Genomic DNA, 115,343 nt, shown 5'->3' on the forward strand with positions numbered 1-115,343 from the left:
AAATTGGCTTTTGCCTCTAAATTTGCTGTTGTAGCATAGCTGCTCAAATCTTGATCTCCTGTGTTAGTGCCTGAAATAGCAGCTAGCTTTGTTTTCTCGGCCGTAGAATAATCTTCTGTCGAAAGTCCTTTTCCAGCTGCTTTGTCTACTTTTAAATCTAGAGCAGTATTCGTAGCCAAGTTACTCAAATCTTGATCTCCTGTGTTAGTTCCTGAAATGGCTGCTAGCTTTGTTTTCTCGGCAGTTGAATAATCTTCTGTCGAAAGTCCTTTTCCTGCTGCTTTGTCTACTTTCAGATCTAAAGCAGTTTGAGTGGCAGTAGAAATTGGTTTATTTGCATCTGCGGTATTGTCTACATTTTCTAATTGCAAATTCTTTAATGCATCACGAAGGCTGGTAGCATTAGTACCTCCATTTTCTATAGCTACAACCCCCGTTACATTTTCAGCATTAACGGCTGAATAGGCAAAAGGAACATATGCTAAATCGTGGTTACTAATTTCCTCGAATGATAGACACCCTCCTTTAATGGATACACCTACATAAAGCTTTTTACCTAGTGTATTCCATGTGATGTTTGCAAAAGATGCAGCATAGCCTCCTGTCTGTTCTCCTGAACCTATCATTAAATTAACCATTCCATATTTATCTGTTTTGGTTTGAATAATTTCTTGATATTCAATATTAGAAAACTCATCCATAAACTTAAATAGCATACAGATATCCTTTTCTATAAGTGGTACGTTTTGAGTCACAACTTGCGAAGGACTAGTTGACGGATTTAAGAGTACTGCCTGATACGAAATTCCTTTTGATTGTGAATAAATATTTATTGCAAATAATAATATAAAAAGTAAAGTTATTTTCTTCATATTTTAACAGGTTAATTAGTAGTAGTTTTATTTAAAGTTGTTTGACAATTTTAGTGTAATAGGTGAAATTATTTGATCTAAGTCTTACAAAATACTGCTGCCCTGACATCATATTAAGCTTAAAAGTCAAAATTTTAGTTAGCGGTTGTTGAGTCTCATTAAATACGACACGCCCTGATGCGTCAAAAATAAATAGTTCCACCTCTTGATCTATAAATTCTGAAAATTCAAAATTAATGCTGTCAATAAATGGGTTCGGATAAGTTGTTGTCTTAATATTATTCTGGTTATTTGAAGATATTAAGTTATTCCATAAACTTTGTTGAAAACCCTGAATTATAATAAAAGTTTTATTAGAGTTTCCTATAGTACTTTGTTGCCCAATAGTCTGACTAACTACAATACCGTTAGCAAGTATTTTTGTAGTTCCTTGAGACGCTATAACTTGATGGTGTAGATCTTGCCCGTAAAAACTCAAACTAAATAAAAGTAAAATATATTTCATAAATTCATATTCTAATTAACAGATTATAGGGGTTTATTAAAAGGCCTACCACTTCGTGCTTAACTTAATTAAGAAAATCTTAACAAATATAGATGAAATACACATAAATCCGATTAAAAACATATTTTTAAGCATAAAATGACTAAATAACTTTAATAATACATTGAAAAATCCTTAAAATCTTACATTTATTTTTGTTTGCAGTTCCATTATGCAACATAATTTGTACTGCATAAAAAAAGGTCCAACTTCTCAGTTGGACCTTTTTTCAATTATATACGTAAAACTATTTTTTATAGTACTTTCTATATTTCGGATACGTTACAGCACCTATGAAGGTTATTGTACCTAGAGAATACCAGATCCAACTTAATGAATGTGCTTCACCACTAGCGTATGAATGCAATCCTACCAGGTGAAAGTTTACTCCATAATAAGTAAACAAAATTGATACAAAAGCAAACATACTCATTAAATTAAACACCCATTTACCTCTTAACGAAGGAACAAAACGTGCGTGAATAACAAAAGCATAAACCATAATACTGATCAAAGCCCAAGTCTCTTTTGGATCCCATCCCCAATAGCGTCCCCAACTTTCATTGGCCCATTGTCCACCTAAGAAGTTACCTATTGTTAGCATTATTAATCCTATGGTTAAAGCCATTTCATTGATATAAGTAATCTCTTGAATATTCAAATCCATTTTTGCCTTGTTCTTTTCATTGGTGAAAAAGATCAATAACAAAGAAACAAATCCTAATATCATACCTAAGGCAAATGGACCATAACTAGCCACAATTACAGCAACGTGAATCATTAACCAATAGGAATTAAGTACTGGTTGTAAATTAGCAATTTCAGGATCAATCCAATTCATGTATGCTGCCGATAAAATCATAGAAGTCACAAAAGCTGCAGAAGCCACTGTTAGTTTTGATTTTATATCAAAGGCCAAACCAAAGAACATGGTTGCCCATGCCACATAGACAATAGCCTCATAAGCATTACTCCAAGGCGCGTGCCCAGAAATATACCATCGCGCAGCTAAAGTCAATGTATGTAACAAAAATAATGTCGCAATCACGATGTGCATTGTGTTCACTAAAATACGCATGCTCTTAGAATCCTTGAAAATTTGAAGAATAGTAAACAACAACATTAAAATCGATGCAAACACATAAGCGTATGGCAATTTTTGTAGCAAATCATATTTGTTATACAAAATTTCAGCTGTAATTTTATCTTCACTAGGCCTTACTTTAGCTCCAAATTTCTTTTGGAATCCATTAATACTTTCAACCAAATCATCTGCATTTTTATAATCATTTGATTGGGAAGCATTGTTTAGAGAACCAAAGTATAAAGGCAATACACTTTTAGTATAGGTAGAATCCATTCCTTTTAGTCCGGCTTCATTTAACTCCAGAAAAGATACCCATTTATTATTGGCATCATTTGGAATCGGGAAGATTTTTAATATTCTTCCGCTTAAAGCAGATTCCATTAAATTAACTTTCTTATCTGTCTCTATAAAATCTTTTTCAAACTGATTTGGATTAGCGGCCTTGTAAGCAGCATCCAAATAAGGTGATAATTTATAATTCCCTTTGGCATCAAAAAAGGCTATAAAAGGAGCTGTTGTAGCTTTTACATCTACACCTATTAATTTTCGAATGCTATCATTTCCACTTCTTAAATAAATTATCGGAATTTCAATCCAAAACTGGGCGTACTGTGACATCGATAAAAATACCTGATCAGAGTTCATCCCCTTGTAATCATTAGAGTGACTTACTTTTCTCAATAATTCAGAAGAAAAAGTATTAATGGGTTTCATTCTACCACCTGCATCTTGTATTATCAGTCTTCCAAATTTAGCTGCATGTGCTTCACTCACTTTGAATTTGCTCAATAAAGAATCCAACTGTTTCTCTGTTGGTGCCGTACGTACATGAACTCCATTTTCCACATGATCAGCATGATTTCCATTCTCATCGTGTTCATGATTGTGTGTTTGCGCAAAACCACCCATACTAATCATTAACGCTATGATAGTGAAAAGCTTAGATTTTTTATTTTTAACGACTTCTAATTTTCGCTTTAAATCGGCAAAACGCGAGTGCTTAGTAAACATAATAGCCATCATGGCAAAAAATAACATAAAGTATCCTGCATAAGTTATTCCAGTTCCCCAGAAATCATGATTTACTGATAGTACAGTCCCTTTCTCATCTGGATCAAACGACGACTGGAAAAAACGGTACCCTTTATAATCTAATACATTATTCATAAAAATTCGGGCATCAAATGTTTCTGAAGGATCTTGAACAGTTACTTTACTTTCAAATGACGAATAACTTTTTTCTGTTCCAGGATATTTTTGAGCAATAAAGTCATTTAATTTAATCTTGAACGGCAATACATAAGCTTTACTTCCGTAAAAAAAGGAGTAATCGATTTCCCCTATTCTTACTGTCTTGGCCTCTCCTATTTTACCTTTAGATCCAAGAATGGTAACTTCTTTTTCTTTTCCGTTTGCTTTCACTTTTAGAACTAAAGCATCTTCATGATTTTTTGCTTTAAAATCATTGCTAGATTCATATGCTATAACTCCCTTAACTGCTGGATCTGGAAAAACAAAGCGTTTTTCACCAATTGTATATAGTGAACGCATCATCAGCGGTTGTATAATATCTTTGGTAACTTCCCCTTGAAGTTTGTCAGCCATTCGCATAAAGTTACCTTCAAAAGGAGTTTGAATGGTATATTCAGCGCCAGTAGTATTGATATTGATAGCGCCTTCTGTAGGTTTATTTAATGCAAATAATACATTATGTATATTTTGAACTTCTCCCTCTTTTAAGAAATGCTCTTCTCTTCCTCCATCACCTGCTTCTACTAATTTTAAATATTGGACTCCGTTAGCATCTTCTTTTACATATTCCTTAGCTCCCAATATGAAATTTTCATACTCAACTTCAAAATCAGTATCTGCAAATTTATCAGAGATTGAAAAATTATTATTTGTTACGGGAGACAATAGTAAAGATTTCTCAAAAACACGACGCTTCATTTCCCCTTTGTATTCTCCATCTACAAAAACAGTAAGAAAGGTTTTATCTGAATAAAATTGGTTCTCAGCAGCACCTTCACGGATGGGCATCATCCCTTCATAACTAATATAACGAGTTACAAATGCACCTAACAGAATAAATATAAATGCTAAATGTAAAAGCAATGTAGCCCATTTCTCTTTCTTTAGTAATTGATAACGCTTTATGTTCCCAATGAAATTAATCATAAAAAACACCATTATCACCTCAAACCACCATGTATTGTAAATTAAAATTCGAGCTGTATCCGTATTGTATTTGCTTTCGATGAAGGTTCCAGTAGCCATTGCTATTGCAAAAGTTATAAATAGTAGGGCCATTAATCGGGTTGAAAACAGAAAAGAGAATAATTTTTTATTCATTTGTAAGGAATTACGTTTTTATAAAAGTGCGACAAAAGTACTTAAAATTGTTGACTTCTATATTCCTGCATTTGTTAATTTAATCCAAAATTAAGCGTATATAAGCGCTGAAATTACTATTTTTCCCACCTTATAATTTTTTAAAATCAATACTCATAAGGATTCAAACCCTATAATTTTTTTGTTAATTTTGCCATATGATTAAAGTTACCATAATAGGTTCTGGAAATGTTGCACAACATTTAATTACCGCTTTCACAGAATCCCAAAAATCCAGAATGGATATAGAGTTGGTTCAGGTTTATTCTCGAAAAAGAGAAACCTTAGCACATTTACTTCCTTTAGATCGAATCACTAATAATTATAATAGTTTGATCGAATCCGATTTATACATTATCGCGGTCTCTGATGATGCTATTGAAGAAGTTTCATCCAATTTAAATTTTAAAAACCGACTTGTAGTGCATACTTCAGGAAGTTTTCCATTAGAATTATTGGACAATAATAATCGAAAAGGAGTTTTTTATCCATTGCAAACATTCACAAAGAACAAAAAAGTAGATTTCAAGAACATTCCTATTTGTTTAGAAAGTGAAAATGCTTTTGACTACCATATCATAGAAAAAGTTGCCAAAACCATTTCTGACAAAGTATTTGCAATTAATTCTAACCAAAGAAAAGCCTTGCATGTCGCTGCCGTATTTGTAAATAATTTCACCAATCATTTGTATCAAATAGGAAGTGAAATTTGTCAAGAAAACCAAGTACCATTCGCAATTTTAAAGCCCTTAATACAAGAAACGGCCAACAAAATTATGGAGTTAACGCCCGAAGAAGCACAAACTGGTCCTGCCAAGCGCAATGATTTAAAAACCATCCAGGCACAAGAAGAATTCATAACGGATGACAATAATTTAACAATTTACAAAATACTAACACAATCAATCCAGTACAATGGCTAAAAGTTATAAAGAATTAATGAATGACATCACCACTTTTATATTTGATGTTGACGGTGTACTTACTGATAGCTCCGTTTTTGTAACCACAGAAGGAGAAATATTAAGAACAATGAATATTAGAGATGGTTATGCAATGAAAGCAGCTGTGGAGAGTGGTTACCATGTTTGTATTATTTCAGGGGGAAGTAATGAAGGCGTTCGTGTACGATTACGTAATTTAGGAATAACTGATATCCATTTAGGAACACCTGATAAAGTGGAAACTTTTAAAGAATATACAGAGCTATATTCTATCAATCCTGAGCAAGTATTGTATATGGGAGATGATATTCCGGATTTCCATGTCATGAAATTAGTTGGTTTACCTACTTGTCCTCAAGATGCAACTTCAGAAATCAAAGGCATTTGCAATTATATTTCACATAAAAATGGTGGAAAAGGTGCTGCGCGTGACGTGATTGAACAAGTGATGAAAGTGCAAGGTAAATGGATGGCTTATTTTGACGGTCAGCACGATTAAAGATAATTTCAACTTCATTTATTACAATGAATTTTCTAAAACTTATACGATATCAAAACCTTCTACTACTTGCATTCATGCAGATAGTTTTCAGGTATGGTTTTTTGAAATTTCAAAACATTCCACTGGCACTGTCAGATTTTAATTATGCACTATTAGTCCTAAGTACTGTATTAATTGCTGCTGCTGGTTACATTATCAATAATATATTTGATCAAGAAACAGACAGCATTAACAAACCTAATGCAGTCGTAGTTGGTAAAAGCATTACTGAGAATACAGCTTATAATTTGTACATTCTACTGAATGTTTCTGGGGTAGGAATTGGTTTCTATTTATCCAATGTGATTTCAAAACCTGGTTTTGCAGCCATTTTTATAGTCATTGCAGCTACTTTATACATTTATGCCACGAGTTTAAAACAAATGATGTTAGTGGGAAATTTAATTGTTGCCGCTTTACTTTCTATCAGTATTCTAATTATTGGTGTATTTGATTTATTTCCAGTAACCCATGCAAGTAATCAACAACTAATGGGAAGCTTCTTCTCAATCCTTTTAGATTACGCTATCTTTAGTTTTTTGATTAATTTTATTCGTGAAATAATTAAAGATATTGAAGATGTGAACGGCGACTACAATCAAGGTATGACAACTCTACCCATTGTATTAGGTATAACTAGAACGTTAAAAGTAGTTTTTGTATTTAGTTTTGTCCCATTATTACTGTTACTGTTTTACATAAACAATTATTTAGTTGCCAATGATTTATACATAGCTACAGCCTTTGCTCTATTATTTATTGTAGCTCCTATACTTTATTTTATTATCCAATTGCTTACTGCAAAAAATGCTAAGGATTACCATGCAATGAGTACACTTTTAAAATGGCTTTTATTCACAGGAATTCTATCCATCTTCATCATTACCTTAAATATCAATTACAATGCTTAAAAATAAATTAAATAAATACAAGCTTATCCTAGCCTCAGGTTCTCCTAGAAGACAGCAATTTTTCAAGGATATGAATTTAGATTTTGAAATCCGAATCAAGGAAATTGACGAAGTTTACCCAGTTGATTTACAAGGAGCAGAAATAACTAATTATCTGGCAGCTTTAAAAGCTAGTGCCTTTGAGGGAACACTTCAGGAAAATGAAATCCTTATCACCAGTGATACCATCGTATGGCATAATGGTAAAGCGTTGGGTAAACCAAAAGATAAAGAAGATGCCTTCGCTATTTTAAAATCCCTATCGAATACAACCCATGAAGTATTTACTTCTGTTTGTTTTAAGTCAAGTACTGCAATTGAGACACTTAGTGAATCGACCAAAGTCACTTTTAATGAACTCTCAGATGAAAATATTTTATATTATATCGAAAATTACAACCCTTATGACAAGGCGGGAGCTTATGGTATCCAAGAGTGGATCGGAGTTATCGGTGTTAGTAAAATTGAAGGTTCTTATGCAAATGTAATGGGGCTTCCAGTTGATAAAGTCTACCAGTATTTAAGTAACTTAGCTTAAAATATATAAGATGAACTTTTTTAATGATTATATAAAAGAAATAATCAGTACCGGAATATTACTATTTCTTGTCGCCTTTTTACGTCTGATTACTTCCAGCTTAGTTAGGCGTTTTGCACAGTCAACTCATATCATTGAACATCGAACTAATCTTGTAATTAAATACCTCCATTTACTTACGACCATTTTAGCAGCTATAGCTTTAATCATAATTTGGGGAGTGCAACCAAAAGACATCATCATTGCTGTTTCGTCAATTACAACCGTTGTAGGTGTTGCCATGTTTGCCCAATGGTCTATTTTAAGCAACATAACATCTGGAATCATACTGTTCTTTTCATTTCCCTTTAGAATTGGAGATGTAATTCAAATACATGATAAAGATTTCCCTATCATCGGGGAGATTGAAGATATCCGTGCCTTTCATGTTTCACTAAAAACTAAGGAAGGCGAAATGATCATTTATCCTAACAATTTACTATTTCAAAAAGGAATCACTATCATTAAAGAGCATTTTAATGATAAAGAATTCACAGATTAGAAAAAATTAGTTTAAATTTTAGTGTTACAATTCCATAGTAACACCCCTTTATTAAGTGGTAATTCTATAAATAAAAAAATGAAACTTATAACTTGAATTTGTAGTAAATAGTTCATATTTGTTTCTTGTAAAGTACTAGTAATCTACTACTTTTATCAAGAAATGTAATCCCACACATATGAGCAATACTATCAAATATCCTTTTTATATTCGGTTGGCTTTTTCACTAATTAGCTTAATTAGCATAACTTATATTTTATATATTGGAAAAGGTGTTTTGATCCCAGTCTTAATGGCGTTTTTATTTGCTGTATTGTTGTTACCAGTAGTACATTTTTTAAATGATAAAATTCGAATTCCACATGTTCTTGCCGTTTCTCTAACTGTATTATTTTTTGTCCTAATCATAATAGGCATACTGGCCTTTATATCCTATGAAATAACTGATATCGCTAGTGATTTTGCTAGAATAAAAAAGAATATCAACCTATTCATCACTGATATTCAGCGATTTATCCGAACATATTTTCACGTTAGTATTTGGGAACAAAGGAAATATATAGAAGATGTAACTCAAGATTCTGTAAAGAAAGGTACCGAAACGATTGGAACCACCTTAATGTCCATTACAGATACAATTGTAGACATGACCTTAATTCCTATTTACACTTTCTTAATTCTACTGTATAGAACTCACTTTATATTATTTTTTGCAAAACTCATCAAAAAACAACACCATCCTAAATTACAAGAAATTCTTACTCAGATAAAAGTAGCTATTAACAGTTATATTGTGGGTTTAATTATCGAAATGATCGTTGTATCCGTTTTGACTAGTCTAGGCTTATATATGATTGGTGTGGAGTATTTTATCTTATTAGGCATCATTACCGGAATTTTAAACCTTATCCCATACATCGGAATTCTAATTGCCGGAGTGGTAACTATTCTATCCTCACTAACTGCTACACCTGAATTATCAGTAATATTAGGAGTGATTATTGTCAATATAATTGTTCAAATTATTGATAACAACATCCTTGTTCCCATGATTATTAACACAAAGGTGGAAATTAATGCCTTTGTATCTATTGTAGGAATTATTATTGGTGGTGGTATCGCAGGAATTGCTGGGATGTTTTTAGCAATACCCCTTTTGGCTATACTTAAAATTATCTTTGACCGTATTGATTCACTGGAACCTTGGGGCTATCTGATGGGCGATAATCTCCCAAAAACATTTATTTGGCGTAATATAAAAACCCCTAAAAACAATAAACAATCTGTTGTTGAAGTTGTTCACAAGAAAGAAGTAGAAGTAATTGCAATAGATGAAAATCTTAAACCTACTGATGTTGTCGATTAAATCACAATTTTAGTATTATTTAATTCTATTCGAATATTGAGATATCTCTGTACTAAAAATCTCCCAATACCACTAAATGCCACCAAAGAATAAAATACTACTGCTACTTTTCCTTTTTGGTTATCAACTCGCTTTTTCACAGATACAATCGAAAGAAAAAGACAGTATAGATATCTATCAAAGCATTCAGCAGTATTCTAAAAAACACAAATTTGCTTCTTTTATGCACCGCTTAATTTTTAAATCGATCGATTCTAAAAAAAATAAAGAGGCTCAAATAGTAAAAAATAAAAAATTTAAAGCCGAAGGCAAAATAATCAGAAACATAACGATAGTTACCTTAGATCCTTTTGGTTATTCAGATGTTGATACGACAAGAAGACCGCATAATTGGGGAGAAAGAACTGGAAACAGCTGGCATTTAAAGACGAAGCAATTTGCCATATCAAATTTACTTTTGTTTAAAAAAAACACTCCTTACAACGCTCTAAAAATACAGGAATCAGAAAGAATAATTCGTTCTCAAAAATTTGTAAATAGAGTCACCATCTCTGAAGCATTAACCGCTCCTAAATCTGATTCAGTAGATGTTACCATACGCGTTTTAGATTCATGGACTACACAACCGAGATTAGCTATTTCTAACTCAAAAGTAGCTTTAGGACTGAATGAGAGAAACTTTTTTGGAACTGGGCAACAATTTGATTATCGTTTTACCAATAGGTTTTCTGATGGTAAAGATGCACACAATTTGGCCTATACAGTCCCTAATTTTAAGAACACCTTTATTAGTACTATTTTAAAATATCAGGTTGATTTAGATAATTATTATGACAAAAGTATCGCTGTTGAGCGGCCATTTTATTCCCCCCTTACAAAATGGGCTGGAGGAGTTTACTTAGGTCAGCAATTTAGAAAGGATACTTTACAAGGACCCGATTTACAGTATATATCTCAAAATTTCAAGTATAGCTCTCATGATTTCTGGATAGGTAAAGCCTTTACATTATTTAAAGGAAATAGCGTCGATGATAGAACTACTAATTTGATTTTATCTGCAAGATTCTTAAATATAAATTACATCGAAAGTCCATTAGAAGTATATGATCCTATCCATTTTTATTCCTCTGAAAAACTAATCCTTACGGGTATAGGAGTCAATACCCGTAAATTTATAAAAGACAAATATATTTTTAAAAACGGCATTATTGAAGATGTGCCTATTGGAAGAATATATGGTATAACTGGAGGTTATCAATATAAAAATAATAAATGGCGATCGTACTTAGGAGGCCAAATGTCTTTTGGAAACTACCATAAATGGGGGTTTTTGAGTACCAATTTTGAATTAGGGACTTTCTTTAATGAAGGGAAAACGGAGCAAACTGCCTTTTCTTTCATGGCGAGTTATTTCACTAATTTAATGGAAGTAGGAAGCTGGAAAGTGCGCCAATTTATTAAACCCCAAGTAGTAATTGGAGTGAATCGAAAGGCTTCATTGGGTGATCAATTGACTATTAATGAGAATTATGGTATTCAAGGTTTTAATAGTGCTGTATACGGCACGAGTAAAGCTGTAATAACATTACAAACACAAACCTATGCACCAAAGGAAGTTTGGGGTTTTAGAATGAGTCCGTATTTAAACTACTCTATGGCTGTTTTAGGCAATACTGAAAATGGTATTGATCAACGAAAAGCCTATTCTAAAATTGGTCTTGGCGTCGTAATAAGCAACGATTATCTTGTGTTCAGTTCCTTCCAACTTTCACTTTCCTATTATCCAAGAATTCCATACGAAGGTGATAATGTATTTAGAACAAATGCTTTTGAAACTACTGATTATGGTCTACAGAACTTTGAACTGGCCAAACCTAAGACGGTTACTTTTAGATAATACATAAGTAACTAAATGCAAAATATTTTTTTAGTTATCTATTTATTATAATCATGAAAACTAATATTATAATTTTATAAGTATTAAGTTAAATTACACAAATTATAAGTACTATTTATGACTATCTTTAGTAAATATTTAAGTCCAACTAAAACCAAATTAAAATGAAAAAACTTAGCTTTTATGTAATGATGATAGCATTATCATTAACTGCATTCCCAACCTCTACTTTCGCGGCAGAAAAAAACGTTGCAGTATCAGAACCAAAAGAAATTCCTGCTGAAGTACAAGTGAAGTTAGATCGATTAGAAGAAATTAAAGAGATGGATAAATCAACCTTGAACTCTTCGGAGAAAAAAGAACTTCGTAAAGAAGTTCGTGAAATTAAAGCCGATTTAAAATCTACTGGTAATGGTGTTTATTTATCAGTGGGAGCTATAATTATCATTATCCTATTGTTGATTCTATTACTATAATTAATTAAAATCATTATAATTAAAAAGAAACGTATTACACGTTTCTTTTTTTTATGTCTGAAAACGAACAAGCACAAAATAATGTTAAGTAAAATACTACGGCATAGTTGTTGTTTTTCCTTTCACAATGCCAATAAACAGCATTATTATTATAACCTTAAAAATTTTAAAATATGAAAACACTAAAACTTATTGCGATAGCCATTGTTCTATTTGTAGGAACTTCAAGTCAAGCTCAAGTATCTGTAAATGTTAATATAGGATCAGCTCCGTCATGGGGTCCTTCTGGATATTCTGATGTAGAATATTATTATTTACCAGATGTACAAGCCTATTATGATATACGTAATTCTCAGTTCATTTATCTAGGACAAGGGCAATGGGTGCGATCAAGAAGCCTTCCTAATCAATATAGAAATTATGATTTGTACTCAGGCTATAAAGTGGTATTAACTGACTATCATGGTAAAACGCCTTATAATTATTATAAAGAACATAAGGTAAAATATTACAAAGGCTATAAAGGTAAGCCACAAAAAAGTATTGGCCATAAAGACGCACATTACAGTGCAAAAAAAGGCAAAGAATACAATGGTCATGGAAAAGGAAAAGGCAAGCATTAGAGAAATCTATTTAAAAAAGAGAAACGAAAAAACGTTTCTCTTTTTTTTTATTTTAACAATTCAATATTAGGTTAATAATTCATCGTGGCACAGTTGTTGGTTTTAGCATTAAAGTATTGTGCTAGCCAATACAATATTAATTAGAAATACAAAAAAAGGAAAAGATGAAAACATTAAAACTATTAGCCGTTGGAATAATATTACTCGTATCAAATGCTGGACAAGCACAAGTTTCAGTAAATTTAAATATAGGAACCGCACCAGCGTGGGGACCTTCAGGGTATTCTAATGTAGAATATTATTATTTACCAGATGTTCAAGCTTATTATGATATTCGGGCTTCACAATTTATATTTTTTGGACAAGGAAGATGGATAAGATCAAGATATTTACCCGCAAGATATAGAAATTATGATTTATATAGTGGATACAAAGTGGTTCTAAATGATTACCATGGACGAAGACCTTATGCGCATTTTAAAAATCATAGATCAAGATATCAAGTTGGTTATAGAGGTCAACAACAAAGAACAATTGGACATCGTTATAATAACAGAAGATATGCTCAGCAGCCGAGGTATTCTAATAACCATCATTATGCCGATAACCGCAGAAATACAAAAGACAGAAGATACCAGGACAACCGTAAAAGATACGACAAACATAACGACCATGGAAACAAAAAAAACAAAGAACATAATGGTCATAGAAGAAACTAATTTCTTCCAAAACGCATAATTATAAAGAGCACCCATAAGGTGCTCTTTTTTTTTATAGAATAAGTTTTAAGGTAATATATAAAAAGTAGCTTTCCACTTAAAAAAAATAATTACTACATTTGAGCTAATTGCCAAAAAACCAAATAGAAATGCTTAAAAATAAAGTTTCTTTACTCCTACTTACGCTATTAATCGCTCCACTATTATATGCACAAAAACCCTTAAAACCCAACTCAGCAGAAATTTTCAATCAGATTCAAAAATTAAATTTCTTAGGTTCAGTACTATATATCGCAGCACATCCAGACGATGAAAACACAAGATTAATCTCTTATTTATCGAATAATACAAAAGCTAGAACAGGGTACTTATCTTTAACCCGGGGTGATGGAGGTCAAAATTTAATTGGACCCCAGCTACGAGAGTTATTGGGAGTAATAAGAACCCAAGAATTAATTGAAGCCAGAAAAATAGATGGAGGCGAACAGTTTTTTTCACGAGCTAATGATTTTGGATATTCTAAAAATCCAGAAGAGACCTTAACTATCTGGGATAAACAGAAAGTGCTTTCCGATGTAGTTTGGGCGATTCGAAAATTTCAACCAGATATTATTATCAACCGTTTTGATCATCGAACTGCTGGTACCACTCACGGTCACCACACCTCATCAGCATTATTAAGTACCGAAAGCTTTGATTTAACAAATGATCCAACAATTTTTCCTGAACAATTAAATTTAGTTTCCCCTTGGCAAGCCAAAAGGCAATTTTTTAATACTTCATGGTGGTTTTATGGTAGTAAAGAAAAATTTGATGCAGCAAATAAATCTAATTTAACAACACTTGAAACAGGAGTATATTACACAAATTTAGGAAAGTCAAATCAAGAAATTGCAGCTCTAAGTAGAAGCAGTCATCAGTCACAAGGCTTTGGAAGTACAGGAAGTCGAGGTCAGGACTCAGAATACCTGGAATTTATAAATGGCGAACCATTAAAAAATAAAAACAATATTTTTGAAGGAATAGATACGAGTTGGAATCGCGTCAAAGGCGGAAAACCGATAGGTGAATTAGTTTCTAAAATAATCAGTTCTTACAATTATACGGAACCGTCTGCTAGTATCTCAGATTTGCTTAAAGTCTATCAGCAGATACAATCGCTGGAAGACAATCATTGGAAAAAAATTAAAACAGAGGAAATAAAGAATATAATTGCGGCATGCGCTGGTTTATACCTAGAAGCAGTAGCCGACAATCAGGAAGCAAATCCTGGTAGTACAATAAATTTAAAGCTAGAAGCGATCAATAGAAGTTCCGTATCAATAGAACTGGTTAGTGTTACAAATCCGTTTGACGCTAAAAACAGTTCTTTTAATTCCGCTTTAACTCATAATAGTGATGAGAATATAACAATGAGCCTGCAGCTACCACTAAATATAGCATACACCAGTCCCTACTGGTTAAAAGAGAAAGGAACTGTAGGAATGTATACTGTAGCTGATCAAATAAATATTGGAAAACCAGATATCATTAGAGATGTAAACGTAGTTTTTAATATTAAAATAGAAGGTGTACTGATTCCATTTGAACGCACAGTAGTTTATAAATATAATGATAAAGTGAAGGGTGAGATGTACAATTATCTCGACATTGTCCCAGCAGTAACATCTACCATTTTAAACAAAGTAACCCTCTTTAACACTGCTAAAAATAAAGCGATTGCAGTGAAAATAAAAGCGGGAAAAGATAATGTCAGTGGTAATTTACAGTTAGAGCTGCCTAAGGATTGGACTGTTTCTCCAAAAGTTATTCCGTTTCAGTTAGCCAATAAAGGTATGGAGCAAATTGTTTATTTTAATGTCACTCCACCGCTACAACCAGCAGAGGCTTACGCAAAGAGTGTAGCGACAATTGGGAATACGGTATTTGACAAAGAACAAATTATAATTGACTATAATCATATTACAAAGCAACAGGTTTTATTGCCATCAGAAGCAAAATTTATTAGATTGGATCTTAAAACAAACAATCAAAAAATTGGTTATATCATGGGCGCTGGAGATGAAGTTCCAGAAAGTTTGACACAAATGGGGTATTCAGTTACACTATTAGACCCAAACGAAATAACTACAGAAAGTATTGAAAATCTCGATGTAATTATGACTGGGATTAGAGCCTATAACACAAATCCTGCATTGGCCAACAAGCAACAAATTCTTTTTGATTTTGTAAAGAGTGGTAAAACAATGCTTGTACAGTACAATACACCTGATGAAAATATCCCAACTAACATCGCACCTTATCCTTTAAAAATTTCTAGAGACCGTGTAACCGAGGAAAATGCTGAAGTCCGCTTCTTAGCTCCTAATCACGCAATATTGAATTATCCAAATGCAATCACGCCACAAGATTTTAAAGGATGGACCCAAGAGCAAGGTTTGTATTATCCTGATGAATATGATCCCGCTTTTACTGCTATATTATCATCTAATGATAAAGGGGAAGGTCCTAAAAATGGTGCTTTACTTGTAGCTCCGTACGGCAAGGGATACTACATTTATACTGGATTGAGCTTATTTAGAGAATTACCTGAAGGCGTTTCAGGAGCTTATCGCCTGTTATCCAATATCATTTCTTTAAAAAATACAACTACAATTCCTGCCCAAAAACTAAAACCCTAAATTATGGAGCAAAAAAAAACAAAGAATTGGAAAAAGAACTACACTTGGGTTCTAGTGGCTAATGCCATTTATATTATGATCTTTTATCTAATAATGAAATTATATTCTTAAAACTATGCAACTATTCGATTGGATTGTACTAATTGTAACCCTGTTATTTATTGTAATATATGGTGCATGGAAAACTAAAGGCAGTAAAAATGTAGAAGACTTTATTTTGGGTAGTAATGAAACGCCTTGGTACACGGTAGGGCTTTCTGTTATGGCAACTCAGGCAAGTGCGATTACCTTTTTGTCAACACCCGGGCAAGCTTATCATGATGGTATGGGGTTCATTCAGTTTTACTTTGGTCTGCCTATAGCTATGGTGGTTATTTGTCTTACCTTCATTCCTATTTATCATAAATACAAGGTCTATACTGCTTATGAATATCTAGAAAAAAGATTTGATTTAAAAACGCGCTCATTAGCTGCTTTTCTCTTCTTATTTCAAAGAGGATTAGGGACAGGACTAACCATTTATGCTCCAGCCATAATACTGTCGGCCATATTGGGTTGGAATCTTACCTATATGAATATTGTCATTGGGGTTTTGGTGATTATTTATACCTTTTCAGGAGGTACTAAGGCGGTAAATGTGACTCAAAAACAGCAAATGTTTGTGATCATGTCGGGTATGTTTATTACCTTTTTTCTCATTTTACATTTCCTACCTAATGATATGACTTTTAGTAATGCGTTGCATATCGCGGGAGCAAATGACAAAATGAATATTGTAAGCTTCTCCACAGACCCAGAGGACAAGTATACTTTTTGGAGCGGAATAACTGGAGGATTTTTCTTAGCGCTTGCTTACTTTGGAACTGATCAATCACAGGTAGGGCGTTATTTGTCCGGGAAATCGGTACGAGAAAGTCAGATGGGATTGATTATGAACGGACTTTTAAAAGTACCTATGCAGTTCTTTATATTGCTGACTGGTGTAATGGTTTTTGTTTTTTTCCAATTCAATCCTGTTCCTTTAAATTTCAATCCAAACAATAAAGTAACAATAGAAAAATCACAGTATAAAGAAGAATATCACGATTTAGAGAAACAATTAGATGTGTTATCTGAAGATAAAAAGGTGATAAATCTCTTGTATATAGATCAGCTGAATCAAGATTACGACAATCCTATTTTAAGGAAAGAGTTAATTGCATTATCCTCTAAAGAAAAAGATCTAAGAGATCGCGCGAAAGAAATAATTTTGAAAGCCGATAGTAATAGTGAGACAAATGATAAAGACTATGTATTCTTTCACTTTATTCTTAACTATCTCCCAAAAGGTTTAATAGGACTGTTACTAGCGGTTATCATTTCTGCAGCCATGTCATCAACGGCTTCAGGATTAAATGCTTTAGCATCCACGACAGCTATTGATATTTATAAACGTAATTTGAAAAGTGAAAAATCTGAAAAACATTACTTAAATGCGACTAAGTTTTTCACTTTGTTTTGGGGTATAATAGCGATTCTTTTTGCTTGTATTGGAACATTATTCGAAAATTTAATTCAGTTAGTAAACATCATTGGTTCCATATTTTATGGTACCGTTTTGGGTATTTTCTTGGTTGGCTTCTATATCAAATATGTGAAAGCTAAAGCTATATTTTATAGCGCTCTGATCAGCCAAATCACCATATTTATCATTTACTACTATGCCATTGCGATTTATCCAAGTGGTGAAGAAAAGTTAGGATATCTTTGGTTGAATTTTATTGGTGCCATGCTAACAATTGTCTTATCCACATTGATGCAAAGTACCCTTTTTAGAAAAGAGAAAGCTTAATAAATAATTGCTTCCATAAAAAAACCCGTTTTACATTATTTGTAAAACGGGTTTTCTATTTATATAGTGACATCTTATTTACTCCATTCAGAAATACTGTCTTTATTCATTTTAACATAATCCTGATTTCCTGCAGCCTCGGAGGCAATTAAAGATAGTTTAGCTGTTTCTACAGCCGCTTTTTTATCTCCTTGCTTTGCCTGTATTAAAGATTTTAAACGCAAATAATAAAAAGGTTTTTCTTTACTGCTTTCTAATGCTTTGTCAATATACGTTCGTGCTTTGTTTATATCTCCATTAGACTGAAAATAAAACTGAGCTGAAGCAAAATAATCCGCTGCAGATGGACCTGCTAAGGTCTTCTCTATACTTTCTATAGCCACTTTTTGTGTAGGTACTTCAAACTTTACTCTAGCATATGAGTTTTCCCAATACATTTCTAAATAAGCGAAGTTAGAATCGAGATTGCTTATCCCTAATGTAAACGTTTCTGTAGTAGTAGGGAAAGTCATTTCTTTCACCGTTGTTTTTAAAGCTACATTGGCTTCATTATAATCTTGAGGTGTTCCCCAGTTATCTGTAGTAGTATAAAAAATTATATCCCAGTTCTGTGCGTTTGGAATAGTATACAAAGCATACTTCCCTTTTTTTAATGTTTTACCGTCGATAATTACATCATCGCTAAAAGATACTGTGGTATTTTCATTAGCACCCGTTCTCCACAGTTTTCCAAATGGAACTAAATTTCCAAAAACGGCTCTACCTCTTGCAGATGGCCTAGAATAAACAATTTCTACGTCAGTCAATCCTACCGACTGCTTAATTTCGGCTTTTGGACTAGCCTGAGGTGTTTTTACCTGTGCTTCAATAGTAAACTGAGTAATGATTATAGCCAGCGCAATTAATATTTTTTTCATCTTTTAAAGGGTATAAGTTCTAATATTTAATAGTTTTTCAAATTTACAAATTCATCTATGTATAAATGTTAATTTTTACTTAAACTCATTTTTACAATTCGCTTACGGTCTGGTAATTCAGTTCGCTGAAATGATTGATTATTTTATCAGCACGAGATAAGTCTTGGTCTTTAGAATGAACACTGTTATAACCCACACAGTAAATACCAGCTGATTTCGCAGCAATTATTCCATTAGTGCTGTCTTCGATAACAATACAGTTTTCTTTTGGAGCAATAGACAGTGAAGCCGCATATTCAAAAATAGCAGGATGAGGTTTAGATTTAGGAAAATCCTCACCACTTACTTTGTGTGTAAAATACTGGTGCAAGTCAAAACGAGAAAAAACCCTCTCAATGGTCACTTTTGAGGCTGATGATGCGAGAATTAATTGGATGCCGTTGTCGTGTAAATCCACGATAAGCTCACGTACGCCCACTAACAATTCTAAATCTTTCTTGGTATCAAAAGCATCATTAAAAATACTTCTTTTCCTCTGAATCAAATCTTCTACATCGTGCTGAAGCTGAAAAATATCTTTTACTTTTTGAAATGTATTTCGAGTAGAATTCCCTGTGAATGAAGTATACATTTCTTCGGTTACTGCTATATCTAATTCGGCAAACTGCTTGAAATAGGCATAACGGTGTACAGGTTCTGTGTCGACTATGACACCATCCATGTCAAAAATTACTGTTTTTCTCATCCTTGAATTCGGTTTTAAATTTTGGTGAATTATAGTTGATGAATTGCGTAGAAGTCAAAAACTTTTTAGAATTATAGCTTTAGCTTTTTTTTAGTAAATAACGAATAACGGTTTCGGCAGCATACAGACCAAATAAACCAGGCATATAACTATTAGTACCGTAAAACGATTTTTTAAAATTAGATCCGTCGGTCATCTTCAAACTAGCATCATCTTGAATTTCAGAAGAGAAAACGACTTTTAACTTATCGATTTTATGTTCTTTCAAGCGCCTGCGAATAGTTTTAGCCAGAAAACAATTCTCTGTATTATTAATATCAGCAACTTTCACTTTGGCTGCTTCCATCTTCCCTCCTGCTCCCATACTTGAAATAATTTTGACACGCTTGCGCTTTGCTGCTATAATCAAATTTAATTTTGGGGTAACACTATCAATACAATCTAAGACATAATCAAATTCTTCACTAACGATCTCAAAAGCACGTTCTGGCGAAAGAAATTCTTGAACACGTGTTAACTGTAATTCTGGGTTAATATCCATTAAACGATCTCCTACGATGGTAATCTTAGGTTGACCTACTGTTGAATGCAGTGCGGGTAACTGACGGTTTATATTAGTTATATCAACCACATCCCCGTCAACAATGGTCATTTTTCCTACTGCTGCTCTAGCCAAAAATTCAGCTGCAAAAGATCCTACGCCACCTAATCCTACAACTAAAACATTTGCGTTTTTCAATTTGGTTAAACCTTCATTTGTAAATAAAAGTTCTGCTCTCTCTGTCCACTCTGCCATTGTTATGTTTGTTTAAAGTTTGAGGTGTATAGTATAAAAACTACACCTTTATATATTTGTTATTTTGACTCCAAGCTAATTTTAAAAACCGCCTGAAAATTAGTTTTAATTTTTTCTTGAATGTTGCCTAAAGAGCAATTGCTATACTTCGCAGCGAGTTCATATACTTGCTCGATACTCTCGTCTATGGTATCTGTTTCTAAAAAGAAACGATCCTCAGGAACAGCCGTAAAAACAGATTCTAATTCTGGATTGCGTAATAGATATTTCCCAAATGAAAGGTAAAATCCATTGTCTACTAATTGTTTCGCTAGCTGCTCGCTCTTAGAAAACCCATGAATGATCAACGGAACGGTAATATTTAATCTTTTCTTAATGGCTATTACTTCTTCAAAAGCGGCAACACAGTGAATTACTACCGGCTTACTGTATTTTTGTGCTAGTAATAACTGTTTCTCAAAAACTAGTTGTTGTAGATCAAATGGCATTTCAATTCGTTTGTCTAATCCACATTCACCTATAGCCAGACAATTATTTTCTTTTAATTTACTTTCGATTATCGCTAAATCATTATCAAGACCTTGTTCATCGATATACCAAGGATGAATCCCAATAGAATAATAGGGAATCGATTCATCAAAGTCTTTAGGATATTGATTTACCAGTTCAAGCACATTATCTTGCTGTGTGTATTTATGTGTATGTAAATTAAAAAATTCCATTAATCATGAAATTTTTTGACTCCTGCTTTAATAGCGATATCCAAATCATTCTCTAGAGGCACTTTCGGACAAGAGTATTTGTAATTGTAAGCGCAGTACGGATTGTAAGCGGTATTAAAATCGATAACTATATTTTTGCCTTTCGGGATTCTTAAATCGATGTACTTACCGCCAATATAGCTTTCGTTACCCGAAGTTTGGTCTGAATAAGGCAAGAATAGGTAATCTTTGTATTTCTTCTTTTTTGATAGTTCAATATTTCTGTACACATTCAATTTTAAAGGCTTGCCATCAATTTCAAATGAGACTTCACCATACTTGACATACATCGGTTTCCTATCAGTTGATGTTTTCATCTCAAAAGGTTTTTCTTTTGCAGTTCTTGTAAACTTCGCATTGACAAAAAACTTTTCGGTCGCTGGAAAAAAATCTAGCGAACTAAAATGAGCTAAATCCTCTTGCATTAACGGGCTCGTCTTTGCATCAGCATATTCTGCATTTAATTCTTCCTGAAACTTTTTAACTTTTGAAATATCAAATTTTTCTTGGCTGTAGCCAAAAACAAAAAGGGAAAGTAGGAGAAAAGAGAAAAGGTTTTTCATTTTTAAAATTTTAGCAAAAATAGTTTAAAAGTTACAAAGGCACAAAGTCGCTAAGTTACAAAGTTTTCTACCTTTGTAAGATATAACTCAACCAGAATGTTCCTAACCGCTTTTCAACGCTATATCAACAACTTTAGAGGTTTCTCTAGAGAAATTTGGATTCTTACTCTTATCACCTTTATTAATCGTGCAGGAACTATGGTACTGCCGTTTTTATCAAAATATTTAAAAGAAGATTTACAGTTTAGCTATGGAGAAGTGGGCTGGATTATGGTAGCCTTTGGATTTGGCTCTATGCTGGGTTCCTGGCTAGGTGGCAAACTGTCAGATAAAATAGGTTTTTATAAAGTCATGGTTTTTAGTCTGTTCAGCAGCGGAATATTCTTCTTTGTACTGCAGTACATTACTAGTTTCTGGGGATTATGTCTTGGAATGTTCAGTATCATGACACTGGCCGATATGTTTAGACCAGCCATGTTTGTATCGCTAGGTGCTTATGCTAAACCAGAAAACAGAACCCGTTCTTTGACCTTGGTTCGATTAGCAGTCAACCTAGGATTTGCTGCTGGTCCAGCTTTAGGTGGTTTGATTATTATGGGAGTAGGTTATCAGGGTCTTTTTTGGGTAGATGGCTCCTCATGCGTAGTCGCTATTTTAATTTTTGCCTTACTGGTAAAAGAAAAAAAGAAAACCTCAAAGCAAGATGCACACCACTCCATATTAGAAGTAGCCTCGGTTTTTAAAGATAAAATATTTTGGATTTTTCTATTTGTTAGTTTTGTTACAGCAATGATATTTTTCCAACTTTTTACTGCTTTACCTTTATATCATAGTGAAAAATTTGGTCTATCAGAATTTCAAACTGGTCTGCTAATGACATTGAACGGATTATTAATTTTTGCTCTCGAAATGCCAATTGTAAGTTATTTTGAGCGAAAGAAAACCCCAAAGCTTAAGATTATTTTTGGTGGAGCATTGATGATGGGAATCAGCTTTTATGCATTGTTAATCAATTTTTGGGCAGGAATGTTAGTCCTAAGTATGGTGTTAATTTCTGTGGGTGAGATCTTTGCCTTCCCTTTCTCTAATACTTTTGCGATGAGCAGAGCTCCAAGAGGTCACGAAGGAAGATACATGGCTTTGTATACGATGAGTTTTAGTTTAGCACATATCGTGAGTTCTAAAGCAGGTCTTGAAATCATTGCGCGATTAGGTTACCAAAGCAATTGGTTTGTGATGGGAACACTTGGTATCGCCGCAGCTCTTTGCTGTATCTGGATACAGAAACTACTAAAATTAGAAACTACCACAGCAACTTAACTGCTTAATTTCCAATATAAAACCGCTTACTAAGTACCTATTCCCCGTATCACAACTTAAAAATTAGTTAAATAACTATATTTATAGTTGCGTAACTATAAATATAGTTGTATGTTTGATTTGCGTTAAGGATAGAAGGCGATATCCTCGTAGTGAAACGAAGAGATAAAGCCGATAGCCTGACCCGTAGGGAAACGCCCAAATAATTTACATACTATGCAAAAATTAACGAATAAAGAAGAGGAAATCATGCACATCTTATGGAAGCTAAAAAAAGCTTTTGTAAAAGAAGTCATGGCTGAAATTACCGAAGATCAGCCACATTACAATACCTTATCCACCATAGTTAGAAATCTTGAAGAGAAGGGATATGTATCGCACAATGCCTACGGAAATACCCACCAATATTATCCCATCATAGCGATTGAAGATTATAGAAAAGGGTTTATGAACACCGCAATTGACAACTATTTTAATAGTTCTTACAAAAATATGGTTTCGTTTTTTGCGAAAGAGGAAAAAATATCGGCCAAAGAACTACGGGAAATTCTGGAGATGATAGAAAACAAAAAATAATACTATGGAACCATTCATTATTTACGGCATTAAATCTAGTGGATTGCTGGCTTTGTTTTTTATAAGCTACTTTTTTATACTTAGAAAAGAAACTTTTTTCAACAGCAACCGTTGGTTTCTACTTACAGGATTATTTACCTCGGTGCTTTTACCTTTGCTGGTTTATACTAAAGTAGTTTGGATAGAACCCGTGGTTTCAACTATAGATTGGTCAACAATTCCTGTAACAAATTATGTGGAAGAAAAAACATTTGTTGATTATTTGCCTCTTATGGCGATGGTAATTTATGGTATAGGAGTGTTCGTATTACTGAATAAGTTTTTATATGATTTTTATAGTTTGCGAAAACTATTAAAGGGAAAATTAATACAACGTCAGGCTGATTATAAGTTTGTTGACACCAAGGAAAACCTAGCGCCTTTTTCATTTTTCAATACCATTGTTTACAATTCGGAATTGTACAGTTCGGGAGAATTAGATAATATTTTAGAACACGAAAAAGTTCATAGCGACCAGAATCATACTGTTGATGTGCTTGTTTCTAGGGTATTTTGTGTGCTATTTTGGTTCAATCCCTTTATTTGGCTGTACAAAAAAGCCATAATGCAAAACTTAGAATTCATTGCCGATAGTGAAGCTACTAAGAAACTCACTGACAAAAAAGCGTACCAAATTACCCTTTTAAAAATAACAACACAGGAAAATTGTGTTGCCATTACCAATCATTTTTATCAATCATTAATCAAAAAACGAATCGTTATGTTAAACAAAAATCAATCACACAAAATGAACTCTTGGAAGTATTTCTCAATACTTCCGGCTCTAGTTGCCTTTATGTTTCTATTTCAAATTGAGGTAATTGCTCAGGAGAAAACAGTTACTGAAACCACTAAAGTGGAAAAAACGGATGTAGTTAGCAATACTACGGAGGCCCAACAGGTATTGGATACCATTAAAAAAATGAAAAAGGTTATACTAAGCACCACCAACAATGGAGGTATTAATGAAAATACTGAAATTTATATTGATGGAAAAAAGGTTAGTAAAGAGGAAATGGAAAAAACGCATCCAAATGATATTAAAACAATGAATGTTTCTAAAAATAATCATCAGTCCACTATTAGAATTATAACTAAAAATGGCATCAACTCGACTACTACTGACGAAGTAAGTATATGGGGAGACGATGAATCAAGTACCGAGTTGCAATTAGAAAAAACCGATATCACTAATTTAAATGGTAAAAAACATTCGAAAAAGAGCCATTATGTTACGGTAGTTAAGAATGAGAAAAATGGAATTCCTGAAGATACAGAGATTTATATTGATGGCGAAAGAGTAAGTGCCGATAAATTAGAAGAGCTTAATCCCAATTTTATTAGCAAAATGGAAGTAAATAAAAGTGGTGATTCTAATAAAAAAACAATTTTCATTACTAAGAAAGGATCTTATTCTAGAAGTTCAGGAAAAATTCCACAGCCACCAGTTCCACCTACTGCACCAACATTCAACTTCAAAGCACCTAAAGCACCAAATTTCCCAAAAGCTCCTAAGGCGCCAAAAGGAGATCCAATTACAGGTGATAAACGAGCTTGGAATGATTTTGAAGAAAAAATGAAAGATTTCAATAAAAAGATGGAAGCATTAGCTCCCGAAATTGAATTATTTGACAAAAAAATGGCTGATTTTGATAAACGTATGGCTCCATTTAACGCGCAAATGGAAAAATTTGAAAAGAAAATGAAAGTGTACGAAAAACAAATGGAAGAATACCAAGCAAAAATTAAAGAATCAAAATAACAAGCATCAAAAAAAGACTGTCAGTAGCAAGACAGTCTTTTTTTATATCTTTGTTAAAAATAAAATCGATATGTTTAAACTATTAGCTAAAATAAACAAAGTACTGTTACCTAGTTTTACCCAGCAACATTTAGATTTGGCCAAAGCCAAAAAATGGCAAATGGCCATCATAGGATATCGTTATTATGTAACTACTAGAGCCTTGGGTTAGTATGTTAATGCAGCAAAACTTTCATAATCCTTAATTTGCTCTTTCCCATTCAGGAAACTCAATTCCATTAAAAAGTTGACTTGTACAATCTCTGCTCCAAGTCTCTCAACCAATTCACAAACTGCCTTAGCTGTCCCGCCTGTAGCTAATACATCATCATGTATCAATACCCGATCACCTTTTTGAATAGCGTCAATATGAATTTCTAAAGAGTCTGTACCATATTCCAACTGATAACTTGCTGAAATTGTTTCATAAGGCAATTTATTAGGCTTTCTAACTGGAATAAATCCCACATTTAGTGTTTGCGCCAGTAACATTCCGAAGAAAAACCCCCTACTCTCCACACCTATCACCTTATCTATTTGCTTCCCTTTTATAGAATCCAGGAGAATTTTTAAGCATTCTTGTCTAGCTTCAGGGGCATTTAACAACGGTGTGATGTCTTTAAATAAAATTCCTTCTTTCGGAAATCCCTGAATATCACGGATATAATTTTCGATCTTCATTTTTTTACATTTTTTTTGAATTTTATACTTGCAAATTACACTTTTATCTCTATATTTGCACCCGCAAACACGTTTACACAACGACACTGAAAAGTGAAGTATTGCACATTAAAAGGCCTCGTGGCGCAACTGAATAGCGCACTTGATTACGGCTCAAGAGGTTACTGGTTTGAATCCAGTCGAGGTCACTACTTTTAAAGCTCAATTCGCAAGAATTGAGCTTTTTTTATGCAATTTAGTTACTACTATTACTTTGGTTACTAAATAAATTCTCGTACTTATTGCCTGTGTACTTTGTAAAACCTTTAAGTTAGCATAATCTTGAATCAAAAACCTTAATAAGATTAAAGCAATATAGTAAATAAAATCGTTGAAATAGCTATTATTGATCGTACACAACTATCGTATAACTCTTTTAACTAGCTTTCTATCAAGTTCCGCTCCTTATTATTTTAAAACCTTATTTTAAAATCTTGTAATTTATTTAGCTACAATTAAAATAAATTTACAACACTTACTTTTTCAAGGTTTTAGTCACAGTTAACAAGAATAAATTACAACTTAACCTATAAATTAGATAAAGTTTGATAATGATGCTATCCTAACTGTGCTCAATTTTATAAAGTAATTCTACTAACGCCTGATGGGCATGATTACAATTACTAAGTAAACAACATCTGGAAAAAAAATATTAACATATAAAAAGATAACAATGGAAAATTTAATTACAAGCGAAAATTTAGAAAGTTTAAAACAAAATGTAGAGAGTATACTATCTGATGTACCTGCTAATTACCTATTGGGAGCAGGTGCTGCTGCTTGGATCATCTCCTCTGGACTAAAGAGTTTTGGAAAAGAAAACGCAGCTTCTTTTATCGAAAAATGGTCTTTACCATTATTAACTGTAGGTTTATATCAAAAACTTGCCGAAACTAATGAGAACAAAGAAGGGCTTGCAACTGAATACAGCTCGCAGTAAGTTTCGCCTATTCCTTATTATAATAACCAATAAACTGACTTACTATGACACCTTCAATAAGCAAAAAGCACAGTGAAAAAAATTCGGGCTCTTTTAAATGTAATGTACCACTAGCTGAAAGAATCTTAATGGTTACAGCGGGAACTTATCTTTTATATAAAGGGCTTTCTCAAAAGAAAAAAAATTTAAAACAATCTACTAGCGGAGGAACCATGCTCCTACGAGGATTATCAGGTTACTGCCCTATTTATGATGCTGTTGAACATTTGAAAAATGATAAAGTATCAAATGTGAATTTTAGAGTTAAAACGATAATAAATCAGGAAGTTAGTGATGTATATAATTTTTGGAGAAATATAGAAAATTTACCCAAACTTATGAGCCACTTGACATCTGTAAAAAACCTCGATCATCTCAGTTCTGAATGGACGGCGCATGGACCTGCCGGAATTGGAACTTTAAGTTGGAAAGCGGAAATCGTCAATGATATCACCGATGAAGTAATTGCCTGGCAATCAGTTGGAGATGCTACCATTGACAACTCTGGAAAAGTAACATTTACCCCTCAAGGTGATGCTACTGAAGTAGAAGTATTTATTTCTTATCGCGCACCACTTGGTGTAGCTGGTGAGCGTACTGCCAGATTGTTCACTCCTTACTTTCAGAGTCTAGTTCAAAAAGATATCGATAATTTCAAGGTGCAGATGGAAGATTTATTCGAACAGCATTAAAATACTATTCTAAAAACTGTTACTAATTAAATCAGCAGTTTAAGTAAACCTACAATAATTAAGATTACATAAAATGAGCATCATGATGTTTATTTTATGTAATCTTTTTTTTGCGTACTGCGAAAAGCAATTTTTATAAAACTACTTTATTAAGTACTTATTACAGATAATTTAGATCTCCAAATAAGAGCCTTAACAAAATAAAAAAACCTGATATCGATTTATCAATATCAGGTTTTATGATTTAGTATCGGAGGTTGTAAAATCGATTTTCTAACCAAGTACCTCAGCAATTCTTTCATTAGCTAACAACTTAACTAATGCTTTTTCTTCTGCATTTAATTTTCCTTTGCTGTTCCTATTTTTCGGTTGGTATTTCCAGATAGATCCGCTTTGAAAAGAGGCTATTATTGTGGGATGAACGTAATACTTTTTACATACTGTACGGGTATTTCCTAATTTTTGTGAAACACTATCTAAAACAGCAATGATCTTTTTATTACAGTCGGCAGCAGAAAGAGGTTTTTCTTGTTGTAAAAAACTACACATCGCATTGATACTTCCTGACCACAATCTAAAATCTTTGGCTGTAAAGTCAAATTTAGTGCATTCTTTAATGTAATTATTGATATCTGCTGAACCCACACTTTGATGGTTTCCATTATCATCATAATACTGAAAAAGTTCTTGACCAGGAATTTCCCGACAACGTTTGACCATTCGCATTAATCTTTTGTCCTTTAAAGTGATCTTGTGCTTGACTCCTTTCTTGCCTTTAAATTCAAAAAACAGCAGACCTTTTCCAAATTTAGCATGGCGATCTTGTAAAGTAGTGAGTCCAAATGAACCATATAGCTTTTTATAAGCTTCATTACCGATACGAATATTAGTAACTTCGATTAATTTAATAACCAAAGCGATGACCTTTTCATACGGCATTCCCTTTCTATTAAGATCTTTTTCCACTTTTTGTCTGATATCAGGAAGGGCGTCAGCAAATTGTCGCAATCTGTAAAATTTAGATTGATTCCTGATTCTATTCCAATTAGCATGGTATCTGTATTGCTTTCTCCCTTTTCCATCAATGCCAGTCGCTTGTAAATGGGAGTTCTCATAAGGCGAAATCCAGACGTTTTCCCAGGCCGGTGGGAGCACTAATTTTTTAAACCGCATTAATAATTCTGTATCCTCTATAATTTCTCCGTTTTGATCTTTATAATGAAACCCTTTCCCTTTCTTTACCCGATAAAATCCTCTGGTTGTATCCGAAAAATAACGAAGTCCAACCAACTTAGCAGTCTGTTTTGGATTATCATCAATTTTAGCTAATTTATTTTCCAATCTATGCATCACGTTCTCTTTTAATATACTACGTAAATATAATTCGCTCCGCTTGATTTAACTTTACAAGATTAGCGTTTGAAATTATATTATTTTATAGAAACACAAATTAGTTTGCACTATTGAATTTGTGTGAATAATTATTCAGTCATCGTATCCAATTTTATTTTGATTTCACTAAACAGTAACCCATTAAAAAAAGTATTATTCTTTTTCATAATGGATGATAAAATAAATCATAATGAGATTTAGCGTTAATGACACTCCATTAGTAATTACTATGGGTAAGTCATTTTTCAAAATGCCGTAAACAACCCATACTGCAATTCCAAAAGTTAACATACCGAAGGTTAGTAAGGAAATATCTTGTACCTTTTTAGTTCTCCAAACTTTTACTATTTGAGGAATAACCGAAAGAGTTACACAAATACCCGCAAAAAATCCTAAAACATCTATTAAGTTCATAAGTTGCTTTAATTAAGTTAACCACCAATTATTTCTCCACCATTTATATGAATGAATTGCCCAGTAATGTAGCTACTATCCTCTGAAGCTAGGAATACATAGGCTGGTCCTACTTCTGAAGGTTGTCCTGCTCTTCCCATAGGATTGTCTTTACCAAAATCAGCTACTGTATCAAAACTTGCAACGATTAAAGGGGTCCATATTGGTCCTGGAGCAACCCCGTTCACTCTTATTTGTTTTTTAGCTAACATTGTCGAAAGAGAGCGAGTAAAACTGACAATAGCACCTTTAGTACTGGCGTAATCAACAAGATGTTCGGAGCCTCTATAGGCAGTTACTGAACTGGTGTTTATAATACTGTCCCCAGCGTTAAGGAAGGGCAGCGCGGCTTTAACTATATAAAAATAAGGATAAATATTGGTCTCAAAAGTTTTATGAAGCTGAGCCGTACTAATAGCATCAAATTCTGTTTGAGGGAATTGAACTGCTGCATTGTTAACGAGGATATTTATTTTTTTAAACTCTTTAATACATTGCTTGATTGCAGCTTTACAAAATTGTTCCTCTCTTAAATCTCCACTGATAAGCAAACATTTGCCACCTTCTTTTTCTACTAATTCTTTAGTGATACGTGCATCTTTATCTTCTTTAAGATAAACAATGACTACAGCTGCACCTTCTCGAGCGAAATGTTCCGCTACACTTCTACCAATTCCGCTGTCGCCTCCTGTAATGAACGCAACTTTATCAGCAAGTTTTCCGCTACCCTTATAACTATCTTTAATTATCTCTGGTTCTGGATTCATTAAGTATTCCTTGCCTGGGAGCTTTTGTTTCTGTTCTGGAAATGTCTTTGGTTTTTTCATAACAATTTCATTTATACTATCATTACTATAAAATAACAACATTACTAAAAGACAGATTAACGTAAAAAGATCAAAAATTATCTCAGAAAATAATTTTACATTTTTTTTATAATCAGGATTACACTGCACCTTTTACGGAAATTATTTTTTTTTATTACTACCAATACTAAATTTGTCACTCTCCGAAAGATTCATTTATAAGTCAACAAAAATTATATTCCAGTTTTAATGATAAAATCTACATTACTTTGAGGAGTCTAAGTAAAATTTATTACAATTTGTAACAAAAAATTATGATTAAATGTTCTAGAGTGTGCTAATTTTGCAAATTAAATTCTTGCATGAAGTACAACAGTGGAAATACTATTACTCATCGGTATAAATTTACTGAGCAAACCGAGGTCTTAGATTTTTTTTAGGCTGCTGATCTTTAATCGAAAATGATTTTAGTTGTACAGCTCAATATAATAGTCGTTTAATCTATCCCATTTGCAAGAAATACGAATGTCATTATTTAGAATCACGGATGAAAAATTTAGAATACGCCATCGTCGATATTGAAACTACTGGAGGAAATGCCAGTCACAGTCGCATTACCGAGATTGCGATAGTTATACATAATGGGGAAAATGTCATTAATCGTTTTGAAACTCTTATCAATCCACAAAAAGAGATTCCGCTTCCCATCTTTGCACTGACCGGGATCAACAATGAAATGGTAAGTCAGGCACCATTGTTCGAAGATGTTGCCGAAAAAATATTGCAATTATTAAGCGGCCGCATCTTTGTCGCACACAATGTTAATTTTGACTATTCTTTTGTTCGCCACGAGCTGGAAAAATCAGGTTTACAATGGACAGCAAGAAAATTATGCACGGTAAGGGCTGCTAGGAAAATTATTCCAGGTTTACATTCTTATAGTTTAGGTAAACTTTGTAGTTCCTTAAATATTGGTATAGAAAATAGGCATCGTGCAGGTGGAGATGCTGATGCTACTGTGGAATTATTTGCTATGTTACTAGATTTAGATGAGGAGGGTGTAATGACAAAAATGATTAAAAACAATGCTCAAGACCAGCGCTTACCGCCTAACCTTCCTCCTTCGGACTTTGAAACACTTCCTGAAAAACCAGGAATCTATTACTTTTATAATCAAGAAAAAAAAGTAATTTATGTGGGTAAGGCGATCAATATAAAGAAGCGCGTTGCTTCCCATTTTACAGGACACAGTATAAAACCTCAAAGGCAAAATTTTTTAAGAGACATACATGCTATTTCGTATGAAATCAGCGGTACTGAATTGATGGCTTTGCTGCTAGAATGTACAGAAATAAAAAAACTATGGCCACAATACAATAGAGCGTTGAAAAAGTATGAGGCAAAATATGGACTGTTCACTTATGAAGCTCGTAATGGCTATAAATATTTAGCTGTTGGTAAATTAACTAAGTTTCAATTGTGCGTTCAAGAATGCAACAGCCTGCACGATGGTATCCATTTATTGCAACAGCTAGCAGAGCAATTCAAACTTGATTATCGCTTTTGTACCTTTCCCAGTTCACAAGAGGTAGTGCAAACTGTACAGGACATTTCACAAGAATTACCTGAAATTGAAGAACACAACAGGCAAATGGACCAAGCCATTTCTTTCTTAACGGAAGAGCAAGCAAGTTTTGCAATAATTGACAAAGGACGATCCACTGATGAACGAAGCTGTATTTGGGTTGAAAACGGTTTGTTTTATGGCATGGGCTATATTGGATCTGATGTGAGTTGTATGGATCCATCAGAGCTAAAAGACTATATTATCCCTTATAAAAGCAATCCTTATATTATGCAGTTGCTTTACAGCTTTGCAGCCAAAAATAAAAGAAAAGTATTCTTTAAAAAAAACTTTCAAAATAATGAGGTAGCAACAATGCAGTTATAGCATAAAAAAGTATTCTAAATTCACGGCCATAGTTACATACTGCATTCACTTGCGAATGATTAAAAATTATGCCCGTTCCTACATCATAAATAATATATAATAATAATAATAATACGTCCTATAAAGATTATATCATATCTATACTTATGATTCTTGGTTTTCTAAGGCTTCTGGGCTTTCCTCTTCTAAAATAAGTTGTTGCTCACTAAATTTACCAGTCAAGACATTACCTATTTCATCTTCCCACTGTGTGATTACATTTTCAATCAAGTCGGGTTCAAAATCAATAATCACCATAATCTGTCCTCCAAAATCTTGTCTTACGTGTTGTCCTATTTTAAACATAACTAGCTTTTTTATAATTTATAATGCGTTCGATCTATTAATTTAAACTACTGAAATGGATATAATACTATTCCATCCTACAGTTTGAAGTAAAAATAGCTATTTAGAGCAGTCCTAGGATTACAGTTTGATCACTACTTATTATAGAATTAAAAGTATTCTTTCTGTAAAATTTTGGTAAACCAACTATCCACTTTTAGTTACATACACAAAGATAAACTTCCGCTGAATGAGCTAATTAGGAAGTGACAACTATATAACAAGCTATTTTAAAATTATAACCCTCTGAAAAAACAATTGCCTAATTTAGAGGGTAAATAATATACCATGGATTTACTATTCTTTTTTAAAATAGTTCTTGCTGCATTTACAGCCACTTCAATAATGACAGTTTGTAGTTATTTGATTTCCTATGCTCTAAAAAAGCTTTATAAAGAACCTGTTCTTCTCAATTATTTTTTAATATCTTTAGGAATAGGCAAATCCATACAGCAACGATCAATTATAAGTTGGATTTTGCATTATAGCATTGGCCTTATATTTGTCATAAGCTACCACCTACTTTGGTATTATAATATTGTACCTGTTTCATGGTTTATTGTGAGTCTTTTCTCTCTATATACCGCGACTGCTGGAGTATTAGGCTGGGTCATACTATTTAAAATTAGTACTTATAAACCTAAAATAAACTTTACGGGTTATTACATACACATTTTCGTAGTTCATATCATTTTCACGTTTGTAGCTTGCGGTGTATACTTGTATCTGTAACATCATAATTAGCATTCCTACGGCTAATAAATTATAAATACGACTGTCATATAAATATCTAAAAAACATTGCACTGAGTCCCTTACATTTTTAAAAACAAATTAATTCATTTAAAACATTAACATCATGGAGAAAGTATTTTTCAACGACTGGTACAGTATTATTCGCATTATTATAATTACAGCAATTGCCTATCCCGCTTTAATTACTATCCTTCGCATATCTGGAAAACGTACTTTATCTAAAATGAATGCTTTCGACTTGATCGTTACTATAGCACTAGGATCAACATTTGCCACAGTAATTCTTAACAAGAATGTAAGCCTTTCTGAAGGAATATTGACTTTTGGTTTACTGATCCTTTTTCAATACATCATCACCTTTCTCTCTTCAAGAAAGAAAAGCGTTAGCCAACTAGTTAAATCTTCGCCGACTCTGATGGCCTACAAAGGACAATTATTAAAAAAGAATATGCTAAAAGAAAGAATAGATGAGGATGAAATTTGGGCTGTCATTAGACAAAACGGACTAAGCTCTTTATCGGAAACGGATGCAATTGTTCTAGAAACTGATGGAAGTCTTTCACTCATTAAGCAAATTAAAAATGAGAATGCAATACCTATTAAAACTTTGTTCGAATAAATACAAGTTACTCAAAGTTAAATAGTTAACAACTTTACTTCTATTATTAATTTATATCAATTTCATTACAGTTTCACAGACTACTCAATTTCAATAGTACTGTAACCAGCACCAGTTCGTACCAATTTGATCTTGGTTCCAATGCGATCTTTTAACTCTCCTACATGCGAAATAATTCCGATTGATTTGTTACTTTCATTCTGCATATTCTCAAGAATACTAATCGCTTGATCTAAAGATTCTGGATCTAGTGAACCAAAACCTTCATCAATAAACAGAGATTCAATGGCAACGTTTTGAGCGGCTAAATCTGACAGTCCAAATGCTAGAGCCAAGCTCAATTTAAACGTTTCACCACCTGATAAAGAACTTACAGATCGTTTTGTATTGCCCATATAAGTATCAATCACCTTTAAACCATCAGTATCGTTTGAGGTATCTAATAAATACCGATCAGAGAAACCTACAAGGCGCTGATTACCATATTCTAGCAATTGTTTTAAAGTTAGATCTTGCACAAAATTAGAAAACTTCTTACCCGTAGCATCCCCTATTAATAAGTTCATTTTAGCCCAAAGTGCCAAATCTTTATTCAATGCATCTAATAGTAGCTGGCTTTCCTTTAATTTTTCTTTATTCTGATTATCAATTATAAGTTGTTGTTCTTGTTTCCATATATGCTTTTGCAGTATCGAAATTGCTTCTGTCAGTTTTGGTAATTCCGCTAATAAGCTTTCTAAAGAAATTGTTGCATCATCTAATTTTTGATCTTCATTCAAGTCTTTCTCAACTTTCTCTTTATTGGCTTGCAACCTAATCTCCTGCTGATTCAATGCTTGCCAATTGGTACGCAATTGATTAGCCGTTTTCTCTTCGAGTATTTTAGATTTTAAATCAGCCAATGTACTAATTCCTTTCCCTAGTAATTCAGGCATCAGCATTGCTAAAAGCTGCTCTTTTTCATCAATAGTGTCAGCTTTGGATTTTTCATAATCTTTTAATTGTTCTGTTAAACTTTTCAGGTTCGAGCGACATAAAATAAATTTGCTTAGTAAGGCATTAGTATCTTCATTCACATCTTTCTTATCGTAAATTAACCTGAGTTCCTCTTTAGCTGCGGTAAAATCTGCTTTTAAGGCAATATATTTCTGAAACAACTGCTGCATTTCATTCAGTATACTTTTGGCCTGAATATGCCTTTCAAGTTGATCTAAGCTTCCTAATTCTTTTTGCAAAGCTAACAGTTCTCGCTCCCAAGTTTCAAGTTGGTCATCAATAGTCCATTTTAACTGTAGACACCATTGTGTAATCTTCGCTTGTAAATCGTTAAATTCAGTTATTCTATTTTCTAAATCTAAAGTATCAGTTGCATTTAATTTTTGTAATTCTTTGTACTTTACACCATTCTCAAAAATTTCTTTTTTCAGTTGATCTAATTGCTTATTCAACGCTTGTTGCTTTTCATTTAAAGTTTCGACTAAAGTTTCTGAAACTTCGGAGGCAAAAGGATGTGTCTGAGAACCACATAATGGGCAGGCTTCACCTTCCTTTAAATCATGGCGATGCTCGTCTAAACTTTTACGCTGCTGCCACTCATTTAGCTCTTTTTGTCCCTTTTCTACAGCAGGTAATAGTATGCAGAGGTTTTCTTGCTGTTGCTTATCGCTTAAAGCAAGTACTTCTATTTGTGCTAATTGCTTCTTGATCTTAGCTTGCAGCTCCCCTATTGCTTTGTTTTTTTCATCAAACAACCTTCTATCTCCTATCAACTGGATAGCTGGCAGTATGAGTTTATTGAGTTCTTCTTTTTTCTCTTTTACAGCAAGAACTGTTTTAATACCACGGTCGCCAATTTGGATTTCGATATGCTTTAAATTGTCTTTAATCTGTTGCTCCAGCGTTTCATTTTTTACTAGGGCCAATCCGTATCGATTTGCTTCTAATAATTTATCTTCAATGCGCCCCAGCTGCTGTTTTACTTGATTTAATTTTTCACTTTCAGACTCTTTTAGCTTTAGCACTTGTGTTCTAAAATCAACAATTACCTCCTCAAATTTTTCGACAGAAACTTCCGTTTTTACCAAATCAGTAGCAGCCAAAAGCAAATTCGACTTCTCTTTTTCATTATCCACCAATTTATCCTTTGCACTCTTAATTTTTTCTACTACTGAAATCAGTGTTTTATCAGCCGTTTCCACTGCGAGCAGCTGTTCTTTATAAATTACAACACTATCATGTACTTCTAGTTGCTTAAGTTGTGGCAAAAAAGTCTCTTTCTCTTTTAGAAATAAATCCCATGAGATTTCGTTTTCTGCTTTTAACTTCTTGTTTTTTACTATGTTTTCTTTGACGATCTTTTTTACTTCATATTCTTTTTTCTTTGCTTCATCAGCAACAAGTAATGGTTTTTGAGCTAGAATATCTTCTTGAATTTCCTTTACAATTTCTGGTGCCATCAAAACAGTTTCGCCCATTTTGATGGTTTGCGTTTTAACAGCATCCTCAATTGCTCTAAACCTTTGAAAAACTGCCTTACCTATTTTCCTGTAAATTGAAGATCCTGTAATCTCTTCAAGCAACGCATTTCTTTCGTCTTTTTTAGCTAATAACAATTTCGAAAATTGCCCTTGAGCCAAAATCATGGACTGTACAAACTGATTGTAATTCAATCCAATAATGCGTTCGTTCTCAACAATTACTTCTTGTACACCTGAGACAATAATCGCTCCTGAAGCAACGTCAACCAACTCTTGTTTTCTTTTATCTAAAGAGCCTGTTCTTGTCCTACGAATGGACCAAGAAGACAGATAGCGAATTCCCTTCACTTCATATTCAACCTCAGCATAACAATCGGGAGCGTTCTTTGTTAAGATAACGCCCTGCTCTTCAATTACACTTTCAGATATGGCTTTGTCAATTCTTGGTATTCTATTGTACAGCGCTAATGTAATTATATCCAGCAAGGTTGATTTCCCGGTTCCTGTCGCACCAGTTATCACAAAAAGTCCTGCTTCACCCAGAATTCCGTTTTCAAAGTCAATGGAATGTTCTCCTTTTAGAGCGTGAATGTTTTTAAATTTAATTTTGCAAATTTTCATATCAAGGTAAGAATTGTAACTATTTATTCTGTGGCGTCAGTTGCGTGTAAACTTTCTAAAATTTCTTTGAAAGCATGGATTAAATCTGTCGTATCCTCAAGAGATTCATCTTGCTCTAATCTTTTCTCGAATAATTGAACTGGCGAAAAATCTTTGATAGCTTCGCCTTTAGAAAGTATTTTTGAAGTTCCTGAAACGGTATTATTAAATTTAATACTGCCTTTTAAAATTTGTAACCCATTGCTTGGTTCTGAAGTGAGCAAATCCTCCAAAACTTTAATATGCGCTATGTTCTCATTCTGCTCTTCGATTATAACCTCAGCAAGATCAATTAAGACTGAATCTGTCTGATAATCAGTAATTTTTAAAGTAACTTCTTCAACAGTTCCTTTAATAGTGATTAGCTTTCTAAATTTAGGAATCGTCAACGAATTAAACGTTAATTTGTCATTAGCAAACTCTAAAACAACCACTTCTTTATTGTCTTTTTTCTCACTAAAACTAAGTGCAATAGGTGATCCTGAATACCGGATATTAGACTTGCCTACAAGCTGTGGCCTATGGATATGTCCCAATGCTACATAATGTGGTTCTTCACCAAAAACCGCTGACACTACTCCAGCTTGATTCCCAATTTGAATGTCGCGCTCACTATCAGAAACCGAAGCTCCCTGCGCAAATAAGTGCCCCATAACAACATAAGGAATTCCGTTATAATGCGTTTTATAATGATCGTTAACATTCTTAAAATAAGTTGCGATTCCGTCTTTAATCAGTTCAATTTTATCACTGTAAGATTCTCCAGGAGCTGCATTACGAATGTCTTTATCTCTCAAGAAGGGAACAGCGGCAATAACTACTTTTTGACTGTCTTTTTCTACTTCCAAAAATAAGTCGGCAACAGCTTCAGGAACACCGCCAACAACTTTGATATCCAAAATTTCCAGCAATTCTTTAGGTGCATTGATAACATGAGGCGAATCATGATTTCCTCCCGTTAAAACCACCTTACAGTTTAAAGGGCGTAACTGTTTTAAAAAAGAATAATATTGCTTCATAGCAGCCTGCGACGGATTTGCTTGATCAAATAAATCTCCAGACATCAACAAGACATCTATCTCATTTTCTTTGATGCAGTTAATTAACCAGTCAAAAAAGAGATCCATATCTTTAGCAAAATCAACTTTCAATAATTGTTTACCGATGTGCCAATCAGCAGTATGCAAAATTTTTATGCTCATAGTAATGGCTTATTTTTTTTTAGAATTTTAATGAGAGATTAATTCTCAGATTGAATGAAGGGGAAAGAAACTTTCAAAAACCGTCGTTTCTCAAATCAAGTAAACAAAATTACCTTTTTCTACCTTAGAATTAAAGCAAAACTACACTAAAAAAAGATAGCCATTTTACGGTTCACCATATAAAAGCTATCTCTGTTTATCTGCTGTATTTCTACAAAAAAGACGTCTACTATTTTACTGTCTTTCTAGAACATAGTTTGCAAAATAAGCTTTACTATCAATGATTCTAGTGTTAATTACAAATGCTGTCTCACTTAAAATAGCGTTTAAGATAACGTCATTATACTTTCTAGATATCTCCATTAAGACCTTTTCTCCTTTCTGAAAATGATATTTTTTATCTAGTTTGGCTACATACACATCCTGAGATTGGGTACTTACTAAAAAACTTCTGGCAATGCCGTCGCTTTCGTCATATTCTGGTTGATGTTCGAAAGTATCAATATCAAAATCAGCTTCTAATTCGGAATTAATTCTTTCTAGTAAATTCAAATTGAACGCTGCAGTTACTCCCTGACTATCATCATAGGCTGGCAAAACTATAGATGCTGGCTTTATTAAATCAACTCCTAGTAGCAATTTGTCTCCAATATGCAGGTTGTCGCTCAGTTTTCCTATAAAAGCAGTGGCCACATCATCAGGCATATTCCCAATATTAGAACCTAAAAACAAAATAACTTTTGGATGTTGGTTTTCTTTTAAAGATTCTAAAACTTCAAAGTAATCACCTTGCTTTTTTTTAATAGATACGCGCTCTAATTGCTGGTTTAAATCTGCTTCAAGCTTATCTAAGGCATTTTGAGAAATATCTACAGGCATATAATCAAAATTGTAATTCCCTTTATCTAACGCCCTTAAAAGCTCTTTTGTTTTAAGTCCGTCACCTGCTCCTAACTCAATAAGTTCAAAATAAGTATCAGGATGTAATTGCAGAGCTTCAATAATAGTCTCGCTTTTTTCTTTAAAGATCTCATGTTCTGATCGAGTTACATAATATTCAGGCAAATGCATTATTTCTACAAACAAAGCATCTCCTTTTTTATCATAGAAAAATTTTGAAGGAAGTGACTTTATATCGCCGCTTAATCCTTCGTCCACCTCTTTTTTAAATTGCTCAATCATAGATCTATTTTCTGTTTTTGATATTGTCTTTTGTGCTTTCATTGCATAGTAATTAGTACGTTATAAATATAGTAGCTGACTCCCGCACCCACTACAATTGACTTCTATCTTGTATTCGCTTTTTGGTGAGAATATTTTTGAAAAAGCTAAAAATGGTATATCCGTATAAAAAACTAAACGGCAGTGCCATAATAACTAGTAAATTGCTTATCCCATTAAGTAACTGAGTGGTTCCTATAGCTGTTAATCCCAATGCTGTTGACGTAATTATGAATCCCCATGCGAGTTTGTGCTTTTTTGACGGATTTTCATTTCCGTGATCACTAAACATTCCTAAGACAAAAATGGCTGAGTCAACCGAATTTATAATAGATATTAGTACCAGTAAACCCGCAACAAAAAATGTAACATTGTGAAAAGGAAAATGCGCTAGGAAAACAAATAACGAATTAAATACATTATTAAATTGGGTGGCATCCCCATTTTCGATAATATCAAATGCTGAATTTGCGAAAATGGAAAACCAAATAACCGTTGCAATAGTGGGAATTAATATCGTAGTGAGTAAAAATTCTTTTATAGTTCTGCCTTTTGAAATTCTAGCAATGAATATCCCCGTAAAAGGCACCCAAGCCAACCAAAATGCCCAATAAAAAACTGTCCAATCCTTTATGAAGCTTTCTGAGGTTTTAAAGTTTCCTATCGCCAAACTCATCTCAAAAAAATGCCTTACATAGTTATAAAAAGCGAGGACTGTTTGATAGAGAAACGATTCGAAATTAAGGAAAAAAGCAACAAACAATAGCAATAGAATTGAAAAAGAAAAATCAAAATCGGCTAGATATTTTATCACTTTATTAATTCCAGTAAGCGCTGAATACGTAGCCACAACTCCGATTAAAACAACCATCAGCAATAGAGAATTAGTTCCTAAAGTAGTTTTAAAAGCATAATTGATTCCGTTGAATACTTGTGCAGTTCCAAGTCCTAAAGATGCAATAACGCCCGTAATGGTGATTAACACAATAAAAAGGGTGGCTATAAATTTTAATTTCGTGCTTTTTGACGAAGGTAAAAGTGCGTCTAATAAATTAGTCGTTTTTTTTACATAGAGATTGTAAGCGATAATTAACCCAAACAAACTGTACATGGCCCAGGGTGTAAAACCCCAGTGAAAGAAGGTGTACTGTAACGCTGTAAGTTTTTCATTAGAACTTAGCACTGGTGGGTTATTTAAGTAATATACAGGTTCTTGTACTGCTCGTAGTAACAAACCGGACCCCATACCTGTGCTATACAGTAAAGCAACCCAACTAAAATAAGAATATTCAGGCTTGGCAGTACCTAAACGTTCATTTCGAATAGGCAGCACTAAGACAACCAAAGCCGTTACAACAGTAAGTAATCCTACCCATAAATAATACGTACTAAAAACTGCCAGTAAGTTTTGGTTAATTTCATTAAGGATGTAAACTAAAGCTGTGGGTCTTAGCAAACCCGTCATTAGGAAAAGCACACCAAATAGCAAGCCATAGAGCAGTAAACTATTTGTTCTTAAATGTCCATATAACTGTTTAACCAAAGCGTGTTATTTAAATTGATAATTATTAAATTTTCAATACCTAAAACGTTCTTAGCTCATCAAAAGCTTGTTATTTAATTTACTAAATAGAAATAGTAATAATTCTAATTATGTAGTCCAAAGTAATCACAATAAATCATCTATTTACTTCGCTAGTCTAATACCATTAAATTGCCAACGTAGATTAGGATGAAAAAAATTTCGATATGTTTTTCGGGTATGACCAACAGGAGTTGCTACTGATCCACCCCTAAGAATCATTTGATTGATCATAAATTTACCATTGTACTCCCCTAGAGCGCCAGCAGATTTACTAAAACCAGGATAAGCTAAATAAGCACTGTTTGTCCATTCCCACAATTGTCCCCAGTCAAATTTATCGCTAGCGATTTCCCATTCAAATTCTGTTGGTAATCGCAATCCTTTCCATTGGCTAAACGCAAAAGCTTCATAGAAACTAATGTGCATAACCGCTTGGTTTAGATTCACTCTCTCTAAACCGTTTAATGTATAATGAAACCAATCGCCTTCTATCTTGTACCAATGCAAAGGTGCTTCAATCTTATTTTCGTTTATAAAACTCCACCCTTCATCATGCCAATAGTTAAAATCTTGATAGCCTCCCGCTTCGATAAATTCAAGGTATTCAGCATTCGTTACTAGCTTATTACTTATTTCAAAATCACCCACATAGACTTTATGACTTCCCAATTCGTTATCAAAGCAAAAGCCATCTGACTGATGCCCTATGGAGTAAATTCCTTCTTTAATTTTGATAAATTCGGCAGTTTGATTTTCAATTACTGTTTCAAAAGCAGAACCATAAGATGGAAAAGTAGGTTGATTTCCTAATATATATTTAATATCATAAACAAATAACTCTTGGTGCTGCTCCTCGTGGTTAATCCCAATTTCTATCACGTCTAAAATTTCTTTACTTGGCTTCTCACTCATGAAAGCAACCATAGCTTCTGTGACATATTTTCTATACTTATAAACTTCGGCTACAGAAGGACGCGTCATTAACCCCCTGGACGGTCTTAAAACACGCTTACCTACATTATTGTAATAACTATTAAATAAAAAAGAGAAATCTTCGTCATAAACGCTATAATCCTTTGCGTATTTAGTCAGAACGAACTCTTCCCAAAACCAGGTTACATGCGCCAAATGCCACTTAGGCGGAGATACAAATTCACTTGCTTGGACAGAGTAATCCTCAACGATTAGGGGCTTACACAGGAATTCAGTTTGTTCTCTGACTTTTAAAAAACGATTAATCATAATTAAGACTTATAGAGGTTTATTAAAGTACTGTAATTTACAAAAAAATAATTCCCAAGATTAATGTGCTAAAAATAACTTAAATGGAACTGCCTTAAAAAGTATCAAAGCCAAATAATAATAATAATAATAATAATAATATTAATAATAGGATCTAGAATCGAACGCGATTACATACTTAAAAAAAAGACCAGTACTAATGAGCTAGCCTTTGTTCTTATCGTTAATTAAAAGCGATTGGAGCAGCTAGACAAGAGTCTGGAATTCCAAATGCATCTACTAAAGCTACTGCAGACGGCCTAATATCCCAACAAAGCTGATTCACCATTTTGCGAATCGCTTTCGTTTTTACCGCTTCCATGTATCCATCTTCTAAATACCAAGCTTTATTTTTTTCGATCTGTGACAATGCATACAACTGAGCTAATTTAGACAGAATTAAATGCGTGTTTTCCTCTTCTACAGTTATAATTGCTAGCTGAAATTGTTCTAGAACAACACGCTCCAAGTAGGCTTGAGCAACATCAATCATTTGATGCTGTACCACATTAAACGCATCATAAGGCTCTAAGCCGTTATCCATTAACTTTTTAAGTCTCTTTGCTGCTGAAGCCAAAATAGTTCTTTCTCGATGTTCAAAGGCCTGCATATGAAATTGTCCGTCTAATAAATGCTCGCTATCTGTTTTACGGGTAGCAATTGGGTTTTTCTCAGTGATAGCCGTCATTGCATTTTCGTAAACATAATTAATCATTCCGAGAGAACCCATTTCACCAAAGGTTTTTCTAAATTCTGACAACCTATTTTTTGCTACTAATTGCATCAATACTGTATTATCACCTTCAAAAGTGGTGTAAATTTCAGTGTCATTTTTTAAGTCATCTATTCTATTCTCTGATAAATAGCCTTTACCACCGCATGCTTCTCTGCACTCCTGTAAAATAGCTGTAGTGCTCCATGTTGAGTAGGCTTTCAATCCTGCAGCAAGTGCTTCAATTTCTTGCATTTCAGGTTCGGTCCTATTTAAAAAACGTTTGGTTAAATACTGCAAAGCAAAATGCACAGCATAGGTTTTGGCCAGAGGAGGCAACAATCTTCGCTGGTGCATGCGATAATTCAAAATGGGAACTTCTGAACCGCCTTGAGGACCAAACTGCCTGCGTTGATCGCTATATCTTATGGTGATTGCTAATCCACTTTTGGCTGCAGCCAAAGCAGACCGTGGAATTCCGATTCGGCCTCCTACTAAAGTTCCTAACATGGTAAAGAAACGCCTGTTATCACTTGGAATCGGACTTTCAAATTTACCTTCGTCATTTACCGAAGCAAAACGGTCCAGCATATTCTCTTTAGGGATTACTACTTCATTGAATTGAATAGTTCCATTATCAACTCCATTCAAACCCATTTTTTTTCCGCAATCTCCTATCGTGATTCCGTCCAATACATTTCCTGACTTGTCTCTCAGTGGCACTATAAAAGCGTTAACACCATAATCATGATTATCAATAATCAATTTTGCAAATACAGTGGCCATTTGTCCGTGAACAGCTGCATTACCTATGTATTCTTTCTGTGCTTTTTTATGCGGCGTATGGATTGTAAAAGTTTTATTTTGATGGTTGTAAGTTGCCGTAGTTTCTAGTCCTTTTACATTTGAACCATGATGTGTCTCCGTCATTGCAAAGCAACCGGGCAAAGCTAGTGTGCCTATATCTTTTAAATATTTGCTGTAATGTTTTTCAGTTCCCAAAGATTGTACACTCATTCCCCACAAACCAAATTGAACTCCAAATTTGATTACCAAACTCAGATCATGGTAACTCAAGGTTTCCATAATAGCAAAATAATCGGCTATATTTTCTCCTCCACCATAGCTTTTTGGATAAGCCATGTTACCTAAATTTTCGTTGGCTAATATTGTACACCATTCAAATACTGTTTCACGATAAACTGCGATATCGGTCGAGGTTTCATAAGCAAATTCAGGCCGTGAGAGTATTCCTTTCACTTTATTGATAATAACTGCTTGATCTCCATCGAGCAGTATTGTAATATCTTTTATATCAAAATTTGATGCTGTTTGATTAGTAGCTGTAAATGAATCAGAGGTAGTTTTAAAATCACCTATTATCTCTTCGCTTAAAATTCCTAAATCAGCCTCAAGTTTGGCAAATTCGGGTTCTAACTCTAAAAGTGTACTATCATGATTCGAAAGTAAAACTGCAACATCAAAAATAGAATGCACTGCTTTATTTTCCTGAACCGTTTTCTGAATTTCATAATACCACTCGGTAATCATTGCTCTTAAAGGAGGATTAGATAAATTAATCTGCAATAATAATTCCTCTTTTTCCTTTGGCGAAAGCCAAGTTTGAGCCAATATGAAATTTTGTAGTGTAACAAATTCTTTTTGGGTCAATAAATCATCTGACCAAACTAGATATATAAACGGAATGAAGGCTTGCAGTTTATTATTTTTCATAATGAGTACTTGTATAGAATTTAAAAACAGCTTCAATTTAAGATTATTTTCTTATAAAGAAGCAGTTATGAAAAATACTCAAAAGCATTCATTTAGATTGTTAAGGTTGTGATAATTTTATTTTGTTAGAAATAATACGATTATCAGACAACGGTTCAGGTTGAAGCGAACTAATTTCTGAACCCCATTTTGCAATGGTTTGAATTACGGGTATAAGTGTTTTTCCAAAATCAGTAAGGGAGTATTCTACCTTTAAAGGAGGTTTTAAAGTAAAGACAATCCTGTCCACAATACCGTCAGCTTCCAGTTGTTTTAATTGCAAACTCAGGATTCGTTCGGTCATAGTTGGAATTTGTTTGTGCAGTTCAGCAAACCGCTTTTTCCCCTCGACAAGATGCCATAAAATAACGGCCTTCCACTTCCCTCCTATGATATCCATGGTTACAGAGGTTCCACAAGGGTAAATTTTACCATTCCATGAAATCTCGCAGCCATTATCACTTAAAATTGTTTCCTCTTTCATACTTCCCTATTTGATAGTTATTGCAAATGTATTAAGCTATCATTACATTTGCAACTATAATTTTGATAGTATAATATAAAAAATAAAAAAAATGAAGTTTATTGACGCAATGAAAAATAGGTACACTGCCAAAAAATATGATGCCACAAAAAAATTAAGTAGCCAACAGTTAGATGATTTAAAGGAAATAGTTAGGCTTAGCCCTTCATCTATAAATAGTCAACCTTGGTTATTCCATTTTGTTTCTAACGAAAAAATAAAAAAAGAATTAGCAGCTGCTTCACTTTTTAATGCCGAAAAAATACTTAATTGTGATACGATAGTGGTCTTTAATTCAATTGACAGCGTGGCGCTATTTGAGGAGCAAATAAACCAGCATCTTCCTGAAGGTGCAATTAACTATTACAACACTCATTTAAAAAATTTACCAGCGGCAGACCTCAAAGTATGGTTTGACAAACAGGTTTACCTTTCTATTGGTGTTTTTTTAAGTGCGTGTGCACAAATGCAAATTGACGCCACTCCTATGGAAGGAATTGAGCCAGAAAAATATGCCCATATTTTAAATTTACAAGGTTACTGCAGTTTAGTAGCCATTGCGATTGGACATAGAGCTGAGGATGATAAGAACCAACCTAGTATAAATCCGAAATCAAGGATACAAAAAGATATATTAATTAAAACAATCTAATATGAAAAATTTTGGGATATTATGCATCACCATATTAGCAATAGTAAGTTGTAAAAAAGAAAACACAAAATCTGAAGATGAAGCTACAAATAACACATCAGCACAAAAAACAGAAGAAGTAGCGACTTTTACTGGTCAACAAGTTACAGGAGTTACAGTAACTGATCAAGGACGTGTTTTTGTTAATTTTCCACGATGGAGAGAAGGGGTTGAAGCTTCAGTCAAAGAAGTAAAAAACGGTCAGTCGGTAGCGTTTCCAAATAAAAAATGGAATGAATGGGAAATAGGACAATCGGTTAACGATTCTGTTTTCGTAGCTGTACAATCAGTAGTAGCTTTTAAAAATGAGCTCTATGTACTAGATACTAGATGCCCTTTGTTTAAGGGTGTTATTGGTGCACCAAAATTATTTGTCTTTGATTTAAAAACAAATGCGTTAAAAAGAATCTATACTTTTCCCAAAGAGAGTTTTCATATAGACTCTTACATTAATGATTTGAGGATTGATGAAGCAAATGGCAGTATTTATTTAACAGATTCTGGTCATGCAGGACTGATAGTTCTAACTATTGATACTGGAAAAGCAAAACGTGTTTTAGACAATCATTTTTCTACAAAAGCCGAAGTAGATCATTTAACCATTAATGGAAAAGAATGGAAAAACACCATTCACTCTGATGGTATTGCATTGAATCCTATTAATCATAAGTTGTATTTTCATGCTTTAACAGGATATACTTTGTATGCTATTGAAGTGCAAACCTTGCTCAAAGGAACAACAGCTGACATTGCAGAAGCAGTAGAGAAAGTAGCCAAAACTGCGGCTCCAGATGGGATGATATTTGATGCTGCCGGTAATTTATACTATGCCGATTTAGAGCAGAACGCCATTATGAAAATGGACACTACGGGTTCGCTTTCAATAATGCTTAAAGGAGACAAAGTACGCTGGGCAGATACTTTTAGTATTTATGATAACCAATTATATTATACTAATTCTCGTATTAATGAAGTAAATGGCAGCATAAATAAAATGAATTTTACGTTAAATAGAATTAAATTATAAGGCAAAGATTACTACAAATTATTAAACAACAGTAATATATATGAATAGCATTACCCACAGATAAGGATAATGCTATTCAACTGTTGATGAGAGATTATTATAGATTTTTTTTTTATATTTACTGAATATTAAGTCGTAATTGATTTCGAATTAAGGAATTAACCTACTTTTAATATGTTACCCTTATTAAAAAAGTACTTTATTTTCTTGAACGAAACTAATTTGTAAATATGAATACTAGCTCCCACACACTACTGCTTGCTGACGATGATATAGACGATTGTCTTTTTTTTAAAGAGGCTCTAGAAGAATTGCCTTTTCAAGCGGCTTTAACTACAGTTAATGATGGAGTAGAATTGATGGAATACCTTAATACAGATAGCAATCAAAAGCCCGAGGTCATTTTTCTTGATTTAAATATGCCTAGAAAAACTGGATTTGATTGTTTAACAGAAATTAAACTAAGCGAAAGCTTAAAACACCTCCCTGTATTTATTATATCCACTTCAATGAATATAGATGTAGTAGATTCTCTTTACGAAAAAGGTGCGTATTTTTACATTCAAAAACCAGGATGTTTTTTTCAATTAAAAACCATAATTTCTAAAGCCTTAACCATACTTGCAGAAAATAATTATCAGACACCAAGTAGGGATCAATTCATACTTCATGCTTAAATTACTCACGATTATAAATATGATGTAAACTTTTCGAAACGGAAATGAATTAAAAAAAATAGTATCTTTTCTATAAGAAGAGTTCCAATTTGTAATACCAATAATCTTCTTGCATAAAACTTCTAAGAAGTTAATTAACAACTAAAAGCGTCCCAGCTCTATCAATCTCCTGAAGCACAAAATTATATAATTGAACGCGATTCAGTTAAAATTTTGTTTTTTAGAGTTAATTGATACGATTCCTATTTAATAAATTTGTTAAACAATATAATTTTAACACAATACTTTTATTAACTTAAATCAAAATCATATGTTACGATGGACAGTCATTTTTATAATTCTAGCAATAATTGCGGGAATTTTCGGGTTTGGAGGAATTGCGGCTGGAGCTGCAAGTATCGCTAAAGTTTTATTTTTTATATTCATAGTTCTTTTTATACTTTCCTTAATAAGCGGAAGAAAAAAACTATAATTTTCAAATAAATTATATAAATACTATTATCACATTTTAAACAATTCATTATGGAAGAATTTGCAAAACACGAAATAGATTATATAGAAGAATATCAGAAAAGAGGTTACACAACTAATTTCTTATTTCAAAAAGAATCTTTAATCGATAGCGAAAGTAAGTACGGGTATAAACCAGAAGAGCTATATATAGTAGCACAGCATCGTTATGAAGGAATGAGTAATCCTGAAGATATGTCTATTTTGTATGTAATTGAAACAGCAGATAGCGTTAAAGGGACCTACTTACTAGGCTATGGCCCTACAGGGGACTTAGAAGCAGCTGAATTCTTTAAAGATATACCAGAAGCTAATTGCTCTGATAAAGCTGATATCAATAAAATATAATCGAATTAAATTTAAATAAAAAGAACCGCTTTTCTGTAGAAATAGCGGTTCTTTTTATTTGTGCATTATTCATTCGTTTTGCCTTCATCTTTTGCTACAAGAGCATGATTTTCTACTTTAAGACCAACAATATTAATGATATTTACAATTGTATTGTACAACATGATGACCACTACAATTAAAGAAGAACTTAAAATGCTGGAAATAGATAATGAAAGATAGTACACAAATTTAAACCAATTGTCAGGAACATTTTCAGATTCCGTAATAGGTAAATTAAAGATTAAGAATGCAATTACAGATCCTATAAAAACAGCCGTATCTAACTTAGCTATTTGTAATACATCAATATAATGCTGTTTCTTCAATTTGGATTTAGATCCCGAGCTTATTCCTAATAAAGTTAATAATAAAGCTAGAATAGTAGCTGAGGCTAGCGCTACGGTATTACATAAAGTATGCATACCTGATAAGGAATGTTGAATTAGGGTCTTAGCCTCATACCCACTTAATCTACCTAGTAATAATGTTCCTAAAACTATTACACCGAGGGAAAGTATACCTCCCATTATTGCTTTTTTATCAAAAGAATTTATTTTCATAGTCTTTAAATTAAAAATTAAGGAATCTAATTTGTATCAGTAAAATTAAATCTACAAAAAATAATTTGTTCCCATAAGGTCTAATGCAAACTCTACAATCTATTCACATAAAATTATAAACTATGCATAATTATTCGATAGCCACCTAAAAATCAACATCTTAAATACAAACCATTTATGCTATTTCAGAATTAAAAGAGACTCCCAATAATAATGAAACATTCGTTAATAATTCCATAATAGAAAACAGCTACTTAGTTCCGAAATTTGAATTAAACAAAACAACCAAAAACTAGTTTATTAAACTGCAACGTAAAATTGTACTTTGATGAACACAAAAGAATCCTAATGAAAAAGATATATCTAAACACAGGAAATGTAGAAGATGTTATAATGGAACTTAAGACCACTCTTAATGGATCATTAAATTATGATTCTAATGAATATAATTTGACATTAAACAACCAATTAATAAAAGGAAATATTCAGGCAGTATCTTTTAACGAAGGAATGAAATACCTCCAATTCGATATTGTATTTTTTGATGATGTCACTTTGAGTATCAACTCCTGTGATTCCTCTCCTATTTATTTTGCATACTGTTCACAAGGTTCTATGGAACACAGTTTTGGGGAATTGAAAGAAAAAAACAATATAGAGAAACACAATACCGCTGTAATCAACACTGTTAATAATTCTTCAAATGTGCTCTATTTCAAAAAAAATATACCGTTGCAATTTACTTTGATAGGAGTTGCGACTTCTAATGAAAAAGGTACAGATTCTCTAAATACTAAGCTTAAGAATACCTTTAAGAATAAAAAAGAAAGCTTTATTCACATAGGACAGCAGCACATTAAAATTGAAGAAAAGATAGGACAATTAAGAGCGGTAGCGCAAAAAGGAATTGTGGGAACTTTATTAAAAAAAGGAATCTTACAAATTATTTTAGCAATGGAAATTGAACAACATACTAATAGATATACTGATCAAAAAGCAATTGTTAATTGTCTTACTTTAAAACAAATTGACCAAATAAAAAAAGTAAGTGATGTGATTAAGCAAAACCCTGCTGAACAATATACAATCAAAACTTTAGCAGAAACTACTGGACTCTCTCCTAACAAGTTGCAAGAAGGCTTCAAACTTATTCACAATAGAACAGTCAATGATTTTATCACTTTAATAAGAATTGAAAAAGCAAAGAACTTGATTATAAACTCGGATTTAAACATTTCAGAAATCGTTTATTCCATAGGCTTTACTAGTAGAAGTTATTTTTCTAAAATTTTTAAAGAAAAATACAATTGTAGTCCAAATAAATATAAATACGCTCAAAATTCGTTAGCTATTACAGCTTAATATATACATTTTCAGTACAACAGTAATAAATACTGTTGTACTGAAATATAAATTAAATGAATAAAAAAGATCGTTAGCTATAGCAGCTTCATATATACACCCTTTTTGCAAAAAAACAGCTCCAGAATGTGGAGCTGTTTTTTTTTTTATGTAGCGAATTATAGACTGTATAATGGAAATGTTGGCACACTACCTATTTAATGATAGTAGATAATCTTTCAGTCCATCAATATCTCGAATTTCATCAATTGTTGCATTTTCAGTAGCATGATTAGGCATAAATGGTACTTCAGCGGTCAAAGGATCTTGAACAATTGTATGCCCTCCTAAATTCTTAATGGCAATTAATCCTTGTGTTCCATCGGCATTTGCTCCAGACAGAAGGATGCCTGTTAAATTACTTTGATAAACCTCAGCAGCAGATTGAAAAGACACATCAATACTGGGGCGGCTATAATTTATTTTTTCAGAAATATCCAGAGAAAGTACATTGGTTTTCTCAAATAATAAATGGTAGTCTGAAGGCGCTACGTAAATAAAACCAGGGAGTACAGCAACTTTGTCTTCCACTTCTTTTACTTTCACTTTTGTTTTTAATGCTATTAGTTCCTCTAAGGTAGAGTCATCTGAATTTTTTCTATGTAAAACAATAATTAAAGCATAGGATTTTATGGTGGTTAATTCGGGTAATATTCTCATTAGTACCTGTAAACTACCAGCCGATCCTCCAATAATAACTACTTTAAAATCACTTTCTACACTATCTTTCTCCATATTTTCTCTTTGTTGACTTGCTTAAATTTACTTTTAATCAAAGCAAATTTCATTGTTTCCTTTGTCCCTAAGGCAATGTAACCTAGATTGGCCAAGCTTTGATCAAAAAGGTTCAAAGCTCTTTCTTGCAAATCTTTATCGAAGTAAATAAGGACATTTCGACACAAGATCAAGTCAAATTCATTAAATGAGCTATCCGAAACTAAATTATGTTGGGAAAAGACCATTTTCTCTGATAATTCCTCACTAAATTTTGCAAGCCCATAATTGGCAATATAATAATCCGAAAAATCATGTGCTCCTCCTGAATCCCTATAATTTTCAGCATATTGTTTAATCACTTGTAATGGGAAGACGCCTTTTTTTGCTTTATCTAATACAAGTGCATTTATATCTGTAGCATAGATTAACGATTTATGGAGTAAATTAGCTTCTTTCAATAAAATAGCCATAGAATATACTTCTTCACCTGTTGCGCAACCAGCATGCCATAATCTTATAAATGGTTTTGCCGCCAAGGTAGGTAATATTTCATTTCGCAAAACCTGATAAAATGAAGGATCACGAAACATTTCAGTAACATTAACGGTAATTTCTTCAACTAAACGTTTATAATACTCCGGTTCTGAACGAATTCGAGATAAAAATTCTGAAAAACGGCTAAAGCCATCTAAATTGTAAATTCGGTCAACACGTCGTTTTAATGAAGCTCTGGAATAACTTCCAAAGTCAAAACCATAGTATTCATATACTACATTGATCAGTGTTTCTAATTGAAGATCTTCTATCATAACTACTACTAATTATATATTTCGTAATGAATGAAGTAATTTATCTACGTCAACTGGTTTTGAAATATAATCATCAGCACCTGCTTCTATACATTTCTCCCGGTCTCCAACCATTGCTTGGGCCGTCACAGAAACAATGTATGTAGACTCTCTTGACGGAATCTCTTTGATTAGAGGTATCGCCTCATAGCCATCTATATCTGGCATCATCATATCTATTAGTATAGCATCAATTTCCTGGTCCGTTTCTAAAATTTTTAAAGCTTCTTCAGCACTTAAACAAGAAACACATTCGTAAGATCGTGCACGTAACGTTGCCGAAAGAGCAAAAATATTTCGGGCATCATCATCAATAATTAAAACTCTCTTCTTATTCATATTCCAAACAAAAAAATATTCTTTTTCTTTTAAAATTTATCGTATAACCATACTCTTAATAAAGATAATAACTGATCAATATCAACTGGTTTAGTTATATAATCTGATGCCCCTGCCTGAATGCATTTCTCTCTATCACCTGTCATCGCTTTAGCAGTAACGGCAATCAATGGCAAATGTTTCAAACTTTCCTTTTTTCTTATTATCCCTGCAGTTTCATAACCATCCATATTAGGCATCATCATGTCTAATAGGACGATATCCGTTTGTGGATTTTCTTCTAAAACTTTTAAGGCTTCTTTACCATCAATAGCAGTAATGACATTCATTTTGAATACCTCAAGAGCCTTCGTTAAGGAATATATATTTCTAACATCATCATCAACAACGAGTACTGTTTTGTCTTTTAGTATATTGTTTAACAAATTCATTTTCTTGTACACATCACGCTTTCCTACTTCATCTTTACTTTCTTCAACAAGATGCAAAAACAAGGAAACTTCATCCAGCATTCTTTGGTATGAGTGTGCCGTTTTCACAACAATCGAGTCCGCATATTTTTTAATTTTTAACTCTTCTTTCATAGACAAACTCTTACCAGTAAATACAATTACTGGTAGATTCTCAAGACCTGGGTTTTTCTTGACTCCTTCTAAAATATCATAAGCTTTCATATCTGGAATTCCCATGTCAAGGATAACACAGTCTACTTCATTTTTGTTTAATGCATTCACTCCATCTTCTACTTCGCTCTTAATTTCAGATTTTATATTATAGGTTTCTAAAAAGTAAGCTAGCGCCTCAGCATGTTTAGGGTTGTCTTCAATTATTAAGACCTTTTGAGATTCCTTATTTATTATTTGCTCAATATGTTTAAAGATTTCAGGCATTTTTTCGAAAGCCACTGGTTTATCCAAGAAATTCACGGCGCCTTTTAACAAACTTTCTTGTTTCAGCTGATGAGAAGACATGATGTGTACAGGAATATGTTTTGTTTTCCAGTTCCCTTTTAACTCCTCTAAAATTTGCCAACCATTTTTTATGGGTAACTGAATATCCAATAAAATCCCAACAGGACTGTACAACAGAGCAAAATTTAAAGCATAATCTCCTCTTACTGCTACGACACCTTTGTATCCTCTTTTTCTACTAAACGTAAGTAAAGATTTGGCAAAATTTATGTCGTCTTCAACAATTAGAATCACCTTATCATTCTCCCCAATTGATTCTCTATCATCCTCGATTTCATCTGGAATAGTAAGACTTAAATATTTATTATTTTCTTCCGCTTTAACATCTTTGATGATTTCGACAGGAAGTGGAGTTGGTTCTTCAACCTCTTCATTTCTTTCAATCGCTGATCCTATAACTGGTATACATAACATAAACTCACTTCCTTCTCCAGGAACGCTCTTAAGCGAAATTTCACCTTTTAAAAGTTTGGCTAATTCTCTACTAATAGATAATCCTAAACCAGTTCCCCCGTACTTACGTTTAGTAGAGCCATCCGCTTGTTGAAATGCTTCAAAAATTAAGGGTTGTTTTTCTAATGATATACCAATTCCCGTATCTTTTACAATAAAGCAAATTGTGTTATCATTCTTTGGATCTCTCTTAATTTCTAAAGTCACACTCCCTTTGGCAGTAAACTTTATCGCATTAGAAATTAAATTTTTAAGAATTTGCTCCAAGCGCATTTTGTCAGTCTTAATTACAACTGGAGCATCTTTAGCAATAATTTCAAAATTGATTTTCTTATCTCTTGCAACTTCCGTAAACAAATCTTTTAAGCCATCTGTAATCTCTTTAGTTGCAATATCAATAAATTCAAGATCCATTTTACCGGCTTCAATTTTAGATAAATCTAGAATTTCATCAATTAAGCCTAACAAACCATTCCCTGAACTTTGAATCACCTTCGCAAATTCAATTTGTTCGCTGTTCATGTTGTTATCATTATTCTCAGAAAGCAATCTACTTAATAACAATATGGAATTAAGAGGTGTACGCAACTCATGTGACATATTAGCTAAAAATTCCGATTTATAACGGGTTGACACCTCTAAATCTTCTGATTTCTTTTGGATTTCAGAATTTTTCTCTTCTAATAAAACACTTCTTTCTGCTAGCTCCTCATTGGTTTGTTGCAGTTCTTCTTGCTGTACTCTTAACTCTTCCTCAGAAGCTTGCAGTTTTTCAGTTTGTGTTTCTAATTCTGCATTAATTGCTTCCATTTCACTGTGCTGCAGTCTTAATTCTTCTGATTGAGACTGTGTTTCTTCTAACAGTTCATGTACTCTCTTTCTATTTTGAGTTGCCTTTATAGCAATTCCTATATTACTAGCTACTGTATTTAAAAACTCGATTTCAGTACTACAAAATCCTTTAACACTAGCTAATTCAATAACTCCTTCTACTTTATTATCTTGCAACGGTAAAGCAATTACATGGGAAGGTTTCACTTCACCTAATGCATAGGATATTTTAATATCATCTTCTTCTAATGCTTTAATTTCAACTAGTTTTCGTGAAAGGGCTGCTTGTCCAGAAATACCGTGACCAATTTTAAAACGTTCTCTACTTTTATTTGGAATATAGCTATAACCTGCAGAGTGGTATAATTCATCACCTTCTAAGATATATAAAAGTCCTGCACTACTGTTTGAATAAACAGTAACAAACTCAATAATGTCTTTGGTAAGTATATTTAATTTCTTTTCACCTAGCATAATATTATTCAGCTGTGCAATACCAGCTTGCAACCATTCTTTCTCAGATAATAGTTGAAAAGAAGTACTCAGTGATTTACCCATATTATTCAAAGAAATTCCTACAGTACCTAGCGCATCTTTTTGTTCATCATCTACTCGAATATCATAATTCCCTTCAGATAATTGACTGGCTATTTCACTGATAGTTTTTATTCGCTGCGCTGTTTCTTCATCTCTTTTTTCTAATTCTAGTTGTAATTGGGAACGTTCTCTATAATCACTTAAAATTCTAAAAAGCATAACAACACTAATTATTAATGCCACTAAAAAAGCGATGATAATTAAAATTGAACTATAATCCCCATATTTTTCAGAGGTAGCATTTCGTTGAATAAGCAAATCTTGTTCATGCTTTTCAATTCTCTTGACAATAACGCGTATATTGTCCATTAACATTTTTCCTGTATCTAAATCATAGGATAAAATATTGACACCAATTCGTTTATCAGCAATGCGATATCTTAAAAAAGTAAATAATTTAGCTCTAAGAGGTTTCAACTCTTTTAAGCTGTTTTGTTGCACTGAATTGTCTAAGGTGAGTTGCTCAACTTTCTCAAAATAAGCATTTGCATTTTCTTCTGCTTCGTCAAAATGATTTAAAAAATCTTCTCGTCCAGTAACAAGAAAACCACGCATACTGGTTTGCGCATCAACAATTTGGGCTGCTCCTTCATTTAAATTGTAAATCACATCCTGAGTATGGTTCACTAAGGAATTACTGTGTAAAAGACTTCTAATACTGATAAAAGAGGCGGTTGAACTTATCATTAATATCATAATAGATATTGAAGAACTAATGTATAAATTTCTCTTAAATTTACTTTCCATGTATATTATATAAACGTATTAATTTATTTTTTAAATACTAAAATCTAAAGGTAGTACCATAATAAAACTAGCCCCTTCCCCTACACTACTTTTGGCTGTTATTAAACCATTATGTTTTTCAATAATTTTTTTAGCTATCGCGAGTCCAATTCCTGTACCTTCATAGACTTTACGATCACTTAAACTCTGAAAAATCATAAATATTTTATTTAAATATTGTTCATCAAAACCAATACCGTTATCTTTTACCGTAATTCTACAAAACTTACCATTGTCTGACTTTTCACTGTCAAAATCACGACTTTCAATTAGATCACAGCTGACTTCTATAACAGGTAGCTCTTCTTTTTTGGTGAATTTTAATGAATTACCAATTAAGTTCTGAAACACTTGCCTTAGTTGGGTGGGTATTCCTTTAATAGTAGGTAGATTATTTATTTTTACTGTAGCCTGTTTTTCGTCAATTAAATAATCAAAATCAGAAACAACTTCATTCACAAGGTTGTTTAGTTCTGCTTTCTCTGGAGTAACCTTAGCAGATAAACGAGAATATTCTAATAAGTCAGAAATTAAATTTTGCATTCTCTCTGCAGATTTGACTGTACGATTAACGTAATCCACTGCTTTTTCATCTTCTATTAAATACCTGTCTTTAATAATATTATTGAAGATCTGAATTTTTCGGAGGGGCTCCTTGAGATCATGTGATACTACCCAAGAAAATTGTTGTAACTCGTGGTTTCTTAATTCTAACTCATCATTTTTATCCACAAGCTCCTTAGTACGTTCTGAGACTTTATTTTCTAGGTTCTCTTGTGCTTCTTTTCGAATTTCAATTTCCTTAGATAATAAATCTCTAATGGATTTTAATTCGTTTTGCTGCTGAAATATTTTTAGAAACGTCTTAACTTTAAGTATTAACAAATCAGAATCTACTGGTTTAGTTATGTAATCCACTCCGCCGGTTTCATAACCTTTAGAAATAAATTTTTTCTGTTTATTTACTGCAGATAAAAAGATCACAGGTATGTCTTTAGTTCGATTACTACCCGCTAGGATCTCCGCCACTTCAAATCCATCCATTCCAGGCATTTGAACATCCATAATTATCAGAGCATAATTATTCTTCAAAATTTTCTTTAAAGCCTCATCACCAGATTCAGCTGAATCTACTTCCAAGTTATGCAGCTCTAGTATTTTTTTTAGTGCTACAATATTTGCTTTTATATCATCGACAATTAGTATCATAATGTTGTATTTCTTTCCTTTTGCATTGAGCAAAATTTCTAACAAAAACAGCTTGAAATTCGAAATAAAATTCGTTCAATTTAAAAGGGTTTTTATAAAAAATAATACCCAACATAAATCTTCGAATTAAATAAAAAAATCATTCCTGAGAACACTTTTATATAAAAAAATTATATTTCAAAATTCAACTACCTAAAAAGGTGTTTTTTAGTGATTCAAAAATAAAAAAAAGAAGTGATTAATCTCTTGAAATCAGCTCTAAATTTCATTGATTTATAGAAATATTATGAAAAAAAATTAATCTTAAAATTCTGACGTGATAATGTTACAACTTTATTATAAAATAGTATAATTGTTTTTATAAAAAAAGTCTAAACATACTGTAAACACATTAGTTAGCACATTTTTTAATTTTTAAAAAAAAGTTAAAAATAAAATATATTGATACTTATTTTTAATCTTAATCGGGCATTATTTATCTTAATTTCAGCTATTTTATATCGAATTTTGAAAGAATATTTACGGCATATTTTTCGACTAAAAAACGGCTTTTTTTGAACGAGTTTTAAAGGCAAAATTATCGTTTATTTTTGTTAATTTGCAGCTACAAAATTTCACTTTTGTTACCTCAATTTAATACAACTTAATGACGCAATATTTTCTAGATAAAGAATACCGATCCATTAAATTTCAGAGAGATGATTTGAATCAAAAAGAATACGAATCCTGTGTTTTTTATGACAGTAATTTTACTGATTGTAATTTCATTGCGGTGACTTTCATAGATTGTGTTTTTCAAAATTGTAATTTTAGCAATGCACACATAAATCACGTTGCCCTACGAAATGTTCATTTTAAAAAGTGTGCAATTAAAGAGGTAAATTTTGCTATGTGCGACAAATTTATTTTTGAAATAAATTTCACCAATTGTATATTAGATTTTTCGAAATTTTACTCACTAAATTTAAAAAGCACCCATTTTACAAATTGCAGTATGATTGCTACTGATTTCATGAATAGCAATTTAAACGAAGTTGTTTATGACCGTTGTGATTTGTATCGTTCTGAATTTGCTAAGGCTAATGCCAATAAAGCGGACTTCACAACTAGTTATAATTACACGATAGATCCCTCCATAACCAAATTAAAGAAGGCAAAATTTAGCATTTCGGGAGTAAAGGGATTACTTTCAAAATACGATATCGTAGTACAATAGTTTCAACTATGACAATATGCGCCCATCCTCCATTGTAATTATTCGGTCGGTTTTATTTGCAAAATCAGTATCATGAGTGACAATTAAGATGGTTTGATTATAATCAGCTGTTAATTTTTTAAAAATATCAAAAACGATATCTCCATTTTTTTGATCCAAATTCCCTGTTGGTTCATCCCCCATTATTATCAGAGGATCATTAATTAAAGCGCGAGCTATAGCTACTCTTTGCTTCTCACCGCCGCTTAATTGATGTGTCATCTTTAACGCATGTTTTTCAATACCTAAGGTTTTAAGATGCTCAATGGCTCGGTATTCTAATTCTTGTTCAGATAGTTTACCTAATTTTAAACCAGGAAGCATCACGTTCTTTAAGACACTATACTCTGATAACAAATAGTGAAATTGAAAAACAAATCCTATTTTTTCATTTCTTATTGCTGCTAACTTAGTATCCGACTGACCAGTCACTAACTCGTTATCAATATACAACTGCCCTTCATAATCTGTATCCATGGTAGATAGCAAGTATAGTAATGTAGATTTTCCGCTTCCCGACTTCCCTACAATCGATACAAATTCTCCATGATTAATAGTTAAATTAACCCCTTTAATTACTTGGAATTCTATTGGATCGTAGAAAAACTTAGATAAATCAACCGTTTGTAAAGCAATATTTTCCATACTATTTTCCTCTAATAATTTCTACTGGATCCACTTTACTTGCTTTTAAAGCAGGAAATAATCCAGAAATAATTGTAGTGAATAATGCAAACAAAATTCCTATCATATAAAAGACAGGACTATAATTGATAGGATATGTTTTTAAATTTGGTAACGAACTTGTTTCAAAAGGTATGACATCAATAATCGATGAAAAAATATAACCAAATAATAGTCCAAAAATTCCTCCGGTAAACCCTATGATTACGGACAATGTTATAAAAATCCATTTAACATCACTACCAGAAAAACCTGTTGCTTTTAAGATAGCAATACTATCCATTTTTTCGTAAATCATCATGTTCAATATGTTGTATATTCCAAAACCTGCTACAATTAAAAGCACTATCCCAACAGAATAAGAGATTATCCCCCGAATTGTACTGCCAGTTTCAAACTGGGCATTAGCAGCTACATAATCAATCGTATCTAAATTGAATTCTTGATGAAGTTCTTTTGCCACTTTTGGTGCCGACTCTTTATCGAAAAGATTAATTTGGATATCAGTTATATAATTAGTGGGCTCTCCAAGCAGCTTTTGGGCCGTTTCAAGTGAAGAATAGCTCATTACATTGTCTATTTCTGATATTCCTAATTCTGATATACCTACAATCTTTAATGCTGCTAAGTCACCATTAGAACTCGATACTTTAATGATATCACCTTTAGTCAGCATCATTTTATCGGCTAGGCCCTTACCAATTATTATACTGTTATTTTGCTCTAAATCAGTTACTACACCTTCTTTTATGTAATCGCTAATTTTAAACAATTTATCTTCTGCTATTAAATCAATGCCGTTTATAAAACCTGCAATTTCAATAGTACCTGAGTTAAATAAAACAGAAGCAACTACCTTAGGAGCTACATCAATAATTCGTTTGTCCTGTTTTAAATTATGAATAATCTTTTTGCTATTGTATATCGACTTCCCGCGATCCTTGGGCTTTATAGAGTTTATAAAATTCATGTTGTCTTTATATTGCTGCGATAAATCCAGCGGCTGTGTTTCTGACGGTTTGACTTCATTATACAGCAGTACGTGTGGAGTTCGATTAAGCATCAAATCATCCAGTAGATCATTTAAACCATTCATAAAACTTACCAAAGCAATAAACATGGCAATCCCAAAAGTCACTCCTACCGCCGCAACAATGGTCTGTTTTAAACGAGCAAGAAGAAGATGGAGTGCAATATTTACGATTAGCTTAGACTTCATTCTTTGGGTTTATAAATAAGATCGTCTTTATCTAGTCCTTCTAAGACTTCTACCTTCATATAATCAGTTAAACCAATTTTTACTTTCCTCTTTATTTCCTTATCAAGAAAGACATATTCTTGATCAACCAAATAGTTTTTTGGTATGATAAGCGCATTTTCCTTTTGTCTAATAATAATATTTGCTTCGGCTGTTAAATTAGGATATAGTTTTTTGGGAGGGTTTATAAAATGAGCTTCAATTTTAAAAGTACGTGATCGCTCATCCATGATGGGGTAAATTTTTGAAACATAAGCTTCAAAAACAGTCCCTTTATAACTATCCATGGTTACCATAATTTTCTGGTCCATAGCAACCTGTACCATATCATTTTCATCCACTTCTAATTCGATTATAAAGGAATTAGCTTTTCCAATGATAGCCATAGGTGTTTGAGGAGAAATCAGAGCACCTTCTTTTACTAGGATATCAAATAATTGCCCCGAAAACGCACTTCTAATACTGAAATCATTTTGTGATTGTTGATTGTACCTAAGATTATTCGAATTCCTTTTTTGCTCCGTACGCAATTGCTCTTTGAGTTGAGCTAGCTGCTTTTTAGAAGTTTCATAACTAAGTTTTGCACTTTTAAAATTTAAAGTAACAGCTTCAAAATCAATTTCTGAAATACCTTCTAAATTTTTAATACGTTCATTGCGTTTATAAATGGATTCAGTTAAGGCAAATTTATCCTTCGCGCTTTGAACCTTAATTTCCATTTCTGCAAGTCGATCTTGAATATAACGGCTGTTTTCTCTACTTAGTTCATACGTCAGTCGAGCGTTTTCAGTGTTTATTTCTGCTTTCTTTCTTTCAATATCAAATAACAATTGATTCTCCTTGATTGACTGCCCAGCAACTACATTTATTTTTTGTAAAATACCATTTACTGTGGCATAAACGACATACTGATTTTCTGCTTTGATAATACCTGAAGCATAAACCGCCTCAGTTATAGTTCCTACCTGGGGTTTAATGCCCTTTTCTTTTTTCGAACAAGAGATAAAGCTTAGCATTACAAATAAATAATAAAGTCTAATAATTTTCATCAACAGCTTTTAAGTAAATGAGTAAAAATAATGACTTAAATTTACCTCTTTTTTACTGTAAAACAATTAGTTACAAACTATTATTTATTTATTTTATGTGATATATAGAAAAACTAAAGTTGTTTTTCCATCACAAAATCTTCCATTAGATAACCATAATCTAATTCAATATCTTCTTGGCTTTTTATTTTAAAACCTATTTTTTGATAAAAAGTCAAAGCTTTGTTATAGCGGTTCACGTTCAAAGAAAGTAAAGTGGAATTATGCTCATTTGCAATACATTCAATGGCATCTATTAATTTTTTACCAACACCTTTACCTTGAGTTTGGGGTAAAACATATATTTTATGTATACGTGTAGTCGATTGGTTTTTGTAATTGTTTTCATAAGAGGCAAATCCTAAAAAACATTCATTCTCTTTTATTAATAAGAAATGGTGCCCTTTATTGTTCACATTATCCTTTAACGCTTCTATCGAATAAAAAGCTTCCAACATATAGCTTAATTGCGCTTTAGAAAGAATTTCTCCATATGCGTGAGGCCAAGTCTCATAAGCGATATCACGAATTATTTTAAAATCTTCTGGAGTAGCTTGTGAAATTGTAATCATAAAATAGGTATTGAAAAATGAGTGCTACTAGATAACAACGTATTATTTTAACTTCGTACAAATGCTTACCATTAGTAAGTCAATCTAGGACGAAAACTTTTTGGGTAAGTAAATTGCAAATCGAGTTCCAACACCCGGTTCAGAATTCACTTTAATAAATCCATCGTGATTCTCTACAATTCTTTTACAAATAGCCAAGCCTAAACCCGTTCCTGAATATTTCGAATCTTTCTCCAGTCGCTGAAATAATATAAAAACTTTATCAGCGTACTCTTGCTTAAAGCCAATACCGTTGTCAGATACTACGATTTTATAAAAATCATCATTGCTAATAAGTTCGTTTTCATAAATATCATTAATTTCAATCTCTTCAGTAAAAACAGTAATCTCTGGAATTAGTTCTTCCTTGCTATACTTAAGAGAATTAGATATTAAATTAATAAATAGTTGTTCTACTTGGAATGGAATAACCTTTAATGTGGGTAAAAGTGCTACACTAACTAAGGCTTTTTTATTTTCGATATTAAGAGATAAATCATCAATAACTTGAAGTAGAACTTCATTTAAATCTGTTTCAACAAATACTTTATCGCCCTTAATAGTTCGAGAATAATTTACTAAATCAATCAACAGCGTTTGCATTTTATTAGCAGAGGTACGAATTTTAGAAAAATATACTTTTCCTTGTTCTGTTATTAAATCCATTTCTTTAGCCTCAATTCTTGAGATAAACATTTGAATTTTATGCAAGGGTTCTTGAAGATCATGACTTACAATATTATTAAAGGACTCTAGCTCTTCATTAATACTTTTTAGTTCTTTATTATTTTCTTCAAGTTCTAATGTCTTTTTGTATTGGTCACTCATATCATAATTAACACCAGTTTTAACCATTTGTCCTTCGCTATTTCTTGTAAAAGTTCCAACTGATATTATGTACCTGTAATCACCATTGGGCAATACAAATCTGAACATTATTGAAGTAGACTCTTTGGTTTCTAAAGAATCCTTATGTGTCTTAATCACATACTCTAAATCATCAGGATGAATAAATTTGGCAACATTTGCTAAATTTGGTTCAAATGAATGTGGTTCGACGCCAATTAATCGGAAGAAATTATCTGAAAAAGTATAGACCATGGTCTCCAGGTTAATTTTCCAGTGTCCAAAACCGGCTATCTTTTCTGCATTATTAAAAGCGTGATTAAGAAACTTAAGTTCGTCATTGGCTTTTTTAAGCTCTCTTATATCTACATTCATCTTATTAAACGATAATAATAAAATGAGTAAGGATAATATTACCAGTAAAAAGGCACTGATAATAGAATCTTGTAATTCGAACTGATGGTTGTTGTTGTGAATTTTTAATTTATCCCCCTCTGCATTAATAGTTTTATAGACAAAGGTTTTCATAGATTCCGTGAAGTCACTACTTTCTTGTAATTTGGCATTTAAGCGTTGGCTATCTGTATTAGGACTTTTAGCTAGGAGCAATGTTTCCCTAAACAGGGCAAATCGATAATCGATCATTCTCTTTAACTGTTCTACATCCTTAGTCCTAGCAGGATTGTTTGCTACTAACTTTTTGATGCGGCTAAAATTCAAATCGATTTCCCCTTTTCTTAAAAAGCGATGTTCAAGATAGGATTGATCTTTTGTAATGATGTAACTACGTAAATTAGTTTCATAAATACTTATTATAGAAAGTACCCGTTCTAATTCCAGTTGCGTTTCTGTAGAATTTGTTATTAAATTAACTGATGATTCTAAACTTTGCATCTGTTTATAAAAAACAGATGCTATATATATTACTACAGCGATTGCTATTCCTAAAGCAATCTTAAATATTTGAGAATTTCTATATAAGTTTACTAACTTCATCAAAAAGTATATTATATGCTAAAGAAAAAAGTTTCTTTATTTAAACCAGATGAATGAAATTGCCAATTAATGTTTAATACTTCTTTTATCACTTTTTTAAGCTTGGTGAAGTCATTTGGTTTTTTTATATAAATATTTGCACCTTCAATAAAAGTTTCTTCAATATCTTTCTCTGAAGATGACGTTGAATATATCGCAATAGATACCTCTTTAAATCTTTCGTCAGCCCTGATTTCTTTTAAACATTCAAATCCTGATTTATAAGGCATATTTAAATCCAGAAACAATATGTGTGGCATAACAATATCTGGATCTGCTAAATATTCCATTAAATCTTTACCATCATTAAATAATGTTAGTTTATTGTTCATTCTCAGTTCCATCATCGCATCACTAAAGAAGGCACGATCATCTTCATCATCATCTGCAATCAAAATATGTATCGAATCCTTGTGTGTAATCATAACTTTTTCTGTTTGTTTATTTTTTTTTTAATTTGACAAGCTTCTTCTCTTGTCTACTATTCTTTTAAAAGCCGAAGGTGTTAAGCCTGTTACTTTTTTAAATTGACTGGATAAATAAGCAACACTACTGTAATTTAATTTATACGAAACTTCTGTCAGTGTCAATTCGTCTTCAATGATTAATTTCTTAGCACGTTCAATTTTCTGAATGATAATAAAGTTCTCAATTGAAGTATAGGTATATTCCGAAAAAATATTAGTTATATATCCGTAACTAAAATTTAGCTTTTCTGATAAATACTGAGATATGGTTACAGAAGGGAGCTTATCTTTTTCATAAACCATCTCTACAATAGCATCTTTTATTCTTTGAATCAACTGGCTTTTTTCATTACTAACGATAAAAATCGAATACTTATTGAGTACTTCTTGAAGTTCTGCTAGCGTTTCCTTAGGAACACTGTTGCTTATCTCAATTTCACCTAACTCTAAAAGTTTGTAACTAATACCTAATTTTTCTAACTGCTCTTGTAAGATTACTCTACAAGCCACAATACCGTCATATTTTATATAGAGCCTCATCTTAATACTTAAGTTGTTATTATTACAAATAAATTTTATAAATATATACCAAAAATAATAATCGGACGAAAAAAACGAGAACTAAATCAAAAATAAATGGCATAATATTCTGCCATTTTTGTAACCAATTGATTTATAAACCTCTTTTTATTACCGCTGAAAATAATTTTCAATAGCATTAAATACACATCTAAGTGCTAGCCGTGAATGGTTTCGCCTTTTCCGTAGTTGGCAATAACGGATGCTTCAAACTCAATCCATTCTCTCCAGCGCTTCTCTACATCAATTCCCGTACCATATTTTCTCGCATATGTAATAAAAGTTGTATAATGTCCCGCTTCGCTCTCCATTAGGTCTCTATAAAAGACTGCTAATTCGTCATCCTGTATGTTTTCTGACAAAACTTTAAAGCGCTCGCAACTGCGAGCCTCAATCATTGCCGAAAACAGTAAGCGCTCCACCAGACTGGAAACTCTACTCCCATTTCCACTTTTCTTCATATATAAATACAATTCATTCACATAATCATCTTTGCGTTCTCTGCCTAGCTTTAACCCCCTTTTAATAATTATATTATGCACTTGCTCAAAATGATCAATTTCTTCTTTGGCTAAAGCCAATAAATCTTTGACTAAATCTTGATGTTCTGAATTATTAGTAATTATGGTAATAGCATTGGTTGCTGCTTTTTGTTCACACCAAGCGTGATCTGTCAAGATTTCCTCGATATTTTTCTCAACTATATTAACCCATCTTGGGTCTGTAGGCAGCTTTAATCGTAATACAGACATTTTTTTAATTTAAAATTGGTTTAAACCTAGAGGTACTTAAAAAAAAGTTTAAAGTTTTGTAGTGTTTTCAACCTTACAAAACCTTAAACTTTCAATATTCAAACTAGTAAACTTTTTAAAAAACGAAGATTGCTCTTTCGCTCATCATTTCATTTACTTCGTTTGCTACTTCTTCGATAATATCTTCATCAGTATGATTAGTCAATACTTTATCAATTAAAGCAACGATTGTTTCCATATCTTCTTCTACTAAACCACGAGTCGTTATAGCTGGAGTTCCTACACGGATACCTGAGGTAACAAACGGTGATTTATCATCAAATGGAACCATATTTTTATTTACAGTGATTTCTGCTTTTACTAAAGCATTTTCAGCTTCTTTACCAGATATACCTTTATTTCTTAAATCAATTAACATCATGTGGTTATCTGTACCACCAGAGATAATATTATACCCTCTTTTTACAAAAGCATCTGCCATTGCATTGGCATTTTTTTGCAATTGCATCGCATAGGTAAAAAACTCGTCTTTTAAAGCTTCTCCAAATGCAACAGCCTTAGCTGCAATAATATGCATTAAAGGACCACCTTGATTTCCAGGGAAAACGGCAAGATCTAATAAAGAGGACATCATTCTGATTTCTCCCTTTGGTGTTTTTAATCCCATTGGGTTTTCAAAATCCTTACCCATTAATATTAATCCACCTCTAGGCCCACGCAATGTTTTGTGAGTAGTAGTAGATACTATATGACAATGAGGAATTGGGTCATTCATTAATCCTTTAGCAATCAGTCCTGCTGGGTGTGAAATATCAGCAAATAAGATTGCCCCTACACTATCAGCAATTACTCTAAAACGCTCAAAATCCATATCACGAGAATAAGCCGAAGCTCCAGCGATAATTAATTTAGGTTGCTCCTTAGTAGCAATTTCTTGAATTTTATCATAATCTAAACGACCTGTCTCAGCATCTACACCGTAAAAAACAGGAGTATACAAACGTCCTGAGAAGTTCACTGGTGAACCATGAGTTAAGTGACCACCATGAGATAAGTCAAATCCTAATATTTTATCTCCTGGCTGTAGACAAGCATGATACACCGCTGTATTTGCTTGCGAACCTGAATGTGGCTGCACATTGGCATAAACAGCACCAAATAATTCCTTTGCTCTATCAATAGCAATTTGCTCTACAACATCTACCACTTCGCAACCACCATAATACCTTTTTCCAGGATATCCTTCAGCATATTTATTAGTTAATACTGAACCAGCAGCTTCCATTACTTCATCACTTACAAAGTTCTCTGAGGCAATTAGTTCTAATCCGTGTATTTGTCTTTCTTGTTCTTCTAGAATAAGGTCAAAAATTTGTTCGTCGCGTTGCATTTCTTTGAATTTAGTTAATTTGTAGCAAAAATACAAAAAAACGCTTGCCAAACTCTTAGATTATAATATATTTGAAGTATAATTTTCAACAAAACAATTAACATATTATGCCAATATCAGCCAACGATACTAACAGAAAATCATGGTTAGAAGTACCAGAAAACAGTGATTTCCCAATTCAGAATATTCCATTTGGAGTTTTCTTAACTAAAGAAAATGTTGTTACCGTAGGAACTAGAATCGGTGATTTCGCAATAGACTTAGGAGCTTTACAACAACTAAATTACTTTGCAGGTATTGAATTAACTGATGATATGTTCATGCAAGATACCTTAAACGACTTTATCTCAGATGGTAAAAAAACCTGGAGATTAGTTCGTAATCGTATTGCTGACATTTTTGACAACAACAACCCAAAATTACGCGATGAACAAAAACATCGTGATATCGTTATTTTTAATATCGCAGATGTAGAAATGCAATTACCAGTCCTTATTGGTGATTACACTGATTTCTATTCTAGTAAAGAACACGCTACTAATGTAGGAAAAATGTTCCGTGACCCAGATAACGCCTTATTACCTAACTGGCTTCACATTCCTGTAGGTTACCACGGTAGAAGTTCAACTATAGTACCTTCTGGAATTCCTGTTCATAGACCTATTGGTCAAACCTTACCTGCCGGTGAAAACACACCTGTTTTTGGACCATCTCGTTTAATTGATTTTGAACTTGAAACGGCTTTTATTACGACAGATGCTAATGTGATGGGAGAAATGATTCCTATTAGCGAAGCTGAAGATTATATCTTCGGGATGGTTTTATTAAATGACTGGAGCGCTCGTGATATTCAAAAATGGGAATACGTGCCACTAGGACCCTTCTTAGCCAAGAACTTTGCTTCATCAATATCACCATGGATTGTTACTATGGATGCATTAGAGCCATTTAGAGTTCCTGGACCTAAACAAAATCCTAGTCCGTTACCGTATTTATTGCAAAAAGGGAAACATTCATTTGATATCAACTTAGAAGTAGCTATCCAACCAGAAGACGCAGAGCCTACAGTTGTAAGTAACTCTAACTTTAAATACATGTACTGGACCATGAACCAGCAATTAACACACCATACTTCTAACGGTTGCCGTGTCAATTCAGGAGACATGATGGGATCTGGAACTATCTCTGGACCTACACCTGACAGTTACGGTTCTATGTTAGAACTGACATGGGGAGGTAAAAACCCTATCAAACTTAACGATGGTACTGAACGTAAGTTCATCAACGACAATGACACTGTAATTATGAAAGGCTTTTGCAAAAACAGTCAAGTTCGTATTGGTTTTGGAGAAGTTTCTTCAAAATTATTACCACCATTTGTACGCAAATAATTATACAGTAAGTAAAATAAAAAGTGCCATTCACCGCAGCGAATGGCACTTTTTTTATGTCATTATACGAGCACTTGATTGCTCTTATAAAATTCTTTTTACTTATTCCCTTTTTCGAAATCAGCAACAAACTGTGCTAAACCAATATCAGTTAAAGGGTGTTTCAACAATCCGTAAATAGCAGAAAGTGGTCCAGTCATTACATCAGCACCAATTTTTGCACAATTTACAATATGCATCGTATGACGTACAGATGCAGCAAGAATTTGTGTTTCATAACCATAATTGTCATAAATATCTCTGATTTCTTCGATCAAAGCTAAACCATCAGTAGAAACATCATCTAAACGACCAATAAATGGAGAAACATAAGTAGCACCCGCTTTTGCAGCCAATAAAGCTTGTCCAGCTGAGAATACTAAAGTTACGTTTGTCTTAATTCCTCTATCTGAGAAATATTTAGCCGCCATAACTCCTTCTTTAGTCATCGGTAATTTAACAACAATTTGCTCATGCAAATCAGCTAATTCTTCACCTTCTTTAATCATTCCATCATAATCAAGCGCATTCACTTCAGCACTTACATCACCTTCAACTAGGTTACAAATGTCAACATAATGTTTCAAAATGTTGTTTTTTCCAGTAATTCCTTCCTTAGCCATCAATGATGGATTAGTTGTAACTCCGTCCAAAACTCCTAATGCTTGCGCTTCTTTAATCTGAGCTAAATTAGCCGTGTCAATAAAAAATTTCATAATATTTATATTAAATTGTGTGTTTTATTTTTTTGGGCGTGACCCTCATTAATCCCGATAGCAATCGGGATCGGGTCGGGCTATTCGCTGCAAGTCCTCGCATCGTTTCGCTATCGCTACACGCTGCTGTGGGCTTTTCACTGCTATCCCTCACGCAAACTTGCTGCAAAATTACAACTTATAATGATTCATCAGCATTTTTTCATACACTTTATCAGGAAGAATTCTTTTCAAAACAATAGAAAATTTCTGCATAAACGCACCTACTTTATAATGAATTTTAGGATTTTTAGTTTGTATGATTTTATAAACCGCCTCAGCCATTTCATTAGGATTACTTCCCGCATCGACATGCTCATCCATAGTTCTTAAAGATTCGCCATAAGATGTTTCATAAGCAGATCCCTTGATAACTGGTGCATGATATCGACCAGAAGCTATATTTGTAGCAAAATCACCAGGAGCCACATTAGTTATTTGAACACCAAAAGCTTTCACTTCCATGCGCAGTGCTTCGGTCACGATTTCTAATGCTCCTTTTGAAGCCGAGTACATCGAGCGATAAGGCAGCCCCATGTATCCTGCTATTGAAGTTATATTGATAATCAACCCGTCTCCTTGTGCACGCATTTGTGGTAAAACAGCCTTCATTACTTCGATAGGACCAAAGAAATTGGTGTCAAAATGACTCTTCATTTCAGAAGTAGGAATTTCTTCCATAGGACCTGTAATACCCACACCTGCGTTGTTTACTACAATATCCAGTCTACCAGAGGTGGCGATTATTTTAGCAACCGCACTTTCAATAGAAGCAGCGTCGCGAACATCTAAAGCTACTAATGGAAAAACAGAATTCAAAACGCGATCTGGATTCCTACTTGTTCCATAAACAACAATTCCTTTGTGGTGCAAAAATTCTCCAATAGATTTCCCTATTCCTGAAGAACCTCCAGTAATCAATACTACTTTATTCATTAAATACTCTTTAAGGTGTAGATTATAAATTCTAGTAGATACTAACAATTATAGCATCATTAAACCTACTTATTTAGAATTGTCCAAAAATAAAAAAATCCTCCATAAGGAAGACTACTATTCTTATTATTTTGAAAACAGTTACAAATTGGCATAAAAAAAATCTGACTAGCCGAAACTAACAGATTATAAAAAAATGGCAAGCGACCTACATCGCACCGCTCAACCACGTACCCTTGCTATGTTCCCATCCTGGGGGAGTCTGCAGGAGCTGGTCGTGTAGGACTTGCCGGTGCAAATATACAACCTTTTTATATTTTTGCAAGCCCTTTGTGCTGTAAAAATAACATTGTATATTGTGGTATTCAAAAAAATAAAACATGAAAAAATATAACTTACTATCTATCATTTTATTAGGCATAACCCTTACCAATTGTGGAGACACAAAAAAAAGTGAAAATTCTTTATTTACTTTCAATAATTCAGAGTTTAAACAGAAATACATTACTTCTGACGCGCTTAACTTAAGCGTTCTAAACCCAAATACAAAAGCAATTGATAGCGTAATATATTACATAAATGATAAAAAAATAGGATCTTCAAAAGGTGCTAACCAACTGTCATTTCCTTTAAAAGAGCAGAAATTAGGTTACCAAAATTTAAAAGCATTAGTGTATTACGAAGGCGAAAATGCCGAAGCAACAGCAAGAGTTGAATTAGTATCTAATGTACAACCAAAATTACTGAAGTATAAAATAGTCAATACACATGCTCACGATACCTTATCATTTACAGAAGGTTTAGAATTCTACAAAGACACATTATATGAAAGTACAGGTCAAAAGGGATCTTCCTATTTTAGAAAATACGATTATAAAACAGGAAAAATATTCAAACAGGTTGATTTAGAAGACAAATACTTTGGCGAAGGAATCACATTTCTAAACAACAAATTGTACCAATTGACATGGCAAGAAAAAACAGGATTTATCTATAATGCCACTACTTTAAAACTAGAAAAAACTTTTGCTTTCACAAAAGACATTGAAGGATGGGGAATGACAAACGACGGTAAAAATATTTATCAATCTGATGGAACAGAAAAAATCTGGACTAGCAACCCTGAAAACCAACAAATGTTAGACTATATTAATGTCTATTCTGGAGATACAAAAATAAAAGCCATCAATGAACTAGAGTGGATTGACGGAAAAATCTATGCCAATGTTTGGCAAAAAGATGCCATCGCAGTAGTGAACCCAACTAGTGGAGCAGTGGAAGGAATCATAAATCTATCAGGATTGCGAAAATTTGTAAAAAATACTGCAGCTGAAGTTCTTAACGGTATTGCTTACAATCCTAAAACAAAAACCATTTTTGTAACTGGGAAGAACTGGGATAAAATGTTTGAAATTACTGTTTCAGAATAAATAAAAATAAAATGACAACCCTAATTACCAATATTAAGGAATTATTGCAAGTGCGAGAAGCTGGAGTAACTAAAGTTTCGGGTAAAGAAATGGCGGTACTTCCAACAATAAAGAATGCTTATTTAGTAATTAAAGATGACTTAATTGCTGATTTTGGTTCGATGGAAAACCTAACTAGAATAGTCGTTGATGAAACCATCGATGTTACGGGAAAGATGATTTTACCTACTTGGTGCGACAGTCACACGCATATTGTGTATGCAGGAAATCGTGAGCAAGAATTTGTAGATCGCATCAATGGTTTATCTTATGAAGAAATCGCTAATCGAGGTGGAGGGATTTTAAATTCGGCTAAAAAACTAAATGAAACCACTGAGGAAGAAATTTACAATCAATCAAAAGTGCGCCTTGAAGAAGTGATGCGTTTAGGAACTGGAGCGGTGGAGATAAAATCAGGTTATGGGCTAACACTTGACGGTGAATTAAAAATGCTCCGTGTAATTAAGAAACTAGCAGCCAACTATCCTTTGACTATCAAAGCTACTTTTCTGGGAGCACATGCTTTTCCTTTAGAATACAAAGAAAATCATCAAGGATATATTGATTTATTAATTACCAAAATTCTGCCAGAGATTGCAAAGGACAATTTAGCGCACTATATTGATGCTTTTTGTGAGACGGGTTACTTCACTGTAGCAGAAACCGAGCAAATTATGGAAGCAGGAATTAAATTTGGCTTAAAGCCAAAAATTCATGTTAATCAGTTCAATTCTATAGGTGGGATACAAGCTGGAGTGAAATACAATGCACTTTCAGTAGATCACCTTGAAGTCATGACAGCTGCAGATATAGAAGCCCTAAAAAATACAGATACAATGCCTGTGGCTTTACCTTCTTGTTCCTATTTCCTAAGCATTCCGTACACGCCAGCGCGTGAAATGATGAATGCAGGACTACCTTTAGCATTAGCTACTGACTACAACCCTGGCTCTACACCTTCAGGTAACATGAATTTTGTTGTGGCTACTGCCTGTATCAAAATGAAAATGACTCCTGAGGAAGCAATTAATGCAGCCACTATTAATGGTGCTTATGCTATGGAGCTTTCTGAAACGCACGGTAGCATAACTGTAGGCAAAAAGGCCAACTTTATAATTACTAAACCGATTCCATCTTATTACCAACTGCCATACGCCTTTGGAACTAATCTAATTGATCAAGTTTTTTTAGAAGGAAAATTATTATTGTAAAAAAAAAAGAGGAGCCATTAGCTCCTCTTTTTTTATATATTCTTAATTCTAAAAAACTATCTTAAAGTAAAACTAGTTTTAGAAACTAACTCGTTTTTATCAAATACATTAACAAAGTAAGTTCCTTTTGCAAATTCTTTACCTGGTAAATCTTCTGTAACTTGTACTGTTTTGTTTTCATATTTCACATTAGTTATAAAACTATATACTAAAGAAGAATCACCAAAGTTTTCAGTTTTCTTATTTCCCAAAACGTTATTTTTACTATCAATCACTTGAATGTAATACGTTTTGTCACCTGATTTTGCGATTTGGTTTTCAGCAATTGTAAAACTAATTTTCAACATATCAGCTCTACTAGCTTTATCAGTTTCAATTTGTTTACCAGAACTTCTCATTTTATAAGCTGAAGTCTTCATGTTCAAAACAGTTAATTTAGAACCTTTTTCAACCGCTTTAGATAACTCTTCGTTTTGACCAACTAATACTTCATTGTATTTTTTTGATTCGCCTAAAACAACAACGGTACTATCACGTTGTGAAGTCACAATTTTGTTTTCTTTTTTCAAACCTTCATTTTCAGCCATCAAAACTTTCATATTGCTTTGCAAAGCGATGAACTGTTTTTTATATTTAGCTAAGGAAGCGACATCTCCTTTAGATTTATTCAAATCAGCTATCAAGTTAACTACTTTGTCTCTTTCTTGAATTAACTCATCAGACATGGATGTGTTTTCAGCAATGGCAGCATCATAAGTTGCTTTTAATTCTTGTAAATCTTTCATAACTGATTCTTTCTCAGTTACTGTGGTTTTTAATTCTGTTTTTACAGTATCAGCGTCAGATGTTGCTTTAAAAATATAAACTAAACTACCTACTAATAAAACTGCTAATACAGCTATAACTGCCTTTAGACTTGAATTGCTTTGTTGATTTTCCATTTTAAATTATTTTTTTTCCAAATTTAACAATATATATTTAAGTTATAACGTAAGTTAACACAATTATATTATTTTTGGAAAAATATATATTTTTTATGGAAAAGCTTGTGCCTTTTACAATGAATGACCTTGCCAAGATTACAAACCACAGAAGTGGAGAAATTAAGTTTGGTGAAAAAATGATAACGGTACCTAAAGGACAAGATCCTTTTTCTTTTCTATTAACGACGGAAGCTAAATATGTGCTTGTAGGAATTCCTGAAGACATTGGTATTAGAGCTAACTTCGGTAGACCTGGTGCTGCTTCAGCATGGGAAAATGCAATAAAAAACATTGCTAACATTCAGCATAATCGTTTTTGTAAAGGCAACCAAATACTTATATTAGGTTCTATTGATGTGAGCGAACAAATGAGGGAAGTGGAATTGCTTGATTTTAATGATATTGATGATCGATCTAAACTAAGCCAATTAGTTGAAAAAATAGATAAAGAAGTTTCTCATATTATTTTTAACATTGTAAAGTCTGGCAAAACGCCTATCATAATTGGTGGTGGTCATAATAACTCCTACGGAAACATTAAAGGTACGGCTCTTGCCAAAGGTAAACCTGTCAATGCTATTAATTTTGACGCCCATTCTGATTTTAGAATTTTAGAAGGACGTCATAGTGGCAATGGTTTTTCTTATGCTTATGAAGAAGGTTTTTTAAAGAAATACTACATATTTGGGCTTCATGAAAACTATACTTCTAAGAGTGTATTAGACTTAATCAAAAAAACAGAAGACCGAGTACGGTATACCACTTATGACTGTTTAAATATTCGAAAAGAAAAAGAGTTTGCTCCAGAAATGGAACTGGCTTTGGATTTTGTAAAAAATGATTGTTATGGTATCGAAGTAGATTTAGATGCAGTCCCGAATATTGCTAGTAGTGCTATGACTCCAAGCGGTTTCTCTGTAGAGGAATTACGCCAATTTGTTTCTTTTTTTGGAAATCACAAAAATGCTGCTTACTTACACATTTGTGAAGGTGCACCGGATTTAGGAGAAGAAAAAAACAATCACTTAATAGGTAAATTGATTGGTTATTTAGTTACTGACTTCATTAAAGCTAACCAATAATTAAGCATAATGAATGGCCTAAATTAACGAATCGATAAATAACACTATCTTTGCCAAACTATCTATGTACTTAATACAGGATATTTAATATCAAAAATATGTTATTCGAAGAATTATCACTTTCTAAAAGTATTCAAAAAGCCGTATACGAACAAGGCTATACAAACCCCACTCCTATTCAGGAAAAATCCATTCCGCTAGTATTAGCTGGAAATGATCTAATAGGTTGTGCACAAACAGGAACAGGAAAAACTGCTGCATTTGCTATACCCATTATTCATCAATTACACCGTATTGTAGGTTCATCTAAAAAAGCCAAGCAAATTAGAGCGTTAGTAGTTACCCCAACCAGGGAACTTGCAGTACAAATTGGTCAAAGTTTTGATACTTATGCCAAATATACTAATTTGACACAGCTTACTATTTTTGGAGGAGTTTCACAAAATCCACAAGTTGATTCTTTAAGAAATGGTATTGACATCCTTATTGCCACTCCTGGAAGACTATTGGATTTACATAAACAAGGTTTCATTGATTTAGACCATTTACATACTTTAGTTCTTGATGAAGCTGATCAAATGCTTGATATGGGATTTGTAAATGATGTCAAAAAGATTGTAAAGTTGACTCCTAAAAACAGACAAACTTTATTTTTCTCGGCAACAATGCCAATTGCCATTCGTGAACTGGCTGAAATGTTTCTAACAAATCCTGAAACGGTTACCGTGTCACCAGTTTCTTCCACTGCAGAAAACGTAGAGCAAAGAATCTACTTTGTTGAAAAGACAGAAAAAAGAAACTTATTATACCATTTAATTAAGAATGAAAATCTGTCAGATGTATTAGTTTTTTCTAGAACTAAACATGGTGCAGATAATGTTGTTAAAGCATTACGAAAAAATAATATTGCCGCCGAAGCGATTCATGGTGATAAATCCCAAAACGCAAGACAGCGCGTACTGGATGCATTCAAAAACAAAGAGATTGGCGTTCTAGTAGCTACAGATATTGCAGCGCGTGGTATTGATATTGATCAATTACCATTTGTTATTAATTTTGACTTACCCAATATCCCAGAAACCTATGTACACCGTATTGGTAGAACAGGACGTGCTGGAAACGGCGGTGTTGCTATTTCGTTTTGTAGTAAAGACGAACATGGCTATTGGAAAGACATTCAAAAATTGATTAAAGTTGACGTTCAAAAAGTGAATGACCATCCGTACCCATGGCACTCTGGTAGTCCTGAAACAGCTCCTGGAGGGTCAACAAAACCTAAAAATTCTAATAGAAGTGGTGGCGCACATAAATCAAGAAAGTCTACCAATTCCAAACAAAATAAAAAACGCTGGTATTAATAAAACCAATTGTTACAGCAACTGTAAGAAATCCCTTTTATCATTATGAGAAAGGGATTTTTTTTATACGTATATACTTAGAAATGAGTTAATTAATTGTTATTTACTTTAATAAATATTTAATATTCTATAACTTTAGTAGTATAAAAAAACTAAATTAAAATATTATTTATTATGGAATCACTAGTAAAAAGAAACGGTTTTAAACCGTTAGTAAACAGCTTATTTGATGATTATTTTACGAGAGACTTGATGAATTGGCCAGATCGAAATTTTTCTGAGTTAGGCACTAACTTACCCTCAGTTAATCTCAAAGAATCCGACAAGAAAATTGAAGTTGATTTAGCCGCTCCTGGTTTAAAAAAAGAAGACTTTAAAATAGAACTCGAGAATAATTTGCTAACAATTTCTTCTGAAAAAGAAGAGGAAAAAGAAGAGTCAAGAAAAAAAGATAACTATTATAGAAAAGAATTTAATTATCAATCCTTTAGTAGATCTTTTAGCCTTCCTGAATATGCTGATGACAATAATATCAGTGCTAATTACAAAGATGGAATTCTCCATGTCGAAATTGCAAAAAAAGAGGATAGCAAAAAGAAAGTAGCAAAAACTATTGCAATTAAATAATGATAGTATTTATATGACAATTAATAATTTTTACAATCAATCTTAAGGAATAGTTTTTTATGCTTTAAGATTGATTTGTTTTTATATGTCTGCAACAACTTCCTCAGTTGCCTTATAAATAAGAGTATTAATAGTTTTAAATAAAAAGAGCGGTTCAAAAGGTTTTACTATTACATCATCAAATCCCGCTGCAAACGCTTCTTTTGTAATTTCATCTTTATCAAATGCTGTTAAAGCAACTATAGGTGTTTGAATACCGTTAGCTCTAATCCTTCTGGTAGTCTCAAAACCATTCATGCCAGGCATATTGATATCCATTAAAACAATGTCAAAATTTTCTTTTGCTAAAATCTCCAAAGCCACTTTACCTGATTCTGCTATAGTACAGCTATAGTTATTTTTCTCTATAATCTTTTTAGTAATTAATTGATTTATAGCATTATCATCAACAACCAACACTTTAAAAATTTGACTAGAAGTGAGATCAACATTAATATTGTTTATGATTTCAGTACTCTTAGCCGGATTATATTCAAAACCAATAATAAAGGTAAATGTAGTTCCTATTCCTAGTGTACTTTCTATAGAAATGGTGCTATTAAAAAGTTCTAGTAATTTCTTTACGATTGAAAGTCCTAGTCCTGTACCCTGGTAATCAATTTCTTTTCGACCTACTTGAACAAATTTTTCAAATATTTTCTGCTGATCTTCTGCAGCAATACCTACACCATTATCCTGGATTTTAAATTCAATGTAATGAAAGTCATTCTCAACTTTAGCCAAATTAGCGATAATATTAACCACACCGTTTTCAGTAAATTTAAGCGCATTGCTTACTAAGTTAATGACAATTTGTGAAAACCTTAATTTATCACCTATAAGGTATTCTGGTATATTAGGATCAATATAAAGATTGATCTCATTGTTATGATTTTTGGCAATAAATGATAAAGAGTTCTTTATCAAATGAATCTCATCGTAAATATTAAAAGTCAGATTTTCTAAAACAATTCGGTTTTCTTCAATTTTATTAATTTGTAAAACGTCATTAACTAGAGAAAGTAAATATCTTGCTGAAAATTTAAGCGAACTTAAGTGAGGACTGTCTGCTAATTCTTTATGTTCATCTAGAAGCATATTAGTGATTCCTACCACACCATATAAGGGAGTTCTTAGTTCATGACTAATTGTGGATACAAATTGTGATTTTAACCTTGAGGCTTCTTCAGCTTTAACTTTCGCTACTAGCAACTCTTCGTTGCTGATAATTAAATCGGCATTACTCTTTTTCTTAAATATATAATTTTTATACAGTGTATAAAAAAGTATTAAAAGAACCACTAGAGCAAGAACAAACAGTATCACAATAATTTTTGATTTTTGTAAGCTTTGTGCCTGCAAATCATTTTCTGTCTCTATTAAATCCAGTTTACGCTTGTATTCGTCGAGTTCTAGGTTGATTCCAACGGCTTTAGCTCTTCTTATTTTCTCTGTATCATTAAGCTCTTTTGTAATTTCATTATATAAAGAAAGGTTTTCGTATGCCTTTTTATACTCTCCCTGTTGCAATAATAATTTTGAATACTCTTCATGAGCATAAGAAAGATCTTCTTTATAGTCCAGTTTTTGACCTAAAGTAATCGCTTCTTCAAAAAAGGCTCTCGCTTTCTTAAATTCACCCTTATTTCCATAATACATGCCATTGAGCATGTTTAGGTTTACACTGCTTGATTCGTCAGCATACTTATCTTTGTTTTTATTAATATATTCTAAAAATGGAAAACCTTTTTCAAAATCACCTATATAAAAATAAGCCCAAGCTAAATTCATTTTAGTGATAAAAATTTGTTGGCCAGAACCAATTTTAGTGCTATACTCTAATGATTTATGATAATAACTTACCCCCTTATCAAACTGTTTCTCTTCAAAGCAGTAGATATTACCTAAGTTGTTATTTAACCAATTTTTTATAGTGTCATTAGTCGTTTTATTGGCATAATACAAACCCTTTTTATAGTAAAAAATAGCTTTATCAGTTTCTGTTAATTGCTCATAGTTTGCAGCAATTGTATTGTAAGACCGCGCAACCAAATAATTATCGTTAATATCGATGGCATAATGTAATGCTAATCTTGAAGTGACAAATGACTTCTCAAAGTTACCCTCATGCAAATATTTAGAAGCTTCAGTAGTCAACTTAACTATTTCTGATCGTGTTGGAATACTGTTCTCCACAGCAGCTGGATCACCAAGGAGGTTTAAAGAAAATAGTACAAAAGAAACAATTCGTATGGTTAGCATATTTTAAATCTAGTTTATCAAATATACATTTAGATATAATATCGGTACAACAACTAATTCTATAGTTAAGTAATAACAATAAATTGTCCTAACTAACTGATGATACTACCTATTAGAAAACTCAGAACATATTTAAAAATGTTTTGCAATATAAAACAATCTTTTTATTTATAAATCAATGTTTTAACTTTCTTTAGGAATATTTAATTTTCCTACTGATTTAGCTACTATGGTTGCAATTGTTGAGTCACTCGTAACATTTACTACAGTTCTACACATATCCAACGGTCTGTCAATAGCAAAAATCAATGCCAGTCCAGCCTCAGGAATTCCGGCCTGCCCTAAAACGATAACTAGCATTACCATTCCAGCACTTGGTACAGCAGCAGAACCTACAGAAGCCAAAGTTGCAGTTACAACAATCATAAGCTGCGTATGAAAATCTAATGGAGCGGGCAACATAGCCTGTGCAATAAAAATAGCAGCAACAGCCTGATACAAACTCGTACCATCCATATTAACAGTGGCTCCTAAAGGTAGAACAAAACTGGATACCTCTTCATCAACGCCTAAATTTTCAGTTACACATTCCATAGTGACAGGTAAAGTTGCTGCACTTGAGCTTGTGGAAAAAGCAAGTAATTGCGCGGGCGCAATAGCTTTAAAAAAACGTATCGGATTTACTTTCGCAAAAATTAAAAGTAAACTAGGGTACAAAACAAATGTCATTAACATTAGGCCAAGTAGTACCGTGAGTCCATAAATACCTAATGCCCCCAAAGTCGAAAAATCAGGGATTTCAACCATCAATGCTGCCATTAATGCAAATACACCATAAGGAGAGAATAACATGATGATGTCTATTATCTTCATAATTACTTCATTCAAACCTTTGAAAAAATCTACAACTGGTTTGGCTTTTTCTTCTTCAATCAGAATTAAACCTATACCTATTAAAATAACAAAAAGAATAACCTTCAACATGCTCCCGTTGTCACTTAATGCTGCAAAAAAATTGTCTGGTACAATATCTACAAGAGGCTGCAACGGACCACTACTTTTTGCCTTAGCAGCTAATTCAATTTTTTGACCAGCATCTATAGAAAAATTCTCCAGCAGGCTTTTGCGGGAATCTTCATTTATATAACTTCCTGGTTTTATAATATTGGCTAAAAAAAGACCAATACTAACTGCAATAATAGTAGAGCACAAATAAAACAGAACCGTTCTTCCTCCTAATTTAGAAAGTTTAGATATGTCCTTTAAGTCAGACAAACCAACTATTAAAGAAACTACTATCAATGGAACAGCAATCATTTTTAATAGGTTAATAAAGATAGTTCCAAACGGTTTTATCCAGTCAACGACAATTCCTTTAAGCTCTAAGTTTTTCATTAACAGCCCAAAAAGTAATCCTAAAATCATACCTATTAGGATTTTCCAATGCATTGCTAGTTTTTTCATAGGGTATTTATTTTATTAAAAGTGCAAACACTTAAATACGTGTTTATGCATAAAAAGTATATTAAAATCAAGCCAAGATATTAGGTAATGACCTTGATTTTTGACAATATATTGAAAATATATGGTTAAAAAAAAACTCCTCTTAAAAGAGGAGTTTTTTTTTACACTATTTCGATACTATCATGATCCTTTCCTTCTTCCCACTGCCCCACAACAGATGTTGCTAAGGCGTTACCTAACACATTAGTTGCGCTTCTAAACATATCGCAAAAATGATCAATTGGTAAGATTAAGGCAATACCTTCAATTGGAATATCAAACATTCCACAAGTTGCTGCTACCACAACTAAACTTGCACGAGGAACTCCTGCTATTCCTTTACTAGTTAACATCAGCACTAATAGCATTGTCATTTGAGTACCTAAGTCTAAATGAACTCCATAAGCTTGCGCAATAAAAATACTAGCAAAGGTCATGTACATCATACTTCCGTCAAGGTTAAAGGAATAACCTAATGGAAGCATAAAAGAAACAATTTTATCTTTTACTCCAAAACGTTCTAATTCTTCAGTTAATTTTGGAAAAACTGCCTCACTACTAGTGGTACCAAAAGCAATAATTAATGGTCCAACTATTCTTTTTAGCAATATTGTCATTCGGCTTTTTAGAAAAATATATCCTACCAATATCAATAAAACCCATAGGGACGAAATACCTATTAGAAAAGAACCGAAAAACTTGAAATACGTTATGGCTAACTCTTGAAAGTCTCTGACAGCAAAAACTCCTGCAATTGCTCCAAAGACTCCGATAGGCGCAAAGTTCATCACATAATTCACCATTTTTAAAATGATATGTGATGTTTTATCTAACGCATTAACAACAGGTTTAGCGTAGTCACCAATAGATGCTGCGGCTAATCCAAAGAATATTGAGAACACAACAATTTGTAAAATCTCATTTGTCGCCATAGCCTCAAAAATACTTTTAGGCACAATGTGTTCAATGAAATTTTCAAAAGAAATACTTTGTGTTTTAGCAGCCACTTCAGAAGCTGAAGTTAAATCAACATTAGATAAATTAAGTCCTTCTCCAGGTTTTAAAACGTTCACAAAGAACATTCCTATTAATAGTGAAATAAAAGAAGCAGTAAAGAACCAACCTAGTGCTTTTCCTCCCACTCTTCCCACAGTACTTACATTCCCTAACTTAGCAATACCTACAACAAGCGTGGTAAAAACTAATGGCGAAATAATCATTTGAACCAACCTTATAAAAACAGTGGCTAATATTTTTATTTTAGAACTAAATACTAAAGCGGTCTCCTCTGAAATAGTATTGTGAATTATAATTCCTAAAATCCCCCCTAAAAGCATTGCGATTAGGATTTGCGTCGTTAAATTAGATAAGATTGACGCTTTTTTGGTTGGTGTAGAATGCATTGGTTTGTTTATAAGTTATAAAATTTTGGTTGGGTTTATATTTAGATTTAAAAAAGAAGCAACAATTATAAATTGTTGTTATAGGTTTTATTTATTAAATAAAAGTCAGCTAAAACAATTGCCGCCATAGCTTCAACAATAGGCACTGCACGAGGAACTACACAAGGATCATGACGGCCTTTACCAGTCATTTCTGTAATATTCCCTTGGTTATCTAACGATTCTTGTTTTTGCATAATGGTTGCTACGGGTTTAAAAGCCACACGAAAATAAATATCCATTCCGTTACTTATTCCACCTTGAATTCCTCCAGAAAGATTGGTTTGCGTAGTTCCATCAGCGTTGTATAAGTCATTATGTTCACTCCCTTTCATCTTTGCACCACAAAATCCGCTTCCGTACTCAAAACCTTTAACAGCATTTATCGAAAGCATGGCTTTACCAAGTTCAGCATGTAATTTATCAAAAACAGGCTCTCCAAGACCCACAGGCACGTTCTGGATTACACATGTAACTGTACCACCAACGGTGTCACCTTGTTTGCGTATTTCTCTAATATATTCCTCCATGATTACGGCTGATTCTTCATCAGGACAGCGTATAGGGTTATTTTCTGTTTTAGAGAAATCAAGATCTTGATAAGGTTTTTCTAAAAAAATAGGACCTACAGAAGAGACGTAGGCATTAATTTTTATGTCGGGTAACATTTGCTTTGCTATTGCTCCAGCAACGACTCTACTGGCTGTTTCTCTAGCTGAGCTTCTACCGCCACCTCGATAATCACGAAAACCATATTTTTTATCATAAACATAATCTGCATGACTGGGTCTATAATTGTCTTTTATGTGAGAGTAATCGTCTGATTTTTGATTGGTATTTGGGATGATAAATCCTATCGGTGTACCAGTCGTTTTACCTTCAAAAATTCCAGATAAAAATTGAACATCATCTGGTTCTTTTCGTTGTGTAACAATTGCTGATTGACCTGGTTTTCTTCTAGCCATTTCTAACTGAATTGCCTCTAAATCAATCGTTATTCCTGAGGGACAGCCGTCTATAACACCTCCTAAAGCTTCACCGTGAGATTCTCCAAAAGTTGTTATTTTAAACAGTGTACCGTAGCTATTTCCTGCCATTTTGATTAGTTTGGAACAAATGTAATATTTTAGTTGAAAGATTAAAAGTTTAACCTTCAAACTTTTTGTTGCTCATCATTTATTATTAGCCATTCCTTAATATTACTTATGATTTATTAACCTTAATAATATATTCGTTCCCATTTAATTGAATTAATTTGTTAAACTTCAAATTAAAATCAATTGAAAAAAAGAAAAGTTGAATTAGTTGTCATCTCTGATGTGCATTTGGGGACTTTTGGGAGTCATGCATTAGAACTCAACAGGTATTTATCTTCAATTAAACCAAAAATTTTAGTTTTAAATGGCGATATTATAGATATCTGGCAGTTTCGAAAATCCTATTTTCCCAAAACCCATTTAAAAGTGATTCAAAAGATCATAAGCTTTGCTTCCAAAGGGACTCAGGTATATTACATAACAGGAAACCATGATGAAATGCTCCGAAAATTTAGTGAAATGACTATGGGCAACATTTCATTAGTAGATAAGCTGGTCTTAGATTTAGACGGTAAAAAAGCATGGATATTTCATGGTGATATTTTTGATGCATCAGTAAATCATGCTAAATGGATTGCAAAACTAGGCGGTGTGGGTTATGACTACCTTATTCTATCCAATCGTTTTGTCAACTGGTGTCTAAAAAAGATGGGGAGAGAACCTTATTCTTTTTCGAAAAAAATAAAGGCTAGTGTCAAACAAGCCGTAAAACATATCTCTGATTTTGAAGAAACAGCTACCGACATTGCCATTGAAAAAAATTACGACTATGTTCTATGCGGTCATATTCACGAACCAAAAATTCTTAAGAAAGAAAACAAGAATGGATCAACGCTTTATTTAAATTCTGGTGATTGGGTCGAAAACCTTACTGCTTTAGAATACAATAATAAAAGATGGAAATTATACCGTTATGAAGCATCCAATTATATGGAAGAAGAAAACTTATTTGAAATGGAAGATCTGATTTCTAATCAATTAATAGCTTCGATTATATTAACCAAATAAAAAAACAGCAAGTGATCTATTACATTTGATTTACATTACTTTTAATAATGCCAATTATAATGAAGTGTTAATTACATAACAATTAAGATTTATATTGTAAAGCCTAGCAAATCCAATGGATGTACATTTGTAAAAAACAAAATCACTTATGAAAAAAATCATTTTATCAGCTATAATGTTAATGGGATTAGCATTTAGCGCACAAGCACAAGACATATCAAAGAATGCATTAGGACTTCGTTTAGGAGATAATGACGGTTTTGGAGGAGAAATATCTTACCAAAGAGGTTTAGGTGACAATAACAGACTTGAATTAGATTTAGGTTGGAGAAACAGAAGTAACTTCAACAATAACGGTTATGACTCTGACGCTATTAAATTAGCAGGTTTATACCAATGGGTATGGAACATTGACAGTGGATTCAACTGGTACGCAGGTGTAGGTGGTGGACTAGGAAGCTACAGTTATGATGATAACAACGGTAGTAATAATGATACTTTTGCTTTTGCAGCAGCAGATATAGGATTAGAATATAACTTTGATATTCCATTATTGATTTCATTAGATTTCAGACCTGAATTTGGTGGTAATGGATACTACAAAAACAATTATGGTTCTGACATCGCTTTAGGTGTAAGATACCAATTCTAATATAACAGGAATTTATGAAAAAAGCCACTAGAAATAGTGGCTTTTTTTTATTTCTATTTTACAATAATATCTTTCTTAGAATTGATCTTGACAACACAAAAAGGATAAACTATATTTTGAGTTACCATCGCACCTGGTTTAGGACTTGTTTCTTTGACCGTAATTATTATGTTTTTATCAGACTCAACTACATTATCAACTGTAATAGCATATCCTCCAGTGGGTTTTTCACCCATATTTAAAATTATAAAGTTGGAATTTTTAACATCTGCAGCGCTAATCTTCTTTTTTAAATTTTCATCATTTTGCAGCATTGCAATCTCATTTGGCTCCGTTAGAATTTCGAAAAAATGAATATTTCCACCGCCATCTGGTTGTTGTGTCAGAATTTCATATAAAACTTTCTTATCAGTCTTAACAGCTTTTGTTGACGTACATGCTACAATTGAAAACATTATAAACAAACCGATTGCTTTTTTCATTTGATTATTTTTAGAATTAACTATTGCACTACTATACTGAACAGTGACTAGAATAGTTTTATGAATATTTTTTAATTGCTTTTTGATACAAATCAACATACAAAGGTAGAATATTCTTGATATCAAATCGTTTGGCAACGCCAAGAGCATTTTTCTTAAACTCACATAAAACAGTATCGTCTTTCAAAATTTTAATTGCATTTTGAGCCATTTCATCGATATTCCCTACATCACTTAGAAAGCCAGAAAGACCTTCAAAGTTTACCTCGGGCAAGCCTCCTGAATTACTGGAAATCACTGGAACTCCCCATGCCATTGCCTCTAATGCTGCTAATCCAAAACTCTCTGTTTCCGAGGGCAACAAAAAGAGATCTGTATAACTTAGAATTTTATCTATCTCATTACTGTTTCCAAAAAAGATTACCTTGTCTTGAATACCTAATTCTTGACATAAAGCCTCAGCTTTCTCTTTTTCAGGCCCGTCACCTACCATCATTAATTTGGCAGGAATTTCTAATTGAATTTTATGAAATATGCGAATAATATCTGGAATACGCTTTACTTTCCTAAAATTACTTATATGGGTTATGATTCGCTCCTCTCTTTTAGCCATTACAGAACGATTACAAGGAATTGTAGGATCAGTTGTGTTTTTGTCTAATTCGATAAAATTAGGAATAACATGAATATCTTTCTTAATGTTGAACAGCTTATAGGTATCGTCTTTCAAACTTTGCGATACTGATGTTACCACATCAGATTTATTGATACTAAAACTCACAGCTGGTTTGTAGAAAGGATGGTTTCCTACTAAGGTAATATCTGTACCGTGTAATGTAGTCACCATGGGAATTTTTATTCCCTCACTTTTTAGCATTTGCTTCGCCATATACCCTGCATAAGCATGTGGAATAGCATAATGAACGTGTAAAATTTCGATGTTGTATAACTTCACCATGTCAACTAATTTACTTGATAAAGCAAGCTCATAAGGTTGATAATGAAATAAAGGATACTCAGGAACATTCACTTCATGGTAATGTACATTGGGATTTAAAAGTGCTAAGCGCACTGGTTGACTATACGTTATAAAATGGATTTCGTGTCCTTGGCGCGCTAATTCAAGACCTAATTCTGTAGCGACAACCCCACTTCCTCCAAATGTTGGATAACAAACTATTGCAATTCTCATGTATGTATTTTAATAAAACGAAATTAAGTAAAAGGAAGCTATTTACTCGCAATTTTAAGATTTAATTTAAGGTATTAGAATTTCATTCTTTGGATGCGCACTGCATTTAAAATCGCTAATAATGCCACTCCTACGTCTGCAAAAACGGCCTCCCACATTGTTGCTAAACCTCCAGCTCCTAAGATTAGTACAGCTGCTTTGACCACAAATGCCATAGTGATGTTTTGCCAAACTATTTTTTTAGTTTGTTTAGCAATAGTGATCGCTGTTCCTATTTTACTAGGTTTATCATCTTGAATAACGACATCTGCCGTTTCAATTGTGGCATCACTACCTAATCCTCCCATAGCAATCCCAACTGTACTTAATGCAACAACTGGTGCATCATTAACACCATCACCTACAAAAGCCACTGTTTCATTTTTAGCAATGATTTTGTTGACTTTATCCACCTTATCTTCTGGAAGTAAGCCTCCAAAAGCTGTAGCGATATTTAATTTTCTAGCCACATCTTGTACCACATTATCCTTATCACCACTTAACATAGTTATTTTTATCCCAAGAGATTTCAATTTCTTAATAGCAGTAGCTGCATCTTCTTTAATGACATCAGCAATAGTCAAGTACCCCACAAACTGATTATCATATGCGACAGCTATTAAAGTATAGACTATTGAAGCATGAGCAACTTCATACGAAATCTCAAATTTATCCATTAGCTTGAAGTTCCCTACTAGCAATTCTTTACCCTCAACAGTCCCTTTTAAACCGTGTCCAGGAATTTCCTCCACAGCACTGAGAACAATAGTTGGATCTAATTCTCCTACTTTTTCATGAATGGCAGTCGCTATCGGATGTGAACTTTTACTTTCTAAAACATTAATCATGTTCAGAATTTGGTTCTCATCAAACTTAGGGTCAAAGAAAACATCTTGAACCTTAAATACGCCTTCGGTCAGTGTACCTGTTTTATCCATAACGACATTTTGGACATTAGCCATCAGGTCAAGAAAATTACTTCCTTTAAACAAAATACCGTTTTTACTTGCAGCTCCTATTCCACCAAAATAGCCTAGCGGAATTGAAATTACCAGAGCACAAGGGCAGGATATAACTAAGAAAACGAGTGCTCGATACAACCAGTCGGCAAAAACATAATTTTCAACAAATAATAAAGGTATTAAGCAGATACCAATGGCTAAAAAAACGACAATAGGTGTATAAACATTAGCAAACTTCCTAATGAATAATTCGGTTGGGGCTTTTTTTGAAGTAGCGTCCTGAACCATTTCTAAAATTTTAGAAAGTTTGCTATCTTCATAAGCTGTGGTTACTTCCACCTTTGCAACCGTAGTACTATTTATCATTCCTGCTAGCACAGCAGCGCCTTTCTTCTTTGTTTCTGGAACACTTTCACCTGTTAAAGCTGCTGTGTTGAATGAAGCCGTGTCTGACAATAATATTCCATCTAAGCCTAATTTTTCTCCCGCTTTTAACTGAATAATAGCTCCTATTTGAACTTCAGTTGCTTTAACCGTTCTCGCTACACCATTTTCTAAAATGCTAACTTCGTCAGGACGCTGATCAAGTAAACTTTTGATATCTTTTTTAGCCCTTTGCACTGCCATTCCCTGAAATATTTCACCGACGGCGTAAAACAGCATTACAGCAACTCCTTCAGGGTATTCACCAATAGCGAATGCGCCAATAGTGGCAATACTCATTAAAAAGAATTCTGAAAAGAAGTCACCCTTGCGAGCACTTTCATATGATTCCTTTAAGACGGGAAGCCCCACTGGAATATAAGCAACTACGTACCATATAATGCGAATCCAACCTGTAAACCATAAAGGTTTCCATAAGTAATCAAATAGTAAAGCTACTAATAAGAGTCCAAAGCTTATTATTGCTGGCAGAAACAGTTTAAAAATACTTTGATCTCCTAAGTCGTGATTGTGATCGTGACCTTCATGATCGTGGCCTTCATGATTTTCTTCTGTTGGAGTATCGTTATCTATCTGACAACAGTTTATTTTTTTATGGGATGAAGCATGCTTATCAGCCATAGGATTTAGTTTTAAAAATTAAAAAAATGTTTAAATGATGCAGAGTCGTTTAGGGAACCAATCCATTTTACAACAAAATTAGAAATATCTATATTCTAAAATAATGCAAAAAGAAGTCCCTATTTACCTTACAATCGCATCATAGATAATCTCTTGTATATCTTCTCTAATATTCTCTTTAGATAATTTATTTACCCCATCATTCGGGAAGGTTCTATTAGACAAAAAAACATATACAATTTCATCTTCTGGATCAGCCCAAGCCATAGTACCAGTAAATCCAGTATGTCCAAAACTTGTCATTGAAGCACAACCACAGGTGGGCCCGCTAGTACCTAATTGGGGTTTATCAAAGCCAACACCACGTCTATTACCCTCTGCACAGAAATAACAGGTATTAAAATCTTCAAAAGTTTTCTCAGAAAAATATTGGCGATTACCATAATTTCCTTTTTGCAAATACAGTTGCATAATTTTGGCTACATCCATACTATTCGAAAAGATACCTGCATGACCTCCTACTCCACCTTCCATAGCTGCCCCCATATCATGAACATAACCTTGAATAATTTGGTGACGGAAATAGGTATCAATCTCTGTAGGCGCTATACGATTTCTATCCATTTTAAATAATGGATTGTAGGTAGTATTGTTTGCACCCAAAGGTCTGTAAAAATTTTCTTCACTCAAAACATCTAGTTTTTTACCAGTAACTCGTTCAATATATTCCTTCAAGATTATAAAGGTAAAATCACTATAACGGTATTTTTTTTGAGGTAATAATTTACTGTCAATGATTAATTTCATAATAGTATCATGATAGTCATTTCTTAAATACAAACTATCAGCAATTTTAGTTGTAAAATTATTTTCAGCTACTTTTTTATAATACTTTTCTAACGGATTACCATTCTTATCAATTGTCGCCTTATAAAAAGGTATCCAAGGTTGTAATCTTGCATAATGCGACAAAAGCTCTTTAAAATGAATGTCCTTTTTATTCGAATTTTTAAAAATAGGCAACATCGAATCTAATGGCGTTTCCATATTAATTTTCTTTTTATCGTATTCTAACATCACATTAGGTAAAGTAGATAGGATTTTAGTCAATGAAGCAACATCATAAACATTATTATTAGTCACTTTAGCGGATGAATCATAGGTCAAATTACCAAAAGATTTTTGATAAATGACCTTGCCTTTTCTAGCTACTAAAATTTGCATTCCGGGAGCCATTTTACCCGCTATCGCTTTTTGAGCTATTGCTGCTATTTTATTCAAAATTTTTGGATTCATTCCAACATTTTCAGGAGCAGTAAAACCTAAAACATTTAGCTTTTCAGTAGATAGACCAAAGTTGGTTTTAAACTCATCTGTAATAGTTACGGGTAATTTACCCTTAGCCTCAATAGCCCCAAAAACCAATTCAGCTGTTACTTCATGCGCTATATCACTGTTTTGGTACGATACTATTAAGCCTTCAATACTATTGAAATCTTGGATAGGTAATAGGGAATACGGATTAGCAAAAACACTAACAATTACTTTATTGTTTTTTGTCAAAAAATCTAGTTTGGCTAATTCAGCATTTGTGAAATTATAATTTTTCCAAGCCGCATCTGAACTGTGATACCCTACAATTACTGTTGTAAATTTATTTAACTTTAACTGCAAGCTATCTAAATTCTTATCAGCGACTTCTGTTACATTCGTATATTTTTTTAAAGTATTGATAAAACTAGTATTTCCACCATCACCAATTTTGACGTAAGCTATCTTTTGATTCTCTAAGTTTTGAATAGGGAGTATACTGTCTTTGTTTTGCAATACCGTTAATGCATTTTCATACAATTCATATTGCAAAGCGTCATTTTTAGAATCATTAAGGTCTTTAACTAAATCTTCTGTGACAATAGGTTTAAAATTTTTAAGACCGGATATGTATTTGTATTTCAAAATTTTCTTAACGGAATAAGCCAATCTTTTTGCAGAAAACAATGAATCCTGAAAGGCTTTTGTCAAAGTTTGAATAGCTAATGGTACGTTTTCAGGAAACAATAAGATATCATTACCCGCCAAAAATGCTTCTAAATCAATTTCTCCTGGCTGCTTATAATTGCTTGCTGCTTTCATATTCAAAGCATCTGTAAAAATCAGTCCTTTAAAAGCCAATTCTTTTTTTAGAATAGTAGTAACTACATTGTAGGAGATTGAAGATGGATAATTAGGTTTAGATTCTAAACTTGGGACATTTAAATGAGCAACCATTACAGAAGAAAGGCCTTCTTTAATCATTTCTTTATACGGATAGAATTCAATTTGCTCTAAACGGTCTTTGGAAAAATGTACCGTCGGTAATCCTTTATGCGAATCCGTTTCAGTATCACCATGTCCTGGAAAATGTTTTCCTGTAGCAAAAATACCCTGCTGCTGAAATCCTTTCATAAGCGCTACTGCACGTGAGGCTACATTATACTTATCTTCCCCGAAGGAGCGAAAACCTATAATTGGGTTTTTTGGATTAGTATTGATGTCCAGAACAGGAGCAAAATTAAATTGCAAACCAAGACGTTTACTTTGAGCAGCCATTTGAGTTCCCATTTTTTCAATCAGCTTCATGTCTTGAACAGCACCTAGTGTCATGTTCCATGGATAAGTATATGTTGAGTCTAACCGCATACTTAAACCCCACTCGGCATCATTACCTATGAACAATGGAATTTTAGATACTGCTTGGTACTTATTAGTCAGCTTAGCTTGACGAACCGGCCCTCCTTGAAAGAAAATCAATCCTCCCACTTTTGATTCTTGAATTAACTTTTTTACAGCGTTTTCATGAGATAAATCTTTATTAGAGTACGCAGCTACCATAAATAATTGCCCAAATTTTTCATCAAGAGACATACTATTGTAAACACTATCCACCCACATTTTACGTGCTGAATACAATTGCATAGGTTCTTGTACTCTAATATCATCTAGAGAATTATCAATACTATAATCATCCGCAACAGTAATAATAGCTGTAGGAATAGGAACAGATTTAACAATAGTCTTATCTTTTTTTTGAGTAGCACAACTGGCTATAAAAAAAAATAAGACATACAGAAATAGGATTCTAATGTCTTTATTTTTCATTAAGTATATTTTAAAGTGTTTAAAAAAAGCGACTGTGCCAGCTGTCCATTGCCGGCACTTCCCATGATTCATTAAACTCCTGTACGTTATTAATTAAATTATTAAATACGATTGTGTTAGCCGTTACTGCTTTATCTTTAACCATTTTTTTAAACTCAATTAATGGTTTATGAGCAATATGTTCGCCTAACTTAAAGGTAACATTCATCTTGTCTAGTAAATCCACATTGTACTTCTTTTCTAAACTTTGAATAAATTCTACTGAAGAATCAATAGAACATCCAGTGGCAGCCTGTACATCCTGATTAACAGCAAGTATAATAAACCTGTTGTATTTAAGCTGGTATGACGATTCTAAACTTGTACCGTGAGCGGCCCAACCATCTAAAAAAGTTTTTAAATCCAACTCTATTTCAGAAAATTCGGCATCAGAAAATTTTCTATTTGATTGGTAAATCCAAATTCTGGACTCTTCCGGTAAATCTTCAAATGGTACGTACATGATTGTTTTATTTTTGGGTCTCACTAAATGAACCCCTATCTATTAAATTATAATCTTATTATAAATCCTGAGCATTTGCAATTAGTTCAGCAATATCCATTACTTTGACATCCGCTTCTTTCTCTTTATTTTTCACACCATCAGTCATCATTGTATTACAAAACGGACAACCCGCTGCAATAATATCTGGTTGTACTTCTAAAGCATCTTCCGTTCGTAAAACGTTCACTTCTTTATCACCTGGTTCAGCATCTTTAAACATTTGCGCTCCTCCTGCTCCACAGCATAAACCATTAGCTTTGGAACGTTTCATTTCAACTAACTCGACATCTAATTTGGCAATTAAATCTCTCGGTGCTTCGTAAATTTTATTGGCACGACCTAAATAACATGGGTCATGAAAAGTAATTCTCTTTCCTTTAAATTGTCCTCCTTCAATAGTTAATCTCCCGTCATCTAACAACGATTTCAAGAACTCAGTGTGGTGTACTACTTCATATTGACCTCCTAATTCAGGATACTCATTTTTAAGCGTATTAAAACAGTGCGGACAAGCAGTAACTATTTTTTTGGCTTCATAAGCATTTAGAACTTCAATGTTCATCATTGCTTGCATTTGAAATAAAAATTCATTTCCAGCTCTTTTTGCCGGATCACCAGTACAACTTTCTTCAGTACCTAGAACTGCAAAAGGAACATTTGCTCGATTTAAGATGCGTACAAATGCCTTAGTAATTTTTTTTGCCCTATCATCAAAACTTCCTGCACAACCAACCCAAAATAAAACCTCTGGTTGTTTTCCTTGAGCTAGCATTTCTGCCATCGTTGGTACTACTAAATTTTCTGACATTTCTTATGTATTTTTTCGGTTATCTCGTTAACCGGTTATAGTAAATTTGACAATCGATTAAAAGCTAATCGTTTTGACTTTATAGCTCTAATTTTCGTTCTTCCAGTTCAATCTATCTTGTTGATTGTACTGCCATGGCGCTCCATTATTTTCAATGTTAGTCATCATAGCATTCAGTGGCATAGGTGCTGCACTTTGCTCCATAACTAAATATCGACGCATATCCATGATGATTGATAACGGACTAATATTAACTGGACATTCTTCAACGCATGCATTACAAGAGGTACAAGCCCATAACTCCTCAGGCGTTATATAATCATTTAATAGAGTCTTATTATCTGGAATAAAAATTCCTTTATTAGCGTCAATATTTTTACCTACTTCTTCTAATCTATCTCTAGTATCCATCATAATCTTACGAGGAGATAATTTTTTTCCAGTTTGATTAGCTGGACAAGAGGATGTACATCGACCACATTCAGTACAAGTATACGCATTAAGCAATTGAACCCAGTTTAAGTCTTGAACATCACTTGCTCCAAATTTACTTGGCACTTCTCCTTCAGCTGGGGCTGGTGCAGCAGCAAAAGGATCAGCATTAGGATCCATCATCATTTTTACTTCATTAGTAACCGCTTCAAGATTATCAAATTGTCCTAAAGGTTTTAAGTCGGCAAAATAAGTATTTGGGAAAGCTAATAAAATATGTAAGTGTTTAGAAAAATATAAGTAGTTCATAAAAACTAATATCCCTGCAATATGCAACCACCAAAATGTTTCTGTTAATATTAATACAGTTTCATTAGGCATGCCATTGAAGATTGGCTCAATAAACTGACTCACTGGAAATGAACCCGCTTTAATAAAATGAGAAAATCCTCCTGGTACATTTTGTAAATGAAAATCAGAAGCATTCATTAATAAAAACAATGTCATTAAAACCACTTCAAAATATAGAATATAGTTTGCATCATTCTTAGGATACCCTTTCATTTCAGGGTTCATGAATCTTTTTAAACGCAATACATTTCTTCTGATCCAAAAAATAGTCACGGCAACTAATACTAGTAAAGCCAATATTTCAAAAGAGGCAATTAAAACATTATAGGTAGTTCCCAAGAAAGCAAAAACTCTATGCGTTCCAAACAACCCATCGATAATGATCTCTAATAATTCAATGTTGATAATTACAAATCCTATATAAACAATAATATGTAAAATTCCAGCAATAGGGCGTTTTACCATTTTTGATTGCCCTAAAGCGATCATAGCCATGTTTTTCCGACGCTCGCTAGGATTATCTTTTCGATCCACTTCAATACCGAGGTTTAGATTGCGGTAGATTTTTCTAATATTATTAAAAAAATACCCAAAACCAATAATTAGCAAAATGGCAAATAATATATTGTCTAAATAACTCATAAATATGGCGGTGTTTTTTTTTATTTAATAGTGTCGTTATCAGGTCCTTTATATGGCTTGTTTTTCTTACCAAAAAGAGAAACATTAATGTACCTTGTTGGGTAAAGACGTACATCTTGTAATAACAACTCTAATTCTTTAGAAGATTTAGTCAAATTATTATAAAGAACATCATCATTAAGTAATTTACCCATAGTTCCTTTACCAGACTCAAGTTCTTTAATAATTCCATTTACCTTAGCCAATGTATTATTCAAACTCTTCACTGTTTTTCCTAAATCAGCTTTCTTTAAAGAATCTGATATGACCGCAAAATCAGTTGATATTTTACTAAAATTAGTAACCGTAGTTTTTAATTGTGCTTTGTTATCATCGAGTACGGTGTTCATACTAATTGAAGCTTTATGAAACTGCTCCATTGTAAGACTTAACTCAGCCAAACTCTTTCTTAAGTCTTCTTGTGCCTTTTTATCTAATACATTATTTAAACCCGTTACTAACTGGTCAGCATTTCCCATTAATTTATCCAGTTTTTCCTGAATAGGGCCTAGTTTTTCACTTAATGAATCTGTTAGACTTGGTTTTGTATTACCTGCTAAGAATGAACCTTCTTTAGCCAACTCATTGTCTTTTAAATTTGGGTTGATTGCAATTTGTTTTCCACCAATGAAACCAGGCTCATAAATAGTAGCTGTGCTGGATTGTGAAATAGGAAAATCAGATTTGATTTGCATTTCAACCAGTAATTTACCTGTATTTTCATTTATGGTAATAGTGTTAATTTTACCAATAACTAATCCATTTAAAGTAATGGGTGCAGATGTCGCTAATCCTTCTACCGAATCATACTGTACATATAATGTTTTATAACTATTAAAAAGGTCTCGCCCTTTTAAAAAACTGTATCCCCAAATAAATAATAATATCGATGCAATTACTAGAATTGCCGTTTTAATCTCTCTTGTTAGTTTCAAAATTTTAAGTATTTTGGACAAATTTAATATAAAATATTCAAACTTGTTATTATTTAATTGCTTCTTGAATGCTGATTTTTTTTCCGTTTTTAAACGCAATCAAAAAGGCAGAAGTATATCCTCTTGCTTTAGCTTCCTCTAATAAATTCCTAGATTCGTTATAATCAGAAGTTTCCCCGTACATGTACTTATAAACATTACCTGAATAATCAACTGATATTTTATTTAAACCCTTAAAATTTCTAGGTTGCAGATCTATTCTTCTACTGCTTGCTGAAATTTGCACTTTAAATAACACATCAGTGTCATTTACTTTCAGTATCGTTTTTTTAGATTCGACCACTACATTGTTTTTCACGGCTGTAAGGGTTTCTTTTGTCTCTTTTTCAACATTTCTTTGAGAGGGTCTTATTTCATAATTTTCGATGCTTCCATTACCGTAATACTCATTTTTATACCCTATTATGGCATCGGTAATGGCTTTGGCAATTTCGTTTTGACCTTCTTCAGAATCCAGTCTATTCCCTTCAGCTAAATTAGAGATAAATCCCATTTCTATTAAAACTCTAGGCATATAGGCTTTATGCAAAACCATAAACGGTGCTTGCTTCACTCCTCCTCCACGAATCCTTTTACCCAACTTTTCAAATTCATTCTCTACTTTACTAGCTAATGAAATACTATTATCTAAATACTCCTCTTGCATTAAAGTCATCCCAATCATGGTTTCAGGAGAGTTCGGATCAAAACCTTCGTACTTACGTTTGTAATCCTTTTCTAAAGTAATTACGGAGTTTTCCTTTTTCGCAGCTTCTAGATTGGAAGCAATTTTATTCATACCCATCACATAAGTTTCAGTACCATCTGCCGCAGTATTTCTATTGGCGTTACAGTGAATAGATACAAATATGTTGGCGTCAGCACGGTTGGCAATATTAGCTCTTTCTACTAAATCTATAAAAACATCTGTTTTTCTAGTGTAAGTAACATCCACTTTTGGATTTGCTTCTAATAATCTTCCTACTTTTAACACTACAGCTAAGGCAATGTTTTTTTCGACATGCCCGTTGTAAGTCGCTCCAAAATCGTGCGCACCATGACCTGCGTCAAGTGTAACTTTAAAGTTCGAATTTTGACCAAAAGAAAGGCTACTAATTAAAAGGGATAGAAAAAGGAATACTCTTAAAGTATTATTATCATTATTTATCAATTTCAAAATCTATTTTTTTTTACAAATTTAATTATTCTTTATAACAACATCAAAACTATTGAGCCTAGACTTGCAATTAATTGAACGAAACAACAAATGCATCTGGATACCCCATACTTCGCGCTTCTAATTCCAATTTTTGCGCTTCTGCTAAACTGGTTGTTTCACCATATAAATAGCGATATATTTGATTATCAAAGGTACTTGTAATATTAGTCAATCCATTAAAGTTTCTAGCAATTAATGGTATATTTTTAGCACTTGCTATCAGTTGTACTTTATATACAGTGCTATTTTTGTCGGTAGTAGCATTTGGCGCGGCGCTTACTATTGTTTGCGCTACATTATTAGAAGTCGATGCAATACCTAAGTACTTTTTTTTGTATTCAACAATAGCATTAGCTATTTGTAAAGCCATCTGGTCTTGACCTTCTTCTGAGTTCAAATACTCCCCCTCTTCCCTATTGGAAAGAAATCCCAATTCAATTAATACACTTGGCATGTAGACAGCATCTAAAACCCATAACGGTTGTTGTTTAATACCGCGCGAATTTCGATTTAATTTATTCGTAAAATTATCTTGAATCTCAGTAGCTAGAATAATACTATTGTTTAAATTCTCTTCTTGCAAAATTGTCAAACCAATTAATGACTCTGGCTTATTAGGATCAAAACCTTGATAAGTATCTTTAAAATTGTCCTCTAATAAAATTACCGAATTTTCCTTTTTTGCCACTTCTAGGTTAAGATCGCTTCGAGACAAACCCATTACAAAAGTTTCTGTACCATAAGGCTGGTAATTTTTCACTGAGTTACAATGTATAGAAACAAATAAATTGGCATTAGCTTTATTTGCAATTTTTGGACGATTAGCTAACTCAATAAAAACATCTGTTGTTCTGGTGTAAATCACTTTGATATCGGAAGATTTTTCCAAAAACTGACCTACCTTCAGCGCCGTTTTTAGTGCAATATCTTTTTCAGTAAAACCATGATAAGAATTCCCTGGATCTTTACCTCCATGACCCGCATCAATTATTATCGTAAAGTTTTGATCAATCTGAGAAAATACACTAGTAGTGCTAAGGAATGTAACAATCGCTATCAAAAAAAAACTATAATAATTGAATTTCATATGTTAAAGTTAATTTTATTGGAACACTAGTACTTAATTTTTTTATTTGATTATTTTTGACAAAAAATAATCTGTAAGTTTGACACTTCAAAAAACAGGCCATAATTTTACAAAAATAGCATTTATACCTTTGCAGACAAACTTATTTAATATCGTTTTAGTATCAATTTTCCTTACAATCGGATGCCAAAATCTGTATTCTCAGGAATTACCCAAAAAAACGCCCGCTATAGCTGTTAAAAAATCAGCAGACTCTACTTCAGTAGTGGTTAAGAACGCTACTAAAAACAGTGATCGTCTAAAAATTGTAAACGACACCGTTCCTAAAAAAGACAGTATCAAACCAAAAAAAGCTTTCTTAGATGGAAAGGTAAAATACAAAGCAGATCAATACGCGCGCATAGATCAAAACAAAAAATTAATTACTTTATACGACAAAGCCGAGCTTTATTATCAGGATATTGAATTGAAGGCAGGTATTATTGTAATGGATTATGAGAAAAATGAGGTATATGCGGGTCGTATAAAAGATTCTACAGGAAAATACACACAATATCCAAATTTTAAACAAGGCACAAACGAAGTTCAACCGGATTCCATCCGATTTAATTTTAAAACCCAAAAAGCATTAATCTATAATTCACGATCGGATCAAGGCGAATTTAAAATTAAAGCAGCAATTACTAAAAAAGAAAATGATTCTGTTTATTTTCTTAAAGGCGCTCGCTTCACCACCTCAAAAAACATAGACAATCCTGAGTATTACTTCCAGACCAATAAAGTAAAGTTTATTCCGGGAAAAAAAGTTGTTACTGGTTTAACAAATATGGTTATTGCTGATGTTCCTACACCTATAGCGTTACCATTTGCCTACTTCCCTATGAGTAGAGAAACAAGCATTTCTGGTATCATATTACCTAGTTATAACGATTCTAATACCAGAGGATTTTCATTGCAAAATGGAGGTTACTATTTTGCACTAAGCGATAATTACGATCTTACTGCATCGGGAGATTATTATACCAATGGTAGTTACGGATTGCGATTTGAATCCTCTTACGCTAAGCGTTACCGATTTAGAGGTAATGTGAATTTTAGATATGAAAATTTAATTACTAGTGAAAGAGGTTATCCCGATTATTCAAAACAGAAGATTTACAACATCCAGTGGTCACATTCTCGAGATTCAAAAGCCAATCCTAATTCTAGTTTTTCAGCCTCTGTCAACTTAGGAAGTAGTAAGTATTTTAAACAGTCTATCAATCAAGCTAACGTAGGTTCAAATTTGAATAATACGTTGAGTTCATCTATTTCGTATTCAAAAACATTTAATACTATTCCTCAAGTCCGCATGTCTTTGTCTGCAACCCATTCGCAAAATACGCAAACAGAAGTAATTAATATGACACTTCCTACATTACAATTAAGTGTTGATCGCATTTATCCTTTTGTAGGTAAAGACGGAGTTAAAAAAGGCTTTTTTAAGAATATTAATTTACAATACAATTTAAATGGTCGCAATACCATTACCACAACTGATTCTTTATTCTTTAAACCGCAAATGTTTAGAGATGCGCAATTAGGTGTGCAACATAGTATTCCATTAAGCACTAATTTTAAAGTGTTTAAATATTTTAGCGCGAGTACATCTTTAAACTATGAAGAAGTTTGGTACGCAAAAACAATTAGTCGCAGTTATGATGATGATCAAAGCGCAGTAGTGGATAAAGTAGTTAATGGTTTTGATGCTTACCGCACTTATTCATTTTCTTCTAGCTTAGGAACTACCATTTACGGTACATTTAATTTTGGAGAGGATAAAAAAATCAAGTCTATTAGACATGTAATGAGACCTTCGCTTTCTTACGGTTATACACCTAGTTTTGACAAATACTACGACACCTATGCGACAGATGCTTCTGGAACCATAAATAAGCAATACACACGGTTTGAAGGAGGAATTTTCGGTGCACCAGGCTTGAGTAATTCAAATATCTTAGGGTTCGACTTAAGCAATACTTTTGAAGCTAAAGTAACTGACAAAGACAGTACAAAAGTAGAAGCAAAAAAAATAATGCTTTTAAACAACTTAAACTTATCTACAAGCTACAACCTTGATGCTGATGGAAAAAATACACTTGCCTGGTCACCTGTAAGAGTTAGTGGTGGAACACAGTTATTAGATAATAAAATGAACGTCAATTTTGGCGCGACTTTAGATCCTTATGCGATTGACAACACAGGAAACCGAATTAATACTTATAACATTAATAACGGTGGTAGTTTGTTTCGAATGACTAGTGCTAATATGACTTTAAACTATTCGATATCGAGTTCTGAAAAAGATAAAAACAAAAAAGACAGAAACGAGCAAACCGCTAGAAATGGTGGTCGTGAGGATGATCTATTTGGAACGAATACCGTTCAAAACAATAGTACTGTTAGTCAATTTGACGGAAGCGAAGAAGAAGGAGAAGACAAAATATCTGAATTTTTCAGCTCTAAATTGCCTTGGGACATGACATTCGCCTATTCTCTTACCTACGGTAATAACAATAGAGAAAAAGAAATTATAGGAAACTCTATAATGATTTCGGCAAATGCTGATTTAACACCAAAATGGAAAGCTGGAATATCTACAGGATATGATTTTGTACAAAATGGTGTAACCTATACGCAATTGCGTTTTGAGAGGGATTTATTGAGCTGGAGAATGGATTTTAACTGGACTCCTTTTGGAAATAATGCTAACTGGGGATTCTTCATCGGAATCAAATCTGGGGTGCTTAGCGATATTAAATGGGATAAAAGAAGCACTAATATTGGTAATCGTTAATACAGACCCGAAACAGCCTGAAACAACTACCACATAGCTTGAACCAATTAAAATAAAAAATGTTATGAAAAAAATACTTTTTACAGACAAAGCGCCTGCTCCTATAGGCCCATACAATCAAGCGGTTTTGAAAGGGGACACATTATACACCTCTGGTCAAATTGCTATTAACCCCACAACAGGAGAGCTTGTGACAAGCACAATAGAAGCAGAGACCGAACAAGTGATGCAAAACATGAAAGCTGTATTGGATGCTGCAGGAATGACATTTGAACATGTAGTTAAAGCTACCATCTTCATAATGGACATGAATGATTTCGCTAGAATAAACGCAGTTTACGGAACTTATTTTAATGAAAAAACCGCTCCAGCTCGTGAAACGGTTCAAGTGGCTTGTTTGCCAAAAAATGTAAATGTTGAAATCTCTATGATTGCTATTTTATAGCTATAGAATTTAACAACAATTGAGCAGTTGCTTCGTTTGTCGCTATAGGCACATTGTGTACATCACATACGCGAAGCAACATGTTTATATCTACCTCATGGGCATGACTTGCTAATGGATCTTTGAAGAACAACACCATTTTAGTCTTTCCTTCGGCAACTCTTGCTGCAATTTGAGCATCACCCCCCATGGGACCTGATAACATCTTTTTCACCTTAAATCCAGCATTTTCTGCTTTACTTCCAGTAGTTCCTGTAGCAATAATTTTTATCCTATCATGTTGTAGCATTTGGATATTTTTGTTCAAAAATTGAACCATATCTACTTTCTTACCATCATGTGCTATAACTGCAATTTCCATAGCTTTCATTATTTATTTGCTACATGATAAGCAATCAACCCATCAATAGGTCTTCTAAGTACATTTCCTAGCTGTAATTCATACTTGTCAAATGTTTGCTGTAATTCGTCTTTTAAGTAAAACGCAATTGAACCTACAAAATGAACGGGTACTTCCTTACAGTTTTCAAACTGTCTGATGTAATTTTTTACAAATGACTTCATCCCTTTAAAGATGATTTTTCTACAGAATTCATGGTCTTTATGCTGAATCAAAAATTTAGCAAACGTCGCTAAATAAGCATTTGGATTAGCCTCTTTATATAATTTACTTTTAATAAAATCAGGATCAAGGTTGTATTCTTTTTCAAATTCAACAGCTAATTCCTTGGGCATTTTATTGAAATAGTACTTTCTAATTAATTCTTTACCAAAAACATTACCACTACAATCATCCATTATGATATAACCCAATGATTGTACTTTTTGATGCAGTTCTTTCCCATCAAAGTAACTACAATTAGAACCAGTACCTAGAATAGAAACAATTGCTTTTTGCCCTTTTGGTGTTGTTGCATATACTGCAGCATAAGTATCTTCTTCTACAGAAACAATTGCATTAGAAAAATAGCTTTGAAAAGCTTGAGAGAGCATTACTTTCATTCTTTCTGTACCACATCCTGCACCATAGAAAAACAAATGTGTTGCATTTTTTTTATTTTGCAAAATATCAAAACGATCATTTAATCGTTCAATAATTTCTTCATTTTCAAGAATTTCAGGATTCAAACCTAACGTTTGAGTTGTAAATAATACTTTTCCATCATCATCTATCGCAATCCAATCGGCTTTGGTAGACCCACTATCAACAATTAATTTCATTTTTTTTGGTTTAAAGTTTTGGTTTCAAATCATACAGGCAATCATAGATTAAAACCAGCACAATTTAAGATAAAAAATAAAATCCCGCCAAAATATTTTTTGACGGGACTAAATCACTATATATTATTATTTTAAAGCAGAAATGTGTACCGCTAAGTCAATCAATTTACTTGAATAACCATATTCATTATCATACCAAGAGATGATTTTAAAGAAAGTAGAGTTCAATCCAATTCCAGCATTAGCATCGATAATTGATGTTCTTGAATCAGAAACGAAATCTTGAGAAACAACTAAATCTTCAGTGTATCCTAAAACACCTTTCATTGTAGTTTCTGAAGCTGTTTTCAATACTGCCATGATTTCTTCATAAGAAGTTTCTTTAGCAACTTTAACAGTTAAATCCACAGTAGAAACATCAGTAGTAGGAACACGGAAAGCCATACCGGTTAATTTTCCATTCAATTCAGGAATAACTTTTCCTACTGCTTTAGCAGCACCTGTAGATGAAGGGATAATGTTACATGATGCAGCACGTCCACCTCTCCAATCTTTTCTAGAAGGACCATCTGTTGTCATTTGCGTTGAAGTTGTAGCGTGTACCGTAGTCATTAATGCTTCAACAATTCCGAAGTTATCATTGATTACTTTTGCTAAAGGCGCTAAACAGTTTGTAGTACAAGATGCATTTGAAACAACAACATCACTAGCTAAAGCTTTATCGTGGTTTACACCCATTACAAACATAGGAGCATCAGCAGATGGCGCAGAAATAATTACTTTCTTAGCTCCACCAGTGATGTGAGCATTAGCCGTTTCTTTAGTTGTAAAGAAACCAGTACATTCAGCAACTACATCTACATCAACTTCATCCCACTTCAAGTTAGCTGGCTCTCTCTCAGCAGTAATTCTAATATTTTTATCATTTACATAAAGTTGTCCGTCTTTAACTTCAACTTTACCTGCAAAACGTCCATGAACTGAATCATATTTTAATAAGTAAGCTAAATGATCTACATCTAATAAATCGTTTATGGCTACTACCTCTACATTATCTCTATTGAAAGACTCTCTAAAAACGATTCTTCCTATTCTTCCAAATCCGTTTATTCCTAATTTTACTTTTGACATTTTTTTTAATTTTTATTATTAACGTATTAAAAAGTCTAATATACTCACTATAAACTTTACTCTATTTTTATGTTGACATGATGTCAGATACTCGTAACAATTCTCTATCAATCTCTGATTTTCCTTTAATTGCTTGTTCTAATGGGGTAAGATTTACTTTGTCATTTTGCAATCCAACCATATAGTTTGATTTTCCTTCTAACAAAGATTCCACAGCTTTAACACCTAACCTACTTGCTAAAACTCTATCAAAACATGAAGGTGAACCTCCACGTTGCATATGTCCTAATACTGAAACACGTACATCATACTCCGGTAAATTAGCTTCAACATAATCTTTTAATTCGAAAACGTTTTTACCAATTTTATCTCCTTCTGCGATGACAACGATACTGGATGATTTTCCTGATGCCTTACTTTTTTGCAAAGAATCTAACAATCTATCTAATCCTAAATCTTCTTCTGGAATAAGAATCTCTTCAGCACCAGCTCCAATACCTGCATTTAAAGCGATATGACCAGCATCTCTACCCATTACTTCAACAAAGAATAATCGGTTATGTGAACTAGCAGTATCCCTAATTTTATCAATTACTTCTACCACTGTATTCAATGCTGTATCGTAACCTAATGTATGGCTAGTTCCAAAAATATCATTATCGATCGTACCTGGAATCCCCATAACTGGAAAATCAAATTCGGTATTAAAAATCAAACCTCCTGTAAAAGTTCCATCTCCTCCAATAACTACTAAAGCATCAATTCCCGCCTTTAAAAGATTAGCGTGTGCTTTCTGTCTACCTTCTGGAGTTTTAAATTCAAGAGATCGAGCAGATTTTAAAACTGTTCCCCCTTTATTTACAATATTGTTTACACTACGAGGTCCCATTTCTTTGAAGTCTCCTTCAATCATTCCTTGATATCCTCTATAAATTCCTATACATTCAATGTTATGGTATGCGCAAGTTCTTACTACTGATCGAATAGCAGCGTTCATTCCTGGTGAATCCCCACCCGATGTCAAAACACCTACTTTTTTTATTGTTTTTGGCATTATTTAAGTATTAAAGTGTAAAATTAGCAAACATAACGCACTTAAAGCGATATGTTTACAATAAATTCGTAAAGTGTTCGAAATTCAAACGTTTTCGTTAATAAGTTTTCGAAAAACTGAAAAATAAGCAGTATTTTTTAACATAAGTTAAATTTTTGAATTATTATTTAACAATTAAGTATAAATAAATCAAATTTAACTAATTATAGATAGAATACTACAGCTATAATAATGCAGTTTTTATTTGGAGTATAAAACAAAACGACACCGTTTTTTAAAAAGCTTAGCGCCTTTTAAGAATCCAGAAGAGTAAAAGGCACTACATCTATCAAATAAGGGATACAATCACTTTTAATCTTCTTCAGGAATTACAGCTTCTGTATTTTTCTTAGGTGCCTCTTTCTTAGGCGTAGTAGGCTTAGTAAAATTAATGTATTCTGGAGATAAATTAGAATCTTGAAACTGATCTAAATACTGAGACGCAGTTCCTAGTTTTTGATTTTTAAAGATTTTATTCACGAGTTCTTTAAAAGTGTCAAAATCTACTTCATAAGTTACCCCAATTCCCTGAGTATACCCTATACCTTCTCCTATATAATTAATATCGTTCTCTCTATTAAACAATCTTAAATTTAGTGTCCCATCTTCGTTAACTCGGTACTGAACCTCCAAATCCCCTACAATTGCAGACTCATTGATTCCTCCAAAAGGCACCCCTAATTTACCATTAATGACAATTCTCTCGTTAATTTTAGAGGTAAAGGTAGCAATAACCCTTCCGTCAGTTTCCATTCCGATTCTTTTATCAGCAGGTGTATAATTCAACCCTACTTTAAATTTGTCATTCTCTGTTTGTAAAATTCCTCCTAACAAGCCTGAGGCTGTTTCAAATAAACTTCCTGAAAAATCAGACTGACTAACCCCCTCAGGACTTAAAAATCCACCAGAAGAGAGTAAGTACAGCGCTTGCGTTTGTCTCACATCCTTGTCGTTCAATTTGTATTGTATTTCTGATTTCAATACATTACTAACTGTTGGAAATTCTATATTAAAATCAGGCTCAGGACTTGCAAGGTCGCCACGTATACCAATAATAACTTCAACAGGTACCTTTCTATTAAAGGAAGAATTTTCCAGTAAAACAGCGGGGTTTGCAATTGTTTTATAAACTGCTTCTAGGTTTAACTGCGCACGCATCGGATTTCCTTCCCATGAAATAGATCCGCCTTTTTTAACATCAAATTTCTTATCAATAAATCCGCCATATTTAAAATTGTACGATCCTTCATATGGTTGAAAATCTCCCCACATGTTGAACTTTCCTAATGTATTGATCTTAAACAATAACGTTCCATATCCTTTCCCTTTCATACCATGACCTGAATTTCGATCTAAAATAACTTCTACTTCAGCATCTGGCGTGATGTCTAAATCAAACTCTAATTCTAGACCACCATATTTTCTCGTATTTTCTACAATACCCATCTTGATATTGTATTTTTCTTTTGGAGTTAAAAAGTGAATAAAATTATTATCACTTACACTTTCAGCATCATTTATAGGTATTTTCACAACAGTTCCTCGCTCAGATTTAGCATCAACTTTAATAAACAAGCTATTAGTAGGACCTTTAATAGTCGCATTACCATCAATAAACGCAGTACCATAGTAAGCTGCATCTTCTTTATCTTGCGTATCGAGAACCACTAATCTATTAGAATTAATAGAAAGATCTAATTTCCAATCTGCAAAATTGTTATGCTCTATACTTCCATTTAGAATACCCTTTGTATCGTATTTAGAGTCGGTTAAAGTGTTGTTTCTAAATAAGAACCTTTCATCAGCTAAGTCAATAATAGACCTATCACTCAGTTGGTAATCGACATTTAAGTAAGGAATGGTCATCCCCGCATTATCAACATACAGTCGGCCATTAATTTTCGGTTTTTTCAAATTTCCACCTATATTGGCATTACCTGTAACTAAACCTCTAATATTTGAAAGCACTTCTCCTCCTAACGAACCAAGAACGCCCAAATTAAATTTAGCCAGCTGCACCCTCATATCTAGTAACGTCTCTTTACCTACTATTTCAAAATTACCATTCGCACTAAACGATTCAACATTTTCATTTTCTATAAAAGAATTAATAGTAAATTTTTCAAGATTTTGATCTCCTTCAATATCAAAATTAAAAACTCCTAGATCCGTTTTATTGATATTTAGATGATCTATTACTATAGAGGCTGTGGGTTTATAAACTGCATTATTCTGTTTAAAATTCACCTCCCCATTGATATTTCCATTAAATACAAATTTATCGTCGGTGGGGGTTATTTTAAACAAATCAACGTCTTTAAAACTAAGTTTTAGATCTTTATTGGTATTGTCTTTAATTTTTCCTTGGAGTGAAATTGCTTGATCTTCATGCGACAGTATAATATCGTCTATGTTAAAGTTTCTAAAGGATTTGTCAAAAACAATTTGGTTATTAGGTGTATCTTCTTCATTTAAATACCATAAATAGTCTTTAAATTTCATTTCAGACTTACTAATTCCTACAACATTATCATTGTCTTTATTAATAGTATGGTACAAGTTTAAATTAAAATAATCTTCTCCTTTAGAACCACCTTTAAATTCTGATCGAAAGAATAAGGTGTCTTTCATAGTCACATTAATCAAACTAAAATCCCTAATTTTATAATACTTTGTTTTAATACTATCTAATTCTAAATAGGCATTATAAAGAGGATTTTTATTATCAATAGCGACCCTAATATTATCAAAAGTATTTTCGGAAGCAACAATTTGTGGAGAATTAAAATTAAGTTTAAATTCCTGAATATCTGACTTAATATTTCCTTTGACTATGGTATTTGATCCAATAGAAATTTCTGGATAAAAGATTTCGATTATCTTATTGTATATGGTAAAATTGAATTTCAGAAATTGTCCTTTATTTACCTTGTTGGGTTTAAAATTAGTATACAAACTACCCAAGGAATTTTTAACCAAATTTCCCAATTGCGCAAACTGGAATTTACCTATAATCTGACCTTCTACAATATCTGGAGAGTTAACTGTAATTGTTCGTATTCTCTCGTTATCAAAACTAGAATAGATATTAAAATCATCAAAGACATAAGTGTCTTTTTCATTTTGATAGGAAGTCTTTTTAATATAAACATTTCCCTGCAGGTTCTCAATTGTATTTCCAGTTACCTGAACTACAACATCTCCTTTAAATACAGATACAGAATCCTTTACTAGTTTTAGTTTATACAAGTCGGCATTTTCAACATTAATATGAAAATCATACTTATTATCCTTATTTGTTAAGTTTAATAAACCATCAAAGTTCATCGTTAAGTTAGGATCATTAACAGATATTTGCCCTTCATAATTTGGTGCCTTAAAATTTCCGTTAACTACTACATTAGTGTAGGTGTAATTATTAAAATCAATTTTAGTCACATCACCTTTCAAAGCTGTATTTAAATATTTTTCACTAAAACCTACGCCATCCACATCAACATTTAAACTCACCATTCCAAGATCTTTTCGATCTAATAATGTACCTAAGTCAAAGTCCTCTAATATAACATTACCTATATAAGAAGCCTTATCAATAAAGTCAATACTTTTCATACTAATAACCGACTGTACTTTACCCAGATCAGTTGCCATAGCAAAGTCGGCATCAATAAAACTTTGACTTAACTGGGTATTTCCTACGAGTGTAAAATAGCCTAATTTTTTAAGCTCAGTAGGTAGTTTTTTACCTAAAACATTTGGTAATATCCTAGCAAGATTAGTATAACTACTAGCTATCTTATTAAAGTTTCCAGTCATGTAAAAATCTTGTCCTTCTTTACCAAAAAGGTTTTTAAAATTGATTTCACCTTCTATTTGGGATTTATTAGAATCAACAAGTTTTAAATTTCTAACACTCAACTTATTTAAAGTTCCTTTAATAACTGCCTTAATATCAAAAAACTGGTTTTTCCCAAGTTCTTTATAAAAATGACGAATATCGTTAGTCGCTAATCGGGCTGTTTTTAATTTAATGTCAAATTGTACTTTATCATTAAAATTAGCAAAATCCTCAATTTTATAATGTAAGAATACATCACCCTTTATTTTTGATTCTTTGGTAGTGACATCAAGACTTTCCAATTTAATATTTTTCTTAGTGTAGCTAAAATTTGCACTTAAATTTGCCACATACAAACCACGATGATCTTGGAAAGACATTTTGTTTATAAAAGTCTTAACTGCAGGACCATATAGTAAAAAATCACTTATAGTAGCATTCAGTCTGGTGAAGTCGACATCTTTAGGTATTGCTTTATTTTCATCTGTTAAGATAAAATGTCCATCAGTAATGTAAGCTTTATTTGCTTTTAGCAAGAAATGTTTTCCAGAAGGTTTACCGGTATTAAATGCATTTATAAAATGATCAATATTAGTTTCCTTTTCATTTTTATAGGTTTTCAAATTGAATAACAAACCTTCTAGCCTAATATCTCCAAATATCAAATCGCCATCTAGGATTTTTTTTCCTTCTAAAATATTAGTGTTTATTATTTTAGAAAAAATCAATGTATCTTGATGATGATCTCTAATCATCACATTTTTAAACTTCACTCCTCCAAAAACAGAAACACGAACACCTTCAATAGCGATGTTTGTCCCAAAGTCTTTGTTTAAACTATTTGTAAAATGTTGTGCAATTTTTGTTTGGACGTACGGTATTGATAGTGCAATACCCAGCATTAGCAAAAGTAATATTAGCCCCAGAAATAGACGAAAAACTATTTTAATGAATTTTTTGATACTTTATATTGTTTTATTTTTTTTCTGAAATGTTATTTTGACCTAGAAAGGACGGCGCCTTTAATAAAAATTCTTTAATTTTGGCTGCGCCGTAAAATTAGAAAAATTAAAATTCGGTTTGTCAAATATAATTCAAAATTTGTGCCTTTTTATGCAAAATTCTAACGTTTTTATTCTTGCTATCGAAAGTTCGTGTGACGACACCGCAGCAGCAGTATTACATAACGATAAAGTACTCTCAAATGTTGTAGCCAATCAGCTAATTCACACGCAATATGGAGGAGTTGTACCTGAGTTAGCCTCTAGAGCGCACCAGCAAAATATCGTTCCAGTTATAGATGCAGCACTTCGTAAAGCAAATATCAAGAAAGAGCAGCTTTCTGCAATTGCGTTCACGCAAGGTCCTGGATTAATGGGATCACTATTAGTAGGAAGTTCATTTGCTAAATCGATGGCTATAGCGCTTAACATTCCATTAATTGCGGTGAATCACATGCATGCGCACATTTTAGCACACTTTATAGATGAAGAAGGGTTTGATAAACCAAACTTTCCCTTTTTAGCATTAACAATAAGTGGAGGTCATACACAAATAGTTAGAGTAGACGATTTCTTTGACATGACTATCATTGGTGAAACAACTGATGATGCGGTAGGCGAAGCTTTTGATAAAAGTGCAAAAATACTTGGCCTGCCCTACCCCGGTGGACCATTGGTGGATAAAAATGCACAATTAGGAGATCCTAAAGCCTTTCCTTTTACAAAACCAAAAGTAGCGGGTTTAGACTTTAGTTTTTCTGGTTTAAAAACTGCTATATTATATTTTATTCAAAAAAAGAAACTTGAAAATCCTGATTTTATTGCAGAAAATCTAAACGACATTTGTGCATCGATCCAGCATACCATTATCGAAATCTTGATGGACAAACTAAAATTAGCCGTCAAAGAAACAGGGATAAAGCAAATAGCTATCGGTGGCGGTGTATCTGCAAATTCAGGTATTCGTAAAACCTTAAAAGAAGCAGAAAAAAAATATGGATGGAAAACCTTCATTCCCAAATTTGAATACACAACAGATAATGCTGCAATGATTGGAATTGTAGGTTATCAAAAGTTTTTATCACAAAAATTTGAAACTGCAGCAGTGGTTTCTAAAGCACGTATACAATTTTAAATTATGCAATTATTTTACAATTCCAATATAGACGCATCTACAGAACAATTTACATTCGAAAAAGAAGAAAGCAAGCACATTATTAAAGTTTTACGAAAAAAAGATGGCGATATTCTTCATGTTACTAATGGATTAGGCTACTTGTTTGAAACCCAAATCACATTAGCTTCTGAAAACAAATGTACAGTTGAAGTATTGTCTGTAGAAAAGAAAGCAGAGGCACCATTTAAGTTGCACTTAGTAGTGGCTCCTACTAAAATGAACGATCGATACGAATGGTTTTTAGAAAAAGCCACGGAGATTGGAATCCATGAGATCACTCCTATTATTTGCGACCGATCAGAAAGAAAAGTTATCAATAAGGATCGATTCGAAAAGATTATTTTGACCGCTATGAAGCAATCTAATGAATTATACCTACCTAAACTAAATGATGCTGTAACATTTAAAGAATTTTTTAAAGAAACTATTGGCGGTCAAAAACTGATTGCTCACTGTGAAGAGACCGATAAAAAAACCTTGAAGTCTGTACTTAAACGAAATCAAGATGTAACCATATTAATTGGACCTGAAGGTGATTTTTCAGAAAAGGAAATTGCTTTGGCTCTCGAAAATGAATTCTCAGCAGTGTCTTTAGGAAACACGAGATTAAGAACAGAAACTGCTGCTGTTGTTGCCTGCCATAGTGTTGTATTTATTAATGAAAAATAATTTTTTCACTAGTTTAACAACTTTGAAACTTTACTAAAAGTATGCTGTATGAAAAAATGGTATCTGATGATTTTACTTTGCTCGATGCACTCTTTTGCACAAGAGATTGCCTTGGTAAAATATGGAGGCGGTGGAGATTGGTATGCTAATCCCACCTCCTTACCTAATTTGATAAAATATTGTAATACTAATATTAATACAGCTATTGCTACTAAACCTGCAACCGTAGAACCTAGTAGTCCCAATTTATTTTCCTACCCTTTTATCCATATGACTGGTCACGGAAACGTTATTTTTAGCGACGCTGATGTGAATAACCTAAGAAAGTACTTGCTTGCTGGTGGATTCCTGCATATTGATGACAATTATGGTATGGATCAATTTATTCGAAAAGAAATTATAAAAATTTTTCCAAAAAATAGTTTAGTCGAAATACCTACTAGCCATCAAATATTCCAAAAGCCCTATCTATTTTCTAATGGATTACCTAAAATTCATGAACATGATGGAAAAAGACCGCAGGCTTTTGGTATTTTCATTGAAAACAGACTTGTTCTGCTCTATACGTATGAATGTGACCTTGGTGACGGCTGGGAAGATCCGGAAGTCAATAATGATCCACTAGCCGTGCGAGAAAAAGCATTAAAAATGGGCGCAAACATAATAAACTACATCTTTAATAATTAATCAGTGTGCAGCTAAATCATCAAGAAAATCAATTTAAAAGTAAAACATTTCCCATCACGATTGTATGTGATCATATTTATTTTCAGCAAAATATAGGTTCTCTTTTTAGAATTGCTGAAGCATTTGGTGTTGAAAAAATGATCTTTGTAGGAAAAGACATTCCGCTTAACCCTAGAAAAATAAACAAGACCTCACGCAGCACCCATCTTCATGTCCCGTATATAGTAATGGAAGAAACCGCCACAGTTGTAACATTATTACAAGAAGAAAACTATGAAGTTATTGCACTCGAAATTACAAACACAAGTAAACCTTTAAGAGAAGTCATTATCCCGCCTTCAAAAAAAATAGCTTTAATTCTTGGTAGCGAAATTAGTGGCGTGGATGAAAACCTCTTAGCAATTGCAAATCAAATTGTCCATATTCCGATGTTTGGACAAAATAGTAGCATGAATGTAGTGCAAGCAGCAAGCATATCTTTGTATGAATTTACTTTCAAAATATGTTAAATATTTTGTAGCTATTTTTTCAAAATCCTTATAAAATAAGGCTCCTTAAAATTTTGTTAATTAGCGGCTCATTTTTTTTATTTAAAAATTTTTTTATATAATTATTTAGTTATAAAATTGCCGAATGATTTCCCCAAATCATATTTTATTAACATAACCTACATTAATTATGAAAAAAATTCTTTTTTCTGCAATGGCACTTATGATGCTATTCTCTTGTCAAAATGACAATTCTTCAGAGTCAGGGACTCTAGAAACTAGTGCAATTGCACAACGCAAATGTGCTGCTCAAGATGTTCTTGAAGCACAAATGAAAGCTGATCCCACTTTAGCTTTAAGAATGAATCAAATTGAAGCTTTTACGCAAAAAGCTATGCTAAATGGTCGATTAGTAAATGGCAAAGTCGAAATTCCTGTTGTGGTAAATGTACTTTATAGAACTTCTGCAGAGAATATTTCAGATGCCCAAATTCAATCTCAAATTGATGTATTGAATGAAGATTACAATGCTCAAAACGATGATTTCAACCAAGTTCCAGCAGCTTTTTCAGGAGTAAAAGCTAATGTCGGTATCACTTTCGTTTTAGAATCTATCATCAGAAAATCTACAACAAAAACCTCTTGGGGAACGACAGACAAAATGAAAAAAACAGCTCAAGGAGGAATTGCTCCTACATCGCCAACAACAAAACTAAATATGTGGGTTTGTACGATCGGTGGTGGTATTTTAGGTTATGCTCAATTTCCTGGAGGTTCTTCTGCAACTGATGGAGTAGCAATTGACTCTAAATACTTCGGATTGTCTGGATCAGCTAATGCACCCTATAACTTAGGAAGAACAGCAACTCATGAAGTGGGTCACTGGATGAACTTACGTCATATTTGGGGTGATGCTACATGTGGAGATGATTTAGTATCAGATACACCAACACACAATACTGCCAACTACGGTGTTCCTGCATACCCACATTACAGTACCTGTTCTGGTACTCCTATCGAAATGACAATGAACTATATGGATTATACGGATGATCCAGGAATGTACATGTTCTCAAATGGACAAAAAAGCAGAATGGCTGCAATCTTTGTTTCTGGCGGACCTCGATCAGGATTCGGTATCTAAAAGTATAAAATTTTAACTAATTTAAAACTCGCTACTCAAGTAGCGAGTTTTTTTTTTAGTATGCAGCAGAATTTTAAAAAAAAGACTAACAACTAAATATTAGCTGAGTTAAAACTACTCGTTTTAACATAATTTTAAAGTTTTTTTTAGTTATTTTTTTGTTTTTTAAAATAAATGTTATAAAATTGTGACTCTATTAACCCAAATCAATAATTTATAACAAACCTATTATGAAAAAGATTTTATTATCCGCCATGTCAGTTATGCTGCTTTTTTCTTGTCAAAACGAACAAACAGAAAACTCAGATTTAAGCGCAAAAACGGTTAACCAGCGGAAGTGTGCTTCACAAGATGTTCTCGATGCACAGCTTGCTGCCGACCCAACGCTTGCTTTACGAATGAACCAAATTGAAGCTTTTACACAAAAAGCTAAATTAACTGGCCGTCTAGTGAATGGCAAAATTGAAATACCAGTTGTAGTGAATGTACTTTATAGAACCGCTGCTGAAAATATATCTGATGCTCAAATTCAGTCTCAAATTGATGTACTGAATGAAGATTTCAATGCACAAAACTCGGATTATAACAATGTCCCTTCATTATTTGCAGGAGACAAAGCTAACGTAGGAATCTCTTTTGTACTAGAAACGATTAATAGAAAATCTACTAAAAAATCTTCTTGGGGAACTAGAGATACTATGAAAAACGGAAAAAGAGGAGGTATTGATGCTACCTCACCAACTACAAAACTTAATATGTGGGTATGTACTATTGGTGGCGGAATTTTAGGTTACGCACAATTCCCAGGAGGTTCTGCTGCAACTGATGGAGTGGCTATAGATTCTAAATACTTTGGATTATCTGGATCTGCAAATGCTCCTTACAATTTGGGAAGAACAGCCACTCATGAAGTAGGTCACTGGATGAACTTACGCCATATTTGGGGAGACGCAACATGTGGAGACGATTTAGTAGCAGACACACCTACACACAATACAGCTAATTACGGTATTCCTGCTTACCCTCATTACAGTACATGCTCAGGAACTCCTGTAGAAATGACTATGAATTACATGGATTATACGGATGATCCAGGAATGTACATGTTT

At 33.0% G+C, this 115,343-nt stretch carries 100 protein-coding genes, 1 tRNA gene and 1 other RNA gene (1 of these 102 running past the window's edge); 44 read left to right on the forward strand and 58 right to left on the reverse strand.

All coding sequences use genetic code 11. The features are described 5' to 3' along the window. The 3 genes from ACEN2K_RS06260 to ccsA form a co-directional block, all read right to left on the reverse strand. A partial coding sequence (locus ACEN2K_RS06260) for a hypothetical protein (protein ID WP_441758472.1) occupies window positions 1–872 on the reverse strand: 872 nt, incomplete at its 3' end. Between the two features lie 31 nt (window positions 873–903). Next, window positions 904–1,377, reverse strand: a complete 474-nt coding sequence (locus ACEN2K_RS06265) for a T9SS type A sorting domain-containing protein (protein ID WP_441758473.1) — start codon at window positions 1,375–1,377, stop codon at window positions 904–906. A gap of 286 nt (window positions 1,378–1,663) precedes the next feature. Beyond that, the gene (gene ccsA, locus ACEN2K_RS06270) at window positions 1,664–4,855 is read right to left on the reverse strand and encodes a cytochrome c biogenesis protein CcsA (RefSeq protein WP_441758474.1); all 3,192 of its coding nucleotides are present in this window, start codon (window positions 4,853–4,855) and stop codon (window positions 1,664–1,666) included. 197 nt (window positions 4,856–5,052) lie between these two features. Here ccsA and ACEN2K_RS06275 point away from each other — a divergent pair, with 197 nt between their 5' ends. The 12 genes from ACEN2K_RS06275 to ACEN2K_RS06330 all read left to right on the forward strand — a co-directional run bounded on the left by ACEN2K_RS06275 (window position 5,053) and on the right by ACEN2K_RS06330 (window position 18,001). Then, window positions 5,053–5,817 (forward strand): Rossmann-like and DUF2520 domain-containing protein, encoded by a 765-nt coding sequence (locus tag ACEN2K_RS06275; RefSeq protein ID WP_441758475.1) that lies wholly within the window; start codon window positions 5,053–5,055, stop codon window positions 5,815–5,817. Next, window positions 5,810–6,337 (forward strand): KdsC family phosphatase, encoded by a 528-nt coding sequence (locus ACEN2K_RS06280; protein WP_441758476.1) that lies wholly within the window; start codon window positions 5,810–5,812, stop codon window positions 6,335–6,337. The genes ACEN2K_RS06275 and ACEN2K_RS06280 overlap by 8 nt, the downstream gene beginning before the upstream one ends. 26 nt (window positions 6,338–6,363) lie before the next feature. After that, on the forward strand, window positions 6,364–7,290 hold the full coding sequence (locus ACEN2K_RS06285; RefSeq protein WP_441758477.1) for a geranylgeranylglycerol-phosphate geranylgeranyltransferase: 927 nt from the start codon (window positions 6,364–6,366) through the stop codon (window positions 7,288–7,290). Further along, the gene (locus ACEN2K_RS06290) at window positions 7,283–7,867 is read left to right on the forward strand and encodes a Maf-like protein (RefSeq protein WP_441758478.1); all 585 of its coding nucleotides are present in this window, start codon (window positions 7,283–7,285) and stop codon (window positions 7,865–7,867) included. The genes ACEN2K_RS06285 and ACEN2K_RS06290 overlap by 8 nt, the downstream gene beginning before the upstream one ends. A gap of 10 nt (window positions 7,868–7,877) precedes the next feature. Beyond that, window positions 7,878–8,408: a mechanosensitive ion channel domain-containing protein gene (locus tag ACEN2K_RS06295; RefSeq protein ID WP_441758479.1), complete on the forward strand. Its 531-nt coding sequence runs from the start codon at window positions 7,878–7,880 to the stop codon at window positions 8,406–8,408. A gap of 178 nt (window positions 8,409–8,586) precedes the next feature. Then, a complete protein-coding gene (locus ACEN2K_RS06300; protein ID WP_441758480.1) occupies window positions 8,587–9,774 on the forward strand; it encodes an AI-2E family transporter in 1,188 nt (395 codons plus the stop codon). A 76-nt stretch (window positions 9,775–9,850) separates the two neighbouring features. Then, window positions 9,851–11,671: a hypothetical protein gene (locus ACEN2K_RS06305; protein WP_441758481.1), complete on the forward strand. Its 1,821-nt coding sequence runs from the start codon at window positions 9,851–9,853 to the stop codon at window positions 11,669–11,671. 164 nt (window positions 11,672–11,835) lie between these two features. Next, entirely contained in the window at window positions 11,836–12,147 is a 312-nt protein-coding gene (locus tag ACEN2K_RS06310) for a hypothetical protein (protein ID WP_441758482.1), read from the forward strand. Between the two features lie 173 nt (window positions 12,148–12,320). Next, a complete protein-coding gene (locus ACEN2K_RS06315; RefSeq protein WP_441758483.1) occupies window positions 12,321–12,770 on the forward strand; it encodes a hypothetical protein in 450 nt (149 codons plus the stop codon). Between the two features lie 164 nt (window positions 12,771–12,934). Next, window positions 12,935–13,489, forward strand: coding sequence for a hypothetical protein (locus ACEN2K_RS06320; protein ID WP_441758484.1), 555 nt, complete (start codon window positions 12,935–12,937; stop codon window positions 13,487–13,489). Between the two features lie 149 nt (window positions 13,490–13,638). Continuing rightward, window positions 13,639–16,170 carry a PIG-L family deacetylase gene (locus ACEN2K_RS06325; protein ID WP_441758485.1) on the forward strand — a complete coding sequence of 844 codons (2,532 nt, stop codon included), beginning with the start codon at window positions 13,639–13,641 and terminating at the stop codon, window positions 16,168–16,170. 115 nt (window positions 16,171–16,285) lie between these two features. Next, a complete protein-coding gene (locus tag ACEN2K_RS06330; RefSeq protein ID WP_441758486.1) occupies window positions 16,286–18,001 on the forward strand; it encodes a sodium:solute symporter family transporter in 1,716 nt (571 codons plus the stop codon). Between the two features lie 74 nt (window positions 18,002–18,075). On the opposite strand, the gene ACEN2K_RS06335 is transcribed toward ACEN2K_RS06330, so the two are convergent. The 5 genes from ACEN2K_RS06335 to ACEN2K_RS06355 form a co-directional block, all read right to left on the reverse strand. Continuing rightward, window positions 18,076–18,918, reverse strand: coding sequence for a DUF2911 domain-containing protein (locus ACEN2K_RS06335; RefSeq protein ID WP_441758487.1), 843 nt, complete (start codon window positions 18,916–18,918; stop codon window positions 18,076–18,078). Window positions 18,919–19,009: 91 nt separating this feature from the next. Further along, window positions 19,010–19,663: an HAD family hydrolase gene (locus ACEN2K_RS06340; RefSeq protein ID WP_441758488.1), complete on the reverse strand. Its 654-nt coding sequence runs from the start codon at window positions 19,661–19,663 to the stop codon at window positions 19,010–19,012. Window positions 19,664–19,742: 79 nt separating this feature from the next. Then, entirely contained in the window at window positions 19,743–20,459 is a 717-nt protein-coding gene (locus tag ACEN2K_RS06345) for a tRNA threonylcarbamoyladenosine dehydratase (protein WP_441758489.1), read from the reverse strand. Window positions 20,460–20,518: 59 nt separating this feature from the next. After that, entirely contained in the window at window positions 20,519–21,181 is a 663-nt protein-coding gene (locus ACEN2K_RS06350) for a TatD family hydrolase (protein WP_441758490.1), read from the reverse strand. Beyond that, a complete protein-coding gene (locus tag ACEN2K_RS06355; RefSeq protein WP_441758491.1) occupies window positions 21,181–21,783 on the reverse strand; it encodes a DUF1684 domain-containing protein in 603 nt (200 codons plus the stop codon). Before ACEN2K_RS06355 ends, ACEN2K_RS06350 begins: the two co-directional genes overlap by 1 nt. A 96-nt stretch (window positions 21,784–21,879) precedes the next feature. Here ACEN2K_RS06355 and ACEN2K_RS06360 point away from each other — a divergent pair, with 96 nt between their 5' ends. The 4 genes from ACEN2K_RS06360 to ACEN2K_RS06375 all read left to right on the forward strand — a co-directional run bounded on the left by ACEN2K_RS06360 (window position 21,880) and on the right by ACEN2K_RS06375 (window position 25,691). Further along, entirely contained in the window at window positions 21,880–23,103 is a 1,224-nt protein-coding gene (locus tag ACEN2K_RS06360; RefSeq protein ID WP_441758492.1) for an MDR family MFS transporter, read from the forward strand. Between the two features lie 216 nt (window positions 23,104–23,319). After that, a complete protein-coding gene (locus ACEN2K_RS06365) occupies window positions 23,320–23,679 on the forward strand; it encodes a BlaI/MecI/CopY family transcriptional regulator (RefSeq protein WP_441758493.1) in 360 nt (119 codons plus the stop codon). 4 nt (window positions 23,680–23,683) lie between these two features. After that, the gene (locus tag ACEN2K_RS06370; RefSeq protein ID WP_441758494.1) at window positions 23,684–25,480 is read left to right on the forward strand and encodes a M56 family metallopeptidase; all 1,797 of its coding nucleotides are present in this window, start codon (window positions 23,684–23,686) and stop codon (window positions 25,478–25,480) included. A gap of 70 nt (window positions 25,481–25,550) precedes the next feature. Then, complete coding sequence (locus tag ACEN2K_RS06375; RefSeq protein WP_441758495.1) at window positions 25,551–25,691, forward strand: SsrA-binding protein; 141 nt, start codon at window positions 25,551–25,553, stop codon at window positions 25,689–25,691. On the opposite strand, the gene ACEN2K_RS06380 is transcribed toward ACEN2K_RS06375, so the two are convergent. After that, window positions 25,688–26,200, reverse strand: coding sequence for an adenine phosphoribosyltransferase (locus ACEN2K_RS06380; protein ID WP_441758496.1), 513 nt, complete (start codon window positions 26,198–26,200; stop codon window positions 25,688–25,690). The genes ACEN2K_RS06375 and ACEN2K_RS06380 overlap by 4 nt on opposite strands. A gap of 114 nt (window positions 26,201–26,314) precedes the next feature. On the opposite strand from ACEN2K_RS06380, the gene ACEN2K_RS06385 reads away from it, so the two are divergent. From ACEN2K_RS06385 to ACEN2K_RS06395, 3 genes are all read left to right on the forward strand, one after another. Further along, window positions 26,315–26,388: transfer RNA gene (locus ACEN2K_RS06385), tRNA-Arg, on the forward strand. 524 nt (window positions 26,389–26,912) lie between these two features. After that, window positions 26,913–27,179: a hypothetical protein gene (locus tag ACEN2K_RS06390; RefSeq protein ID WP_441758497.1), complete on the forward strand. Its 267-nt coding sequence runs from the start codon at window positions 26,913–26,915 to the stop codon at window positions 27,177–27,179. 44 nt (window positions 27,180–27,223) lie between these two features. After that, complete coding sequence (locus ACEN2K_RS06395) at window positions 27,224–27,910, forward strand: SRPBCC family protein (protein WP_441758498.1); 687 nt, start codon at window positions 27,224–27,226, stop codon at window positions 27,908–27,910. Between the two features lie 273 nt (window positions 27,911–28,183). Here ACEN2K_RS06395 and ACEN2K_RS06400 read toward each other — a convergent pair whose 3' ends face one another. The 3 genes from ACEN2K_RS06400 to ACEN2K_RS06410 all read right to left on the reverse strand — a co-directional run bounded on the left by ACEN2K_RS06400 (window position 28,184) and on the right by ACEN2K_RS06410 (window position 30,582). After that, the gene (locus tag ACEN2K_RS06400; protein ID WP_441758499.1) at window positions 28,184–29,260 is read right to left on the reverse strand and encodes a DNA topoisomerase IB; all 1,077 of its coding nucleotides are present in this window, start codon (window positions 29,258–29,260) and stop codon (window positions 28,184–28,186) included. Window positions 29,261–29,455: 195 nt separating this feature from the next. Further along, the gene (locus ACEN2K_RS06405; RefSeq protein WP_441758500.1) at window positions 29,456–29,716 is read right to left on the reverse strand and encodes a SemiSWEET family sugar transporter; all 261 of its coding nucleotides are present in this window, start codon (window positions 29,714–29,716) and stop codon (window positions 29,456–29,458) included. A gap of 17 nt (window positions 29,717–29,733) precedes the next feature. After that, complete coding sequence (locus ACEN2K_RS06410; protein ID WP_441758501.1) at window positions 29,734–30,582, reverse strand: SDR family oxidoreductase; 849 nt, start codon at window positions 30,580–30,582, stop codon at window positions 29,734–29,736. A 526-nt stretch (window positions 30,583–31,108) separates the two neighbouring features. Here ACEN2K_RS06410 and ACEN2K_RS06415 point away from each other — a divergent pair. Further along, window positions 31,109–32,512 (forward strand): exonuclease domain-containing protein, encoded by a 1,404-nt coding sequence (locus ACEN2K_RS06415; RefSeq protein WP_441758502.1) that lies wholly within the window; start codon window positions 31,109–31,111, stop codon window positions 32,510–32,512. 144 nt (window positions 32,513–32,656) lie between these two features. Here ACEN2K_RS06415 and ACEN2K_RS06420 read toward each other — a convergent pair whose 3' ends face one another. Further along, complete coding sequence (locus ACEN2K_RS06420; protein ID WP_441758503.1) at window positions 32,657–32,857, reverse strand: hypothetical protein; 201 nt, start codon at window positions 32,855–32,857, stop codon at window positions 32,657–32,659. A gap of 897 nt (window positions 32,858–33,754) precedes the next feature. Here ACEN2K_RS06420 and ACEN2K_RS06425 point away from each other — a divergent pair. Next, window positions 33,755–34,270, forward strand: coding sequence for a DUF421 domain-containing protein (locus tag ACEN2K_RS06425; RefSeq protein WP_441758504.1), 516 nt, complete (start codon window positions 33,755–33,757; stop codon window positions 34,268–34,270). Window positions 34,271–34,350: 80 nt separating this feature from the next. On the opposite strand, the gene ACEN2K_RS06430 is transcribed toward ACEN2K_RS06425, so the two are convergent. From ACEN2K_RS06430 to ACEN2K_RS06460, 7 genes are all read right to left on the reverse strand, one after another. Continuing rightward, window positions 34,351–37,368, reverse strand: a complete 3,018-nt coding sequence (locus ACEN2K_RS06430; protein ID WP_441758505.1) for an AAA family ATPase — start codon at window positions 37,366–37,368, stop codon at window positions 34,351–34,353. Between the two features lie 23 nt (window positions 37,369–37,391). Next, window positions 37,392–38,609 carry an exonuclease subunit SbcD gene (gene sbcD / locus ACEN2K_RS06435; RefSeq protein ID WP_441758506.1) on the reverse strand — a complete coding sequence of 406 codons (1,218 nt, stop codon included), beginning with the start codon at window positions 38,607–38,609 and terminating at the stop codon, window positions 37,392–37,394. A 234-nt stretch (window positions 38,610–38,843) separates the two neighbouring features. After that, window positions 38,844–39,833, reverse strand: a complete 990-nt coding sequence (locus ACEN2K_RS06440; RefSeq protein WP_441758507.1) for an L-histidine N(alpha)-methyltransferase — start codon at window positions 39,831–39,833, stop codon at window positions 38,844–38,846. 49 nt (window positions 39,834–39,882) lie between these two features. After that, a complete protein-coding gene (locus tag ACEN2K_RS06445) occupies window positions 39,883–41,373 on the reverse strand; it encodes a BCCT family transporter (protein WP_441758508.1) in 1,491 nt (496 codons plus the stop codon). A gap of 144 nt (window positions 41,374–41,517) precedes the next feature. Then, window positions 41,518–42,657, reverse strand: a complete 1,140-nt coding sequence (gene egtB, locus ACEN2K_RS06450) for an ergothioneine biosynthesis protein EgtB (protein WP_441758509.1) — start codon at window positions 42,655–42,657, stop codon at window positions 41,518–41,520. Window positions 42,658–42,880: 223 nt separating this feature from the next. Next, window positions 42,881–45,142, reverse strand: a complete 2,262-nt coding sequence (locus ACEN2K_RS06455) for an acyl-CoA dehydrogenase family protein (protein ID WP_441758510.1) — start codon at window positions 45,140–45,142, stop codon at window positions 42,881–42,883. A gap of 100 nt (window positions 45,143–45,242) precedes the next feature. Continuing rightward, window positions 45,243–45,665 (reverse strand): winged helix-turn-helix transcriptional regulator, encoded by a 423-nt coding sequence (locus ACEN2K_RS06460; protein WP_441758511.1) that lies wholly within the window; start codon window positions 45,663–45,665, stop codon window positions 45,243–45,245. 91 nt (window positions 45,666–45,756) lie between these two features. Between ACEN2K_RS06460 and ACEN2K_RS06465 the strand changes: the two genes are divergently transcribed. From ACEN2K_RS06465 to ACEN2K_RS06485, 5 genes are all read left to right on the forward strand, one after another. After that, the gene (locus tag ACEN2K_RS06465) at window positions 45,757–46,356 is read left to right on the forward strand and encodes a nitroreductase family protein (RefSeq protein ID WP_441758512.1); all 600 of its coding nucleotides are present in this window, start codon (window positions 45,757–45,759) and stop codon (window positions 46,354–46,356) included. Window position 46,357: 1 nt separating this feature from the next. Continuing rightward, window positions 46,358–47,422, forward strand: coding sequence for an L-dopachrome tautomerase-related protein (locus ACEN2K_RS06470; RefSeq protein ID WP_441758513.1), 1,065 nt, complete (start codon window positions 46,358–46,360; stop codon window positions 47,420–47,422). Between the two features lie 230 nt (window positions 47,423–47,652). Next, window positions 47,653–48,099: a response regulator gene (locus tag ACEN2K_RS06475; RefSeq protein WP_441758514.1), complete on the forward strand. Its 447-nt coding sequence runs from the start codon at window positions 47,653–47,655 to the stop codon at window positions 48,097–48,099. Window positions 48,100–48,409: 310 nt separating this feature from the next. Beyond that, the gene (locus tag ACEN2K_RS06480; protein ID WP_441758515.1) at window positions 48,410–48,571 is read left to right on the forward strand and encodes a DUF1328 family protein; all 162 of its coding nucleotides are present in this window, start codon (window positions 48,410–48,412) and stop codon (window positions 48,569–48,571) included. Between the two features lie 50 nt (window positions 48,572–48,621). Then, the gene (locus ACEN2K_RS06485; protein WP_441758516.1) at window positions 48,622–48,957 is read left to right on the forward strand and encodes a hypothetical protein; all 336 of its coding nucleotides are present in this window, start codon (window positions 48,622–48,624) and stop codon (window positions 48,955–48,957) included. 65 nt (window positions 48,958–49,022) lie between these two features. Here ACEN2K_RS06485 and ACEN2K_RS06490 read toward each other — a convergent pair whose 3' ends face one another. Beyond that, window positions 49,023–49,559, reverse strand: coding sequence for a hypothetical protein (locus ACEN2K_RS06490; protein ID WP_441758517.1), 537 nt, complete (start codon window positions 49,557–49,559; stop codon window positions 49,023–49,025). A gap of 348 nt (window positions 49,560–49,907) precedes the next feature. Between ACEN2K_RS06490 and ACEN2K_RS06495 the strand changes: the two genes are divergently transcribed. Then, a complete protein-coding gene (locus tag ACEN2K_RS06495) occupies window positions 49,908–50,921 on the forward strand; it encodes a helix-turn-helix domain-containing protein (RefSeq protein WP_441758518.1) in 1,014 nt (337 codons plus the stop codon). A gap of 189 nt (window positions 50,922–51,110) precedes the next feature. On the opposite strand, the gene ACEN2K_RS06500 is transcribed toward ACEN2K_RS06495, so the two are convergent. From ACEN2K_RS06500 to ACEN2K_RS06520, 5 genes are all read right to left on the reverse strand, one after another. Further along, window positions 51,111–51,695, reverse strand: a complete 585-nt coding sequence (locus tag ACEN2K_RS06500) for a chemotaxis protein CheB (protein WP_441758519.1) — start codon at window positions 51,693–51,695, stop codon at window positions 51,111–51,113. Further along, on the reverse strand, window positions 51,677–52,486 hold the full coding sequence (locus tag ACEN2K_RS06505; protein WP_441758520.1) for a CheR family methyltransferase: 810 nt from the start codon (window positions 52,484–52,486) through the stop codon (window positions 51,677–51,679). The genes ACEN2K_RS06500 and ACEN2K_RS06505 overlap by 19 nt, the downstream gene beginning before the upstream one ends. A 12-nt stretch (window positions 52,487–52,498) precedes the next feature. Then, window positions 52,499–52,864, reverse strand: coding sequence for a response regulator (locus tag ACEN2K_RS06510; RefSeq protein WP_441758521.1), 366 nt, complete (start codon window positions 52,862–52,864; stop codon window positions 52,499–52,501). 29 nt (window positions 52,865–52,893) lie between these two features. Beyond that, a complete protein-coding gene (locus tag ACEN2K_RS06515) occupies window positions 52,894–56,412 on the reverse strand; it encodes a response regulator (RefSeq protein ID WP_441758522.1) in 3,519 nt (1,172 codons plus the stop codon). 81 nt (window positions 56,413–56,493) lie between these two features. Continuing rightward, window positions 56,494–57,711 (reverse strand): sensor histidine kinase, encoded by a 1,218-nt coding sequence (locus ACEN2K_RS06520; protein ID WP_441758523.1) that lies wholly within the window; start codon window positions 57,709–57,711, stop codon window positions 56,494–56,496. 646 nt (window positions 57,712–58,357) lie between these two features. Between ACEN2K_RS06520 and ACEN2K_RS06525 the strand changes: the two genes are divergently transcribed. Next, window positions 58,358–58,927, forward strand: coding sequence for a pentapeptide repeat-containing protein (locus tag ACEN2K_RS06525; protein ID WP_441758524.1), 570 nt, complete (start codon window positions 58,358–58,360; stop codon window positions 58,925–58,927). 6 nt (window positions 58,928–58,933) lie between these two features. Here ACEN2K_RS06525 and ACEN2K_RS06530 read toward each other — a convergent pair whose 3' ends face one another. The 9 genes from ACEN2K_RS06530 to glyA all read right to left on the reverse strand — a co-directional run bounded on the left by ACEN2K_RS06530 (window position 58,934) and on the right by glyA (window position 67,676). Further along, entirely contained in the window at window positions 58,934–59,611 is a 678-nt protein-coding gene (locus tag ACEN2K_RS06530; protein ID WP_441758525.1) for an ABC transporter ATP-binding protein, read from the reverse strand. A gap of 1 nt (window position 59,612) precedes the next feature. After that, complete coding sequence (locus tag ACEN2K_RS06535) at window positions 59,613–60,869, reverse strand: ABC transporter permease (protein ID WP_441758526.1); 1,257 nt, start codon at window positions 60,867–60,869, stop codon at window positions 59,613–59,615. Then, window positions 60,866–61,957 carry an efflux RND transporter periplasmic adaptor subunit gene (locus tag ACEN2K_RS06540; RefSeq protein WP_441758527.1) on the reverse strand — a complete coding sequence of 364 codons (1,092 nt, stop codon included), beginning with the start codon at window positions 61,955–61,957 and terminating at the stop codon, window positions 60,866–60,868. The genes ACEN2K_RS06535 and ACEN2K_RS06540 overlap by 4 nt, the downstream gene beginning before the upstream one ends. Before the next feature lie 113 nt (window positions 61,958–62,070). Beyond that, window positions 62,071–62,568 carry a GNAT family N-acetyltransferase gene (locus ACEN2K_RS06545; RefSeq protein ID WP_441758528.1) on the reverse strand — a complete coding sequence of 166 codons (498 nt, stop codon included), beginning with the start codon at window positions 62,566–62,568 and terminating at the stop codon, window positions 62,071–62,073. Between the two features lie 84 nt (window positions 62,569–62,652). Next, window positions 62,653–64,449, reverse strand: a complete 1,797-nt coding sequence (locus tag ACEN2K_RS06550) for an ATP-binding protein (protein ID WP_441758529.1) — start codon at window positions 64,447–64,449, stop codon at window positions 62,653–62,655. 11 nt (window positions 64,450–64,460) lie between these two features. Beyond that, window positions 64,461–64,913, reverse strand: a complete 453-nt coding sequence (locus ACEN2K_RS06555) for a response regulator (RefSeq protein WP_441758530.1) — start codon at window positions 64,911–64,913, stop codon at window positions 64,461–64,463. A gap of 27 nt (window positions 64,914–64,940) precedes the next feature. Then, window positions 64,941–65,495: a helix-turn-helix domain-containing protein gene (locus tag ACEN2K_RS06560; RefSeq protein WP_441758531.1), complete on the reverse strand. Its 555-nt coding sequence runs from the start codon at window positions 65,493–65,495 to the stop codon at window positions 64,941–64,943. A gap of 197 nt (window positions 65,496–65,692) precedes the next feature. Continuing rightward, a complete protein-coding gene (locus ACEN2K_RS06565; protein ID WP_441758532.1) occupies window positions 65,693–66,286 on the reverse strand; it encodes a tRNA-(ms[2]io[6]A)-hydroxylase in 594 nt (197 codons plus the stop codon). A gap of 115 nt (window positions 66,287–66,401) precedes the next feature. Next, window positions 66,402–67,676 carry a serine hydroxymethyltransferase gene (gene glyA, locus ACEN2K_RS06570; RefSeq protein ID WP_441758533.1) on the reverse strand — a complete coding sequence of 425 codons (1,275 nt, stop codon included), beginning with the start codon at window positions 67,674–67,676 and terminating at the stop codon, window positions 66,402–66,404. A gap of 107 nt (window positions 67,677–67,783) precedes the next feature. Between glyA and fahA the strand changes: the two genes are divergently transcribed. Further along, window positions 67,784–69,067, forward strand: coding sequence for a fumarylacetoacetase (gene fahA, locus ACEN2K_RS06575; protein ID WP_441758534.1), 1,284 nt, complete (start codon window positions 67,784–67,786; stop codon window positions 69,065–69,067). Between the two features lie 98 nt (window positions 69,068–69,165). Here fahA and fsa read toward each other — a convergent pair whose 3' ends face one another. The 3 genes from fsa to ffs all read right to left on the reverse strand — a co-directional run bounded on the left by fsa (window position 69,166) and on the right by ffs (window position 71,089). Next, on the reverse strand, window positions 69,166–69,822 hold the full coding sequence (fsa, locus tag ACEN2K_RS06580) for a fructose-6-phosphate aldolase (RefSeq protein ID WP_441758535.1): 657 nt from the start codon (window positions 69,820–69,822) through the stop codon (window positions 69,166–69,168). Between the two features lie 171 nt (window positions 69,823–69,993). Continuing rightward, the gene (locus ACEN2K_RS06585) at window positions 69,994–70,797 is read right to left on the reverse strand and encodes an SDR family oxidoreductase (RefSeq protein WP_441758536.1); all 804 of its coding nucleotides are present in this window, start codon (window positions 70,795–70,797) and stop codon (window positions 69,994–69,996) included. A 194-nt stretch (window positions 70,798–70,991) separates the two neighbouring features. Beyond that, an RNA gene (ffs, locus tag ACEN2K_RS06590) (signal recognition particle sRNA small type) lies at window positions 70,992–71,089 on the reverse strand. Between the two features lie 88 nt (window positions 71,090–71,177). Between ffs and ACEN2K_RS06595 the strand changes: the two genes are divergently transcribed. After that, window positions 71,178–72,227 carry a glutaminyl-peptide cyclotransferase gene (locus tag ACEN2K_RS06595; RefSeq protein WP_441758537.1) on the forward strand — a complete coding sequence of 350 codons (1,050 nt, stop codon included), beginning with the start codon at window positions 71,178–71,180 and terminating at the stop codon, window positions 72,225–72,227. A gap of 11 nt (window positions 72,228–72,238) precedes the next feature. Continuing rightward, a complete protein-coding gene (gene hutI / locus ACEN2K_RS06600; RefSeq protein ID WP_441758538.1) occupies window positions 72,239–73,477 on the forward strand; it encodes an imidazolonepropionase in 1,239 nt (412 codons plus the stop codon). A gap of 56 nt (window positions 73,478–73,533) precedes the next feature. On the opposite strand, the gene ACEN2K_RS06605 is transcribed toward hutI, so the two are convergent. Beyond that, window positions 73,534–74,418: a hypothetical protein gene (locus tag ACEN2K_RS06605; RefSeq protein WP_441758539.1), complete on the reverse strand. Its 885-nt coding sequence runs from the start codon at window positions 74,416–74,418 to the stop codon at window positions 73,534–73,536. Between the two features lie 95 nt (window positions 74,419–74,513). Between ACEN2K_RS06605 and ACEN2K_RS06610 the strand changes: the two genes are divergently transcribed. From ACEN2K_RS06610 to ACEN2K_RS06620, 3 genes are all read left to right on the forward strand, one after another. Continuing rightward, window positions 74,514–75,542, forward strand: a complete 1,029-nt coding sequence (locus tag ACEN2K_RS06610; RefSeq protein WP_441758540.1) for a formimidoylglutamase — start codon at window positions 74,514–74,516, stop codon at window positions 75,540–75,542. A 98-nt stretch (window positions 75,543–75,640) separates the two neighbouring features. Next, window positions 75,641–76,900, forward strand: a complete 1,260-nt coding sequence (locus ACEN2K_RS06615) for a DEAD/DEAH box helicase (RefSeq protein WP_441758541.1) — start codon at window positions 75,641–75,643, stop codon at window positions 76,898–76,900. 174 nt (window positions 76,901–77,074) lie between these two features. Beyond that, on the forward strand, window positions 77,075–77,527 hold the full coding sequence (locus ACEN2K_RS06620) for an Hsp20/alpha crystallin family protein (RefSeq protein ID WP_441758542.1): 453 nt from the start codon (window positions 77,075–77,077) through the stop codon (window positions 77,525–77,527). 81 nt (window positions 77,528–77,608) lie between these two features. Here ACEN2K_RS06620 and ACEN2K_RS06625 read toward each other — a convergent pair whose 3' ends face one another. The 4 genes from ACEN2K_RS06625 to aroC all read right to left on the reverse strand — a co-directional run bounded on the left by ACEN2K_RS06625 (window position 77,609) and on the right by aroC (window position 83,870). After that, the gene (locus tag ACEN2K_RS06625) at window positions 77,609–79,828 is read right to left on the reverse strand and encodes a response regulator (RefSeq protein WP_441758543.1); all 2,220 of its coding nucleotides are present in this window, start codon (window positions 79,826–79,828) and stop codon (window positions 77,609–77,611) included. Window positions 79,829–80,011: 183 nt separating this feature from the next. Further along, the gene (locus ACEN2K_RS06630; protein ID WP_441758544.1) at window positions 80,012–81,292 is read right to left on the reverse strand and encodes a dicarboxylate/amino acid:cation symporter; all 1,281 of its coding nucleotides are present in this window, start codon (window positions 81,290–81,292) and stop codon (window positions 80,012–80,014) included. Between the two features lie 161 nt (window positions 81,293–81,453). After that, window positions 81,454–82,734: a dicarboxylate/amino acid:cation symporter gene (locus ACEN2K_RS06635; protein WP_441758545.1), complete on the reverse strand. Its 1,281-nt coding sequence runs from the start codon at window positions 82,732–82,734 to the stop codon at window positions 81,454–81,456. A gap of 65 nt (window positions 82,735–82,799) precedes the next feature. Continuing rightward, window positions 82,800–83,870, reverse strand: coding sequence for a chorismate synthase (gene aroC / locus ACEN2K_RS06640; protein WP_441758546.1), 1,071 nt, complete (start codon window positions 83,868–83,870; stop codon window positions 82,800–82,802). Between the two features lie 183 nt (window positions 83,871–84,053). Between aroC and ACEN2K_RS06645 the strand changes: the two genes are divergently transcribed. Both ACEN2K_RS06645 and ACEN2K_RS06650 read left to right on the forward strand, forming a co-directional pair. Continuing rightward, complete coding sequence (locus tag ACEN2K_RS06645; RefSeq protein WP_441758547.1) at window positions 84,054–84,878, forward strand: UDP-2,3-diacylglucosamine diphosphatase; 825 nt, start codon at window positions 84,054–84,056, stop codon at window positions 84,876–84,878. Window positions 84,879–85,026: 148 nt separating this feature from the next. Further along, the gene (locus ACEN2K_RS06650) at window positions 85,027–85,530 is read left to right on the forward strand and encodes a hypothetical protein (RefSeq protein WP_441758548.1); all 504 of its coding nucleotides are present in this window, start codon (window positions 85,027–85,029) and stop codon (window positions 85,528–85,530) included. A 53-nt stretch (window positions 85,531–85,583) separates the two neighbouring features. On the opposite strand, the gene ACEN2K_RS06655 is transcribed toward ACEN2K_RS06650, so the two are convergent. The 10 genes from ACEN2K_RS06655 to ACEN2K_RS06700 form a co-directional block, all read right to left on the reverse strand. Beyond that, the gene (locus ACEN2K_RS06655) at window positions 85,584–86,012 is read right to left on the reverse strand and encodes a protease complex subunit PrcB family protein (protein WP_441758549.1); all 429 of its coding nucleotides are present in this window, start codon (window positions 86,010–86,012) and stop codon (window positions 85,584–85,586) included. 58 nt (window positions 86,013–86,070) lie between these two features. Beyond that, window positions 86,071–87,204: an N-acetyl-alpha-D-glucosaminyl L-malate synthase BshA gene (gene bshA, locus ACEN2K_RS06660; RefSeq protein ID WP_441758550.1), complete on the reverse strand. Its 1,134-nt coding sequence runs from the start codon at window positions 87,202–87,204 to the stop codon at window positions 86,071–86,073. 74 nt (window positions 87,205–87,278) lie between these two features. Beyond that, window positions 87,279–89,270: a heavy metal translocating P-type ATPase gene (locus ACEN2K_RS06665; protein ID WP_441758551.1), complete on the reverse strand. Its 1,992-nt coding sequence runs from the start codon at window positions 89,268–89,270 to the stop codon at window positions 87,279–87,281. Window positions 89,271–89,393: 123 nt separating this feature from the next. Next, entirely contained in the window at window positions 89,394–92,408 is a 3,015-nt protein-coding gene (locus ACEN2K_RS06670; protein ID WP_441758552.1) for a glycoside hydrolase family 3 N-terminal domain-containing protein, read from the reverse strand. 19 nt (window positions 92,409–92,427) lie between these two features. Continuing rightward, window positions 92,428–92,910 (reverse strand): ABC transporter ATPase, encoded by a 483-nt coding sequence (locus tag ACEN2K_RS06675; RefSeq protein WP_441758553.1) that lies wholly within the window; start codon window positions 92,908–92,910, stop codon window positions 92,428–92,430. A gap of 58 nt (window positions 92,911–92,968) precedes the next feature. Next, complete coding sequence (locus ACEN2K_RS06680; protein WP_441758554.1) at window positions 92,969–93,760, reverse strand: (Fe-S)-binding protein; 792 nt, start codon at window positions 93,758–93,760, stop codon at window positions 92,969–92,971. An 87-nt stretch (window positions 93,761–93,847) separates the two neighbouring features. Beyond that, window positions 93,848–95,185, reverse strand: a complete 1,338-nt coding sequence (locus tag ACEN2K_RS06685) for a 4Fe-4S dicluster domain-containing protein (protein ID WP_441758555.1) — start codon at window positions 95,183–95,185, stop codon at window positions 93,848–93,850. Between the two features lie 20 nt (window positions 95,186–95,205). After that, window positions 95,206–96,159 carry an MlaD family protein gene (locus ACEN2K_RS06690; RefSeq protein WP_441758556.1) on the reverse strand — a complete coding sequence of 318 codons (954 nt, stop codon included), beginning with the start codon at window positions 96,157–96,159 and terminating at the stop codon, window positions 95,206–95,208. Window positions 96,160–96,208: 49 nt separating this feature from the next. Further along, window positions 96,209–97,366, reverse strand: coding sequence for an N-acetylmuramoyl-L-alanine amidase family protein (locus ACEN2K_RS06695; RefSeq protein ID WP_441758800.1), 1,158 nt, complete (start codon window positions 97,364–97,366; stop codon window positions 96,209–96,211). A gap of 79 nt (window positions 97,367–97,445) precedes the next feature. Further along, entirely contained in the window at window positions 97,446–98,504 is a 1,059-nt protein-coding gene (locus ACEN2K_RS06700) for an N-acetylmuramoyl-L-alanine amidase family protein (protein WP_441758557.1), read from the reverse strand. A gap of 79 nt (window positions 98,505–98,583) precedes the next feature. On the opposite strand from ACEN2K_RS06700, the gene ACEN2K_RS06705 reads away from it, so the two are divergent. After that, a complete protein-coding gene (locus ACEN2K_RS06705; RefSeq protein ID WP_441758558.1) occupies window positions 98,584–101,340 on the forward strand; it encodes a putative LPS assembly protein LptD in 2,757 nt (918 codons plus the stop codon). A gap of 64 nt (window positions 101,341–101,404) precedes the next feature. After that, on the forward strand, window positions 101,405–101,785 hold the full coding sequence (locus ACEN2K_RS06710) for a RidA family protein (RefSeq protein ID WP_441758559.1): 381 nt from the start codon (window positions 101,405–101,407) through the stop codon (window positions 101,783–101,785). Here the strand turns inward: ACEN2K_RS06710 and ACEN2K_RS06715 are convergent. From ACEN2K_RS06715 to ACEN2K_RS06735, 5 genes are all read right to left on the reverse strand, one after another. Further along, window positions 101,775–102,146, reverse strand: coding sequence for a methylglyoxal synthase (locus tag ACEN2K_RS06715; protein ID WP_441758560.1), 372 nt, complete (start codon window positions 102,144–102,146; stop codon window positions 101,775–101,777). The genes ACEN2K_RS06710 and ACEN2K_RS06715 overlap by 11 nt on opposite strands. Before the next feature lie 8 nt (window positions 102,147–102,154). Further along, window positions 102,155–103,006, reverse strand: a complete 852-nt coding sequence (locus ACEN2K_RS06720; protein ID WP_441758561.1) for an N-acetylglucosamine kinase — start codon at window positions 103,004–103,006, stop codon at window positions 102,155–102,157. A gap of 126 nt (window positions 103,007–103,132) precedes the next feature. Then, window positions 103,133–104,137 (reverse strand): type I glyceraldehyde-3-phosphate dehydrogenase, encoded by a 1,005-nt coding sequence (gene gap / locus ACEN2K_RS06725; RefSeq protein ID WP_441758562.1) that lies wholly within the window; start codon window positions 104,135–104,137, stop codon window positions 103,133–103,135. A gap of 67 nt (window positions 104,138–104,204) precedes the next feature. After that, window positions 104,205–105,191, reverse strand: a complete 987-nt coding sequence (gene pfkA, locus ACEN2K_RS06730; protein ID WP_441758563.1) for a 6-phosphofructokinase — start codon at window positions 105,189–105,191, stop codon at window positions 104,205–104,207. Window positions 105,192–105,542: 351 nt separating this feature from the next. Next, window positions 105,543–109,970, reverse strand: a complete 4,428-nt coding sequence (locus ACEN2K_RS06735; RefSeq protein WP_441758564.1) for a translocation/assembly module TamB domain-containing protein — start codon at window positions 109,968–109,970, stop codon at window positions 105,543–105,545. 211 nt (window positions 109,971–110,181) lie between these two features. On the opposite strand from ACEN2K_RS06735, the gene tsaD reads away from it, so the two are divergent. From tsaD to ACEN2K_RS06765, 6 genes are all read left to right on the forward strand, one after another. Next, the gene (gene tsaD, locus ACEN2K_RS06740; RefSeq protein ID WP_441758565.1) at window positions 110,182–111,204 is read left to right on the forward strand and encodes a tRNA (adenosine(37)-N6)-threonylcarbamoyltransferase complex transferase subunit TsaD; all 1,023 of its coding nucleotides are present in this window, start codon (window positions 110,182–110,184) and stop codon (window positions 111,202–111,204) included. A 3-nt stretch (window positions 111,205–111,207) separates the two neighbouring features. Further along, window positions 111,208–111,915 (forward strand): 16S rRNA (uracil(1498)-N(3))-methyltransferase, encoded by a 708-nt coding sequence (locus ACEN2K_RS06745; RefSeq protein ID WP_441758566.1) that lies wholly within the window; start codon window positions 111,208–111,210, stop codon window positions 111,913–111,915. A gap of 48 nt (window positions 111,916–111,963) precedes the next feature. Further along, the gene (locus ACEN2K_RS06750; RefSeq protein WP_441758567.1) at window positions 111,964–112,602 is read left to right on the forward strand and encodes a DUF4159 domain-containing protein; all 639 of its coding nucleotides are present in this window, start codon (window positions 111,964–111,966) and stop codon (window positions 112,600–112,602) included. Between the two features lie 5 nt (window positions 112,603–112,607). Beyond that, window positions 112,608–113,111 carry a TrmH family RNA methyltransferase gene (locus tag ACEN2K_RS06755; protein WP_441758568.1) on the forward strand — a complete coding sequence of 168 codons (504 nt, stop codon included), beginning with the start codon at window positions 112,608–112,610 and terminating at the stop codon, window positions 113,109–113,111. A 169-nt stretch (window positions 113,112–113,280) separates the two neighbouring features. Continuing rightward, window positions 113,281–114,234: a zinc metalloprotease gene (locus ACEN2K_RS06760; RefSeq protein ID WP_441758569.1), complete on the forward strand. Its 954-nt coding sequence runs from the start codon at window positions 113,281–113,283 to the stop codon at window positions 114,232–114,234. Between the two features lie 230 nt (window positions 114,235–114,464). Continuing rightward, window positions 114,465–115,343: the 5' portion of a zinc metalloprotease gene (locus ACEN2K_RS06765; protein ID WP_441758570.1), read on the forward strand. Its footprint extends 72 nt past the window's final position; only the first 879 of its 951 coding nucleotides appear in the window; its start codon is at window positions 114,465–114,467; the stop codon falls past the right edge of the window.

The organism is Flavobacterium sp. W21_SRS_FM3 (assembly GCF_052113625.1).
Lineage (GTDB): Bacteria > Bacteroidota > Bacteroidia > Flavobacteriales > Flavobacteriaceae > Flavobacterium.

What these genes read in the sequence shown, in the direction of transcription:
- ACEN2K_RS06265 (WP_441758473.1), bottom strand. Translation starts at nt 1,377, where the DNA reads ATGAAATATATTTTACTTTTATTTAGTTTGAGTTTTTACGGGCAAGAT.
- ccsA (WP_441758474.1), bottom strand. Translation starts at nt 4,855, where the DNA reads ATGAATAAAAAATTATTCTCTTTTCTGTTTTCAACCCGATTAATGGCC.
- ACEN2K_RS06275 (WP_441758475.1), top strand. Translation starts at nt 5,053, where the DNA reads ATGATTAAAGTTACCATAATAGGTTCTGGAAATGTTGCACAACATTTA.
- ACEN2K_RS06280 (WP_441758476.1), top strand. Translation starts at nt 5,810, where the DNA reads ATGGCTAAAAGTTATAAAGAATTAATGAATGACATCACCACTTTTATA.
- ACEN2K_RS06285 (WP_441758477.1), top strand. Translation starts at nt 6,364, where the DNA reads ATGAATTTTCTAAAACTTATACGATATCAAAACCTTCTACTACTTGCA.
- ACEN2K_RS06290 (WP_441758478.1), top strand. Translation starts at nt 7,283, where the DNA reads ATGCTTAAAAATAAATTAAATAAATACAAGCTTATCCTAGCCTCAGGT.
- ACEN2K_RS06295 (WP_441758479.1), top strand. Translation starts at nt 7,878, where the DNA reads ATGAACTTTTTTAATGATTATATAAAAGAAATAATCAGTACCGGAATA.
- ACEN2K_RS06300 (WP_441758480.1), top strand. Translation starts at nt 8,587, where the DNA reads ATGAGCAATACTATCAAATATCCTTTTTATATTCGGTTGGCTTTTTCA.
- ACEN2K_RS06305 (WP_441758481.1), top strand. Translation starts at nt 9,851, where the DNA reads ATGCCACCAAAGAATAAAATACTACTGCTACTTTTCCTTTTTGGTTAT.
- ACEN2K_RS06310 (WP_441758482.1), top strand. Translation starts at nt 11,836, where the DNA reads ATGAAAAAACTTAGCTTTTATGTAATGATGATAGCATTATCATTAACT.
- ACEN2K_RS06315 (WP_441758483.1), top strand. Translation starts at nt 12,321, where the DNA reads ATGAAAACACTAAAACTTATTGCGATAGCCATTGTTCTATTTGTAGGA.
- ACEN2K_RS06320 (WP_441758484.1), top strand. Translation starts at nt 12,935, where the DNA reads ATGAAAACATTAAAACTATTAGCCGTTGGAATAATATTACTCGTATCA.
- ACEN2K_RS06325 (WP_441758485.1), top strand. Translation starts at nt 13,639, where the DNA reads ATGCTTAAAAATAAAGTTTCTTTACTCCTACTTACGCTATTAATCGCT.
- ACEN2K_RS06330 (WP_441758486.1), top strand. Translation starts at nt 16,286, where the DNA reads ATGCAACTATTCGATTGGATTGTACTAATTGTAACCCTGTTATTTATT.
- ACEN2K_RS06335 (WP_441758487.1), bottom strand. Translation starts at nt 18,918, where the DNA reads ATGAAAAAAATATTAATTGCGCTGGCTATAATCATTACTCAGTTTACT.
- ACEN2K_RS06340 (WP_441758488.1), bottom strand. Translation starts at nt 19,663, where the DNA reads ATGAGAAAAACAGTAATTTTTGACATGGATGGTGTCATAGTCGACACA.
- ACEN2K_RS06345 (WP_441758489.1), bottom strand. Translation starts at nt 20,459, where the DNA reads ATGGCAGAGTGGACAGAGAGAGCAGAACTTTTATTTACAAATGAAGGT.
- ACEN2K_RS06350 (WP_441758490.1), bottom strand. Translation starts at nt 21,181, where the DNA reads ATGGAATTTTTTAATTTACATACACATAAATACACACAGCAAGATAAT.
- ACEN2K_RS06355 (WP_441758491.1), bottom strand. Translation starts at nt 21,783, where the DNA reads ATGAAAAACCTTTTCTCTTTTCTCCTACTTTCCCTTTTTGTTTTTGGC.
- ACEN2K_RS06360 (WP_441758492.1), top strand. Translation starts at nt 21,880, where the DNA reads ATGTTCCTAACCGCTTTTCAACGCTATATCAACAACTTTAGAGGTTTC.
- ACEN2K_RS06365 (WP_441758493.1), top strand. Translation starts at nt 23,320, where the DNA reads ATGCAAAAATTAACGAATAAAGAAGAGGAAATCATGCACATCTTATGG.
- ACEN2K_RS06370 (WP_441758494.1), top strand. Translation starts at nt 23,684, where the DNA reads ATGGAACCATTCATTATTTACGGCATTAAATCTAGTGGATTGCTGGCT.
- ACEN2K_RS06375 (WP_441758495.1), top strand. Translation starts at nt 25,551, where the DNA reads ATGTTTAAACTATTAGCTAAAATAAACAAAGTACTGTTACCTAGTTTT.
- ACEN2K_RS06380 (WP_441758496.1), bottom strand. Translation starts at nt 26,200, where the DNA reads ATGAAGATCGAAAATTATATCCGTGATATTCAGGGATTTCCGAAAGAA.
- ACEN2K_RS06390 (WP_441758497.1), top strand. Translation starts at nt 26,913, where the DNA reads ATGGAAAATTTAATTACAAGCGAAAATTTAGAAAGTTTAAAACAAAAT.
- ACEN2K_RS06395 (WP_441758498.1), top strand. Translation starts at nt 27,224, where the DNA reads ATGACACCTTCAATAAGCAAAAAGCACAGTGAAAAAAATTCGGGCTCT.
- ACEN2K_RS06400 (WP_441758499.1), bottom strand. Translation starts at nt 29,260, where the DNA reads ATGCATAGATTGGAAAATAAATTAGCTAAAATTGATGATAATCCAAAA.
- ACEN2K_RS06405 (WP_441758500.1), bottom strand. Translation starts at nt 29,716, where the DNA reads ATGAACTTAATAGATGTTTTAGGATTTTTTGCGGGTATTTGTGTAACT.
- ACEN2K_RS06410 (WP_441758501.1), bottom strand. Translation starts at nt 30,582, where the DNA reads ATGAAAAAACCAAAGACATTTCCAGAACAGAAACAAAAGCTCCCAGGC.
- ACEN2K_RS06415 (WP_441758502.1), top strand. Translation starts at nt 31,109, where the DNA reads ATGAAAAATTTAGAATACGCCATCGTCGATATTGAAACTACTGGAGGA.
- ACEN2K_RS06420 (WP_441758503.1), bottom strand. Translation starts at nt 32,857, where the DNA reads ATGTTTAAAATAGGACAACACGTAAGACAAGATTTTGGAGGACAGATT.
- ACEN2K_RS06425 (WP_441758504.1), top strand. Translation starts at nt 33,755, where the DNA reads ATGGAGAAAGTATTTTTCAACGACTGGTACAGTATTATTCGCATTATT.
- ACEN2K_RS06430 (WP_441758505.1), bottom strand. Translation starts at nt 37,368, where the DNA reads ATGAAAATTTGCAAAATTAAATTTAAAAACATTCACGCTCTAAAAGGA.
- sbcD (WP_441758506.1), bottom strand. Translation starts at nt 38,609, where the DNA reads ATGAGCATAAAAATTTTGCATACTGCTGATTGGCACATCGGTAAACAA.
- ACEN2K_RS06440 (WP_441758507.1), bottom strand. Translation starts at nt 39,833, where the DNA reads ATGAAAGCACAAAAGACAATATCAAAAACAGAAAATAGATCTATGATT.
- egtB (WP_441758509.1), bottom strand. Translation starts at nt 42,657, where the DNA reads ATGATTAATCGTTTTTTAAAAGTCAGAGAACAAACTGAATTCCTGTGT.
- ACEN2K_RS06455 (WP_441758510.1), bottom strand. Translation starts at nt 45,142, where the DNA reads ATGAAAAATAATAAACTGCAAGCCTTCATTCCGTTTATATATCTAGTT.
- ACEN2K_RS06460 (WP_441758511.1), bottom strand. Translation starts at nt 45,665, where the DNA reads ATGAAAGAGGAAACAATTTTAAGTGATAATGGCTGCGAGATTTCATGG.
- ACEN2K_RS06465 (WP_441758512.1), top strand. Translation starts at nt 45,757, where the DNA reads ATGAAGTTTATTGACGCAATGAAAAATAGGTACACTGCCAAAAAATAT.
- ACEN2K_RS06470 (WP_441758513.1), top strand. Translation starts at nt 46,358, where the DNA reads ATGAAAAATTTTGGGATATTATGCATCACCATATTAGCAATAGTAAGT.
- ACEN2K_RS06475 (WP_441758514.1), top strand. Translation starts at nt 47,653, where the DNA reads ATGAATACTAGCTCCCACACACTACTGCTTGCTGACGATGATATAGAC.
- ACEN2K_RS06480 (WP_441758515.1), top strand. Translation starts at nt 48,410, where the DNA reads ATGTTACGATGGACAGTCATTTTTATAATTCTAGCAATAATTGCGGGA.
- ACEN2K_RS06485 (WP_441758516.1), top strand. Translation starts at nt 48,622, where the DNA reads ATGGAAGAATTTGCAAAACACGAAATAGATTATATAGAAGAATATCAG.
- ACEN2K_RS06490 (WP_441758517.1), bottom strand. Translation starts at nt 49,559, where the DNA reads ATGAAAATAAATTCTTTTGATAAAAAAGCAATAATGGGAGGTATACTT.
- ACEN2K_RS06495 (WP_441758518.1), top strand. Translation starts at nt 49,908, where the DNA reads ATGAAAAAGATATATCTAAACACAGGAAATGTAGAAGATGTTATAATG.
- ACEN2K_RS06500 (WP_441758519.1), bottom strand. Translation starts at nt 51,695, where the DNA reads ATGGAGAAAGATAGTGTAGAAAGTGATTTTAAAGTAGTTATTATTGGA.
- ACEN2K_RS06505 (WP_441758520.1), bottom strand. Translation starts at nt 52,486, where the DNA reads ATGATAGAAGATCTTCAATTAGAAACACTGATCAATGTAGTATATGAA.
- ACEN2K_RS06510 (WP_441758521.1), bottom strand. Translation starts at nt 52,864, where the DNA reads ATGAATAAGAAGAGAGTTTTAATTATTGATGATGATGCCCGAAATATT.
- ACEN2K_RS06515 (WP_441758522.1), bottom strand. Translation starts at nt 56,412, where the DNA reads ATGATATTAATGATAAGTTCAACCGCCTCTTTTATCAGTATTAGAAGT.
- ACEN2K_RS06520 (WP_441758523.1), bottom strand. Translation starts at nt 57,711, where the DNA reads ATGATACTAATTGTCGATGATATAAAAGCAAATATTGTAGCACTAAAA.
- ACEN2K_RS06525 (WP_441758524.1), top strand. Translation starts at nt 58,358, where the DNA reads ATGACGCAATATTTTCTAGATAAAGAATACCGATCCATTAAATTTCAG.
- ACEN2K_RS06530 (WP_441758525.1), bottom strand. Translation starts at nt 59,611, where the DNA reads ATGGAAAATATTGCTTTACAAACGGTTGATTTATCTAAGTTTTTCTAC.
- ACEN2K_RS06535 (WP_441758526.1), bottom strand. Translation starts at nt 60,869, where the DNA reads ATGAAGTCTAAGCTAATCGTAAATATTGCACTCCATCTTCTTCTTGCT.
- ACEN2K_RS06540 (WP_441758527.1), bottom strand. Translation starts at nt 61,957, where the DNA reads ATGAAAATTATTAGACTTTATTATTTATTTGTAATGCTAAGCTTTATC.
- ACEN2K_RS06545 (WP_441758528.1), bottom strand. Translation starts at nt 62,568, where the DNA reads ATGATTACAATTTCACAAGCTACTCCAGAAGATTTTAAAATAATTCGT.
- ACEN2K_RS06550 (WP_441758529.1), bottom strand. Translation starts at nt 64,449, where the DNA reads ATGAAGTTAGTAAACTTATATAGAAATTCTCAAATATTTAAGATTGCT.
- ACEN2K_RS06555 (WP_441758530.1), bottom strand. Translation starts at nt 64,913, where the DNA reads ATGATTACACACAAGGATTCGATACATATTTTGATTGCAGATGATGAT.
- ACEN2K_RS06560 (WP_441758531.1), bottom strand. Translation starts at nt 65,495, where the DNA reads ATGAGGCTCTATATAAAATATGACGGTATTGTGGCTTGTAGAGTAATC.
- ACEN2K_RS06565 (WP_441758532.1), bottom strand. Translation starts at nt 66,286, where the DNA reads ATGTCTGTATTACGATTAAAGCTGCCTACAGACCCAAGATGGGTTAAT.
- glyA (WP_441758533.1), bottom strand. Translation starts at nt 67,676, where the DNA reads ATGCAACGCGACGAACAAATTTTTGACCTTATTCTAGAAGAACAAGAA.
- fahA (WP_441758534.1), top strand. Translation starts at nt 67,784, where the DNA reads ATGCCAATATCAGCCAACGATACTAACAGAAAATCATGGTTAGAAGTA.
- fsa (WP_441758535.1), bottom strand. Translation starts at nt 69,822, where the DNA reads ATGAAATTTTTTATTGACACGGCTAATTTAGCTCAGATTAAAGAAGCG.
- ACEN2K_RS06585 (WP_441758536.1), bottom strand. Translation starts at nt 70,797, where the DNA reads ATGAATAAAGTAGTATTGATTACTGGAGGTTCTTCAGGAATAGGGAAA.
- ACEN2K_RS06595 (WP_441758537.1), top strand. Translation starts at nt 71,178, where the DNA reads ATGAAAAAATATAACTTACTATCTATCATTTTATTAGGCATAACCCTT.
- hutI (WP_441758538.1), top strand. Translation starts at nt 72,239, where the DNA reads ATGACAACCCTAATTACCAATATTAAGGAATTATTGCAAGTGCGAGAA.
- ACEN2K_RS06605 (WP_441758539.1), bottom strand. Translation starts at nt 74,418, where the DNA reads ATGGAAAATCAACAAAGCAATTCAAGTCTAAAGGCAGTTATAGCTGTA.
- ACEN2K_RS06610 (WP_441758540.1), top strand. Translation starts at nt 74,514, where the DNA reads ATGGAAAAGCTTGTGCCTTTTACAATGAATGACCTTGCCAAGATTACA.
- ACEN2K_RS06615 (WP_441758541.1), top strand. Translation starts at nt 75,641, where the DNA reads ATGTTATTCGAAGAATTATCACTTTCTAAAAGTATTCAAAAAGCCGTA.
- ACEN2K_RS06620 (WP_441758542.1), top strand. Translation starts at nt 77,075, where the DNA reads ATGGAATCACTAGTAAAAAGAAACGGTTTTAAACCGTTAGTAAACAGC.
- ACEN2K_RS06625 (WP_441758543.1), bottom strand. Translation starts at nt 79,828, where the DNA reads ATGCTAACCATACGAATTGTTTCTTTTGTACTATTTTCTTTAAACCTC.
- ACEN2K_RS06630 (WP_441758544.1), bottom strand. Translation starts at nt 81,292, where the DNA reads ATGAAAAAACTAGCAATGCATTGGAAAATCCTAATAGGTATGATTTTA.
- ACEN2K_RS06635 (WP_441758545.1), bottom strand. Translation starts at nt 82,734, where the DNA reads ATGCATTCTACACCAACCAAAAAAGCGTCAATCTTATCTAATTTAACG.
- aroC (WP_441758546.1), bottom strand. Translation starts at nt 83,870, where the DNA reads ATGGCAGGAAATAGCTACGGTACACTGTTTAAAATAACAACTTTTGGA.
- ACEN2K_RS06650 (WP_441758548.1), top strand. Translation starts at nt 85,027, where the DNA reads ATGAAAAAAATCATTTTATCAGCTATAATGTTAATGGGATTAGCATTT.
- ACEN2K_RS06655 (WP_441758549.1), bottom strand. Translation starts at nt 86,012, where the DNA reads ATGAAAAAAGCAATCGGTTTGTTTATAATGTTTTCAATTGTAGCATGT.
- bshA (WP_441758550.1), bottom strand. Translation starts at nt 87,204, where the DNA reads ATGAGAATTGCAATAGTTTGTTATCCAACATTTGGAGGAAGTGGGGTT.
- ACEN2K_RS06665 (WP_441758551.1), bottom strand. Translation starts at nt 89,270, where the DNA reads ATGGCTGATAAGCATGCTTCATCCCATAAAAAAATAAACTGTTGTCAG.
- ACEN2K_RS06670 (WP_441758552.1), bottom strand. Translation starts at nt 92,408, where the DNA reads ATGAAAAATAAAGACATTAGAATCCTATTTCTGTATGTCTTATTTTTT.
- ACEN2K_RS06675 (WP_441758553.1), bottom strand. Translation starts at nt 92,910, where the DNA reads ATGTACGTACCATTTGAAGATTTACCGGAAGAGTCCAGAATTTGGATT.
- ACEN2K_RS06680 (WP_441758554.1), bottom strand. Translation starts at nt 93,760, where the DNA reads ATGTCAGAAAATTTAGTAGTACCAACGATGGCAGAAATGCTAGCTCAA.
- ACEN2K_RS06685 (WP_441758555.1), bottom strand. Translation starts at nt 95,185, where the DNA reads ATGAGTTATTTAGACAATATATTATTTGCCATTTTGCTAATTATTGGT.
- ACEN2K_RS06700 (WP_441758557.1), bottom strand. Translation starts at nt 98,504, where the DNA reads ATGAAATTCAATTATTATAGTTTTTTTTTGATAGCGATTGTTACATTC.
- ACEN2K_RS06710 (WP_441758559.1), top strand. Translation starts at nt 101,405, where the DNA reads ATGAAAAAAATACTTTTTACAGACAAAGCGCCTGCTCCTATAGGCCCA.
- ACEN2K_RS06715 (WP_441758560.1), bottom strand. Translation starts at nt 102,146, where the DNA reads ATGGAAATTGCAGTTATAGCACATGATGGTAAGAAAGTAGATATGGTT.
- ACEN2K_RS06720 (WP_441758561.1), bottom strand. Translation starts at nt 103,006, where the DNA reads ATGAAATTAATTGTTGATAGTGGGTCTACCAAAGCCGATTGGATTGCG.
- gap (WP_441758562.1), bottom strand. Translation starts at nt 104,137, where the DNA reads ATGTCAAAAGTAAAATTAGGAATAAACGGATTTGGAAGAATAGGAAGA.
- pfkA (WP_441758563.1), bottom strand. Translation starts at nt 105,191, where the DNA reads ATGCCAAAAACAATAAAAAAAGTAGGTGTTTTGACATCGGGTGGGGAT.
- ACEN2K_RS06735 (WP_441758564.1), bottom strand. Translation starts at nt 109,970, where the DNA reads ATGCTGGGTATTGCACTATCAATACCGTACGTCCAAACAAAAATTGCA.
- tsaD (WP_441758565.1), top strand. Translation starts at nt 110,182, where the DNA reads ATGCAAAATTCTAACGTTTTTATTCTTGCTATCGAAAGTTCGTGTGAC.
- ACEN2K_RS06745 (WP_441758566.1), top strand. Translation starts at nt 111,208, where the DNA reads ATGCAATTATTTTACAATTCCAATATAGACGCATCTACAGAACAATTT.
- ACEN2K_RS06750 (WP_441758567.1), top strand. Translation starts at nt 111,964, where the DNA reads ATGAAAAAATGGTATCTGATGATTTTACTTTGCTCGATGCACTCTTTT.
- ACEN2K_RS06760 (WP_441758569.1), top strand. Translation starts at nt 113,281, where the DNA reads ATGAAAAAAATTCTTTTTTCTGCAATGGCACTTATGATGCTATTCTCT.